113 protein-coding genes, 4 tRNA genes, 6 pseudogenes and 1 riboswitch (1 of these 124 cut by a window edge) are annotated in these 111,634 nt (G+C 58.3%); of the genes and pseudogenes, 49 read left to right on the plus strand and 74 right to left on the minus strand.

Translation table 11 applies throughout. The features are described from left to right. Positions 1–197 precede the first annotated feature (197 nt). Positions 198–413, minus strand: coding sequence for a hypothetical protein (locus IMW75_RS11090; RefSeq protein WP_045057439.1), 216 nt, complete (start codon positions 411–413; stop codon positions 198–200). A gap of 466 nt (positions 414–879) precedes the next feature. Between IMW75_RS11090 and IMW75_RS11095 the strand changes: the two genes are divergently transcribed. Continuing rightward, complete coding sequence (locus IMW75_RS11095; protein ID WP_205892633.1) at positions 880–2,091, plus strand: phage integrase; 1,212 nt, start codon at positions 880–882, stop codon at positions 2,089–2,091. On the opposite strand, the gene IMW75_RS11100 is transcribed toward IMW75_RS11095, so the two are convergent. Beyond that, entirely contained in the window at positions 2,063–2,617 is a 555-nt protein-coding gene (locus IMW75_RS11100) for a hypothetical protein (RefSeq protein WP_205892634.1), read from the minus strand. The two genes, IMW75_RS11095 and IMW75_RS11100, sit on opposite strands and share 29 nt — an antisense overlap. 118 nt (positions 2,618–2,735) lie before the next feature. Here IMW75_RS11100 and IMW75_RS11105 point away from each other — a divergent pair, with 118 nt between their 5' ends. From IMW75_RS11105 to IMW75_RS11140, 9 genes are all read left to right on the plus strand, one after another. Next, the gene (locus tag IMW75_RS11105) at positions 2,736–2,936 is read left to right on the plus strand and encodes a helix-turn-helix domain-containing protein (RefSeq protein WP_205892635.1); all 201 of its coding nucleotides are present in this window, start codon (positions 2,736–2,738) and stop codon (positions 2,934–2,936) included. Then, positions 2,933–3,061 carry a hypothetical protein gene (locus tag IMW75_RS27185; RefSeq protein WP_272873838.1) on the plus strand — a complete coding sequence of 43 codons (129 nt, stop codon included), beginning with the start codon at positions 2,933–2,935 and terminating at the stop codon, positions 3,059–3,061. The genes IMW75_RS11105 and IMW75_RS27185 overlap by 4 nt, the downstream gene beginning before the upstream one ends. Further along, positions 3,058–3,318, plus strand: coding sequence for a hypothetical protein (locus IMW75_RS11110; RefSeq protein ID WP_205892636.1), 261 nt, complete (start codon positions 3,058–3,060; stop codon positions 3,316–3,318). Before IMW75_RS27185 ends, IMW75_RS11110 begins: the two co-directional genes overlap by 4 nt. Continuing rightward, a complete protein-coding gene (locus IMW75_RS11115; RefSeq protein ID WP_237142266.1) occupies positions 3,315–3,656 on the plus strand; it encodes a helix-turn-helix domain-containing protein in 342 nt (113 codons plus the stop codon). The genes IMW75_RS11110 and IMW75_RS11115 overlap by 4 nt, the downstream gene beginning before the upstream one ends. 1,052 nt (positions 3,657–4,708) lie before the next feature. Then, positions 4,709–5,920: a tyrosine-type recombinase/integrase gene (locus IMW75_RS11120; RefSeq protein ID WP_205892637.1), complete on the plus strand. Its 1,212-nt coding sequence runs from the start codon at positions 4,709–4,711 to the stop codon at positions 5,918–5,920. Between the two features lie 82 nt (positions 5,921–6,002). Then, on the plus strand, positions 6,003–6,236 hold the full coding sequence (locus IMW75_RS11125; protein ID WP_237142267.1) for a MerR family transcriptional regulator: 234 nt from the start codon (positions 6,003–6,005) through the stop codon (positions 6,234–6,236). 140 nt (positions 6,237–6,376) lie between these two features. Next, positions 6,377–7,624 (plus strand): phage major capsid protein, encoded by a 1,248-nt coding sequence (locus IMW75_RS11130; RefSeq protein ID WP_205892639.1) that lies wholly within the window; start codon positions 6,377–6,379, stop codon positions 7,622–7,624. Positions 7,625–7,675: 51 nt separating this feature from the next. After that, a complete protein-coding gene (locus IMW75_RS11135) occupies positions 7,676–7,879 on the plus strand; it encodes a hypothetical protein (protein ID WP_205892640.1) in 204 nt (67 codons plus the stop codon). A gap of 103 nt (positions 7,880–7,982) precedes the next feature. Then, a complete protein-coding gene (locus IMW75_RS11140) occupies positions 7,983–8,495 on the plus strand; it encodes a terminase small subunit (RefSeq protein ID WP_205892641.1) in 513 nt (170 codons plus the stop codon). 514 nt (positions 8,496–9,009) lie between these two features. Here the strand turns inward: IMW75_RS11140 and IMW75_RS11145 are convergent. The 5 genes from IMW75_RS11145 to IMW75_RS11165 all read right to left on the minus strand — a co-directional run bounded on the left by IMW75_RS11145 (position 9,010) and on the right by IMW75_RS11165 (position 14,454). Beyond that, positions 9,010–10,527 (minus strand): hypothetical protein, encoded by a 1,518-nt coding sequence (locus tag IMW75_RS11145; RefSeq protein ID WP_205892642.1) that lies wholly within the window; start codon positions 10,525–10,527, stop codon positions 9,010–9,012. Positions 10,528–11,345: 818 nt separating this feature from the next. Further along, entirely contained in the window at positions 11,346–12,020 is a 675-nt protein-coding gene (locus tag IMW75_RS11150) for a hypothetical protein (RefSeq protein ID WP_205892643.1), read from the minus strand. After that, positions 12,020–12,868, minus strand: a complete 849-nt coding sequence (locus IMW75_RS11155; RefSeq protein WP_205892644.1) for a hypothetical protein — start codon at positions 12,866–12,868, stop codon at positions 12,020–12,022. The genes IMW75_RS11150 and IMW75_RS11155 overlap by 1 nt, the downstream gene beginning before the upstream one ends. Positions 12,869–12,944: 76 nt before the next feature. Then, positions 12,945–14,081 (minus strand): hypothetical protein, encoded by a 1,137-nt coding sequence (locus tag IMW75_RS11160; RefSeq protein WP_205892645.1) that lies wholly within the window; start codon positions 14,079–14,081, stop codon positions 12,945–12,947. Positions 14,082–14,377: 296 nt separating this feature from the next. Further along, a tRNA-Arg gene (locus tag IMW75_RS11165) sits at positions 14,378–14,454 on the minus strand. Between the two features lie 279 nt (positions 14,455–14,733). Here IMW75_RS11165 and IMW75_RS11170 point away from each other — a divergent pair. From IMW75_RS11170 to IMW75_RS11180, 3 genes are all read left to right on the plus strand, one after another. Continuing rightward, positions 14,734–14,967, plus strand: a complete 234-nt coding sequence (locus tag IMW75_RS11170; RefSeq protein WP_045057440.1) for a hypothetical protein — start codon at positions 14,734–14,736, stop codon at positions 14,965–14,967. A gap of 22 nt (positions 14,968–14,989) precedes the next feature. Continuing rightward, a complete protein-coding gene (locus IMW75_RS11175; protein WP_045057441.1) occupies positions 14,990–15,169 on the plus strand; it encodes a PA3371 family protein in 180 nt (59 codons plus the stop codon). Positions 15,170–15,664: 495 nt separating this feature from the next. After that, on the plus strand, positions 15,665–15,991 hold the full coding sequence (locus IMW75_RS11180; protein WP_003178899.1) for an Arc family DNA-binding protein: 327 nt from the start codon (positions 15,665–15,667) through the stop codon (positions 15,989–15,991). A gap of 104 nt (positions 15,992–16,095) precedes the next feature. On the opposite strand, the gene mgtE is transcribed toward IMW75_RS11180, so the two are convergent. The 8 genes from mgtE to ltaE form a co-directional block, all read right to left on the minus strand. After that, the gene (mgtE, locus tag IMW75_RS11185) at positions 16,096–17,538 is read right to left on the minus strand and encodes a magnesium transporter (RefSeq protein WP_045057442.1); all 1,443 of its coding nucleotides are present in this window, start codon (positions 17,536–17,538) and stop codon (positions 16,096–16,098) included. 527 nt (positions 17,539–18,065) lie between these two features. After that, positions 18,066–18,142, minus strand: a tRNA-Arg gene (locus tag IMW75_RS11190). A gap of 71 nt (positions 18,143–18,213) precedes the next feature. Then, positions 18,214–18,290 (minus strand) — tRNA-Arg (locus IMW75_RS11195). A 107-nt stretch (positions 18,291–18,397) separates the two neighbouring features. After that, positions 18,398–18,488, minus strand: a tRNA-Ser gene (locus tag IMW75_RS11200). Between the two features lie 62 nt (positions 18,489–18,550). After that, positions 18,551–18,739 (minus strand): carbon storage regulator CsrA, encoded by a 189-nt coding sequence (gene csrA, locus IMW75_RS11205; RefSeq protein WP_002554426.1) that lies wholly within the window; start codon positions 18,737–18,739, stop codon positions 18,551–18,553. 186 nt (positions 18,740–18,925) lie between these two features. After that, positions 18,926–20,167, minus strand: a complete 1,242-nt coding sequence (locus IMW75_RS11210) for an aspartate kinase (RefSeq protein ID WP_031319071.1) — start codon at positions 20,165–20,167, stop codon at positions 18,926–18,928. A 91-nt stretch (positions 20,168–20,258) separates the two neighbouring features. Continuing rightward, the gene (alaS, locus tag IMW75_RS11215) at positions 20,259–22,877 is read right to left on the minus strand and encodes an alanine--tRNA ligase (protein ID WP_122840234.1); all 2,619 of its coding nucleotides are present in this window, start codon (positions 22,875–22,877) and stop codon (positions 20,259–20,261) included. Positions 22,878–23,023: 146 nt separating this feature from the next. Continuing rightward, positions 23,024–24,028, minus strand: coding sequence for a low-specificity L-threonine aldolase (gene ltaE, locus IMW75_RS11220; protein WP_205892646.1), 1,005 nt, complete (start codon positions 24,026–24,028; stop codon positions 23,024–23,026). Positions 24,029–24,296: 268 nt separating this feature from the next. Next, positions 24,297–24,467: riboswitch (FMN riboswitch) on the plus strand. 102 nt (positions 24,468–24,569) lie between these two features. On the opposite strand from ltaE, the gene IMW75_RS11225 reads away from it, so the two are divergent. Then, the gene (locus IMW75_RS11225) at positions 24,570–25,079 is read left to right on the plus strand and encodes a 6,7-dimethyl-8-ribityllumazine synthase (protein WP_045057445.1); all 510 of its coding nucleotides are present in this window, start codon (positions 24,570–24,572) and stop codon (positions 25,077–25,079) included. A gap of 108 nt (positions 25,080–25,187) precedes the next feature. Here IMW75_RS11225 and astE read toward each other — a convergent pair whose 3' ends face one another. The 14 genes from astE to acs all read right to left on the minus strand — a co-directional run bounded on the left by astE (position 25,188) and on the right by acs (position 41,510). Next, positions 25,188–26,198 carry a succinylglutamate desuccinylase gene (gene astE / locus IMW75_RS11230; protein ID WP_045057446.1) on the minus strand — a complete coding sequence of 337 codons (1,011 nt, stop codon included), beginning with the start codon at positions 26,196–26,198 and terminating at the stop codon, positions 25,188–25,190. A 12-nt stretch (positions 26,199–26,210) separates the two neighbouring features. Further along, positions 26,211–26,501: a hypothetical protein gene (locus IMW75_RS11235; protein ID WP_045057447.1), complete on the minus strand. Its 291-nt coding sequence runs from the start codon at positions 26,499–26,501 to the stop codon at positions 26,211–26,213. A gap of 51 nt (positions 26,502–26,552) precedes the next feature. Continuing rightward, positions 26,553–27,899 carry an N-succinylarginine dihydrolase gene (astB, locus tag IMW75_RS11240; protein ID WP_205892647.1) on the minus strand — a complete coding sequence of 449 codons (1,347 nt, stop codon included), beginning with the start codon at positions 27,897–27,899 and terminating at the stop codon, positions 26,553–26,555. Between the two features lie 160 nt (positions 27,900–28,059). Then, positions 28,060–29,529, minus strand: coding sequence for a succinylglutamate-semialdehyde dehydrogenase (gene astD / locus IMW75_RS11245; RefSeq protein WP_177328519.1), 1,470 nt, complete (start codon positions 29,527–29,529; stop codon positions 28,060–28,062). Further along, positions 29,526–30,551 (minus strand): arginine N-succinyltransferase, encoded by a 1,026-nt coding sequence (gene astA, locus IMW75_RS11250; protein ID WP_045057450.1) that lies wholly within the window; start codon positions 30,549–30,551, stop codon positions 29,526–29,528. Before astA ends, astD begins: the two co-directional genes overlap by 4 nt. Positions 30,552–30,634: 83 nt before the next feature. Further along, positions 30,635–31,654 carry an arginine/ornithine succinyltransferase subunit alpha gene (gene aruF / locus IMW75_RS11255; protein ID WP_045057451.1) on the minus strand — a complete coding sequence of 340 codons (1,020 nt, stop codon included), beginning with the start codon at positions 31,652–31,654 and terminating at the stop codon, positions 30,635–30,637. Between the two features lie 226 nt (positions 31,655–31,880). After that, positions 31,881–33,101, minus strand: a complete 1,221-nt coding sequence (locus IMW75_RS11260; RefSeq protein ID WP_205892648.1) for an aspartate aminotransferase family protein — start codon at positions 33,099–33,101, stop codon at positions 31,881–31,883. Positions 33,102–33,427: 326 nt separating this feature from the next. Then, the gene (locus IMW75_RS11265; RefSeq protein WP_010457247.1) at positions 33,428–34,408 is read right to left on the minus strand and encodes a GlxA family transcriptional regulator; all 981 of its coding nucleotides are present in this window, start codon (positions 34,406–34,408) and stop codon (positions 33,428–33,430) included. Between the two features lie 291 nt (positions 34,409–34,699). Then, on the minus strand, positions 34,700–35,464 hold the full coding sequence (locus tag IMW75_RS11270; RefSeq protein ID WP_045057453.1) for an ABC transporter ATP-binding protein: 765 nt from the start codon (positions 35,462–35,464) through the stop codon (positions 34,700–34,702). A gap of 27 nt (positions 35,465–35,491) precedes the next feature. Then, positions 35,492–36,604: a M14 family metallopeptidase gene (locus IMW75_RS11275; protein WP_205892649.1), complete on the minus strand. Its 1,113-nt coding sequence runs from the start codon at positions 36,602–36,604 to the stop codon at positions 35,492–35,494. Position 36,605: 1 nt separating this feature from the next. After that, a complete protein-coding gene (locus IMW75_RS11280) occupies positions 36,606–37,304 on the minus strand; it encodes an ABC transporter permease (protein WP_045057455.1) in 699 nt (232 codons plus the stop codon). Beyond that, a complete protein-coding gene (locus IMW75_RS11285; RefSeq protein ID WP_045057456.1) occupies positions 37,301–37,990 on the minus strand; it encodes an ABC transporter permease in 690 nt (229 codons plus the stop codon). The genes IMW75_RS11280 and IMW75_RS11285 overlap by 4 nt, the downstream gene beginning before the upstream one ends. 92 nt (positions 37,991–38,082) lie before the next feature. After that, positions 38,083–38,856 (minus strand): ABC transporter substrate-binding protein, encoded by a 774-nt coding sequence (locus IMW75_RS11290; RefSeq protein ID WP_045057457.1) that lies wholly within the window; start codon positions 38,854–38,856, stop codon positions 38,083–38,085. Between the two features lie 698 nt (positions 38,857–39,554). Further along, positions 39,555–41,510 carry an acetate--CoA ligase gene (gene acs, locus IMW75_RS11295; RefSeq protein WP_205892650.1) on the minus strand — a complete coding sequence of 652 codons (1,956 nt, stop codon included), beginning with the start codon at positions 41,508–41,510 and terminating at the stop codon, positions 39,555–39,557. 473 nt (positions 41,511–41,983) lie between these two features. Here acs and IMW75_RS11300 point away from each other — a divergent pair, with 473 nt between their 5' ends. The 5 genes from IMW75_RS11300 (at position 41,984) to IMW75_RS11320 (ending at position 46,212) form a co-directional block, all read left to right on the plus strand. Then, complete coding sequence (locus tag IMW75_RS11300; protein ID WP_045057831.1) at positions 41,984–42,247, plus strand: DUF2790 domain-containing protein; 264 nt, start codon at positions 41,984–41,986, stop codon at positions 42,245–42,247. Between the two features lie 184 nt (positions 42,248–42,431). Then, on the plus strand, positions 42,432–42,707 hold the full coding sequence (locus tag IMW75_RS11305) for a hypothetical protein (protein WP_045057830.1): 276 nt from the start codon (positions 42,432–42,434) through the stop codon (positions 42,705–42,707). A gap of 518 nt (positions 42,708–43,225) precedes the next feature. Continuing rightward, positions 43,226–44,476 (plus strand): ribonucleotide-diphosphate reductase subunit beta, encoded by a 1,251-nt coding sequence (locus IMW75_RS11310; protein ID WP_045057829.1) that lies wholly within the window; start codon positions 43,226–43,228, stop codon positions 44,474–44,476. Positions 44,477–44,862: 386 nt separating this feature from the next. Next, positions 44,863–45,378, plus strand: a complete 516-nt coding sequence (locus tag IMW75_RS11315; protein ID WP_045057833.1) for a BRO-N domain-containing protein — start codon at positions 44,863–44,865, stop codon at positions 45,376–45,378. A 138-nt stretch (positions 45,379–45,516) separates the two neighbouring features. Beyond that, entirely contained in the window at positions 45,517–46,212 is a 696-nt protein-coding gene (locus IMW75_RS11320) for an HNH endonuclease (protein WP_205892651.1), read from the plus strand. 116 nt (positions 46,213–46,328) lie between these two features. On the opposite strand, the gene IMW75_RS11325 is transcribed toward IMW75_RS11320, so the two are convergent. The 3 genes from IMW75_RS11325 to IMW75_RS11335 all read right to left on the minus strand — a co-directional run bounded on the left by IMW75_RS11325 (position 46,329) and on the right by IMW75_RS11335 (position 47,821). Continuing rightward, positions 46,329–46,889 carry a GNAT family N-acetyltransferase gene (locus tag IMW75_RS11325; protein ID WP_205892652.1) on the minus strand — a complete coding sequence of 187 codons (561 nt, stop codon included), beginning with the start codon at positions 46,887–46,889 and terminating at the stop codon, positions 46,329–46,331. Continuing rightward, positions 46,861–47,172, minus strand: coding sequence for a type II toxin-antitoxin system TacA family antitoxin (locus tag IMW75_RS11330; protein WP_045057826.1), 312 nt, complete (start codon positions 47,170–47,172; stop codon positions 46,861–46,863). The genes IMW75_RS11325 and IMW75_RS11330 overlap by 29 nt, the downstream gene beginning before the upstream one ends. A gap of 283 nt (positions 47,173–47,455) precedes the next feature. Continuing rightward, entirely contained in the window at positions 47,456–47,821 is a 366-nt protein-coding gene (locus IMW75_RS11335) for an avidin-fold protein (protein WP_205892653.1), read from the minus strand. Positions 47,822–48,117: 296 nt separating this feature from the next. On the opposite strand from IMW75_RS11335, the gene IMW75_RS11340 reads away from it, so the two are divergent. Then, on the plus strand, positions 48,118–48,756 hold the full coding sequence (locus tag IMW75_RS11340; protein ID WP_205892654.1) for a helix-turn-helix domain-containing protein: 639 nt from the start codon (positions 48,118–48,120) through the stop codon (positions 48,754–48,756). A 131-nt stretch (positions 48,757–48,887) separates the two neighbouring features. Here the strand turns inward: IMW75_RS11340 and IMW75_RS11345 are convergent, their stop codons facing one another. Further along, positions 48,888–49,214 carry a type II toxin-antitoxin system Phd/YefM family antitoxin gene (locus IMW75_RS11345; RefSeq protein ID WP_237142268.1) on the minus strand — a complete coding sequence of 109 codons (327 nt, stop codon included), beginning with the start codon at positions 49,212–49,214 and terminating at the stop codon, positions 48,888–48,890. A gap of 393 nt (positions 49,215–49,607) precedes the next feature. Here IMW75_RS11345 and IMW75_RS11350 point away from each other — a divergent pair. Continuing rightward, positions 49,608–49,954, plus strand: a pseudogene (locus IMW75_RS11350) (type II toxin-antitoxin system RelE/ParE family toxin). Between the two features lie 14 nt (positions 49,955–49,968). After that, the gene (locus IMW75_RS11355; protein WP_045060752.1) at positions 49,969–50,259 is read left to right on the plus strand and encodes an XRE family transcriptional regulator; all 291 of its coding nucleotides are present in this window, start codon (positions 49,969–49,971) and stop codon (positions 50,257–50,259) included. A gap of 195 nt (positions 50,260–50,454) precedes the next feature. Here IMW75_RS11355 and IMW75_RS11360 read toward each other — a convergent pair whose 3' ends face one another. Further along, entirely contained in the window at positions 50,455–50,964 is a 510-nt protein-coding gene (locus IMW75_RS11360) for a hypothetical protein (RefSeq protein ID WP_205892655.1), read from the minus strand. A gap of 202 nt (positions 50,965–51,166) precedes the next feature. After that, positions 51,167–52,090: a LysR family transcriptional regulator gene (locus IMW75_RS11365; RefSeq protein WP_205892656.1), complete on the minus strand. Its 924-nt coding sequence runs from the start codon at positions 52,088–52,090 to the stop codon at positions 51,167–51,169. A 109-nt stretch (positions 52,091–52,199) separates the two neighbouring features. Between IMW75_RS11365 and IMW75_RS11370 the strand changes: the two genes are divergently transcribed. The 7 genes from IMW75_RS11370 to IMW75_RS11400 all read left to right on the plus strand — a co-directional run bounded on the left by IMW75_RS11370 (position 52,200) and on the right by IMW75_RS11400 (position 56,884). After that, positions 52,200–53,285, plus strand: a complete 1,086-nt coding sequence (locus IMW75_RS11370; RefSeq protein ID WP_205892657.1) for a TauD/TfdA family dioxygenase — start codon at positions 52,200–52,202, stop codon at positions 53,283–53,285. Between the two features lie 5 nt (positions 53,286–53,290). Then, complete coding sequence (locus tag IMW75_RS11375) at positions 53,291–54,055, plus strand: sulfite exporter TauE/SafE family protein (RefSeq protein ID WP_045060748.1); 765 nt, start codon at positions 53,291–53,293, stop codon at positions 54,053–54,055. A gap of 9 nt (positions 54,056–54,064) precedes the next feature. Then, positions 54,065–54,544: a YbaK/prolyl-tRNA synthetase associated domain-containing protein gene (locus IMW75_RS11380; RefSeq protein WP_082069214.1), complete on the plus strand. Its 480-nt coding sequence runs from the start codon at positions 54,065–54,067 to the stop codon at positions 54,542–54,544. Positions 54,545–54,658: 114 nt separating this feature from the next. Beyond that, positions 54,659–55,642 (plus strand): hypothetical protein, encoded by a 984-nt coding sequence (locus IMW75_RS11385; RefSeq protein WP_205892658.1) that lies wholly within the window; start codon positions 54,659–54,661, stop codon positions 55,640–55,642. A gap of 205 nt (positions 55,643–55,847) precedes the next feature. Further along, positions 55,848–56,165 carry a helix-turn-helix domain-containing protein gene (locus IMW75_RS11390; protein ID WP_045060746.1) on the plus strand — a complete coding sequence of 106 codons (318 nt, stop codon included), beginning with the start codon at positions 55,848–55,850 and terminating at the stop codon, positions 56,163–56,165. Positions 56,166–56,208: 43 nt separating this feature from the next. Next, a complete protein-coding gene (locus tag IMW75_RS11395; RefSeq protein WP_272873840.1) occupies positions 56,209–56,571 on the plus strand; it encodes a type II toxin-antitoxin system RelE/ParE family toxin in 363 nt (120 codons plus the stop codon). After that, positions 56,564–56,884 carry a helix-turn-helix domain-containing protein gene (locus IMW75_RS11400; RefSeq protein ID WP_045060744.1) on the plus strand — a complete coding sequence of 107 codons (321 nt, stop codon included), beginning with the start codon at positions 56,564–56,566 and terminating at the stop codon, positions 56,882–56,884. The genes IMW75_RS11395 and IMW75_RS11400 overlap by 8 nt, the downstream gene beginning before the upstream one ends. A 141-nt stretch (positions 56,885–57,025) precedes the next feature. On the opposite strand, the gene IMW75_RS11405 is transcribed toward IMW75_RS11400, so the two are convergent. After that, complete coding sequence (locus tag IMW75_RS11405; protein WP_205892659.1) at positions 57,026–58,078, minus strand: MBL fold metallo-hydrolase; 1,053 nt, start codon at positions 58,076–58,078, stop codon at positions 57,026–57,028. Between the two features lie 212 nt (positions 58,079–58,290). On the opposite strand from IMW75_RS11405, the gene IMW75_RS11410 reads away from it, so the two are divergent. Further along, on the plus strand, positions 58,291–58,902 hold the full coding sequence (locus IMW75_RS11410) for a TetR/AcrR family transcriptional regulator (RefSeq protein WP_205892660.1): 612 nt from the start codon (positions 58,291–58,293) through the stop codon (positions 58,900–58,902). Positions 58,903–59,027: 125 nt separating this feature from the next. Then, a complete protein-coding gene (locus IMW75_RS11415; protein WP_045060741.1) occupies positions 59,028–59,567 on the plus strand; it encodes a DUF1003 domain-containing protein in 540 nt (179 codons plus the stop codon). Positions 59,568–59,602: 35 nt separating this feature from the next. Here the strand turns inward: IMW75_RS11415 and IMW75_RS11420 are convergent, their stop codons facing one another. Next, positions 59,603–59,929, minus strand: a complete 327-nt coding sequence (locus IMW75_RS11420; protein ID WP_205892661.1) for a DUF2025 family protein — start codon at positions 59,927–59,929, stop codon at positions 59,603–59,605. 217 nt (positions 59,930–60,146) lie between these two features. Here IMW75_RS11420 and IMW75_RS11425 point away from each other — a divergent pair, with 217 nt between their 5' ends. Together IMW75_RS11425 and IMW75_RS11430 are read left to right on the plus strand one after the other, a co-directional pair. Then, entirely contained in the window at positions 60,147–61,274 is a 1,128-nt protein-coding gene (locus IMW75_RS11425; protein ID WP_205892662.1) for a glycerophosphodiester phosphodiesterase, read from the plus strand. A 143-nt stretch (positions 61,275–61,417) separates the two neighbouring features. Beyond that, positions 61,418–61,726, plus strand: coding sequence for a PepSY domain-containing protein (locus tag IMW75_RS11430; RefSeq protein ID WP_045060738.1), 309 nt, complete (start codon positions 61,418–61,420; stop codon positions 61,724–61,726). Positions 61,727–61,787: 61 nt separating this feature from the next. On the opposite strand, the gene IMW75_RS27350 is transcribed toward IMW75_RS11430, so the two are convergent. Continuing rightward, positions 61,788–62,555, minus strand: coding sequence for a methyl-accepting chemotaxis protein (locus IMW75_RS27350; RefSeq protein ID WP_414704646.1), 768 nt, complete (start codon positions 62,553–62,555; stop codon positions 61,788–61,790). Positions 62,556–62,717: 162 nt separating this feature from the next. Further along, positions 62,718–63,506: pseudogene (locus IMW75_RS27355) on the minus strand (methyl-accepting chemotaxis protein); the annotation flags it as partial. A 180-nt stretch (positions 63,507–63,686) separates the two neighbouring features. Here IMW75_RS27355 and IMW75_RS11440 point away from each other — a divergent pair. Continuing rightward, complete coding sequence (locus IMW75_RS11440) at positions 63,687–64,709, plus strand: transporter (protein ID WP_205892664.1); 1,023 nt, start codon at positions 63,687–63,689, stop codon at positions 64,707–64,709. 107 nt (positions 64,710–64,816) lie between these two features. Next, positions 64,817–66,433 (plus strand): inorganic phosphate transporter, encoded by a 1,617-nt coding sequence (locus IMW75_RS11445; RefSeq protein WP_205892665.1) that lies wholly within the window; start codon positions 64,817–64,819, stop codon positions 66,431–66,433. 139 nt (positions 66,434–66,572) lie between these two features. On the opposite strand, the gene IMW75_RS11450 is transcribed toward IMW75_RS11445, so the two are convergent. Next, positions 66,573–67,010, minus strand: coding sequence for a multidrug/biocide efflux PACE transporter (locus IMW75_RS11450; RefSeq protein WP_205892666.1), 438 nt, complete (start codon positions 67,008–67,010; stop codon positions 66,573–66,575). 89 nt (positions 67,011–67,099) lie between these two features. Here IMW75_RS11450 and IMW75_RS11455 point away from each other — a divergent pair, with 89 nt between their 5' ends. Continuing rightward, the gene (locus IMW75_RS11455; protein WP_045060733.1) at positions 67,100–67,954 is read left to right on the plus strand and encodes a LysR family transcriptional regulator; all 855 of its coding nucleotides are present in this window, start codon (positions 67,100–67,102) and stop codon (positions 67,952–67,954) included. 84 nt (positions 67,955–68,038) lie between these two features. On the opposite strand, the gene IMW75_RS11460 is transcribed toward IMW75_RS11455, so the two are convergent. From IMW75_RS11460 to IMW75_RS11475, 4 genes are all read right to left on the minus strand, one after another. After that, on the minus strand, positions 68,039–69,274 hold the full coding sequence (locus IMW75_RS11460) for an RNA polymerase sigma factor (RefSeq protein WP_205892667.1): 1,236 nt from the start codon (positions 69,272–69,274) through the stop codon (positions 68,039–68,041). After that, complete coding sequence (locus IMW75_RS11465) at positions 69,274–69,765, minus strand: SRPBCC family protein (RefSeq protein ID WP_205892668.1); 492 nt, start codon at positions 69,763–69,765, stop codon at positions 69,274–69,276. The genes IMW75_RS11460 and IMW75_RS11465 overlap by 1 nt, the downstream gene beginning before the upstream one ends. A 26-nt stretch (positions 69,766–69,791) precedes the next feature. Beyond that, positions 69,792–70,136, minus strand: coding sequence for a YciI family protein (locus tag IMW75_RS11470; RefSeq protein WP_045060730.1), 345 nt, complete (start codon positions 70,134–70,136; stop codon positions 69,792–69,794). 79 nt (positions 70,137–70,215) lie between these two features. Beyond that, on the minus strand, positions 70,216–70,641 hold the full coding sequence (locus IMW75_RS11475; protein ID WP_205892669.1) for a YybH family protein: 426 nt from the start codon (positions 70,639–70,641) through the stop codon (positions 70,216–70,218). A gap of 141 nt (positions 70,642–70,782) precedes the next feature. On the opposite strand from IMW75_RS11475, the gene IMW75_RS11480 reads away from it, so the two are divergent. Beyond that, the gene (locus tag IMW75_RS11480) at positions 70,783–71,295 is read left to right on the plus strand and encodes a GNAT family N-acetyltransferase (RefSeq protein ID WP_045060728.1); all 513 of its coding nucleotides are present in this window, start codon (positions 70,783–70,785) and stop codon (positions 71,293–71,295) included. Then, on the plus strand, positions 71,279–71,884 hold the full coding sequence (locus IMW75_RS11485; protein WP_045060727.1) for a pyridoxamine 5'-phosphate oxidase family protein: 606 nt from the start codon (positions 71,279–71,281) through the stop codon (positions 71,882–71,884). Before IMW75_RS11480 ends, IMW75_RS11485 begins: the two co-directional genes overlap by 17 nt. A gap of 213 nt (positions 71,885–72,097) precedes the next feature. On the opposite strand, the gene IMW75_RS11490 is transcribed toward IMW75_RS11485, so the two are convergent. The 3 genes from IMW75_RS11490 to IMW75_RS11500 all read right to left on the minus strand — a co-directional run bounded on the left by IMW75_RS11490 (position 72,098) and on the right by IMW75_RS11500 (position 73,847). Next, positions 72,098–72,586 (minus strand): GNAT family N-acetyltransferase, encoded by a 489-nt coding sequence (locus IMW75_RS11490; protein WP_205892670.1) that lies wholly within the window; start codon positions 72,584–72,586, stop codon positions 72,098–72,100. Positions 72,587–72,627: 41 nt separating this feature from the next. After that, complete coding sequence (locus IMW75_RS11495) at positions 72,628–73,116, minus strand: GyrI-like domain-containing protein (protein WP_205892671.1); 489 nt, start codon at positions 73,114–73,116, stop codon at positions 72,628–72,630. A 68-nt stretch (positions 73,117–73,184) separates the two neighbouring features. Next, positions 73,185–73,847 carry a LysE family translocator gene (locus IMW75_RS11500; RefSeq protein ID WP_205892672.1) on the minus strand — a complete coding sequence of 221 codons (663 nt, stop codon included), beginning with the start codon at positions 73,845–73,847 and terminating at the stop codon, positions 73,185–73,187. 139 nt (positions 73,848–73,986) lie between these two features. Here IMW75_RS11500 and alaC point away from each other — a divergent pair, with 139 nt between their 5' ends. Beyond that, on the plus strand, positions 73,987–75,204 hold the full coding sequence (gene alaC, locus IMW75_RS11505) for an alanine transaminase (protein WP_045060723.1): 1,218 nt from the start codon (positions 73,987–73,989) through the stop codon (positions 75,202–75,204). 80 nt (positions 75,205–75,284) lie between these two features. Here the strand turns inward: alaC and IMW75_RS11510 are convergent, their stop codons facing one another. Next, positions 75,285–76,637 (minus strand): GntP family permease, encoded by a 1,353-nt coding sequence (locus tag IMW75_RS11510; protein WP_045061550.1) that lies wholly within the window; start codon positions 76,635–76,637, stop codon positions 75,285–75,287. A gap of 82 nt (positions 76,638–76,719) precedes the next feature. Further along, positions 76,720–77,253 carry a gluconokinase gene (locus IMW75_RS11515; RefSeq protein ID WP_045061549.1) on the minus strand — a complete coding sequence of 178 codons (534 nt, stop codon included), beginning with the start codon at positions 77,251–77,253 and terminating at the stop codon, positions 76,720–76,722. A gap of 214 nt (positions 77,254–77,467) precedes the next feature. On the opposite strand from IMW75_RS11515, the gene gntR reads away from it, so the two are divergent. Further along, on the plus strand, positions 77,468–78,499 hold the full coding sequence (gene gntR / locus IMW75_RS11520) for an HTH-type transcriptional regulator GntR (RefSeq protein ID WP_045061548.1): 1,032 nt from the start codon (positions 77,468–77,470) through the stop codon (positions 78,497–78,499). Positions 78,500–78,548: 49 nt separating this feature from the next. Here gntR and IMW75_RS11525 read toward each other — a convergent pair whose 3' ends face one another. Beyond that, the gene (locus tag IMW75_RS11525) at positions 78,549–79,424 is read right to left on the minus strand and encodes a LysR family transcriptional regulator (RefSeq protein WP_205892673.1); all 876 of its coding nucleotides are present in this window, start codon (positions 79,422–79,424) and stop codon (positions 78,549–78,551) included. A 127-nt stretch (positions 79,425–79,551) separates the two neighbouring features. On the opposite strand from IMW75_RS11525, the gene IMW75_RS11530 reads away from it, so the two are divergent. Both IMW75_RS11530 and IMW75_RS11535 read left to right on the plus strand, forming a co-directional pair. After that, a complete protein-coding gene (locus IMW75_RS11530; RefSeq protein ID WP_205892674.1) occupies positions 79,552–79,983 on the plus strand; it encodes a PACE efflux transporter in 432 nt (143 codons plus the stop codon). A 62-nt stretch (positions 79,984–80,045) separates the two neighbouring features. Then, positions 80,046–80,677 (plus strand): annotated as a pseudogene (locus IMW75_RS11535) (glutathione S-transferase family protein). A gap of 25 nt (positions 80,678–80,702) precedes the next feature. Here IMW75_RS11535 and IMW75_RS27360 read toward each other — a convergent pair. Continuing rightward, the gene (locus IMW75_RS27360; protein ID WP_412548485.1) at positions 80,703–81,161 is read right to left on the minus strand and encodes a methyl-accepting chemotaxis protein; all 459 of its coding nucleotides are present in this window, start codon (positions 81,159–81,161) and stop codon (positions 80,703–80,705) included. A gap of 84 nt (positions 81,162–81,245) precedes the next feature. Beyond that, positions 81,246–82,022, minus strand: a pseudogene (locus IMW75_RS27365) (PAS domain-containing protein); the annotation flags it as partial. Between the two features lie 638 nt (positions 82,023–82,660). Between IMW75_RS27365 and IMW75_RS11545 the strand changes: the two are divergent. After that, a complete protein-coding gene (locus tag IMW75_RS11545; RefSeq protein WP_045061543.1) occupies positions 82,661–83,071 on the plus strand; it encodes a GNAT family N-acetyltransferase in 411 nt (136 codons plus the stop codon). A 44-nt stretch (positions 83,072–83,115) separates the two neighbouring features. Here the strand turns inward: IMW75_RS11545 and def are convergent, their stop codons facing one another. The 3 genes from def to IMW75_RS11560 all read right to left on the minus strand — a co-directional run bounded on the left by def (position 83,116) and on the right by IMW75_RS11560 (position 84,985). Beyond that, positions 83,116–83,655: a peptide deformylase gene (def, locus tag IMW75_RS11550; RefSeq protein WP_045061542.1), complete on the minus strand. Its 540-nt coding sequence runs from the start codon at positions 83,653–83,655 to the stop codon at positions 83,116–83,118. Beyond that, positions 83,652–84,608, minus strand: coding sequence for a YihY/virulence factor BrkB family protein (locus IMW75_RS11555; RefSeq protein WP_045061541.1), 957 nt, complete (start codon positions 84,606–84,608; stop codon positions 83,652–83,654). Before IMW75_RS11555 ends, def begins: the two co-directional genes overlap by 4 nt. Positions 84,609–84,793: 185 nt before the next feature. Then, entirely contained in the window at positions 84,794–84,985 is a 192-nt protein-coding gene (locus IMW75_RS11560; protein ID WP_045061540.1) for a CsbD family protein, read from the minus strand. Positions 84,986–85,186: 201 nt separating this feature from the next. Between IMW75_RS11560 and IMW75_RS11565 the strand changes: the two genes are divergently transcribed. Then, complete coding sequence (locus IMW75_RS11565; RefSeq protein WP_205892675.1) at positions 85,187–85,564, plus strand: hypothetical protein; 378 nt, start codon at positions 85,187–85,189, stop codon at positions 85,562–85,564. Between the two features lie 142 nt (positions 85,565–85,706). Here IMW75_RS11565 and IMW75_RS11570 read toward each other — a convergent pair whose 3' ends face one another. The 3 genes from IMW75_RS11570 to fadD2 all read right to left on the minus strand — a co-directional run bounded on the left by IMW75_RS11570 (position 85,707) and on the right by fadD2 (position 90,668). Beyond that, entirely contained in the window at positions 85,707–86,720 is a 1,014-nt protein-coding gene (locus IMW75_RS11570; RefSeq protein WP_205892676.1) for a pentapeptide repeat-containing protein, read from the minus strand. Between the two features lie 228 nt (positions 86,721–86,948). Further along, complete coding sequence (gene fadD1, locus IMW75_RS11575; protein ID WP_205892677.1) at positions 86,949–88,643, minus strand: long-chain fatty acid--CoA ligase; 1,695 nt, start codon at positions 88,641–88,643, stop codon at positions 86,949–86,951. Positions 88,644–88,979: 336 nt separating this feature from the next. Then, positions 88,980–90,668, minus strand: a complete 1,689-nt coding sequence (fadD2, locus tag IMW75_RS11580) for a long-chain-fatty-acid--CoA ligase (protein WP_205892678.1) — start codon at positions 90,666–90,668, stop codon at positions 88,980–88,982. Positions 90,669–90,897: 229 nt separating this feature from the next. On the opposite strand from fadD2, the gene IMW75_RS11585 reads away from it, so the two are divergent. Together IMW75_RS11585 and IMW75_RS11590 are read left to right on the plus strand one after the other, a co-directional pair. Next, a complete protein-coding gene (locus IMW75_RS11585) occupies positions 90,898–91,842 on the plus strand; it encodes an alpha/beta hydrolase (RefSeq protein ID WP_205892679.1) in 945 nt (314 codons plus the stop codon). 41 nt (positions 91,843–91,883) lie between these two features. Further along, positions 91,884–92,354 (plus strand): MaoC family dehydratase, encoded by a 471-nt coding sequence (locus IMW75_RS11590; RefSeq protein ID WP_045061536.1) that lies wholly within the window; start codon positions 91,884–91,886, stop codon positions 92,352–92,354. Positions 92,355–92,434: 80 nt separating this feature from the next. Here IMW75_RS11590 and IMW75_RS11595 read toward each other — a convergent pair whose 3' ends face one another. Next, positions 92,435–92,902 (minus strand): PA2169 family four-helix-bundle protein, encoded by a 468-nt coding sequence (locus tag IMW75_RS11595; protein WP_045061535.1) that lies wholly within the window; start codon positions 92,900–92,902, stop codon positions 92,435–92,437. Between the two features lie 204 nt (positions 92,903–93,106). Here IMW75_RS11595 and IMW75_RS11600 point away from each other — a divergent pair, with 204 nt between their 5' ends. Together IMW75_RS11600 and IMW75_RS11605 are read left to right on the plus strand one after the other, a co-directional pair. Continuing rightward, on the plus strand, positions 93,107–93,343 hold the full coding sequence (locus IMW75_RS11600; protein WP_205892695.1) for a DUF3820 family protein: 237 nt from the start codon (positions 93,107–93,109) through the stop codon (positions 93,341–93,343). 14 nt (positions 93,344–93,357) lie between these two features. Beyond that, positions 93,358–94,539, plus strand: a pseudogene (locus IMW75_RS11605) (aminotransferase class V-fold PLP-dependent enzyme). Positions 94,540–94,555: 16 nt separating this feature from the next. Here IMW75_RS11605 and IMW75_RS26915 read toward each other — a convergent pair. From IMW75_RS26915 to zwf, 4 genes and pseudogenes are all read right to left on the minus strand, one after another. Then, positions 94,556–94,633: pseudogene (locus tag IMW75_RS26915) on the minus strand (outer membrane lipoprotein carrier protein LolA); the annotation flags it as partial. A gap of 130 nt (positions 94,634–94,763) precedes the next feature. Next, positions 94,764–95,429, minus strand: coding sequence for a bifunctional 4-hydroxy-2-oxoglutarate aldolase/2-dehydro-3-deoxy-phosphogluconate aldolase (locus IMW75_RS11610; protein WP_205892680.1), 666 nt, complete (start codon positions 95,427–95,429; stop codon positions 94,764–94,766). 17 nt (positions 95,430–95,446) lie between these two features. Further along, complete coding sequence (gene pgl / locus IMW75_RS11615) at positions 95,447–96,160, minus strand: 6-phosphogluconolactonase (protein ID WP_122840176.1); 714 nt, start codon at positions 96,158–96,160, stop codon at positions 95,447–95,449. Next, a complete protein-coding gene (gene zwf / locus IMW75_RS11620) occupies positions 96,147–97,616 on the minus strand; it encodes a glucose-6-phosphate dehydrogenase (RefSeq protein ID WP_045060432.1) in 1,470 nt (489 codons plus the stop codon). Before zwf ends, pgl begins: the two co-directional genes overlap by 14 nt. A 224-nt stretch (positions 97,617–97,840) precedes the next feature. Between zwf and IMW75_RS11625 the strand changes: the two genes are divergently transcribed. Continuing rightward, on the plus strand, positions 97,841–98,701 hold the full coding sequence (locus IMW75_RS11625; RefSeq protein ID WP_177328568.1) for a MurR/RpiR family transcriptional regulator: 861 nt from the start codon (positions 97,841–97,843) through the stop codon (positions 98,699–98,701). 151 nt (positions 98,702–98,852) lie between these two features. Here IMW75_RS11625 and IMW75_RS11630 read toward each other — a convergent pair whose 3' ends face one another. The 11 genes from IMW75_RS11630 to edd all read right to left on the minus strand — a co-directional run. Next, positions 98,853–99,698: a D-hexose-6-phosphate mutarotase gene (locus IMW75_RS11630; protein ID WP_205892681.1), complete on the minus strand. Its 846-nt coding sequence runs from the start codon at positions 99,696–99,698 to the stop codon at positions 98,853–98,855. 114 nt (positions 99,699–99,812) lie between these two features. After that, entirely contained in the window at positions 99,813–101,159 is a 1,347-nt protein-coding gene (locus IMW75_RS11635) for a carbohydrate porin (RefSeq protein WP_122840174.1), read from the minus strand. 227 nt (positions 101,160–101,386) lie between these two features. Beyond that, positions 101,387–102,547 carry an ABC transporter ATP-binding protein gene (locus tag IMW75_RS11640; protein WP_205892682.1) on the minus strand — a complete coding sequence of 387 codons (1,161 nt, stop codon included), beginning with the start codon at positions 102,545–102,547 and terminating at the stop codon, positions 101,387–101,389. Between the two features lie 3 nt (positions 102,548–102,550). Next, positions 102,551–103,396, minus strand: coding sequence for a carbohydrate ABC transporter permease (locus IMW75_RS11645; protein WP_045059711.1), 846 nt, complete (start codon positions 103,394–103,396; stop codon positions 102,551–102,553). Further along, on the minus strand, positions 103,389–104,297 hold the full coding sequence (locus IMW75_RS11650) for a carbohydrate ABC transporter permease (RefSeq protein WP_045059712.1): 909 nt from the start codon (positions 104,295–104,297) through the stop codon (positions 103,389–103,391). The genes IMW75_RS11645 and IMW75_RS11650 overlap by 8 nt, the downstream gene beginning before the upstream one ends. Positions 104,298–104,451: 154 nt before the next feature. Continuing rightward, on the minus strand, positions 104,452–105,750 hold the full coding sequence (locus IMW75_RS11655; RefSeq protein ID WP_045059713.1) for an ABC transporter substrate-binding protein: 1,299 nt from the start codon (positions 105,748–105,750) through the stop codon (positions 104,452–104,454). A gap of 116 nt (positions 105,751–105,866) precedes the next feature. Continuing rightward, entirely contained in the window at positions 105,867–107,126 is a 1,260-nt protein-coding gene (locus IMW75_RS11660) for a D-mannose isomerase (RefSeq protein ID WP_205892683.1), read from the minus strand. A gap of 233 nt (positions 107,127–107,359) precedes the next feature. Continuing rightward, a complete protein-coding gene (locus IMW75_RS11665) occupies positions 107,360–108,829 on the minus strand; it encodes an ATP-binding protein (protein WP_205892696.1) in 1,470 nt (489 codons plus the stop codon). After that, a complete protein-coding gene (locus tag IMW75_RS11670; RefSeq protein WP_045057899.1) occupies positions 108,819–109,550 on the minus strand; it encodes a response regulator in 732 nt (243 codons plus the stop codon). The genes IMW75_RS11665 and IMW75_RS11670 overlap by 11 nt, the downstream gene beginning before the upstream one ends. A 175-nt stretch (positions 109,551–109,725) precedes the next feature. Beyond that, positions 109,726–110,676, minus strand: coding sequence for a glucokinase (locus tag IMW75_RS11675; protein WP_205892684.1), 951 nt, complete (start codon positions 110,674–110,676; stop codon positions 109,726–109,728). Beyond that, a protein-coding gene (gene edd / locus IMW75_RS11680) for a phosphogluconate dehydratase (RefSeq protein WP_045057897.1) crosses the window boundary here: on the minus strand, positions 110,673–111,634 show its 3' portion. 865 nt of this gene lie beyond the right edge of the window; 962 of the gene's 1,827 nt are visible here — the last part of the coding sequence; its start codon lies beyond the right edge, outside the window — the gene reads right to left on this strand; the stop codon is at positions 110,673–110,675. Before edd ends, IMW75_RS11675 begins: the two co-directional genes overlap by 4 nt.

Here is a 111,634-nt window from a genome sequence, read left to right on the forward strand (position 1 = left end):
GAATTGCTTGATTCAGTTGTTAAAGAGCGGTTGGTTAAGATCTTTCGTCTCAACCGAGGCGCGCATTCTACAGCAGCCTCATTTGCTGTCAAGTGATTATTTTCAGAAGTTTTCCAAGTTTCCCTAGCAACTTCAACCACTTGCGCTTTCGATCTCTCGTTAGCGGGAGGCGAATTCTACAGCGTTACACGCTGCTGTCAACACCTCTTTTTCAACTTCTTTTGCGCTTCGATGACCTGAAGCAGCTGACCGTCAAAACTGCGTAACTCATTGTTTACCAAGGAGTTTTCCGTTTCGACTGCGCCGGAAGTGGGGCGAATTATAGACACCTGAGATCTGCCGTCAAGCACTGATTCTGGATTTCTATCAAAAGGGCTGATTTGCTGCTCAAACAGAGCAACACCGCCATTCAAAGCCCCCTCCTGACAACCGCTTCTATATAGAGAGAGGCAAGACAGCCCCCCTACGAAGCTTTGATGACCTCGCTAAAGCGACCCGCATTCAGGATTGACACTATATAGCTGAGTATTTTCCGATGCCCCTGCACCCCCTGGGATCGTGACGGTCGAGTCACGCCACAACGACCGAGGAATGCCACCCACAAAAAAGCCCCGCTTGCGCAACGCAAGCGGGGCTTTTTTACTCCCATCGCCATACTGCTTTCGCAGCAACATTTCAGCTAATCAGAGTAGGGGCTCAAGAGCCTGAATAATTTGGTGTCCCAGGGCAGGTTCGAACTGCCAACCTTCCCCTTAGGAGGGTCAAATAGAGCCTAATGGATATAGGAAAAACCCAGTATCTGCAGGGGTTTAGTGTCTGGTTGAGTATTCTCATACTGACTGATACTGTGTTTTCTGCTGGTAGCTTGCTGGTACGGACATGAAAGCCAAGATCACACAGAAACTCATCAACAGCCTGTCACCCCAGGAGAAGCACTACCGCGTCTTCGACACGGACCAGCCCGGCCTGTTCATCAGGGTCCAACCGAGCGGGCACATGGCCTATATGGTTTCGTGGGCGCGCAACAGGGAGCGCTCCCTCGGCCGCGTGGGTACGCTTACATTGGCTCAGGCTAGAACTGATGCTGCCCGGTACCTGGCCGATGCGCACGAACACGGCGAACCCCTAGCAGTTACCCAAAACCGCCGAAGCGCGAACACCCCTACCCTGCGCGAGTTCCTCGACGATACCTATTTGCCTTGGTTCAAGGCCCACCACAAGGGGTATGAAAAAACACTGCACACCCTGGACAACAACTTCTCCTCGATCATGACGCGCCGCCTTACCGAGGTTGCCGGCCGGGATCTTGAGCAGGTGCGAACCTCTTGGCTGAACGGCGGGAACAAGGCCGCGACCGCGAATCGCAAGATGGGCACCATCAGTGGCGTTTTTAGCCGTGCCGTAGAGTGGGGGTTCATCAGTGATCACCCGCTGGAGAAGCTGAAACAGCTCAAAGTCGACTCGAAAGGCCAGGTCAGATATTTATCAATAGCTGAGGCCGCCAGCCTTAGAGCGGCAATGGAAGAACGCCAAGAGCAGATGCGGACCGAGCGGGACAGCGCAAACAGATGGAGATCAGAGCGCGGCAAAGAGCTTCAGCCCGATCTGCGCGCCGTAACGTTCACTGATCACCTGAAGCCGATGATCCTGCTAGCACTGAATACCGGCGTGCGCCGCGGCGAGCTGTTCAATCTGAAATGGACAGACGTCAACTTCACCAGCAAAACTATTACGGTCGTTGGCGCCACTGCCAAAACCAGTGAAACCCGGCACATTCCGACCAACAAGGAAGCGTTCAGCGCCCTCGAAGAGTGGAAAAAACAGGGAGACGGCAGCGGTTATGTCTTCGCCAGCCAGGGCGGCGGGCGGATGGAGGACGTCAAGAGCGCCTGGATGAAGCTGCTCGAGCGAGCCAAAGTAGGCGGTTTCCGCTGGCACGATATGCGACACGACTTCGCATCACGCCTTGTTATGGCCGGTGTCCCACTGAACACAGTTCGCGATCTGCTGGGCCATTCAGATATCAAAATGACCCTTCGCTACGCGCACCTGGCACCAGGCACTAAAGCGGCTGCGGTGGAGCTGATTTAACGCTGGCAGAGTTTCGCATTTTCTTGTAATCGCTGTAATCGGGCTCAAATGGCTTGTTGTTCTCGAGGAAAGTAACGTACTCCTCGATCAACGACCACTCATCTCTGATTAGCTGAAAATTCAAAAAATACTCGCGATCAGGCTTGTACCCCCACTTCTCGCCAAGCCCATTCAAATCCCCGTACAACGGCTCTTTTCCTTTGAAGTAATCGTAAGCCGTTACCACTAATCCCTGGCGCCACAACGTCTCCCCAGCAAGATGCGGACCGATCATCGCCGCTCGCAACTTGTATCGCACTTCATCGTCCGTCCAGATCGCCGTGAAAACGTTTATGAACGGCGTTTTCATCGGCTCGTCGTCTTTAAATGGGTTTTTCACGTAATAGTCATTCAGACCATTTTCGATGAATGTTTCCAGCGTTTTGACGATCTTTTCATTATTTGAGGCCGCCAGCAGTTCTAGCGCCGCCTTGAGGTAGGGGTCTACTCGAGCAGAAAGAACAACCTTTTTCGAGCGGTTTGCCATCGGTCAGCTCCATAAACGTCTACAAATCATAAAGCTTGCAGATCGTGTTACTTACAAATAGGATGTTTACGTCCGGACCAGTATCGTACAGTCCGCCAAATCGATCAAGGACTACAGCATGAGCCAAGCAGAACAAATCAGTCCCCTATCAGTCAGCGTCGAAGATGCCGCTCGAATTGTGGGTTTTTCTAGGTCGGGGATTTACGAGCTGATCGCCTCCGGTGAATTGCGGGCTTTCAAGCTCGGGCGCCGTCGCTTGATCTTGATGACCGAATTAAAAACGTGGATAGAACGCATCGCTCGGGAGAACACACGATGAACATCAGGATCTTTGACCGCGCCGGGTTCATCCTTGGCGTACTGAACCTACCCGCAACGTTGAAACTGATCGATCTTGAGGCGCTCAAGAGCCTCGGCGCGGTGAGAGTGGAGGTGACGAAATGAATAAAAAAATTTCCCCTCGCAAGTCGCTGGCAGTGATTGCCAACGAAGCAATCGAGCAGCTTCGATGCGACAAAGAGCAAGCCAGCTGGATGGAAGCACTGATGCGAGCTATTCGCGCCGATCTGAAAACAGGAGCCCATGGCGCAGCAGCCCTTGCTGGGCTTGGGCAGTATTTGGCTTGTGATTTGGCGAACTACATAGACTGCCAGGTTGAGCAATTGCAACGTGCGCTGGACGCAGCGGAAGGTAGGGAATGAAGCGGGAAGATAAGAAACCCAAAGCGGTGTTCGAGCACCGCCAGGGCATAACACATTGGATGGCACCAGGTGAGGATTCAATCGTGACAGAAGTCTATAACCCTGACAATCACTGTACAGAAGCACAGGCCAGGCGCCTGGCTGTCGCGCTCCGTGCGGGCCCGGTGTCCACGATTGATGCCGCGCAAAGCCTCGACCTCGTGCATCCGCCTTCATCAGTGCGGTGGCTCCGCAATCGCGGCTACTCGATCAAAACAGAATGGATCTACAAAACCACGGAGCCGGGCCGGCGCCCGCACCGGGTCGGCCTGTACGTGCTGACCCGCGAACCATCCTGATTCGAACTGCGCTCCGGGGTGTCGTTTGCGAGAACGACACTCCCTGCCTGCCTGTGAGCTGCGTGATGGCAACTAAAAGTAAAAAGGCATTCAAGGCCAAGTCTAAGCCATTCGCCATGATGCTGTGGACGATGGGGCAGTCCGCTCAATACCGATCGTTGAGCTTCGTTGCTCGGGCCGTCCTTATGGAAATCCATATGCAGTATAACGGCAGCAACAACGGCAACTTATCGGCCACTCGGACGATGGCTAAAGAATGGGGTGTTACCTCTCCAAATATGCTTCAGAAGGCCCTTTCAGACTTATTGGAGGGCGGGTGGATTGTGCAAACCCGGAGTAGCTATTTCTCGCGACACGGCTCCAGGTGCGCGCTTTATGCGCTGTCATGGTACGCAATAGATGAATGCCCGGGAAAGGATCTGGAGGTGTCGTGGACAAACACCCCGCTGAAGACTGTTCGCGAGCTCACAGGCTCGAACTGATCCTGTATCGAATCAATACACATAGCGGTATTGAATCAATACACATAGCTGCAAAGTAAAGTCCCACTGTGTCCGGTTCCGTATCGCAAAGGAGTAACCGTGTATTGAATCGATACCACTAAATCAACTCGACCTGTATCAAATCAATACACCCTTATAGATATCTACCATACCAGCCCTGCTGTTTACGCCAGAACAGGAAACCGCATAGAGCAATGCGGGGTGCAGATGCTGCAGGGCGATGGCGCAGTTCTGCACCTCAGTTTGAAAACACCCACCGCCGGGTGCACGGACAAGGTTTTAACGTTAACGAACCGTTAGAACAGCGTTAATCCCTAATGAGAGAAGTTGAAGAGATGCATCCAGAACTGGACGAATCTCCATTGTCGACCTGTGGGGGCGAGCCAAATTCAATTGTGGGTAACCCCTCAATTTGAGGAAAAGGTAACGCCCGCACCGTTACCCGAACGTTAGCAACATGACTGGCGAAAGAGATGCGCTCAGATGTGAGCACATCTGCTCACATCTCGATGGCTCAGATTTGAGCCGCACGTACTAGGAGATTTGAACATGAGCACCTTGTATATCGCATTCACGGATAGCGAGATTCGCAAGCAGGCCGGCGGGGTCGCTCGTCAATTGCGAGACCCGCGGTTCCCGGAATTGCGCTTCCGTTATTCGACTGCCGATCGCACACGGGGCGCCTGGCACGTGGTGGTGCGCGGCAAGTGGGGCAAGGCTGGCAACTACCCGGGCATCAACGCCAAGCTGATGCAATCCACGCTTCCGGCGATCCTGGCTCGCCGGTCTGCTGACCCGGACGCCACCTCAACCACCACCAGTTGGACCACCGTCGGCGATGCGCTGACCTGGTACGCCGACCGCATGAGCCGCGACCGGGGGTTGTCCGCCAAGCGCAAGGCCAGTGCCCAGTCTGCGTTGAAGTGCCACCTGGTGCCGCGCCTGCATGATCTGGCGTTGTCCGGGCTCAACCGAGCCAGCCTCGATCGCCTGCTGATGTGGCCAATGCAAGAGCGCTACGAGCTGTCGTTCGTGCGCTCGGTGTACGGCGTGCTAGCGGTGGCATTCCGCCAAGCCACCCGCCTATCGCTGTTAGGCACCAACCCGATGGCAGACCTTAAGTTCACTGACTTTGTGCGGACCCGGATCAAGCCGAAACCCGCCCGTTTGCGAGGTGATGACCTGCCGGTGCTGCTGCAGGGGCTTGCCGACCGGATCGAGATGGCGCCGCTTGAGGTCATGCTGGCGTTGATGATGCTTTGTCACGGCACCCGACTGGGCGAAACGCGACTGGCTCGCTGGAAGAGTATCAACCTGGCCGCGGGCCAATGGTTCATCCCGGCAGCGGACACTAAGACCAAGGCTGAGCACACTCTGCCACTCACCGCGCAAGCCTGCGCTCTGATCGAGCGTTATCGAGCCCTTCAACAGGCCGCTGGGTATTACGGGCCGTTCCTGTTCCCTGGACGCGCTGGCGGGGCTATCAGCGCGACTTTGGCCAGCACCCTGTTCAAGGTGATGGCCAAGGGCGAATGGTCCAGCCATGACCTGCGCAAGGTGGCGCGTACTGGCTGGATGGATCTGGGCATTGATTACCTGGTGGGCGAGATGTTGTTGAACCACGCCATGAAAGACCTCGATGCCACTTACATCCATACCACCGCCGAGGGCCTGAAACGCCAAGCCCTGCAGACGTGGCACACCCACCTTGAGCAGCACGGGTTAACGCCTCTGCTCAGCAGGACAGGCGCAGGACGGTAAACCGTGACACAGAACACACACGCCACGGAATACAAGGCGTCTAGCGCTTTCATATATCCATTACAGGGGAGGAGGTTCATTGATGAGCAGCATTGAAGACGAGATCGCCGCCCGCCTGGCGAGCGCTGGCATTGTCCCTCTCATCGGTGGTTTGGTGCCGGAACCTGCGACCGCCGAGCTGTTGGGTTACGCCCCGAGCTACCTGCGCCGGCTGGCCGCTGACGGCCTCGCACCATTGCCATTCGTACGTCGCGGCAATCGAAGGTTCTACAAAATCGCCGACATCGTGAGCTTCGCGACGAATACCGCCGCATAACGACGGACTTCACCGAAGACTTGGGATTGTGTGCGCGCATAACGTGGTGGCCATGAACTCACGCCATGCGCTGGGGGAATGCAACGCTTCTTCACGCCCTGCGCTGTTGAGGCGCCCATCACATCCAATGGGACCGCCCAATGACCACCACACACCAGAAAAGCTGGGACAAGCTCAAAGCGTCCTTGGCCGCGAATCAGCAGCCGACCGAGAGTCGGCAGGTGCTGCAAACAATCACCCAAGAGATTACAGAAATGGATCACGACATCGGCCAAGTGGTAACCGCGCTCAAAGCACACAAGGAAACCATCGAAGGCCACGGCGAGAAGCAGGGCGAATTCAACGCCCGTCTGTTGGAGCTGGAACAGCGCGCCGTTGCCGGCGGACTGAAGCCAGCCAACGACCCGAACACCAAGCAAACGAACGTCATCAGTGCTGCGGTAACCGAAACCGAAGGGCTCGGTCACATTCGTGCGGGCCAGAAGTCCACCGGTCGCATCACTGTTACGGCCGGCATCCGTGCGGCAGTGACGAACCCGGGCAAGGGCACCGCAGGCTCCACCAGCTATCCCACAGCGCCGGATCGGGCACCCGGTATCCAGGGCATTCCACAACCTCGCCTCAGTCTCCTGGACGTGCTGCCGATCGTGCCCGTTGAAGGCTCGACTTACGAGTATGTCCAACTCGATGGCTACCTGAGCGGTGCCGCTTACCAGACGAAAGAAGGCGACGAGAAGTCCGAGGGTCAGTTGCCGACCAAGCTTTCCCGCGCAGAGATCGCCACCATCGCCACCTGGATCCCGGCGAGCCTGCAAGTCCTCAACGACAACAGCCAGCTCGAACAGCAGGTCGGCCTGCTGATGAGCGTCGGTGTGCGGCAGAAGCTCGAGCAAGAGCTGCTCGCTGGCGACGGCGGTGATGGCGAGATCTTGGGCTTCATCGCCCAGGCTCCAGCCGCGGGCATTACCACCGGCAAGCCAGTCGATCGCGTTGGGCTGGCCCTCACTGACCTGAAAGCCCTCGGCTGGAATCCCAATGTGATCGTGATGAATCCACGCGATTGGTTCGCCATCGAGAGTGAGCGGGCTGATACCGCTGACGGTGGCGATGGCCAGTACGTGATCGGTACCCCGCGTGATCCGGCGCCGCCGAGCTTGTGGGGTACTCCAGTCGTGGTGACCATGGGGATGCCGGAACTCGGTGCGCTGGTCCTGGATACTTCGACCACTGCACTGCTCGACCGGCAGGAAGTCACAGTCGAAGCCAGCCGACACGATGGCAATAACTTCCGACGCAACCTGGTCACGATCTTGGCCGAGATGCGGGCCGGTCTGGCGGTGTACGCCCCAACATCAATGCGCCTGGTCAGCCTGACTCCAACCCCGTAACCAATCATTGAGAGCGATGGCGCAACTTTGCGCCATCGCCGAGGCCTCGCCATGTATCAGCAAGCTGAACCCCTGCCTAAGCCCATCCAGCAAGCGCTCAACCAGATCGCACACAGCCGCGCTCTGCTCTATCAAGCGGCGTGCCGCGACAAGATCCGCAAGGAGATTGACGAGCTGTTGAACAGCGGCATGAGCCACCAGGAGGCAATCGAAGCACTCCGGACCAATCCGCCTACGATCGATCCGACTTACTAATCTCGCTCGACGGTGGGGGCGGGTCGAAACCATGGAAGCTTGCGCACAGGACACCGCCCCCGACCGCACGCACAGATTTTTCTCCTCACTCAGGAAAAGTTAAATGCCGTTAACCGACAAAAAGCGACGGTTTGCTGACGCTCTCTTGTCTGGAGCGAGCAAATCACAAGCTGCCATCGATGCTGGCTACAGCGCGAAGACCGCAGCCCAGGCGGGCTCCAAGCTGGCCAAAGACAATGACGTCATCAACTACATCCAACGGGCAACATCACTCGAAGCTCTCCTCAACCAGGTTAAGTCAGGAGCCAAAAAAGTTAAGTTCGAGGTTCACGAAGTTAATTTTGAGACAGGCCAAACTAATGGCTTTCCGGCCTTGGTCAACAGTGTCGTCGCAGCGTTCGACAGTCGTGCGCTATTGGAACGAATCGCACGCGACAATGAAAAACTCAATCCTGAGCTGGCTGCTAAAATTGCCCTTGGCCTCATGCCATATGATCACCCTAAGAAAAGCGATATAGGGAAGAAAGAGGCGAAGGAAAACGCAGCCCAACAAGTCGCGAAGGGCAAATTTAGCGCCTCAGCACCTCCCGCCACTCCGTTACGATCAGTGAAATGATGAGTTCTAATGACGAAAAGCCCGCGGTGTTGCCCAGTTGTAATGATCCCCTAGATTACCTTTTGGCGGTCATGAACGATGTAACCAGCGATCCGGCATCCAGGATAGAGGCAGCCAAGACTCTGATGCCCTATTTCTACGAATCAATTAATGTGCCCGACGCCCACGACTGAGCGCCTCGTGCGGCTCATACCCTCCTACCGCACTTTAAATCTGTTGCTCACCGCTCAATTTTCGGAGGCTATCCCCCCTGTTTTGCCCAATCCTACGGTGCCGATCGGCAGACAGCACACGATGCTACCTACCTACTTGGCTAACGCGATGGCGGTGGCCGTGGCCGTGGGGCTCTATGCATCACACATATAGGTATCTGCCACAAATGCGATGCACGCTTTACCGGCTGGCTAGAATATCGGCCCCCTCCGGCACATCGTGCGATGTCGTCAGAGCTCGCCTCTAGCTGGCATCGATCATCCTCTGAAAACTTAAGTGAGAAACGACCGTATACGGGGTTCTATCCCCCATTATTAACAATAAAATCTAGCAATCGCTGCAAGAATTCCTCCTGCGTTTCCTTTATTTCAGCTCTCCAATCAGCAATTGAAGCTTCGAGACCAGCCATATTTTTCAAATTTTGAGTCTGCGCGATCGACATTATCTTCGCAGTAAGTAATTCTTGAATACGCGAATCATAACTAACCAGAAACTCCTTCATTAACTCCTGTCTACGCTGGGGCCCTATTTTTCTACCAGCCCTGCGCACCGCCTGCTCAAGATCGGAGGTTCGTGATCTTTTAATGCCGGAGACGTTATCCAAATGTTCAGTAGCACCACTTTTAACAAGCTTCACTTGTGGTGCAAGATGCAAAATAAATGCTGGTACAGCACTTACTTCCGGACTAACTATTTCCAATTTCCGCTCGGGAGAGAACGCAAGCCAATTCCGAATGCATTCGTTAATATGCTGATCACCAAAGCCATAGCCTACGCAGACCAGTCGATCTAGGCTATTTAGGTGTGATCTAAAATGTTTCAATAGACTTTTCGGCAACACCTGCGAACCATGCTCATGAAATTTTTGAGCACCGGAAAGAAGTGTTCTTCTTAAAAAATTCATTTGCCCGTCAAAGTCGGCGTAAGCAATTTCATTATTGACTCTAACGATGCCGCCCGGCGTCCCGGGATCCACATAAATCAACTCTTCGTTCATAATGCGCAGAGCGTCCAAAACTGAAGATGGCGAGTCCGCCTCCGGCACGACCTTTAACAAATCACCAGCATCATTATAAACAAACATATCAAGAGCGCCATGTATCTTGATTAGATAGATACCTTCTTCCGCCGGATTCGGAAAGAACATTGCGCCTTCATCTAAAGTAGCTCTACTCAGCGTATCCATTTCTATGCTGCCGATGATCGCTCCATCCATGCTTCTTCTTGGAAGCTTAATCCGCACTCCGCTAAAGCCTGAATAAATTGGAATTTTAAAATGGCTCGCGATCGACTCGACGATAGAATCGTGATTTAGTGAAAACACCCATAACGGCCTATTCTCTTTGTATAAAGATTCAATACCTCTATATAGCTCTAAACTCTTTAAAATTACTTCTTTGCTTGATACATGAACACCATACAACTTATAATAAATTATTTGCACCAGCCAAGAATAAAGCGAATGATAGTGCTGAGATGAATGCATCATCCTTTTTGACTGAACTTCCAAATATCCTAGAACGCTTTCATAATGCAGATCTTTCCTATCCCATACAGAGATAAAGTCATCAATCACCTCAGCGGGGTGCCCACCGCCTTGAGCGGTCCATCCAAGGTTGAACTTTCGTAATTTCTCCGGAGTAAGCCAGGACTTCAGCTCGGCGGTCAATTCCCAAACAAGTGGCATTTCAGCATCGTATGATGCTCCTGCACCTAAAAATAAACCGGTCAAATTTCTCGACATAATTCCACCCTCGTGGCGACCGTTTAATAATTCTAAATCGCTATAACAGACTTGGCACTCAAGATACTTGAACATTGAGAAATGACTCTTGCGAGTCGAATCATATTAGCTACCTAGATAGTTTTACAACTAAAATCAGCTAGTCGTCAATTTCATGCCGAGCATTAGGCACGAGCCTAAACTGACCATCAAGAAAATGAGCAAGCAGTTCATACATAATCTTAGTTGCAAACTCCGCATCCCCTTCCATAATGTTTTGCGGGTGAGCTGGCTATCGAATAAAGCGATCCGAAAGGCTTCCTCGATAATCGGTTCCATCTAGACTCGTATGGCAATAGGCATTACGCCGCGCATTCAAAGTTTGCGCGCCGGCTAGTAGATCAGATGGGAGCAAACCTGAGCTCCATGCCACCGAAAGATTTTTACCATGACCAAAATTTGCCCTCCCCTTCTTCGCAACTAATGCTCGAGCAAGCAGGTGCTTTACGAATGCGTTTGCAACTATGACAGTTGCTATATATTCGTTATTTATAAAGCACGCTCTCGCTTCTTCCAGCAAAGTCCGTAGCTCAAGTCCTTGCCAATTAACGAATACAGGCTGAACGAACTGCGACAGCCAAATAATGCGATCGGCCCTCGCATCTACACTCTTTTCATCAGCACGCCGGAGAGAATCAACGACCTCAAGCTTAATGTTAATCGCTAGCAAATCTCCACCCCCCCGTTAGCATTTCAAAAATCCTGGAAGAATGATCATTCGCTTCATGATGCCTAAAAAATTAGGATTAATGTCAGCTTATCACGGCCGCCATATGAGTCAATTTCAAATACAACTACAACTACAACTACAACTACAACTACAACTACAAAATATTACTACTTAAATCGATTATTTAGGTACGAGACGTTTCCAAAAATGCTTCTTTTATCTCTAGCAACTCGCCCGCTGAATATTTTATCGCCACATAATAGGGAAGTATTCCCGAGATAAAAAAATGAAATGATCGCCAGGTAACAACTACAAACAATGCAAAACATACAAAACCCAAAGCTAAATTAACCGCGGTAAAATGCAGCACCACAAGAATGCCCATAGAAGCAGCAAGAAAAACTTCGGCGAGTGAGCGTGTCCTTTTGGCTTGCTTTTGGTTGCGTTCAATTTCCCTCTTGGCGTCCAATCCTAACGCGACCCTTTTTGCTTCGTCGTATTTGTAACCATGATAAATCAGCGTAATGTCAATTATAAGGAGCTGGAAGTCGGACTTTAGAGTAAATAGAAAGAAGAGCCCTTCAGAAAGCTTTCGTGCAAACCATGCCACAAATAAAACAAAAGCTACCGAACTTATAAGCTCAGTGAGGGCAAGAGACGGAATAACCCCGTCGGACATATCAATAAGGGCCTTCACCTTTAGCTCACTCAAACCTAACAACACATTATCGCTCTTAAGCGCGCATCCAACATGTATGCAAACCACAAAAAACAGCCAGCTAAATATGTTTGCCAAGCTGAACTTGAATCCTAGCTCTTCGTCATATCTAGCCTTGCAATACTCGAGTAATTTATCCATTACACGAGCCTAATAAAGAACACATCGCCGCCCTTTGTATCATAAGCACCACCCTCATAAATTGGACTACCCACGAAATTCATTGGCAGCGCAATTCCGAGATACATTTTTATCACGTTGAACTCTACCTCACTCTTATACTGCAGCTTAATCATCCTTTCAGTAACAACATTTATGACTTTTGCGGTTTTATTAATAGCATCCAACTCTGTGACCCGCACGGAGAAAACCAAAGGGCTGCCCAAATGTCTTCGAGAAACGATCGCGTGAAAATTTTCGCTCGCAACTCTATTGAATTTAAAGGCGTGCGGTTTGTCAGTATCCACTATTAGTTCAATAGTACTTTGTCCTGCATTGGAATTCCGAACAACGCTGATTAACTGATCAACCTCCTTGTTTATTGCGCGATCGCCATAGGGATGTTGAGAAGCACTTGGCAAGAAATTTTCATAGCTTTGCGGATCTATGATTCCCTGTTTTACCTGCATGTCTCGAATAGCAGATTGCTCAGCTAAAGAGCTGGCATTCGCTAATGCTCCTTGCCGGGAGGCTTCGACTGCAGGGGTGATCGCACTAACTATTCTCGATAGAGTTTTCTTTATCCTTGGACTGTTTTCAACGAATTCAATAATGAAGCCACCATCCCTTGGCGGCCTCGACCACAGCTCGGTTTCCGCATAGTCTTGACCTTTTAGCCGAGCGTTTTTCCAAACCTCTCCGTACTTTACGTCGAGGTGGGCACGATTGACCGCGCCTTGCAGATGGTGAAGGCTGCGGCCAAGTGTCCTTAAGCTGACAGTGTGATCCCGAGTAATTTGCCCTTCGAAGTGGAGGTGTAACAGGCTCATCGCTGCATCCTTGCAAAATCATTAAAGGACCTGATGTCCCCGGGCTGAACAGATTTGAAATAGGGTAGGCAGCAGGTTACGTATCTTTGGGTATATCGCCTGAGATACCTGCGGGCGCTGAGCTGACGCCTACCTTGTTTCTGGCACGCTCCAGCGAATTACTAGCCAAATCAGTTACCTTCTCCACGAATCCGGGGACAGATTTTGCCGCATTCTTGACCAGATCAGACGCGATGAGCTCATGCCATGGACTGCCATAACTCGCTGACTCCACGAGCCTAAGCGGTTGTTCATCTAACCTTGAGAGTGCCGATCGCAAGAGCTGCTGCTCCAATTCGGGATCTACACGAGAAGCTTCGCGCCTGTACCCTTCATACGCCCTAGATATAGATGCCTTGAAAGCATAGTCTTCGGATAACCTGAACCGTTGTCCTATTTGCTTCGTTGCAAGCCAAGCAAACCATATCGGTGCACCTACTGATAGGCCGGCGAGCATAAGATTCAGTAATACGATTCCGACTGAAGAGTCGGGTGTGGCCATTAGCCTTGCCAGCGACTCGAGCTGCTGACCACCTACGTAGCCACCGATGGCCAGCGCACCGACTAGACCAACAACCCAAGCCCAGGTGGACCAATCAAGTTTTTTTGACCTTTCCGAAAAAGCTGCTGCCAATCCTAGGCTTGTGGCTGAGGAATAGGCCGATTCGCACAGAGCCAGTATTGACGTCGCTTCGTCAAATTGCACTTTCATAGTCTCGTTAGCTTTGTCTAACGCCTCACGAAGTGCCAATACATGGGCCCTATCTTTTTCAGCCTCGTTACGTAGATCAGCTACCGTCCTACGGGACTCCGCAAGTGCCTCTAAATCTGCGGGCAACTGGTCAGCCGCATCGTGCGCTCGCTCGATGCGCTCAACCATTGCCGTGAGCCCCTCAGTACGCTGAGAAACACTTTGCAGCCTCAGCTCCATTGCCCGCGCTTGACTAGACGACTTTTTAACCAATTGACCTGTTTTTAAGGCTAGGGCTTTCTGGTCATCAAAGTGAGCATCGAAGCATTCCGAGGCAAAATCGATCAACCACAAGATCGCGCTCACTGCCGCGGGCTCAGCAAGATTAGGCGCGGAATTCACTCGAGCGAAATTGGTGCGCTCAGCTAACGAACTCACCATAGCGACTATTGCCTTTGATGGTTCGTCATCGAGATCGGACAAACTGAGAGCCAGCACTGAAATCTTAGAAGCGATTTCAGCAGGCGATATAGAAATTTGGCCCCAATGCCCAGTGCTAATGCTGAGAGGGATGCTTGGAGTGCCGTGTGCTCGGAGAGCGTCTTCTAAATCTACAAGGGCTTTGAAGAGAGAGTTATACGCTGAGTGCACGACGGTTCCTTCCCTGAATGGCTGATTATTTTTCGATTCAACAAACAGACATCAGTCGCTAGCGCTGGTAGGTTGCTGGTACGGCCTATGGATTTCCCAAGCGAACCAGCCAAATCACTCGCAAATATTGGTGTCCCAGGGCAGGTTCGAACTGCCAACCTTCCCCTTAGGAGGGGGATGCTCTATCCAATTGAGCTACTGAGACACTGATCGCCACCGCTCTTGCGAAGGACGGCCTGCATGTTAACGGCCAGTTCCCCGTTTGTCATGTCGTACCCATCCTTTTTAAGCGTAGGCATTTTCGTCAGGAAATTCACGCCCATCGTGCAGATTGCACCAGGGCAAAAATCCCATTCTTGCAAAATGCAATGCCGGCATGCCTACCAATAGCGCTAACCTATTGATTTTATTGGGATAAAAGCCAATAAATCATTGGCATGCTGCCTGCTTTAACTGCTTTCATACACAAGCGGAGGCCAGCCTCATGAACAGCACTCTATTAGTAGCCAATGCAATCGCCCTGGCGATCGTACTGGGTGTTCATTTTGCGCCGGAGAATGACGAGGTCGCTGCCAACCAGCGAACGCCTCACTACCTTCAGCTGCAAAGAGCTCCTCAGCTTGCCGTCATGAACAACCCAACCCGCGCATCCGCACAGGACGCGAGTCAGGCGATGGCGGTCGCCATCACGCCATCTTCGGATCGCCTGGTATTTTGAATTTCTTCATCAGGAGCACAGCATGTCCAAATGGGCCACAGGATTTCTCGCCTTATGTCTAATGAGCGGCATGCTGCATGTGGCCCTGATCGAGGATACCCTTGTGACTGCGCCGCTGGTTGTGTGCGCAGTATCTGGCATCCTGTTCCTGCTGGCGCTGATTGCCGGTCGCAAAATCAAGTTTGATCCCGTACTGCGCTAACGCCTGCGGATCGAATTGCACTCTGCAACAAGGGGCCTCAAAGGGCCCCTTGGCTTTTCGCCAGGCAGCTTCATCGTCGGCCAGCGCCCGGACAAGGCAGACTCGACTGCCATCCATCCTGAATATCCCCTCCTCCACACGTCCTCCCTAGTAAATCGGCCAATTGCCACTACTCTCTAATAGAAGGCGCAATGAGGGCGCGCTTTGACACGAGCTTATGGTGTCTTCGGACATCATCCGCCAGGGAAGCAGGCAACCGGAGACGTGGGCCCGCCAAACTTACCAACCAGTCCGCATTTCTGATAATTGGTGCTGGCAGAAAGCCTTTATCCGGTTCAATATTTGTCACAGAATTGACGCCAACGAACTGGCACTCTTGAGGCATCATGCGGGCTTCTATCAATTCAGGTTGAACATTTGGCCCGAACGCTTGTCCTATCAGACATCCTGCGGCCAATCCCAAGAACCGCTCCCCTGAACTAACCGGTTAAATATATGCGCCCATTGAAACAGGCAATTTATTCCAGCCGTACGGCTGACAAGTTTGTCGTACGTCTGCCAGACGGAATGCGTGAACGCATTGCCGAAGTGGCTCGCAATCATCATCGCAGCATGAACTCCGAAATTATTGCACGCCTTGAGCAAAGCCTTATTCAGGAAGGTGCGCTGGGCGAAGAGCTGAGCATGCGCCTGGACAGCCCGGAGCTGTCACTGCACGAACGCGAACTGTTGCAACGCTTCCGCCAACTTTCTCATCGCCAGCAAAACGCGCTGGTTTCACTGATCGCCCATGACGCCGAGATGGCTGCAGACGCGTCCTGATTCAGCCGAATTCCCCAAGCCAGCTTAATTGCTGGCTTTTTTTTGCCTGAAATCCAGGCCTAAAAAAACCCGCCTGATGAGGGCGGGTTTTTTAGCTCTGCAGGTCAGAGCAGGAAGATAGTTGCCAGCCCCAGGAAGATGAAGAAACCACCGCTGTCGGTCATGGCAGTGATCATTACGCTGGCACCCATTGCCGGGTCTCGTCCCAGCCGGGCCAGCGTCATGGGGATCAGCACCCCCATCAATGCCGCAAGCAACAGGTTGAGCGTCATGGCTGCCGTCATCACCACCCCCAACGACCAGCTGCCGTAGAGCAGATAGGCAACGATGCCGATAACCCCACCCCAGACCAGCCCGTTGATCAGGCCTACCGCCAGCTCCTTGCGCATCAATCGCGAGGTATTGCCGGTGCTCACTTGGTCCAGGGCCATGGCCCGAACAATCATCGTGATGGTCTGGTTACCCGAGTTGCCACCAATACCCGCCACAATCGGCATCAATGCCGCCAGTGCTACCAGCTTCTCGATCGAGCCTTCGAACAGGCCGATGACCCGCGAGGCGATGAAGGCGGTGACCAGGTTCACTGCCAGCCAGGCCCAACGGTTACGCAGGGACTTCCAGACGGACGCGAAGATGTCTTCCTCTTCACGCAGACCCGCCATGTTGAGCACTTCGTTTTCGCTCTCTTCACGGATCAGGTCGACCATCTCATCGATCGTCAGACGACCTATCAACTTGCCGTTCTTGTCGACCACGGGTGCGGAGATCAAGTCATAACGCTCAAACGCCTGGGCCGCGTCGTAGGCATCTTCGTCCGGGTGAAAGCTCACCGGATCGCTGGCCATCACTTCCGCAACCTGCTTGTCGGGGTCGTTGACCAGCAGACGCTTGATCGGCAGGACACCCTTGAGCACGCCGTCGTAATCGACGACAAAAAGCTTGTCGGTATGACCCGGCAACTCTTTCAAGCGCCGCAGGTAGCGCAGGACCACTTCCAGGCTGACATCCTCGCGGATCGTCACCATCTCGAAGTCCATCAGCGCGCCAACCTGCTCCTCGTCATAGGACAACGCGGAGCGCACGCGCTCACGCTGCTGACCATCGAGGGTTTCCATCAGCTCGTGCACGACGTCGCGCGGCAGTTCGGAGGCCAGGTCAGCCAGTTCGTCGGCGTCCATGTCCTTGGCTGCTGCCAGGAGCTCGTGATCGTCCATGTCGGCGATCAGGGTCTCACGGACCGAATCAGAGACTTCGAGCAGGATGTCGCCGTCGCGATCAGCCTTGACCAGCTTCCAAAGCGTCAGGCGGTCATCAAGCGGCAGCGCTTCGAGGATGTAGGCGACGTCGGCGGAGTGCAGGTCATCGAGCTTGCGTTGCAGCTCGACCAGGTTCTGCCGGTGAACCAGGTTTTCGACCCGTTCGTGGTGCGGCCCTTCCTGACGGTGCGTCAGGTCTTCGACCACACGTTGGCGCTGCAACAGCTCAACGACTTGAGCGAGGCGGTCTTGCAGGCTTTCTTGCGTTTTCTTTACTTCAACTTCAGACATAGGCGAGCTCCACTCCCAGCAGCGGGGCACGCCGGGAGGATCAATCAGTCAATTCATGATTGGACAATCGGGATTTCAAGTGACTCTTTAAGTAACTACTGGGTAAGTCCATGAAGGTATTCCACAAGCCCCGGCGGGGCTGACGGGCGCAATCATACACCGCCGGGGAGTTTTAAACGTTAAAAAATCGCGGCTGGAAACAAGCGCTTGCAAGACAAACCTGAGTGCCGCCCTGACCGTTTAATGTGCGACGACCCATGGCCAAGAGAAAACACAGTGCTTGAGGAAAATGTAGCGGCCACCCTCCTCTAGGACCGTCATGGAGAACGATTAATGCCATCGCTTGGCTATTATTTTTCCTGGCTGGATTTTTCTGCCTGCCAGGCCCGCGCAGCAGCCACGACACTTCACCGCTGCGAAGCGAGGCCGCAGCGCGGTGGTGCAATTGGATGAGAGAAGGGGCATTGAGGAAGAAGGCAAATCCCAGACGGCAAAAAGCCCGCTTTAGAGGCGGGCTTTTTGGTGTTTGGTGCACTCGACAGGATTCGAACCTGTGACCGCTCGGTTCGTAGCCGAGTACTCTATCCAGCTGAGCTACGAGTGCATTTGTGTTTTTATACCAGATCACAACTGGTTGGAGCCAAGTTATTCGCATTGCTGCAAACAACTCTTAAATGGTGCACTCGACAGGATTCGAACCTGTGACCGCTCGGTTCGTAGCCGAGTACTCTATCCAGCTGAGCTACGAGTGCATTTGTTGCCGCGCATTATAGGCCGTCTAATCTCTATGTCAAACACTTTTTCTAGTAATTTCAACAACTTACCGAAAAAGCCAGATTACAACGTACTACGCAAATAATGGCGGAGAACGGGGGATTCGAACCCCCGACACCCTTTTGAGGTGTACTCCCTTAGCAGGGGAGCGCCTTCGGCCACTCGGCCAGCTCTCCGCAACACGGGGCGTATATTAACCAGCTTCTTCCCCGTTTGCAAACATAAAAAGCGATAAAAATTAATGGCTTGGTTCTTCGTCCTTCTCTTTCTTTATACGCAGGTAAATTTCCTCACGGTGGACCGCTACCTCTTTCGGGGCGTTGACACCGATACGCACTTGATTTCCTTTGACGCCGAGCACGGTCACGGTGATTTCGCCATCACCGATAATCAGGCTTTCTGCGCACCGACGAGTCAGAATCAGCATACCTTTCTCCTCACGCATTTCATTTCAGGGACAACAGTCTGCAAAAAAAAGGCACTCGACCTACCACCTGAAAAGGTCGCAGCCCTACATGCCTGAGTATTGACCAGCGCGAGCAAAAGAACAGCCTTGGGTCGCGCCTTTCAAAAAACAGCAGGCGCGGTCAGACCGCGCCTGTTGGCAAACGCATCACTCGCCTTGACGAGCCGGTGCGTCCAGTTCGAAAGCCGTGTGCAGAGCGCGCACAGCCAGTTCCAGGTACTTCTCTTCGATCACTACGGAAACTTTGATTTCCGAAGTCGAGATCATCTGGATGTTGATGCTTTCCTTGGCCAGGGATTCGAACATGCGGCTGGCTACGCCTGCGTGGGAGCGCATGCCGACGCCGACGATCGAGACCTTGGCGATCTTGATGTCGCCCACCACTTCACGGGCACCGATCTCGCGAGCGGTGTTCTCCAGCACGGTTTGTGCGGCCTGGAAGTCATTGCGGTGTACGGTGAAGGTGAAGTCGGTGGTGTTATCGTGCGCAACGTTCTGCACGATCATGTCGACTTCGATGTTCGCGGCACTGATCGGGCCGAGGATCTTGAACGCAACACCCGGGGTGTCTGGCACGCCACGGATGGTCAGCTTGGCTTCATCGCGATTGAAAGCGATGCCGGAAATGATCGGCTGTTCCATGGTTTCCTCTTCATCAATAGTAATGAGGGTGCCCGGACCCTCCTTGAAGCTGTGCAGTACGCGCAGCGGAACGTTGTACTTGCCGGCGAACTCCACCGCACGGATCTGCAACACCTTGGAACCGAGGCTGGCCATTTCCAGCATCTCTTCAAAGGTAATCTTGTCCAGGCGCTGGGCCACCGACACCACACGCGGGTCGGTGGTGTAGACGCCATCGACGTCGGTGTAGATCTGGCATTCGTCAGCCTTCAGGGCTGCCGCCAGGGCCACGCCGGTGGTGTCGGAGCCGCCACGACCCAGGGTGGTGATGTTGCCGTGCTCGTCGACGCCCTGGAAACCGGCGACAACGACTACGCGACCGGCCTTCAGGTCACCGCGAATCTTCTGGTCATCTATCTGCAAGATACGCGCTTTGTTGTGCGCGCTGTCCGTCAGGATCCGCACCTGGTTGCCGGTGTAGGACACCGCTGGCACGCCACGCTTGATCAGCGCCATGGCCAACAGTGCAATCGTCACCTGCTCGCCAGTGGAAACGATCACATCCAGCTCACGGGGAACCGGTTGGCCGTCGCCACTGATTTGCTTGGCCAGATCGATCAGACGGTTGGTCTCGCCGCTCATTGCAGACAGCACAACCACCAGGTCATCGCCGGCATCGCGGAATTTCTTAACCTTGTCGGCGACCTGCTCGATTCTCTCGACAGTGCCGACCGAGGTGCCTCCAAATTTCTGTACGATCAAAGCCATTTCAAAGCCGCCTCTGCCCATGAAGGGCGCCCAAATAATCACTCAAACAGCGCGCCGGCCCGCCACTAGACAACGGGCCGGACACCCTGCCTTATAAACCCTGCTCTACAAATGGAACAGTCAGGGCCAGGGCCGCATCCAGTGCGCCAGCGTCAGTACCACCGCCTTGCGCCATGTCTGGACGACCACCGCCCTTCCCGCCCACTGCTGCAGCGGCTTGCTTCATCAAATCACCGGCTTTGAGTTGGCCAGTCAGGTCTTTGGTTACGCCTGCAACCAGAACGACCTTTTCCTCATGGACACTGCCGAGCAGGATCACTGCGCGGCCGAGTTTGTTTTTCAGTTGATCGACCAGCGCCAGCAGCGCCTTGCCATCCTGGCCGTCCAGACGCACGGCCAGCACTTTCACACCCTTGACGTCCAGGGCGGAGGCCGACAGATCGTCGCCCGCCGCGCTGGCTGCCTTGGCCTGCAACTGCTCGAGTTGCTTTTCCAGCAGACGGTTGCGCTCCAGCACAGCCGACAGCTTGTCGATCAGGTTATCGCGGCTGCCCTTGACCAGGTTGGCCGCTTCCTTGAGTTGTTCTTCAGCAGCGTTCAGGTACGCCAGTGCGGCAGCGCCCGTGACCGCTTCGATGCGTCGCACACCGGAAGCCACACCGCCTTCGCTGATGATTTTCAGCAGGCCGATGTCGCCGGTGCGGTTGGCATGGATGCCGCCACACAGCTCGACGGAGAAAGCCCCGCCCATGCTCAGCACGCGCACGTTATCGCCGTACTTCTCGCCGAACAGCGCCATGGCGCCTTTCTGCTTGGCGGTTTCGATATCGGTTTCTTCGGTTTCAACTGCGGAGTTCTTGCGGATCTCGGCGTTGACGATGTCTTCCAGCGCTTTCAACTGCTCAGGCTTGATGGCTTCGAAGTGGCTGAAGTCAAAGCGCAGGCGCTGACTGTCGACCAGCGAACCCTTCTGCTGGACGTGCTCGCCCAGCACCTGGCGCAGGGCAGCGTGCAGCAAGTGCGTGGCCGAATGGTTCAGCGCCGTGGCGTGACGGACTTCGGCATCGACGTGAGTCTCTACCGGCGCGCCAATGGTCAGGCTGCCCGATGCCAGGACACCGTGATGCAGGAACGCACCGCCAGTCTTGGTGGTGTCGCGCACGTCGAAACGTGCCTCGCCCGCCTGAAGGAAACCGCAGTCGCCGATCTGGCCGCCAGATTCAGCGTAAAAAGGCGTCTGGTTGAGGACGACGACCGCCTCCTGACCTTCACTCAATACGTCGACCGACTGGCCGTCTTTATAGATGGCGACAATTTTTGCCGAACCGCTGGTGGCCTTGTAGCCGGTGAACTCGGTGGCTACGTCAACCTTGACCAGGGTGTTGTAGTCCAGACCGAACGAACTGGCGGAACGTGCACGGACGCGCTGGGCTTCCATTTCGCGCTCGAAGCCGGCTTCGTCAACGGTCAGGTTGCGTTCGCGAGCGATATCCGCGGTCAGGTCCATCGGGAAACCGTAGGTGTCGTACAGCTTGAACACCACATCGCCCGGCACCACGGTGCCTTTGAGTTCCAGCAGATCCTGCTCGAGAATCTTCAGGCCGTGCTCCAGGGTCTTGGAGAACTGCTCTTCTTCGGCCTTGAGCACGCGCTCGATGTTGCCCTGCTGCTTCTTCAGTTCCGGGAACGCTTCGCCCATCTCGGCGACCAGCGCCGCGACGATCTTGTAGAAGAAGCTACCGGTCGCGCCCAGCTTGTTACCGTGGCGGCAGGCACGACGAATGATGCGACGCAGCACATAGCCACGACCTTCGTTGGACGGCAGCACGCCATCGGCGATCAGGAAACCGCACGACCGAATGTGGTCGGAAACAACCTTGAGCGACGACTGATCGCCATTCTCGCAGCCGATGGCCTCAGCCGATGCCTTGAGCAGGTTCTTGAACAGGTCGATGTCATAGTTGGAATTGACGTGCTGCATCACCGCACTGATCCGCTCCAGGCCCATGCCGGTATCCACCGACGGTGCTGGCAACGGATGCAACACGCCATCGGCGGTGCGGTTGAACTGCATGAACACGTTGTTCCAGATCTCGATGTAACGGTCGCCGTCTTCTTCAGGAGAGCCCGGTGGGCCGCCCCAGATGTGGTCGCCGTGATCGTAGAAAATCTCGGTGCAAGGGCCGCACGGGCCGGTATCGCCCATGGTCCAGAAGTTGTCTGACGCGTACGGCGCGCCTTTGTTGTCGCCGATACGGATCATGCGCTCGACCGGCACGCCGATTTCTTTGGTCCAGATGTCATACGCTTCGTCATCGGAGGCGTAGACAGTGACCCAAAGCTTTTCCTTTGGCAGCTTCAGCACGCCGGTCAGGAAGGTCCAGGCAAAGGTGATCGCGTCGTGCTTGAAATAGTCACCGAAGCTGAAGTTACCGAGCATTTCGAAGAACGTGTGGTGACGGGCGGTATAACCGACGTTTTCCAGGTCACTGTTCTTGCCACCGGCGCGCACGCACTTCTGGCTGCTGGTCGCACGGGTGTACGCACGTTTTTCCTGGCCCAGGAAGCAGTCCTTGAACTGGTTCATCCCCGCGTTAGTGAACAGCAGGGTTGGGTCGTTGCCCGGAATCAAAGAGCTGGAGGCTACACGGGTGTGGCCTTGCTCTTCGAAGAAGCGAAGGAAGGCTTCACGGATTTCTGCGCTTTTCATTAGGTTCTTCCACGGAGGCTGCGGCCAAAGGCCTGTTCGAAACGTCAACAGACGAAGCGACGGCAAAGGGCCGCATTATATCGGCCCTGCGCGCGGGGTACAGCGTGTTTATACGATAGAAACGGTCAATTGGACGGCTAACGCTGTCAGTTGCGTGAAAACTCGACGAATGCCGCGATCACCTGTTCGATCCCGGCGCGGTCGACGTCCATGTGCGTGACCATTCTAAGCCGCCCGGCAGCGCTGAGGCGGATACCGCGCTCAGCGGCAAAGGCCTTGAAGGCCTCGGCACGGTCGCCCATCTGCACATACACCATGTTGGTCTGTACGGGCTCGACGGCATAACCCGCCTTGACCAGCCCGTCGGCCAGCCACTGTGCGTTGGCATGGTCGTCGGCCAGGCGCTGAACGTTGTTGTCCAGAGCATACAGCCCCGCCGCCGCCAGCAGCCCGGCCTGGCGCATGCCACCGCCGACCATCTTGCGCAGTCGCCGCGCCTTGCCGATCAGCTCGACCGAGCCACACAGCACCGAACCGACCGGCGCGCCCAGGCCTTTGGACAGGCATACCGAAACCGAATCAAAATGCCGGGTGATCTCCTGGGCGTCCACCCCCAGCTTGACCGCAGCGTTGTACAGCCGCGCGCCATCCAGGTGCAGGGCAAGGCCGTGTTCACGGGTAAAAGCCCGGGCCCGCGCCAGGTATTCCAGGGGCAGGACTTTGCCCTGCATGGTGTTTTCCAGGGCCAGCAAGCGGGTGCGGGCGAAATGGAAGTCGTCCGGTTTGATCGCTGCGGCGACATCGGCCAGGTCCAGCGAGCCATCGGCTTGGACTTCCAGCGGTTGTGGCTGGATCGATCCCAGCACGGCCGCCCCGCCCCCTTCGTATTTGTAGGTGTGGGCCTGCTGGCCAACGATGTATTCGTCGCCGCGCTCACAATGCGCCAACAGCCCCAGCAGATTGCTCATGGTGCCGGTGGGGACGAACAGCGCGGCGGCAAAACCCAGACGCCTGGCCAGCTCGGCTTCCAGTTGATTGACCGTCGGATCTTCGCCGTACACGTCGTCACCCGTCGCGGCGCGTGTCATCGCCTCGAGCATGGCGGCGGTCGGTTGGGTGACGGTGTCGCTGCGAAGATCGATAACGCTCATGAATCCGGCCTCGGTAAGCAGGGAAAATCCCTTTCAGACAGGGATTACTGCGGTCATGTGGACGAATAATCAACCCCAGTGTGGGAAAAAACACGAACCCTGTGGGAGCGGGCTTGCCCGCGATAGCCGACTGTCAGTCGATAGGGTCGAAGGCTGACACACCGCTATCGCGGGCAAGCCCGCTCCCACAGGGTTACGCGTCGACTTTGGCTATGCGCCACGCAAAAAATTGTGTTAAAAACGCTGCGCCGCCAACTTTTATGGCGGCAAACGTTCTCAGGGCGGGGTGCAACTCCCCACCGGCGGTAATTGCGCGCAACGCGCATAGCCCGCGAGCGCTTGGTGGCAGTCCCGGCTTCGGCGGTACTGGCGGCAAGGTCAGCAGACCCGGTGTGATCCCGGGGCCGACGGTCATAGTCCGGATGAAGAGAGAACGGGATTGGCGCCAAAGGGCCGTCCGCGGGCATTCGTGCGAGCGTGCGCACCCTTAAATCCCATTCGATTCATATGCCCTGTTTTTCACACAAACAGGAGTCAGAACATGCAACCCACCGCAATCGACAGCAAAAGCAAAAACCATCAGGGCGAGCGCGTCGCGTTCATCCAGGCCTGCTGGCACAAAGATATCGTCGACCAGAGCCGTAAAGGTTTCCTGGCCGAAATGATTGCCCAGGGTTACCAGGAATCAGACATCGACTTTTTCGAAGTGGGCGGCGCGTTTGAAATGCCCCTGCACGCCAAGTTGCTGGCCAAGACCGGCCGTTATGCCGGCATCGTCGCCGCAGCCCTGGTGGTGGACGGCGGTATCTACCGTCACGAGTTCGTCGCCCAATCGGTGGTCAGTGGCCTGATGCAGGTTCAACTGGAAACCGAAGTACCCGTGTTCTCGGTGTCGCTGACCCCGCACCACTTCCACGCGGGCGAGGAGCACCACAAGTTTTTCTTTGAGCACTTTGTGCACAAGGGCCAGGAAGCGGCGAAGACGTGTGCCGACACACTGCACAAGATCCGCGCGCTGCGTCGCGCTGAGCCGCGGGCATTGGCCGTCTAAACACCGAACCCCGTAGGAGCTGACGAGTGCAACGAGGCTGCGATCTTTTGATCTGAAAAGAGCAAGATCAAAAGATCGCAGCCTTCGGCAGCTCCTACAAGGACCGTGTCAGGCCAGGTTTTCGTCGGTCGTCGGCACGATCAGGATACCGGCGCGCAGGCCGTTCTTGACCTTGGGGTTGGGGAAGATGATCCGGGCACCCTCCTCCTCGATGATCCAGCGGGTCTGGGCGATGTCTTCGGCCAGCAAGTAACCCACTTCCAATTCCGAGAAATTCTCGACGTCCGCGGGCAGGTTCAAGCGGAAGCTGTCGCTGTGCTTGATGATTTCCCGTGCCACGCTGAACAGCTGCAGGCCGTCCAAAGAGTCATCGGCCAGCTCGGGCTCCTTGCCTTCGATAATTTGCTTGAGACGTGTCTCCAGGCGATCGACATTGACCCCGTCGTTGTGCCCGAACGGTCGCGCCTTGCCCAACTCCAGGGTGAAAGACTCGGCGCCCAGCTTGTCGTAGGTGAACGAGCTGAACACGATCGACGGCTTGTTCTGCAGCAACACCGCCTCCATTCCCGCCGCGCGCAAACGCGCCAGCTCTTTGCGCGAATGCTGGCGACCTTCCTTCCAGGGGTACAGGGCGAACTGTTCGATCTTCGAGCCGCGAATGGCGGTGTGCAGGTCGTAGTGCAGGCGCTCGCGGTCGGGCAGGCTGAAAAAGCTCGCGGCCAAACGCTCCAGCTCACAGGCGCGCAGGGCTTCGCAACCGCTGCTTTGTTCGTGACGGCCGTTGAACAGCCGATTGACGTCCTGCTCGATAAAGCGCTCGCCCTTGCGAATCGCTTCCGGGTTGCCGAACAGGAAAAGAATACGGGCGCGCGGCTTCAAGTCGCCGCGGGCGATGTCATGCAACAGGCGATCGAGCAGCTCGATCGGCGCTGTTTCGTTGCCATGGATACCGGCTGACAGCAGCAGGTCCAGGCCGTTGTCGCGAGCTTCGGGGGGCCGGACTTCCAGCGCCCCCTCGCTCAACCAGCGCATCCGCACGCCTTCGACAGTCAGTTGAGTCTTCTCCGCCGGTTCGCGGCCGGCGAGGGTCAGTTCAAGCAGTTTGCCGAGGGCGAGCATAGAGCGACTTCCTTAATGGTCGTGATTGCAATCCGGGCCGTGCACGTGTTCCTCGTCGTCGCCGAGGTCAGCCGGTTCCATTTCCAGTTGCAGACTTACCAGATTAGTCGCCAATGGGCGCAGCAGCAGGTTGGCGTATTCGGCGTCACCTTCTTCGACGTCCACACCGATCAGCAACTGGCCACGACCATCCTGCTGGATCCACAGCTCTTTGCCTTGCCACATGACCGCGACGCGGGTGCAGGACGTTTCCAGTTGCGTGCCGTCGGTGTCTTCAAGGATCAGCTGCAGGGTATCGCTCATGTTTTTTTACGCTCTCTAAAGGAGATGAAGCGGCGCATGCAGCGCCGACTTTCAATTGATCTGGAATGGATAAACCGCGCCCAGTTTAAGGATTTGCGTCAGTTCATCCAGTGCCGTCCGGCATTCAAGCAGCAATTGCGGGTCCGCAAGATCGCTCTCGGCCATGCGGTCGCGGTAGTGCTTGTCGACCCATTCGGTCAGCGAGCCGTACAACGGTGCCGTCATGATAACGCCTGGATTGACCGCCGCCAGTTCCGTTTCATTCAGCGCGACGCGCAACCTCAGGCAAGCAGGGCCACCGCCGTTTTGCATGCTTTGTTTCAAATCGAAGACTTTGACTTCACGGATCAGCCCGCCCGAACTGGTCAGGCCCTGCAGGTATTGCCATACCCGCTCATTGCCACGGCATTCTTCCGGCACGATCAACAACATCGAGCCGTCGGGACGGGTCAGCAACTGGCTGTTGAACAGGTAGGACCGAACGGCGTCTTCCACGGTGACCGCAGAACGCGGTACACAGATCGCCTGAAAATTCCCGCCTGCCTTGGCGAGCTTTCCGTGCAGCTCGGCGAGCATCTGTTCGGTGTCGAGGAACGCGTCCTCGTGATAGAACAGCACCTCGCCGTTACCGACCGCGATCACGTCGTTATGGAACACGCCCTGATCGATCACCGAAGGGTTCTGCTGACCGTAGACCACCGCGTCGTCACTCAGACCGTGCAAGCGGGCGACCGCCTGGGAAGCCTCGAGGGTCTGGCGTGCCGGGTACTTCTGCGGAGCCGGGTAACGGGTGTCGAAGGCACTGCGGCCGAACACGAAAAACTCGACGCCGGCTTCGCCGTATTCACGGCAGAAACGCGTGTGGTTGGCCGCACCTTCATCGCCGAACTGCGCCACGGCCGGCAATGCGGCGTGGTGAGCGAAGTGCTGCTGATCAGCGAACATCGCCCCCAGTAAGCGACTGGTGGTCGGGTGTTCGATGCTGCGGTGATATTTGCAGTTGAGGTTGGCGGCGGTGAAGTGCACTCGACCGTCGGCGGTGTCGGCGCTCGGGCTGACGGTGGCGGCGTTGGCCACCCACATGCTCGAGGCCGAGCAACTGGCGACCAGCAAGGGCATCGCGTCCTTGGCGGCGCGCTCAATCACTTGCGCATCGGTGCCGCAGAAGCCCAGGCGCCGCAGGGCTGCTACGTCTGGCCGTTCCTGAGGGGCGAGGACACCTTGCTGAAAGCCCATTTCCATCAGCGCTTTCATTTTCGCCAGGCCTTGCAGCGCAGCTTCCTTCGGGTTCGAACACTGCTGGCTGTTGCTCTGGGACGCGACGTTGCCGTAGGACAGGCCGCCGTAGTTATGGGTCGGCCCCACTAGACCGTCAAAATTGACTTCATAGGATTTCATCAGCGAGGCTCCACGAGAATTCTGTTGTTAGGCTTCAGTAACCGGATTTGAGACCGAGGCGTGGCCATCGCCAGCAGGCTGGCTCCCACAGGGATTACGTCGTACACACAGTGTGTAAACACCACCGAACCTGTGGGAGCCAGCCTGCTGGCGATTGGCATCACGCCATTTTCACGCCAGGCGTGAGGGCGGCAGGCAAGGTCAGGCTCGGCGTTTCCAGCGATGCCACCGGGTACGCGCAGTAATCCGCCGCGTAATAGGCGCTGGCACGATGGTTACCCGAGGCACCCACCCCGCCGAACGGCGCACTGCTGGCCGCACCGGTCAGCTGCTTGTTCCAGTTGACGATACCGGCCCGGCTTTCCAGCCAGAACTGCTGGTAACGCGCTTCGGAGTCCGAGAGCAAGCCGGCGGCAAGGCCGTATTCGGTGTCGTTGGCCTCGGCGATCGCCGCTTCGAAATCAGCGTAGCGAATCACTTGCAGCAACGGGCCGAACAGTTCTTCGTCAGGACGCTCGGCCACGGCCGTTACATCCAAAATGCCTGGGGTCAGCAAGGCAGCCTGAGCCTGCGGCTGGGTCATTTCCAACAGCGCCATGGCGCCATTCGCCAGCAGATGCGCCTGGGCATCCATCAGGGACTTGGCCGCAGCCAGGGAAATCACCGAGCCCATGAACGGCGCCGGTTGCTGATCAAAAGCGCCCACTTCGATGGTCGAAGTCACCGCCACCAAGCGTGCCAGCAACGAGTCGCCCCAGGCGCCCTGGGGCACCAGCAGTCGGCGCGCGCAGGTGCAACGCTGACCGGCAGAAATGAATGCCGACTGGATGATGGTGTAGACCGCCGCATCCAGGTCAGCCACCTGGTCAACCACCAGTGGATTGTTACCGCCCATCTCCAGCGCCAGGATCTTGTCAGGCCGACCGGCAAATTGCTGATGCAGGTGATTACCGGTGCGGCTCGAACCGGTGAAGAACAGGCCGTCGATGCCAGGGTTCGCCGCCAGGGCAATCCCGGTTTCGCGAGCACCCTGCAGCAGGTTCAACACGCCAGCCGGCAGGCCGGCTTCGATCCAGCATTTGACCGTCAGTTCGGCGACTTTCGGCGTCAGCTCGCTCGGCTTGAACAGCACGCTGTTACCCGCGAGCAAGGCTGGGACGATGTGGCCGTTGGGCAGGTGACCGGGGAAGTTGTAAGGCCCGAACACCGCGACCACGCCGTGTGGCTTGTGGCGCAGCACGGCAGTTGCGTCGCCCAGAGGGCTGCTCTTCTCACCGGTACGCTCACGATAGCTCTGAATCGAGATGGCAATCTTGTTGACCATGCTGGTCACTTCGGTCGCCGATTCCCAAAGCGGTTTGCCGGTTTCTTCGCCGATGGTCCGTGCCAGCTCGTCAGCGTGATTTTTCAACGCGGCGGCGAAGGCCTCCAGCACACTGATGCGCTCGTCCAGGGTGCGCCGAGCCCAGCCCGGAAACGCCTGGCGCGCGGCTTGGACGGCGGACTCCACTTGGGCAGCGCTGGCGCCTTCACCGGACCAAAGCACTTGCTGGGTCACCGGGTTCAGCGACTGGAACGCTTCGCCCTGGCCAGACAGCCACTCACCTGCAATGTATAGCGAATTCATTATTTCGACTCCCGGGCAGCGGACAACGGAACGGCGCGCACCTGGTCGCCGGCGTTGAGTTGAAGGCGTTTGGCGGTCAGCGGGTCGACCACCAGGGTGCCGGCGGCGAAGCGTGCGGGAGCGGCAGTGATCCGGCAGTCTTCGCGCTTGCGGTTGTGAATCAGGAAAGGCGTGGCGTCGTCACCCGGGGTGCCGATGGCCAGCACCAGCGGCTGGCTGTCGCGCACCGCGCGGATCTTCGTGGTTTCGCACTCCACTGCCGGGCCTGCGTCGAAGATGTCGACGTAGCCCTGGTAGCTGAAACCTTCGCTCTTGAGCATGGCCAGTGCCGGCTCGGTGTCCGGATGAACCTGGCCGATGATGTTGCGCGCGTCCGGCGACAGGAAGCAGGTGTACAACGGAAATTTGGGCATCAGTTCGGCGATAAAGGCCTTGTTGCCAACGCCGGTCAGGTAGTCCGCCTGGCTGAATTCCATCTTGAAGAAATGCCGCCCCAGGCTTTCCCAGAAAGGCGAGCGCCCGGCTTCGTCGGACATGCCGCGCATCTCGGCAATGATCTTGTTGCCAAACAGCTGCGGGAATTCGGCGATGAACAGCATCCGCGCCTTGGCCAGCATGCGTCCGTTGAGGCCGTTGCGGTAATCGGCATGCAGGAACAGCGAGCACAGCTCGGAGTTGCCGGTCAGGTCGTTGGCCAGGAACAGCGTCGGAATCTCGCGATAGATGTTCAGCTCTTGCGAAGCGCTGACCGTCAGGCCAACCCGGAAGTTGTACCAGGGCTCACGCAGGCCGACCGCGCCGGCGATGGCGGAAATGCCCACCACGCGACCGCTGTCATCTTCGAGCACGAACAGGTAGTCCGCATCGCCCCGCCCGGCTTCTCCGCGAAAGGTCTTCTCGGCCCAGCCGACCCGGTGGGCCAGCCGCTCTTCGTTGGCCGGCAAGGTGGTCAGGCCGGTGCCAGTGCTGCGGGCCAGCTCGATCAGAGCGGGTAAATCGCTGCTGCGTACGGGACGAACGATCATGCTATCTCCTCAGTCGGGCCGCTTGCGCCACCCGCGAAACTTCGCTGCTATCTAGGCAATTCTTTCCAGGCGCGGCAGCGGGGTTAAACCGCTACCAGGCGCACGCTGGCACCTTCACCGACACCCAGGGCCTCGGCTGTTTCCAGGTCCAGGGTCACGGGTTTGCCCGGCGCATAATCGAGCTCAAGCAATACGGCGCGGTAATCCTGCAACTGGGCATTGGCCACCAGGTACTGGCGCCCGACACCTTTGGCCGGCTCGCCGATTTTCACCGGTACCACACGGCTCTGGGCGATGGAGCGGATCCCCGAGACGCGCGCATGCAGGGTTGGGCCGCCGTCGAAAATATCGATGTAATGATCGGTCTCGAAGCCTTCGCGCATCAGGATGTCGAACGTGATCTGCGCCCGCGGGTGCACCTGGCCCATCGCCTCCTGGGCGGTGTCCGGCAGCAACGGCACGTAGATCGGGTAATGCGGCATCAGTTCAGCGAGGAAGGTGCGGCTTTTCAGCCCGCACAGGCGCTCGGCTTCGGCATAGTTGAGGTCGAAGAAGTTACGCCCGATGGCATCCCAGAATGGCGAGTCGCCGTTCTCGTCGCTATAGCCGACGATCTCGGTTACCACGGAATCGGCAAAACGCTCCGGATGGCTGGCCACGAACAACAGGCGACCACGGGAGTTAAGCTCGGCCCAGGGCGAACCCACCAACTCACGCTGCACGTAGAAGCTGGTGAGCAAGCTGTTGCCGGTCAGGTCGTGGCACTGGGACAACACGTGAATCTTGTTATGAATCTTCAGCTCGCGGGAAGCGTGCACGAAGGTTTCATTGCGAAAGCTGTAGAAGGGTTCCGAATAACCGGCCGAGGCCACGATGGCCGAACAGCCGACCAGCTTGCCGGTGGCGGTGTCTTCGAGGACGAAGAAATAGGTTTCCTCGCCGTTGAAGCTCACTTCGGCGGCAAACGACGCTTCGCTCGCAGCAATCTTGTCGCTCAGGCGTTCAACGTCATCCGGCAAGGAAGTGACACCAATCGGGCTGTCCGCAGCCAGACGCTGTACCTCGCCCAGATCAGCCATTTGCGCGGGGCGCATCACCAGCATGGTGTCACTCCTTAATCTCAGAACTTACAAAAGAAAAAATCCCGGGCCATCCCTGAAACAACTCAGAGTCAACTGTGGGAGCCAGCCTGCTGGCGATAGCGTCCTGTCAGGCAACAATGATGTTGGCTGTCAGGCCCTCATCGCCAGCAGGCTGGCTCCCACAGTTTGATTCGGTCCGGCATAAAAATTGGGATCGACGCCTGAACGCTCAGGCGCCGAAGGTCTATCAGGCTTGCGTCAACTTCGCCGCAGCGCGTTCGAAACGATCCAGGCCGGCATCGATATCGGCATCTTCAACCACCAGGCTCGGGGCGAAACGAATCACGTCCGGGCCCGCCTGCAGAATCATCAGGCCTTCTTTCTCGGCAGCGTTGAAGATGTCCTTGGCCTTGCCTTTCCAGGCGTCATTCAGCACGCAGCCAATCAGCAGCCCCAAGCCACGCACCTGGGTGAACAGGCCGTACTTCTCGCCGATCTGCTCAAGGCGCGCCTTGAACTTGTCGTGCTTGGCATTCACGCCAGCCAGCACTTCAGGGGTGTTGATCACGTCGATCACCGCTTCGGCGACCGCACAGGCCAGCGGGTTGCCGCCGTAGGTGGTGCCGTGGGTGCCGACCACCAGGTGCTTGGCCAGCGCTTCGGTCGTCAGCATCGCCGCGATCGGGAAACCGCCGCCCAGGCTCTTGGCGCTGGTCAGGATGTCCGGCGTCACGCCGTAATGCTGGTAGGCGAACAGCTTGCCGCTGCGGCCCATGCCGGTTTGCACTTCGTCGAACACCAGCAGCGCGTCGTGCTCGTTGCACAGCTCGCGGGCGCCTTGCAGGTAAGCCAGTTCGGCCGGCAGCACGCCGCCCTCGCCCTGGATCGGCTCCAGCACCACTGCACAAGTCTTGTCAGACACCGCCGATTTCAAAGCGGCCAGGTCGTTGTAAGGCACGTGGGTGATACCAGTGATCTTCGGACCAAAGCCATCGGAATACTTGGACTGGCCACCGACGTTGACAGTGAACAGGGTGCGGCCGTGGAAGCTGTTCAGCGCCGCGATAATTTCGTACTTCTCGCTACCAAAACGATCAAACGCGACGCGACGCGCCAGCTTGAACGCGGCCTCGTTGGCCTCGGCACCGGAGTTGCAGAAGAACACGCGCTCGGCAAAGGTGGCGTCGATCAGTTTATGCGCCAGGCGCAGGGCCGGCTCGTTGGTGAACACGTTGGACACGTGCCATAGCTTGTTCGCCTGCTCTGTCAGGGCACCGACCAGCGCTGGATGAGCGTGGCCCAATACGTTAACGGCAATCCCGCCAGCAAAGTCGATCAACTCGCGGCCGGACTGGTCCCACACGCGGGAACCGGCGCCACGCACCGGAATGAATGCGGCAGGCGCATAGTTGGGAACCATTACCTGGTCAAAATCGGCGCGTTCTACCGCAGCGTGCTCAACGGACATCGGAGTCTCCTGAAGAGGAACACCCGCCTGGAACTGGCGAGCGATGGGGGGATTGTAGGGAGAGTTTTCGCCCTGGCCTTGCCGCCAAGCGACAACTTCTTATAGCGCAAACCCCGGTTTCAACCGGGTTTACGGCAATGCGACATATAGCTTCGCAAAGGCGCAGTTTAAACTGTCGAGCGTGCTTATAGGCAGTACTGCGCAAACCGATGCTCTGTAGGAGCTGCCGCAGGCTGCGATCTTTTGATTGTGATTTTTCAAGATCAAAAGATCGCAGCCTGCGGCAGCTCCTACAGGGGATAGTGACCGATCAACGGGCGCTGGAGCTAGCCGCGCTCGGAAGGCACCGACGACAATTCGAACGGGCTGCTGCTGCGCCGCTGGTTGCGATCTTCCCGTGGCGTGGCACCGAAGAAGTTGCGGTAGGCGCTGGAGAAATGCGGCCCCGAGGAGAAACCGCAGGACAGGCCGATCTGGATGATCGACTTGCTGGTCTGCATCAGCATCTGCCGGGCCTTGTTAAGCCGCAGTTCCAGGTAGTACTGGCTGGGCACGCGATTGAGGTATTGCTTGAAGATGCGCTCCAGCTGCCGACGGGACACGCACACATGCTGGGCGATTTCGTCGGTGGTTAGCGGCTCTTCGATGTTGGCCTCCATCAGCAACACGGCCTGGGTCAGCTTCGGATGGCTGGAGCCCAGGCGGTTCTGCAGCGGAATGCGCTGGCGCTCACCGCCTTCGCGAATACGCTCGACCACCAGTTCCTCGGAAACCGCACCGGCCAGTTCCGCACCGTGATCACGGGCCAATACCGCCAGCAGCAGGTCGAGTACCGAGAGGCCGCCGCACGCGGTGAGGCGATCGCGATCCCAGTCGAACAGATGACTGGTGGCGATGACTTTCGGGAAGCGCTCGGCGAAATCGTCCTGCCAGCGCCAGTGCACGGCGGCCCGATAACCGTCGAGCAAACCCAACTGCGCCAACGGGTACACACCGGCAGACAGGCCACCAATGACACAACCGGCGCGCACCAATTGTTTCAACGAACTGCTGAGGGCCGGCGCGAGGGTGGTCGGCGGCTCGTCAGCGAGCAGAAACAGTTTCTGGAAGTTTTCCAGCTTGCCGGCCCAAGGCTCGCCCGGCAATTGCCAGGCGCCTTCTGTCGGCGGTTCGGCCTGCAGGAACGACAGCTCGTAGACAACGTCCGGATGCACACGCTGGGCAACACGCAAGGCCTCCTCAGCCAGCGCAAGCGTCAGTGCTTTAGTGCTGGGCCAAATCAGGAAACCAATTCGATGGGCAGTCATGGAGGGCAGTCCGAAACGAAAACAGTGATGAAGGCATGGGCCAATGCTAGCCCGAAAATGAACGCAAATCTTGAAACCGACACCGATCAACTATGGGGGGCCGGCCGGCCGGCTCGCGCCCGCCCCTACACCGATGATCTGTAGGAGCTGTCGAGTGAAACGAGGCGGCGATCTTTTGATTTGAACAATCAAGATCAAAAGATCGCAGCCTTCGGCAGCTCCTACAGGGGGATCGCGGCCAGCTTCAGGCTGCGAAGCATGCACCATCCAGGTGCACAACGGCAGTCCTGATTACTTCAGGCTACCCGAGAGGAATTGTTGCAGGCGCTCGGACTGTGGGTTGACCAGTACTTCGCGCGGATTGCCGCTTTCTTCAACGATGCCCTTGTGCAGGAACACCAACTGGTTCGACACCTCGCGGGCGAAGCCCATTTCGTGGGTCACCACCACCATGGTCCGGCCTTCCAGCGCCAGGGCCTGCATGACTTTGAGCACGTCGCCCACCAGTTCCGGGTCGAGGGCCGAAGTCGGTTCGTCGAACAGCATCACTTCCGGCTCCATCGCCAGCGCACGGGCAATCGCCACGCGCTGTTGTTCGCCGCCGGACATGTGGCCCGGGTAGGCGTCCTTGCGATGGGCCACGCCCACCTTGTTCAGGTAGTGCTCGGCCTTCTCGCGGGCTTCAGCCTTGGACATGCCCAGCACGTGCACGGGCGCTTCCATGATGTTTTCCAGCGCAGTCATGTGCGACCACAGGTTGAAATGCTGGAACACCATCGACAGGCGCGAACGCATGCGCTGCAGCTGCTTCGGATCGGCGGCTTTCATGGCGCCGTCCTTGTTCGCCACCAACTTGAGCTCTTCGTTGTTGAGCAGGATACGGCCCGCGTGCGGCTGCTCGAGCAGGTTGATGCAACGCAGGAAAGTACTTTTGCCGGAGCCACTGGAGCCGATGATGCTGATCACATCGCCAGCCGCCGCTTTCAGGGACACACCCTTGAGCACTTCGTGACTGCCATAGCGTTTATGCAGGTCTTGGACTTCAAGTTTGTACATGCGGTCGGTTCTCACAAAAACAGTCAGTCAGTCGTTGAGCAAGCGCCCGTGACGCAGCGCTTCGCGCCCCGCCACCTTGGCCAGCCAGAAACCGGGTTGGGCATAACGCAGCCGTTCAATGGCAAACAGCACCCCGGACGTACCAGCACACACCGTGCTGACCCGATCCGCCAGCGGATCGATCACTTCGAAAATCTCGTCACCGGCCTCGACCCACTCGCCGGGCTTGCGCAAAAAGCTGATCACCCCCGGGTGCGGCGCGAACAGCAATTCAGTGCCTTCGAACGGCATGCCTTCGCAGGCATCCCGGCCAGCCTTGGGCCACTCACCGCTGATCAGGCCCTGCTCGGCCAGGAACGCGAGGGTGCCTTCGGCATACGCTTGCGCTTCCCCGCGACCGGTATCAGCCTGACCACCAAGCTCGATGGTCGTCGCCAGGCACGCCAATGGAATCGGCGCCTCGGGAAACAGCCGCGACAGGCGCAACCACGGGAGCGAGCAGGCCTCGTCGAAGGAACTGCCGCCGGAATCTTCCGCCAGCAAACCCACCTTCACATCCAGGTGCGCCGCGAGCGAACGCCACTGCGGCCAGTGTTGCGGCAGCGCGTACATGTGCAACGCCGCTTCGGCATCGCAATGCAGGTCCAGCACCACATCGGCGGTGCAGGCATGGCTGAGCAGCACGCGCTGCATGCCTTGCAACTGGCTCGAAGCCGGCGGCAATGCGTCGAGCGCATCGCTCATGGCCTGGCGAATCAGCTGAATGTTGGCGTGGGCATCATCGCCCAGGCGGCCTTGCACAGCAGCGGCCACCGGCGCACTCAACTCGACGAAATCGCGGTTGAAATTCTTGCCGCTGCCGGCTTCAAAGCGCCCTTGATGACTGCCCTGAAGCAACTGCCCAAGCCCCAGTGGGTTAGCCACCGGCACCAGTTCAATCACGCCGTTGAGCAAGCCTTGGGCTTCGAGTTCAGTCAGACGCTTTTTCAGTTCCCAAGCCGTGCGCATACCCGGCAGTTCGTCGGCGTGCAGGCTGGCCTGGATGTAGGCCTTGCGCTCACCTCTACCGAAGCGGAACACCGAAATCTGGCGTTCGCAGCCCAGGTGACTCCACGGCAATGGGTGGTCGATGCGTTCCATATCAATGCTTCCGCGGGGCCAGATAGCCCAGCCAGCGGCGCTCGGCCATTTTGAACAGGCGCACCAGGATGAACGTCAGGCACAGGTAGAACACGCCGGCGGTGATGTACGCCTCGAACGGCAGGTAATACTGGGCGTTCACGGTACGCGCGGCACCGGTGATGTCGATCAGGGTCACGATGGAGGCCAGGCTGGTGGTCTGCAGCATCATGATCACTTCGTTGCTGTACTGCGGCAACGCCCGGCGCAAGGCCGACGGCAGCAGGATGCGCTTGTACATCTTGTAGCGCGACATGCCCATGGCCTTGGCCGCTTCGATCTCGCCGTTCGGCGTGGCGCGCAGGCTGCCGGCGATGATTTCTGCGGTGTAGGCGCTGGTGTTGATCGCAAACGCCAGGCACGCACAGAAGGTGGCACTGGACAGCCACGGCCACAGGAAGCTTTCGCGTACGGCCTCGAACTGCGCCAGGCCGTAGTAGATCAGGAACAGTTGCACCAGCATCGGCGTGCCGCGGATCACGTAGGTGTAGAGCCAGGCGCTCATGTTCACCACCGCGTTCTTCGAGACGCGCATCAGGCCCAGGGGCAGCGCACACAGCAGGCCGAAAAACAGCGACAGGCCAAGCAGTTTCAGGGTGGTCAGCAGGCCGCCGAGGTACAGCGGCAAGGCCTCCCAGATGACGTTGTAGTCGAAGATCATAGATCAGCCGCCCTTACGCCTACCGAGTAGCGCTTCTCAAGTTGACGCAGTATCAGCAACGAGACGCTGGTGATCACCAGGTACATTGCCGCCACTGCGAGGAAGAAGGTGAAAGGCTCGCGGGTGGCATCTGCCGCCTGCTTGGCCTTGAACATCATGTCTTGCAGACCCACCACCGAAATCAGCGCGGTGGCCTTGGTCAGTACCAGCCAGTTGTTGGTGAACCCCGGAATCGCCAGGCGAATCATCTGCGGGACCAACACCCGGAAGAACACCTGAAAACTGCTCATGCCGTACGCCATGCCCGCCTCTGCCTGACCCTTGGGGATCGCCATGAAGGCGCCACGGAAGGTTTCCGACAGGTACGCACCGAAGATGAAGCCCAGGGTGCCGATACCGGCCGCCAACGGGTTCAGGTCGATGTAGTCGTCATAACCGAGCATCGGTGCCACGCGGTTGAGCAGGTCCTGGCCGCCGTAGAAAATCAGCAGGATCAGTACCAGGTCGGGAATACCGCGGATCACCGTGGAATACAGATCGCCCAGCCACGCAAGCCAGCGCACCGGCGACAGACGCAATGCAACGCCGATCAGCCCCAGAACGATGGCCAGGGCCATGGAAGACAAGGCGAGCTGAAGCGTCAGCCATGCGCCATCGAGGATGACAGCCCCGTAGCCTTTCAACATGATTCAGGTCCTCGAAAGTTGGGATGAAAAAATGGCGCAAACCTCAGAGATCCTGTTGCTTGCGCCATTTCGGACTTGTCGCCGGGACGTTGTTACTTGCCGTAGATATCGAAGGCGAAGTATTTGTCCTGGATTTGCTTGTACTTGCCATTGTCGCGGATGGCCGTGATCGCGGCGTTGATCTTGTCTTTCAACGCGTCACCCTTGCGCACTGCGATACCGACGCCGTCACCGAAGTATTTAACGTCAGTGAAAGCCGGGCCCACGAACGCAAAACCTTTGCCGGCGTCGGTTTTCAGGAAACCGTCGTCCAGCAGGGTGGCGTCAGCCACGGTACCGTCGAGACGGCCAGCGGCCACGTCGAGGTAGATTTCGTTCTGCGAACCGTACGGCTTGATCTCGGCACCCAGCGGGGCCAGCACTTCACGGGCGAAACGCTCGTGGATCGAACCACGTTGCACGCCGATGTTCTTGCCCTTGAGCTCGGTCAGGCCGTCGCTGACCTGAGTGCCGGCCTTCATGACCAGGCGCGCAGGGGTGTTGTAGTACTTGTTGGTGAAGTCCACGGACTTCTTGCGGTCTTCGGTGATCGACATGGACGACAGGATCGCGTCGATCTTGCGCACCTTGAGTGCCGGGATCAGGCCGTCGAACTCTTGCTCGACCCACACGCATTTGACCTTCATCTCTTCGCACAGGGCGTTGCCGATGTCGTAGTCAAAACCGACGATGCTGCCATCCGGCGACTTGGAGGCGAACGGAGGATAAGCCGCTTCGATACCGATCTTCACCGGCTTTTCGTCAGCGAAGGTAGGCAGCGACAGCACGGACAGTGCCAGGGCGCCAAGCAGCACGAGTTTCTTCATCTTGGTACTCCATCGGTATAGGGCTAAAAGGCAGAGTGAGCGACAGCCCAACATGCGAGTGAGTAAAACCGGAAAGCGATTGCTGCGTCCTACGTAACACGCGTTGTTTTCAACGCACGCAACGACGAGCGAGTGATCGGCATTCTAACGACAGGCCCGAAGCCGATATTTCTTCAATGCGACAACAAATTACAGAAGCACCGAGAATGCCGTTTTGGCACGTTGACAGCCCTGCAATTTCATGCAAGAGCAAAAGAAAGTTAACCGATCTATGCTGCAAATTGCGGGCCTATTATTGGCAAAGCCTTCTAATCCGGCAAGCGTAGCGTGGGGACTTATTTTTTAGACAGGCTGCAGACGCCCAAGGATGGGGCTTTGCGTTTCCCTATGCCCCGGATCGGGGCGGGCGGTTACACATTTAGTTACTTGAACGATAGCCGGTAACAGTGGGAAAAGGATGACAGGGGATGCCGATAATTATTGGCTGATGTTCGTTTAGCGTCTGACTGATCGCCATCGCTAGCAGGCTAGCTCCCACAGGGGGACATGCGCTGGACTCAGATTTTGAATCCACTGGAGATCCTTGTGGTAGCTAGCCTGCTAGCGATGAGGCCCGAACAGCCCCCACAAAAACCCCAGACAAAAAAAACCCATCCGGCACAACACCGGATGGGGTTTTACTGACTCAGAGAAGGCGGTTAAGCCACATTCATCGTCTTGTGCGTATCAATCAAATGCTGCACCACACCCGGATCCGCCAGGGTCGAAATATCCCCCAACCCATCGTACTCAGCGGTCGCAATCTTGCGCAGAATCCGCCGCATGATCTTGCCCGAACGCGTCTTCGGCAGCCCCGGCGCCCACTGGATCACATCCGGTGAAGCAATCGGCCCGATCTCTTTACGCACCCAGTTCTTCAGCTCCAGGCGCAGCTGCTCGCTCGGCTCTTCACCGCCGATCAGGGTCACATACACATAAATGCCCTGGCCCTTGATGTCGTGCGGCACACCCACCACGGCCGCCTCGGCGACTTTAGGGTGAGCAACCATCGCGCTCTCGATCTCGGCGGTACCCATGCGGTGGCCGGACACGTTCAGCACGTCATCCACGCGACCGGTAATCCAGTAGTAACCATCCTCGTCACGACGGGCACCGTCACCGGTGAAGTACATGCCACGGAAGGTCTTGAAGTAGGTGTCGACAAAACGGTCATGGTCGCCATACAGCGTGCGCGCCTGGCCTGGCCACGAATCCAGAATCACCAGGTTGCCCTCAACGGCGCCTTCCAGAATATTACCCAGGTTGTCCACCAGTGCCGGCACCACGCCGAAGAACGGACGAGCTGCCGAACCAGGCTTCAAGCCATGCGCACCCGGCAGCGGGCTCATCATGTTGCCGCCGGTTTCGGTCTGCCACCAGGTGTCGACGATCGGGCAGCGCGACTGGCCGACCTTCTTGTAGTACCAATCCCAGGCTTCCGGGTTGATCGGCTCACCCACCGAACCCAGCAGGCGCAGGCTGCTGCCGTCAGCGCCTTCAACTGCCGCGTTACCCGCCGCCATCATTGCGCGGATCGCCGTTGGCGCGGTGTAGAGGATGTTGACCTTGTGCTTGTCGACGATCTTCGCCACCCGGGTGATGTCCGGGTAGTTCGGCACGCCTTCGAACAGCACGGTAGTCGCGCCATTGGCCAGCGGGCCATAGACGATATAAGTGTGGCCGGTGACCCAGCCGACGTCAGCGGTGCACCAGTAGATTTCACCCGGGCGGTAGTCGAACACGCGCTCGTGGGTCATGGCCGCATACAGCAGGTAACCGCCAGTGGTGTGCTGCACGCCTTTAGGCTTGCCGGTGGAACCGGAGGTGTAGAGGATGAACAGCGCTTCTTCAGCGCCCATCTCTTTCGGCGCGCAGACGCTGCCCGCCACTTTCATCAGGTCTTCGTACCAGATGTCGCGATGCTGGTTCCACTTGATGTTGCCACCGGTGCGCTTGCACACGATGACCTTCTGAATGCTGCTGGTCTCCGGGTTGGTCAGGGCGTCATCGACGTTGGACTTGAGCGGGATCTTCTTGCCGGCACGAATGCCTTCGTCAGCGGTGATCACCACCTTGGATTTGCAGTCGATGATCCGACCCGCCAGGGCTTCCGGCGAAAAACCACCGAACACCACCGAGTGAATTGCGCCGATCCGGGTGCACGCCAGCATGGCGACCACGGCTTCGGGAATCATCGGCATATAGATAGTCACCACGTCGCCGCGATGCACATCCTGGCCGCGCAAGGCGTTGGCGAACTTGCAGACTTCTTCGTGCAATTCACGGTAGGTGATGTTGCGGCTTTCGGCAGGGTCATCGCCTTCCCAGATGATCGCGATCTGATCGCCGCGCTCGGCCAGGTGGCGGTCCAGGCAGTTGTAGGAAACGTTCAGGGTGCCATCGGCGAACCACTTGATGTCGACGTGGTGATCGTCGAAGGAAGTCTGCTTCACCGTGGTGAAAGGCTTGATCCAGTCGAGGCGCTTGGCTTGCTCGCGCCAGAAGCCGTCCGGGTTGACGACCGACTGCTGGTACATGGCTTTGTAGGTTGCCTCGTCGGTCAGCGTGTTGGCCGCTACCTCGGGACGAACGGGATACAGGGAAGCCGCACTCATCTTTCTTACCTCGGTGGAATAGTTGTTTTTGTATGGCCCTGTTGTAGCCCGGGGCGGCCCTATAGAACCATTCGACGATGGTAGTAACAAGCCCCTACAAATTGCCCTGACAATCCCTTTCCCCCGCTCCGCCGGGTATCTACGCCCACTGTAGGAGCTGCCGAAGGCTGCGATCTTTTGATCTTGAAAGGTCGCCAGGATCAAAAGATCGCAGCCTTCGGCAGCTCCTACAGGGATCGCATACACCAGACCATTGCGTGATTGTTACGAAATCTGTCAAAAGTGTTTATCAAAACCCCACCTATATGAATCCACCCCCCACGCCTAAAATCCCTCTCGCCAACAAGGCAACCCTGATTAACCAAGTTGCAGCCCCCACGAAGGCAGTTAATCAAAACCCCGGCAATCAAGTTCCACACGCAACCCCCTAAAGGTTGCGTGACCCCACTCGACCTCTAAAAGGTAAAACTGAGATGAAAGCTTTATTAGTTCTGGCCCTCTCCAGCCTGTGCGCAACCGCCATGGCAGACGAGGTCCCGACTGATGTCGCACAGCAACAACCGGTAGTTGAGGAATACACTTACTCCACCCATCTGGACATCGCCAAAGTCGTGTCCATGAGCGAAATCCCCAACGTCTGTGAAGTGGTGCCGATGAAAATGGAATACGACGATTCCCACGGCCAACGACACATCCTGCGCTACAGCATCATGGGTAACGGCTGCTCCAACGGCTAAACACCCGCCCGACTCTTTATAAACGGCTCGACCCGTCTCAATCAGACAGATGCAGCGCCGAGCCTAATACATCGATTTATTAGATTATTTTAAGCGCTTATTTGCACTTTTTAATCAAATTATCTGGCGTAGTATTGATTCCACACCCAAGGCACAAAACGCCAACGAACCTGGAGCAACCACCATGAAAACCCAACTGATCCTCGCCCTGACCCTCTCCGTCCTGGCCGCCAACACCTTCGCCGCCGATGGTTACGATCGCACCGGCTCGGCAGCTTTCACCACCGAAGCCGCAGTCGCCTCCGACGGCTACGACCACACCGGTTCCGCGTCCTTCGCCGCTGATGGTGCCGATCACGTCGGTGCTGGCAAACTGGCTTCCGACGGTTTTGATCGCACCGGCGCCGCCAAAGTCGCCGCAGACGGTTCCGATCACGTCGGCGCAGCGCGCTTCAGCTGATCACATCGCGTGACTTTACAGCCCGACTTCGGCCGGGCTTAGTTGTGTCTGGGGCCATCGAAAACCCGCTCAAAACACAACATGTAGTAAAAAAGCGCTTTTTTGGCTGTTTTTTGTACAAATCAAACGGCCCGGAAAAATTAATCAAAAAAAATCTTCACCCGCGATATCCAGCCAAAGCCCTGTAAACCCTCGCTCCGACCGAAAATCCCCTCTTCTTCACCGCCGCATGTGCGGATTCGCCCCACCACGGCCGCAAAAATTTCCCTATAATGCCGGCTTAAACGGGCCTGCAATATCCCCTTACAGGGATGACAGCCAGTCTGAAGCCCACGCCGAAGTCGTCATCGATTCCGGCGCCCGTCAGAGGCTCTCGGAACCCCGTACAAAATTATGTTTATTTGCCTGCGTGTACCGCTGCAAAAAACGCTATCCAACGCGGCCAGAACGGTCGTGTGAAAAACCAACCTTTCAGTTTTCACACGGGCATCTGGCCCTCACGCAGGAGACGACACGTCATGCTGAGCTGGGACGAATTCGACAAAGAAGACAGCGGCGAGACCGTGGTTAAAGGCGCCAACGCCGGCCACGCGACTGAAGCCAACATGGACCGCCTCGACACCGCCGGTGGTGTTGCGGCTCAAGAAGCTCGCGCTGTAACCGCGTCCGACTCCGCCGCCATCGCTCGCGCCAAGGCTGCCCTGGACAACCTCGACGTCGCCGAAGGCCTGGCCGAACTCGAAGGCGCCTCTGCCCGCGTCGCCGTTGACGAAAAGCGCATGATCAACTGCCGCGCCGACCTCAACCAGCTCGTACCTTTCAAGTACGACTGGGCCTGGCAGAAGTACCTGGACGGTTGCGCAAACCACTGGATGCCGCAAGAAGTCAACATGACCGCCGACATCGCCCTCTGGAAAGACCCGGAAGGCCTGACCGACGACGAGCGCCGCATCGTGATGCGCAACCTGGGCTTCTTCTCCACCGCCGACTCCCTGGTTGCCAACAACCTGGTGCTGGCCGTGTACCGCCTGATCACCAACCCGGAATGCCGCCAGTACATCCTGCGCCAGGCGTTCGAAGAGGCGATCCACACCCACGCCTACCAGTACTGCATCGAATCGCTGGCCATGGATGAAGGCGAGATCTTCAACATGTACCACGAGATCCCATCAGTCGCGAAAAAAGCCACATGGGGCCTCAAATACACCCGTTCGATCTCCGATCCAAAGTTCGAAACCGGCACCGTCGAAACCGACAAAGAGCTGCTGCGCAACCTGATCGCCTACTACTGCGTTCTGGAAGGCATCTTCTTCTACTGCGGCTTCACCCAGATCCTCTCCATGGGCCGTCGCAACAAGATGACCGGCGTCGCCGAGCAGTTCCAGTACATCCTGCGCGACGAATCCATGCACCTGAACTTCGGCATCGACGTGATCAACCAGATCAAAATCGAAAACCCGCACTTGTGGGATGCCGAGATGAAGGAAGAGGCTTCGCAGATGATTCTGCAGGGCACTCAGCTGGAAATCGAATACGCCCGTGACACCATGCCTCGCGGCGTGTTGGGCATGAACGCGGCGATGATGGAGGACTACCTCAAGTTCATCGCAAACCGTCGCCTGTCGCAGATCGGTTTGAAGGAAGAGTACCCAGGGACGACTAACCCGTTCCCTTGGATGAGCGAGATCATGGACTTGAAGAAAGAGAAGAATTTCTTTGAGACTCGGGTTATTGAGTATCAGACTGGTGGGGCGTTGAGCTGGGATTGATTTCTTGGCTAGTCCCGATTGAACGATGGTTATTTAATCGTTAAATCGAACGAAAAAAGCCCTGACTTGATCGGGGCTTTTTTATTTGTGCAGAATCTTACGCCGCAACGGAAACCTCCTACAAATCTCTCAGCCTCTTCCGCATTGATACCTATTGAAAACATCCATATGCTTTGCCCAGGTGCCTAAGAAACGCCCAACATAGAAGCGCAGCCAATACGTCAGACACGCAATTCACTTTGGTGATTGTGGTGCAGATGTGCAATGGCTCTGCTCGTTGGGATTTTCTTCCACTCTACGTTGGGTTTGGCCCGCCTGAATTCACGTAGAGGTCATGGATATGCCGGAATACACCTTCTTCCCATCTTGCAATGGGGGCTCAGATAATGACTGATCCCTATTCTGTAACTGTCTTCTCTCGCCGCAGCCTCTCACTCCACACCCTCCTCCTGGAAAACCAGCCGTGGTTCTGCGCTCGCGATTTGGGTCGTTTAATGGGCTTCCATTTGAGTGATCGGATCGTGAGCAAACTGGATGAGGATCAGAGGCAAAGGTTGCTGATCGAATACTACGGCCAGCCGGAGGAACGGCTGATGATCAGTGAGTCCGGCGCGTATGCGTTGTTGGTTTATCACTACGCGCCCGAGAATCGGTTGTTGCGTGAATGGTTAACTCATCAGGTGGTGCCGGCGCTGCGTGATGCAGGGGGGGCGAAAAACCTGGACCGGCCAACAATGAGCTTGATGAAAGGGCCTGGAATGTCGCTCAGTCTCCTGCATTGGCAGGACGAAAGCTGGATTCGATTGCGCGACATGCCTTATCTGCTGCTCAATCGCACGCGGCGGCGGATACCGGTGGTTAAGCCGTTGTGGCGGAGGGTTGTAGAGGTGTTTCAGTCTTAGAAACAATCGGTGGGTTATTGCGGTGGCGTCGTTGTAGGACAGATTGAGCGACGCGTAGGTATTCTCTGTAGGAATTTTCGTAGACAGCCGTGATGGCCACTCAGTATCGTCCGAGGGTTTTCAACCCTCGGCGATTGTATGGACATTGGAAAGAAGAACGAAGATTGGAGCGAGGCCGAGATAAAGGCATCAGTCGGTGCCTATCTGACGATGCTTACACTTGAGCAGAAAGGGCAAAAATTCAATAAAGCTCTAGAGAATCGCTTGCTTCGTCAGGGTGCATTGGCAGATCGCACCGAAGGTTCCGTCGAGTTCCGGATGCGCAACATCTCCACCGTCTTGCAACGAATGGGACGCGATTGGATAGTGGGATACAAACCTGCGACGAATGTAGGCGCCAATGTCGAACAGGGCATTCGCGAAGCACTTGTCACTGACGTCTTTGAACCGTCTGCCGACGAAGACACTCTTGAGCGTCGTGCCATAGCCCTTGAGCAGAAGACGTTCGAGAAGGCACCAAAAGGTATCTTGAAACCCAAGCAAACTGTGTCCAGCAGAGCCGCTTACATTCGTGACCCGGAGGTCAGGGCTTGGGTTCGGCAGAAAGCTAAAGGTATCTGTGAGGGCTGCGGAAAGCCTGCTCCGTTTGAGAAAGACGGAACGCCGTTTCTAGAAGTCCATCACGTTAAGCATTTGGCGCAGAAAGGTTCGGATCGGACGAGCAATGCCGTCGCACTTTGCCCGAATTGCCATCGACGCTGTCATCATTCGAACGACAGGGAAGCTTTTACCTTGGCGCTTTACACGAGGCTGAAACGACTGGTGCGGGAATGATCGCGAACTGACAGGTATTGACAGATGGGTTAGCTAGGTTTAGCAGGCCATTCGTTATCAATGTGACTCTGCATACAAAGTTTCATTGATAACGACATAGGCAGACTCTGCTAGAGCTAGTCAGCGTTCTCCAGGCAATCATTATATGCCTCCATGATTACGCAGATACCCAGCAGCATTGGTGTGCTCTGATGTTCATCAGGGTCACCCAAAACTTTAAAGCCAAGCCGGCTGTAGAATTTTACAGCACCAGGGGCTGCATCCAGATACAAGCCTTTAATGGGTATCTGCATATGCAGTCGTGCGGTTTCCATCAAAGCGTTTCGCATCAGGGCGAGGCCTACCCCACACTTCTGAAGCTTCTTATCTACGCCAAGCATGACGAGCCGTACGACGGGAATCTGTTTCGTTAGATTCGTCGCCTTGGAAAGCCCAGCCTTCGCCTTCTCCCGCGTGATTTCACTGACGGTTAGAGTGCAAAATCCCAAGAGATCGTGGCCTACAATTGCGCCGATGCCTTTAACGTTTTCGCTTTTCAAGGCCCGACGCAGCCGACCATTGAAATATTCATTGATTAGCGGTAGCCCGCAGTCGAAGTCTTTAGGGAAGTTGTACTGCTCAAAAGTTGCTAGCAAATTGCAGTCGATTTCACACGTTACGGTCTCTGAAGTTCCCATGAGTCCCTCTCATCAGATTTATCAAAGCCTTGGTAGGCTTGGCGCTTTTGTCCTCATTGAGTACTTCTTGTAGTCGAGCGAAGGTTTTTTCCGAAACCTCAATCCTTCTGTGGTTTTCAAGTACCGCTTCAGCACGTTCAAAAGCGGAAGACATTATGAAAGACGTCATGTCTAAGCCAGATAGCAGTGCTGCTTTTCGGATAGTTTCTTTCGCGATATCCGTGGTCTTGATTTCAAGCCTTGCAGTTTTTGGCGCTTTAAGTAGTTCTAGTAATTCAGTCATGAGAATGCCTTTTGTGTAGTCAGTGGTTTTCCCTTTTAGGTGGTTATCCTAGAGGCGCTTGCGCACCTTTACCGTTTTAAGCTTCATGGTAAGTCCCTTAGTGGTTCAGTTTTAGGTTCAGTAGGCGGGACATATCTAGCCTTACGGTACGGACCATAGCCGTACAACGCTCACCATGTCAAGGAGCATCCGTACATCACCCGTACGCTCCAACCATATCGAGCAGCAACGCTCGCAACTGCTTGGCCTCTTTGGAGCCGGTAGTGATTGCTCGGTCACCCCGCTACTCCAAAACCTCAACATAACTCGACTCCCCACCGCCACTTGCCCCAGACAACCACCCCCAAACAAACGCCAGCGTAGTCCGCCCCGCCTCATCAACGCCCACCGTTCCACGGGACCAACCGGCCAGGATTTCGCCCTCGGTGGTGATGCAGTGATAAAGCAACTCGATGGTATCGACACCGGTCACGCGGCCAACTTGGTGGCCCAAGCGAATTCGGCCGCCTTGGTAGGTGCTTGAAATGGCATCGCCCTCAACCAGGTAATGGAACACCGTGCCAGTGCCGGAGAGTCCGTGGGTGTTGCCGGCTACGGTGAAGCGGCGGTTGTTCAGGCGTTGATTGATTTGAGGAAGAGGCATTAGCATGGAGATCGAGTCCTTTAGGTCAGTGTGTTCATTCCGTTCGGGATGATCGTAAACGATTCTGTGGGGACGGCTGAAGCGGCCATTCACACAAGGTCTGCGAAAAACCGGAGGGCGGTTCGCGAGCCCGCTCCCACAGGGATTCGGGCGGGGATTTTACGAACCTCATTGGCTGCGCTCGAATCCAATAATGACGTGTCAGAGGTCACCCGGCAGAAGTTCTACGTCAAACACATCTACACGCATGCCGATTACGACGTTGCCAACGTCTGGTATGCAAGAAACAAAGGGGTAAAACGATGAGCGCAGCCCGGAACGACTTTCAAACCGTGATCGCAACGCTTGGCGAGCTGCACGCGACGCTGGAGCGCCTGCGTGGTGAATTTGTGCACGGCATCAAGACCCCCGCTGACTATGAGCGTGCGACCGACCTGCTCGATGAGCTCACCGACGGGCGCGAATTGAGCAAGGTCGAGGAGAAAATCCTCATTGAGCTCGAAGACGAAATTCTGGCCTACCAGCGCGACTCCGACCAGTTTCGCGAATCGAATGCCGCTTTTGAGGCGACGTGCACCCCGGTGCAGCTGAGCAAAGATCTGATGGAGACGCTCGGGCTCACCGGTTCGGACCTGCCTGAAATTGGTGATAAAACGGCAGTGTCCAAGGTGCTCAGTGGGGATCGGCCCATCAGTCACAAGATGGCGTACGCGTTGGCAGAGCGGTTTGCGATGGAACCGGGTGCTTTCGTGTCGACAGCCCCGGGAAAGGCGTTGCCTGCCGAAACCGCTCGCCCCACGGTCAAAAAAACCCCAAATTACAACCGCATTCGCAATGACGGCCGGATCGTACGACCAGGGAAAGAGGCCGACGCCGGCGAATACAAAATGGTTGCTGCCAAGGGCCGCAGACAGACAGATAAAGCGCCGGTTAAGAGGTAGGTTTATTCACTGCCGCTTTCGCGCAAGCCCTCCCGCACAGGGGGCTGCCACAGGGTTGGCAATATCAGTGCCCAGTGCCGGATCGTCGGACAGCCACCAAAGAAACACGTGGGTATCCAGCAACAAGCGCCTCATAGGCTGCCCTCAAATCCATCAATGATGTCCTCAGGGGTCTTATCGAAATCGGCAGACATTCGAATTTTCCCCTTCAACCGCCCAGGCTTACGCGCCCGAGGTGTATCGATATGAGGCAGCAGATCCACATAAGGCTTGCCTGCCTTGGTAACCACAATCTTGTCGCCATGCCATGCACGTTCGGCGAGTTGAGATAGTTGGGATTTCGCTTCGTGCATGTTTACTTGCACAAGTTCACTCATATGCACCTCAATAGCATTAGGTAATGGCAGCCCAAGTCGATGCTTCTCCAAAGGCAAGGCGTCGAGCAGACCGTCTGTCAAAAATGGCGTCTCAAGGTTCTGACTACGACGTTGCCCTGAGTAGGCTACTCAGTGAACTGATCAAGCAAGCGTCGTGAACTATCACGCGCAAACCAGTTACCCAGTGGCGTTCTTAAGCTTTTCGCGAGCTAGCTCGCTCCTACAATGGAACCGAGCCCGCCATGAATACCCTCGCCTCCTGCCCATGCAGCAATCATCTGCGGTCTGAATGCCCTACCAGACCCCGAACAGGACGGCGCAAGCGTTTATGAACGCGTCTGCCCAGACTTCCGAATACGGACATTTCTTGTATCTGATCAGGTCGTGAAATAAGCGGCCGTTTGATGAACTATCAAGCTCTCATGTGATTGCCCAACGGCTTGCGCCATGCACCTTTTTTGGTACACTCAACATATGAATGGAATCCCCCTCGTATTATCCGTGCGCTTTTTTCGCACAGAGGCCGGTAACGAGCCTGTTCGAGAATGGCTAGCTGACCTTGATAGGGACTCCAGACGAATCGTCGGCACGGATATCAAAACGGTTCAAATAGGTTGGCCTATAGGAATGCCGGTTGTTCGTAAGCTTGATGCCGGGCCGGGCTTTGGGAGGTACGTTCGGAGCTGTCAGACACTATAGCTCGTGTCATATTCACCGTCGTAGGCAGCGAAATGGTTCTGCTTCATGGGTTCATCAAAAAAAGTCAGAAAATGCCGGCCGCCGATATGAATACCGCGAGACTTCGTAAAGCAAGATTATGAGGAGCAACAACACCATGACCGATCCTATCGGCTCCAATTTTGACGATTTCCTCGCAGAACAAGGGATGCTCGAAGAGGTCTCCGCCGCTGCCCTCAAGCGCGTCATCGCCTGGCAGATTGCCCAAGCGATGGCCTCTCAGAAAGTCAGCAAAAAGACGCTGGCCCTGCGAATGCACACCAGTCGTACCGCTGTGGATCGTGCGCTGGATCAGAATGATGCTGGGATGACGCTCGCGACTTTGGCGAGCGCCGCACGTGCGCTGGGTCACCGGGTTGAAGTCAGATTGGTTCCGGAAAACAGTTGAATGCGGCGGTCGACAATGAGTCGGCCGAAAAGTCAGCCTTGCTGAATCTGTCTTTCCAACACCCGAACCTCCTGCTTCACCTCTCTGCGCAGGGCAGAGACATACATCTGCGAGGGCGTACGGGGTGGCATGTGAGAAGGTTCGGCACAGGCTAGGGGCCGCTCTCCAGCCATTTGCATTGATCTATCAATCCAATCAGCGAAGCCGATAAGAACCTATTCCGCCGACCACGCGCTCACCCAAAGCGTGTAAAGCGAGCATGACGTCATTCAGATCACGACCGGTCAACTCCGCGAGCTGTTCGCCACTTTTTGACAATCCCCCTTTGAGGTGACTCAAAATCTGATTTTCGAGCCTTGTGTAATCGTCAAGACGTTCCGCCAGATCCTCCTGTCCTTGATATTTTACGAGCAACTCCTTGGCATTTTGACAATCCGCAGCCTGCCGCTCCAGCTCAAGCTTCAACCTTTCATTTTCATCAACTAATCGTTGGTTGAGAGCCTTTTCGTCTTTCCTGTTCAGTCGGAACACCAGGCTCAAAATGATCGAGACCGCCGCCAGCACCAGGAAAAGCACCCATAACGGAACATCACGGGACAGTAGTGCGAGCACTCCTGATGCACCGTCAGGCACGAAGTAAGCAGTGATTGTTAAGATGGATGACACCAGGGATATGGTGTTGAAGTAAAGCCAGCCGTGCTTCATTGCGATGAATCCTCCTTGAGACGCGTTGCCGAATTGGCCGTTGCATTGTTTCCTCTGCGAACGACAATCGCAATCTGTTGGAGGAATCTGCCGGGCAGTGCGTGCCAACCAACGAACATCGTCCAGCACGGTCAGCAGGATGACACCCGGTAGGTTTCCCGGCCCTCAGGGCCTGATTGTGCTCAATCAAAAGGTTCGCGGCTTAAGGTAAATGCTTGCGCTCAAGACTGTCACCAAAGGCTCGAATCACCTCCAGTAGCGCCTTCACCCGCAGTGGCAAGTTCCCGGCCGGGTATACCGCGTGCATCTGCGGGTTGTCACCGTTGCTGGAGGTGAGCCGGTACTCGGGGCAGACCCGGCGCAGGCGCCCCGCTTGCACTTCGGGCTCCGCCAGCCAGTCCGCTAGGCGGGCGATGCCGATGCCCGCCAGGGCGGCCTGGAACACCGCAACGCCCGAACTGAAACGAAACCGTGGATGAACCCGAACGCTGATGGCCTGCTGCTCACTGCGAAAATTCCATTCCTTGAGGATGCGCGGCGCCGTGTGCAGGATCAGCGCGTGGGCCTCCAGCCCGTCAATGGTCTCAGGCGTCCCGCGCCGCTGCAGGTAGCGGGGGCTGGCGTACAGATGACGCGAGTAACGCCAGAGTGGATAGCCGATCAGGTCACTGGATTGCGCAAACGCGCCGCGAATCGAGAAGTCCAGCTTGCTCCTGGCCGGGTCGAGGGTCTCATCGGTAAAGATCACGTCGACGTTCACGTCCGGGTAACGCTCGGCGTACTGCGCGATCAATTGCGGCAAAACGCCGTGGCCGAGGAACTCCGGGGCGGAAAAACGCACCCAGCCGCTCGCCATGCCGCTGAGACCGGCCAGGTCTTCATCCGCCTCACGTTGCACATCCAGCATTTTGCAGGCATGGGGCAGCAAGCGTTCACCCGCCTCGGTCAGGCTTACGGCGCTGGAGGAGCGATTAAACAACTTGGCCCCGGCACCTTCCTCCAGGCCTTGAACGGCGCGGGTCACCGCACTGGGGGAGCGCCCCAGCACGCGTGCCGCCGCGATGAAGCTGCGCTTGCGCGCTACGGTCACGAAGGCTTCGAGCGCCCACAGCTGATCCAGAGCCATTGATCACCTCATTGCAGTTATCGCAACGTGGCATTGCAACACAAAAAAGGCCGGTCCGTTAACCTTCGCTTTCACTTACAGGGATGTAGGCAAACAGGAGCAAACGGACATGACAAAGATGGAAAAAATAATCGGGGCATCAACCACCTCTTTGGGGGAACAGATTCGTGACTGGCGGCCCAGTCACTCAGCGAGTTCAACCCGACAGGCGATACCGCAGATTCATATCTCGTTCCAGGAGCAGCAAGCGCTTCGCGCCGGCCTGGCCTCCCTGGCCGTGACCGACAGCCTCTCCGGTATCCGTCACATGCCAGCCTTGGGGCAGTTGCTTGAGAGCGTCCTTTGCAGTGAAAAAATCGAGCGCTTGCGTAACTTTCCCAAGGCCCCCGAGGAGGCAATGATCGTCAGGGGGCTGCCCCTGGACTCACACCTGCCCGCCACCCCTTACGACATGGCGCCGGGTATCGAGCAACTGCCGCTAGTGGCCGGCGCGATCCTGGCGGTGCTGCAGACCCTGCAAACCCATCCGGTGGCCTACGAAGGTGAAAACGACGACACGGTGTTCCGCCACGTGTCGCCCAAGCGACAGTGTGAAGCCGAAAAGAGCTCTTACGGGTCGCGCATGGACCTGTGCATGCACGTCGACAACCCGCACCTGCCCTTGACCTGCGAACCGGTCTCAGCGTTGTCGGCCTGTCCGGAGTACCTGTGCCTGACCGGTCTGCGCTGCGAGCTGGATGTGCCGACCCGCATCGTTGCCATTAGCGAGGTGCTGGCGATGTTACCCGCCTGGGTTGAAACAGCCTTGTCACAACCGCAGTTCGACATTCGCCGACCGGTGTCCTTCGGCAAGCCAGGCAATGTGCTGGAACAGGTGCCCCTGCTGTACAAAAGCGCAACCGGCGAGCTGTTTTGCCGTTACAACAAAGCCAGTGTCACCGCCACCGGCGCCATCGCGAACCTGGCCCTGCAGCTGTTCGAAGCCGCCGCCAATCACCCCGATGTCGTACGCCCCGTCCTGCTGCAAGCGGGGGACATGCTGATCTTCAAGAACCAGCAAACCCTGCATGCCAGGGAAGGTTTTACCCCACGCTACGACGGACGCGACCGCTGGCTGCTGCGCGTTTTCGGGGTCAACGACCCGGCCCGTGTGCTGGCGCTGAACCCCCAACAACCCTTCATCGCAAGAGCCTGATGTTAATGGTCGATATTGTCGTTCTTTGTGTGTTCGCCTTCGCCGCCGGCCTGATTGATGCGGCGGTGGGCGGCGGCGGTCTGATCCAGATTCCCGCGTTGTTCAACGTGCTGCCTGCCGCCCCACCGGCAGCGCTGCTGGGGACCAACAAGGTCGCGGCCGCGTTCGGGACCGCGTTCGCGGCCAGGTCCTTCGTGCGCAAGGTGGTGATCAACTGGGGTCTGGTGATTCCAGCCGCCTGCGCGGCCTTTGTCATGGCCTTCTTCGGCGCGGCCACGGTATCGTTCGTGCCCCAGTCGGTGATGCGCCCGATGGTGCTGGTATTGATCGTGGTGATGGCGATATACACCTTCTGCAAAAAGGATTTCGGCGCCCTGCACGCCCCCGCGCACATCGGTGTCCGGCAGAAGTGGCTGGCGGTCGTCATCGGCGGTGCCATCGGTTTCTACGACGGGCTGTTCGGCCCCGGCACCGGTTCCTTTCTGATCTTCCTGTTTATCCGCTGCTTCGCCTTCGATTTCCTGCACGCCTCGGCGTCGGCCAAGCTGGTGAACATCGCGACCAACGTGGCGGCGCTGATGTTCTTCATCCCGACAGGTAACGTGCTGTACCTGATCGCCCTCCCCATGGCGGCCTTCAACATCCTGGGCGCGTTGACCGGCACCTGGCTGGCGGTGCGTAAAGGCGTGCCTTTTGTCCGGGCGCTGTTTCTGGTGTTGCTGGTGATGCTGATCAGCAAACTGTCCTACGACCTGTTGCTGAAAATCTGAGGAAAGCCCATGCAGAACATGTTTGATCGCCTGGTGGCGCTACTCGATGCCCACGCCGCCACCTATCGGGTGTTGATGCACGATGCCGAGGGGCAGTCGGCGCGGGTCGCCGAACTGCGTGGCACCGAACCCGGCCAAGGCGCCAAAGCCATGCTCTGCGCGCTAAAGGGTCAGGCCGAACCCTATGCCTTGGTGATACTGCCAGGGGATCAGAGGCTCGATATGAAGAAAGTCGGCGCGGCCCTGGGCGGAAAAAAAGCCGAGCTGGTCAACGCGCAAACGGCCATGCAACTGACCGGGTGCAGGATCGGCGCCATCCCTCCGTTTACCTTCGATGAGCGGATTCAGTTGATCGTCGACCCGTCCCTGACCACGGGCTACGGCGAAATCGCCTTCAACGCCGGTCGGCTGGATGCATCAATGGTGCTCGATACGCAGGATTACCTGTCGATTGCCAAACCCCGGTTGGTGGATATCCGCCAGGGTTGAACACCGGTGGGCAGGGTTGCGACGAAAGCCGAGAACGCCGCAAGGTGTCAGGTGTTATGCGTTATCGTTAGCAACCATTGCGAGCAAGCTCGCCTGCAAGGACCTGAGCCCACCATGAAATTCGACCTCGCCTACTGCCTCAGCCTCGACACCAAGCTGTCGATCTATGACGTGCGCGATTTGAATTTCGACGAGACGATGGCGTTCGATTCCGCCAAGGAACACTTCCAGTGCCCGAACGACGCTTGCCAGGCGGCATTTGATGCGGCGAATGTGTTGACGACGTTCAACGCCAAAAACGTGAACTACGTTCGCACCCCGCATTTCAAGAACACACCCGGCACCCGCCATGTCGCAGATTGCCCTTACGTCAGTCTCAAGTCGGCGGCGCCAGGGGTAGACGGGGTGGAAGGAGATGACAGTCGGGAGGAACATTTCCCATCCGAGCTGTTACTCACTCGGCGGCAGTACGTGCGTAAACCGCCGAGCCCGGCGTTGGCTCCGGATGCAGTGCGCGACGCTGCGAAAGCACCTTCGGCCGCTGACCATGGCGAACACCCAACCAACGATTCGGCACCGGACAAGACCACGGTCTTCGCGCACCCGGTGGAGTGTTTTGTCTCTAACTTCGGCGACAAGGAACTGCTCAAGCGCACACCGCTCAAGATTGGCGAGCACACCGCGCCTTATGGCTCGTTCTTCAAGAAGGTCGAATACCTGCAGGACAATCAGGGCTTGATCTACTGGGGCAAGATCAAGGAGATCAAGGATTACACCCAGAGCTTTCGCATCGATTTCGAACAGAAGGTCTGGTTCAAGCAAGCGGACGAGGCGAAGAAGAAGCCCTATTCGGTCAACGTTTACCTGAGCAAGAAATTGATCGAGAACTACCGCAAGCGCAAAGTATTTCTGCAAGAGATCACGCACGCGATCGACAGCGATAAAGAGCTGTTTTGTTTTTTCTACGGGGTGACGCCGGAATTGAAGCAGGTACCGAGCAAGAAAAACCCCGAGCAGACGTTCGGGGTTTTCACTGCGAACATCGAGAACCTGGACCACTTCATTATTCGGGAAGCGCCGGGGCTGGCTGAGAAGTAATCAGTCTTGTCGAAGCTGGCGCTCCGCAGGGGCGATCGGGAAGCAATAATCTTTGCGGGTTCTGTTGCTTCTCGGGGTGTCCGCCGTTCGTCTGGCCGAATGAGCCGAAAGTGTAAAAAACGAAAAATGAATTTGATCCGGGCGCAAAACAACTGTACAAAAACACAGTAGATCAAAAACAGCACTCTCGAGCCCGGAGAACACCATGGCCTCTCAAGCGATCAAAATCACCCTGGAACGCATCGCCCTTTTCCAATTCACCCCCGCCCACTGCGCCCAGGCCCGGGCCATGCTGGATTGGAGTATCGAAGAGTTGTCCCGGGAGTCCGGGGTGTCGGTGGAGGCCATTCAACGATTCGAGAATCAGCAGCCGGTGCTGGATGTCACGCGGCTGGCGTTGGCCTATCGGTTTGAGTCGGAAGGGTTGGCGTTCTTCCCGGGTTTTGCTCCGGGTCGGGGAATGAATGTGCGCGGGTCGACGCCCAATCCTGTGGGTCGGGCGGATTATGCGATGGTTGAGTGAGCGATCAGCATTGACGAATATCCCAATATAGGTATATTTTTATATGAGCACAAGGAAGTCGCTCCTGTGGGTAGGCATTAGCAAAAAAGACCTGATGCAGATGCCTGCCGATGTTCAAGATGTTTTCGGTCACGCACTGGATCTGGCACAGAGAGGTGCCAAACATCCGGATGCTAAACCCCTTAAGGGCTTTGTAGGCGCAGGTGTTCTTGAGGTGATCGAGGATTACCATACAAACACCTATCGTTCGGTCTACACGGTGAGATTTGGCAATGCCATCTACGTTCTGCACTGCTTTCAAAAAAAGTCATCTTCGGGAATTAAAACGGCGCAGAGCGACGTCGAATTAATCAGAACGAGACTCCAGGCGGCGCAGGCTCACGCAAAAGGATCGAAGAATGATTGAAATTGAAAAAAGCAGCGGCAACGTTTACGAAGACCTCGGGACACCCGAAGCCAGTGAAATGCAGGTCAAATCCCAGTTGGCGGCGAAGATTGGCGAGATCATCAAGGCCCGGCATTTGACCCAAATTCAAGCGGCCGAAATTCTAGGCCTGACACAGCCTAAGCTTTCGGAAATGCTGCGAGGAAAGTTTCGTGGCATCAGCGAGTCCAAGATGATGGACTGCCTGTTATTACTCGGGCGAGATGTGCAGATCGTTATCAAGTCAGCCCCCAATTCAAGGAAAGAGGGCCGAATTGAAGTGGTATTCGCCTGAAGACTACACACTCACCAACCGTGCGATGACGGAGGGCCGGTGACAGAACTCACTGACTCGCCAACCTGCCGAGACTGTTCAGAACTGCAATCATCACCGTTCCTCAAATCACGTACGAATACTCACTTCAAGCCGTAGCTTTTACCCCGGGCTTTGTTGATTCTGGTAAACCGGCTGCTCGACTTCGTACCACCAGGCTTCCCCGCGGGAAGGTTGCTTCAGGTTAAACGCCTCCCCCATCTGCGGGGTCGTTATCGACACACTGCGCTCCCAGGCCAATGCCATGATGCGGTCGAACGGTTCGTACCAGGCATGCATCGACAAGTCGAAAGTACCGTTGTGGATCGGCAGCAGCCAGCGCCCTTTGAGGTCGATGTGCGCCTGCAGGGTTTGCTCAGGCTGCATGTGCACATGCGGCCACTCGACGTTGTAGGCGCCGGTTTCCATCAGCGTCAGGTCGAACGGGCCGTGCTGCTCACCGATGCGCTTGAAGCCATCGAAGTACCCGCTGTCGCCGCTGAAAAAGATCCGCGTATCGGCGTCGATCATCACCCACGAAGCCCATAGCGTACTGTTGCCATCGAACAGGCCACGCCCGGAAAAATGTTGCGACGGCGTGGCGATGAACTGGATGCCGTCGACCTCGGTACCTTGCCACCAGTCCAGTTGTCGCACCTTGCTGGCATCGACTCCCCACTTGATCAGTGTGTCACCCACGCCCAGCGGGGCCAGGAAATAGTTGGCCTTGCTCGCGAGCCGGAGCACGGCCTGATAGTCCAGGTGGTCGTAATGATCGTGGGAGAGGATCACCGCTTCGATCGGCGGCAGTGCTTCGAGGCTGATCGGCGGTTGATGAAAGCGCTTGGGCCCGGCCCATTGCACGGGCGATGCGCGTTCGGCGAACACCGGATCAGTAATCCAGAATTTGTCGCGCATTTTCAGCAATACGGTCGAGTGGCCAAGGCGGTAGACGCTGTGATTGGGTGCAGCGATCAGCGCCTCGCGGGTCAGCGGCTGCACCGGCACCGCGGCGGCTGGGCGGGTGTTGCGCGGTTTGTGGAAGATCATGTTCCACATGATGCGCAGCATCTTGCGCAGGCCTTCGCGCTGGACGGGGGCATGGTTGCGAAAGAGCCCTTCGACTTGACGGGAAGATTCAGGTTCGCGAACCGTGTCTGAATCAGAGATGGCCATAAAAAACTCCAGAACGAGCGCAAACGATTGCGTGTTAGCTCGGTGAACCGGGATGAATGGCCAAGCATGCACGCATCAGCCAGAGATCTATTTTTAACAGCGCAGGATTAACACAACATTACACTGCACGGTGTAGTTTCAAGGTTGCATCAAAGCCGATCACAAGTAAACTGCTCAGTGTAATTCTTCTCTCTTCCTGCCGAAGCGTACTTATGACAGCTCCAAAGCGCCTGACCGATCGAAAACGCGAAGCCATCATCCAGGCTGCCATTGCCGAATTCCGCGCCAACGGTTTCGACATCACCAGCATGGACAAGATTGCCGCGACGGCGGACGTGTCAAAGCGCACGGTGTACAACCACTTCCCGAGCAAAGAGGAATTGTTTGCCGAGATCCTCAATCAGCTGTGGGCCCGGGTCACTGCCGAACAGGATGTGGCGTACCAGCCCGACGAGCCCCTGCGCGGCCAGATGCGCCAGTTGCTGATGGCAAAGATGCACACGCTGGGGGATGAGAATTTTCTAAACCTGGCGCGCGTCGCCATTGCTGCCACCCTCCATTCCCCCGAGCGCGGGCAGGACATGGTTGCGCGCATGAACGAGCGCGAGGGAGGCCTGACGGTGTGGATTCGTGCAGCACAGGCGGATGGTCGCCTGAAGCCGGTCGACCCGGCCTTCGCCGCGCATCAGATACAAGGCATGCTCAAGTCATTCGCGTTCTGGCCACAGATCTCCCTGGGTTTGCCGAGCCTTGAGGCCGCGATGCAGGACCAGGTGGTGGATTCGGCCCTGGACATGTTCCTGGCCTGTTATCAGCTGGCATAAATGACAAGGTCTGACCGCTGGTCAACGTTTCGCTGACGCTGCATGAAACTTCGCGATGTGTTTCAGAATGAAACCGGCGCCAGCGCTATAGTGTGCCTCTGTCCTAACGACCCGCAGAGAGCACCATGACCACGACGACTGATTCCAAACCCGCGGCCCCTGTCGATCACCTGCGGTTCCACCGCCGTCATGCTCACCTCGCCCCGACCTTTGGCAACGACAAGTTCGCCCTGCGCGCCGAGGCATTCGCGCGGTTCTTCGGTACCCCGACCTTTCTCGGCGCACAGACGCTGATCGTAGTGCTGTGGGTGTGCCTCAATGTATTTGGCGTGGCGCACTTCGATCTGTATCCGTTCATCCTGCTCAACCTCGCGTTCAGCCTGCAGTCAGCCTACGCCGCACCCTTGATTCTATTGGCCCAGACTCGCCAGGCAGCACGGGACAAAGCCCAGTCGGATGCCGACGCCCAGCACCGCGAAGCACTGGCGGTGGCCAACACCGAGCGCCAGGCACAGGCGGCGCACAACTCCGCGCAGTTATTGGAATTGCTGGAACAGAACACTCGCCTGACCGAGATGACAAAAGCACTGACCGAGCGCATCGAGAACCTGACTTCGCAAATGCACCAGCACCTTGTGCTCGAGCACCCGCCAACTAACAATTGATGTGGCGCCAGGTCGGGCCACTTCGTCGGAACGCCTCACCCCTGCACAAGACTGCGCTGCGCCAAAATCTCCGGCACATCCCTGCGGTTCATGTACACACGCAACGGTTCGGTGACGTTGATCCGGTCATCGATATTCTGATCCAGCAATAACTGAATCAACTCGCGCTTGAGCGTCATGCCCTGATCCGGACCGGGTGCCCAGACGAACTCACTCACAGGAATAATGCCGTCATCCGCCACGTCCATGCCGAAGGAATCTTCGCTGAAACGTACGATGTATTGGCCGGTTTTGCGGTTGAGGCCGACGAAACCCTTGAGCTGGTCGGCGGCCTGGCAGATGAGCTGGGAAGTGATGCGCATATAAACCTCACAACAAGTGATCGATGGTTTACACGCAAGGCGGGTGCACGGGTTTCCCTCTGCCGGGGAAACTGCCGTGGCCAAGAGTACTGCAAAGAAGCGCACAAATGCGCTGAAAAAAATGGGTTTAAACAGGTTTATGTCGGTCTGGCGATAGCGCTGTCGGCGCTCAGTTGTTAAAAGGGACGTCTTTGAAAACTGCGAAAGGACCTCGACCATGGCTGTCACCTTCACCCAAAGCGCTCTGCTGCTGAGCGTGCTGCTCGGTCTCGGCCAGGCACAAGCCGCCAGCGAGCCAAGCCCTACGGCGCTGGCAACCCGCATGGGTATACCGCACCCAGCGGTGATTGCGCACCGCGGCGCGTCATTCGATGCACCGGAATCCACCGCCGCCGCCTACAAGCTGGCCCGCGACCTGGGCGCCGATTATCTCGAGCTGGACCTGCAGCGCAGCAAAGACGGCGTACTCTTCGCCCTGCACGACGACAACCTGCAACGCACCACCGACGTAGCCAGCAAGTTTCCCGAGCGCAAGGACAGCCCGGCCAACGCCTTCACCCTCGCCGAGCTGAAAACTCTCGACGCCGGCGGCTGGTTCAACAAGGCCTACCCGGACCGCGCTCGCCCCTCATTCGTCGGCCTGCAGATCCTGACCCTCGACGAAATCATCGACATCGCCCAGGGCAATCCGCTGCATAAGCCGGGCCTGTACATCGAGACCAAGGAACCGAAGCAGTTTCCAGGGCTGGAACGTGATTTGAAGGACAAGCTCCAGGACCGCGGCTGGCTGAGCCCCGCTGGTTCAAAGCTGGCAAAGAGCCCACTGGCCGTCGGCCAGGGCAAAGGCAAGGTGGTGCTGCAGACGTTCGAGAAGAGCAGCCTGGAACTGCTGGAAAAGGAAATGCCCCAGGTGCCGAAGATCTTGTTGCTGTGGGTCGGCCCGGGCAGCATCGAGCCCAAGTCCAAAGTGACCTTCGCTGAATCCGGCGACAAGGACAAAGCCACCTACTACGCCAAACAGGAGCCCAAGAGCAAAGCCGAATTCCAGCAATGGGTCGAGTACGCTAAATCTGCCGGCGCCATCGGCACCGGTCCTTCTGCGGCGCTGACCAAGGGCGGTGACCAGAGCTACTCCGATCTGGTGCAACCGTGGATGAACCAGTACACCCACGATCAGGGATTGCTGGTGCACGTCTACACGATCGACGATGCGGTGGATTATCAGAAGGTCACGGATGCGGGGGTTGATGGCATCTTCACCAACCGCGCCAGTGAGCTGCTGAAGTTCTACAAGCGTCCAGCGGCGGCGAGTGTTGGGCAGTTGTTGCAGAATAATGGGTATTGAGTTGGGACCGAGGTGACTGCGTCGCGGGCAAGCCTTGCTACCACACAAGTCTTGCTCCTGCAAAAACAGGGGAATTAAGCCTGAATTAAGTTGCCACAGTTAATCTGGTTCCACTTAAACAGCTCATCCAAGGAAAGAACCTAATGAAAACTTTGACTGCTCTCTTTACCGCTGCTGCTCTGACCCTCACCGCTGGCCTGGCCCAGGCTGACGATGTTCCGATGGATCAGATCCCGCAACTGGTCAAGGACAAAAAGATCAAGCCACTGGAAGAACTGAACCAGATCGTGATGAAACTGCACCCAGGCGCCACCATCACCGATAGCGACCTGGATAACCACTTCAACGGCTACGAGTACGAAGTCGAACTCAAAGACGCCAAAGGCGTTGAGTGGGACGTCGACTTGAACGCTGCGACCGGCGAAGTTCTGAAGAACAAACAAGACGACTGATTAACCAAACCAAAAGCCGCACGATTTCACGATCGTGCGGCTTTTTGCTGTTCCGAAAAAACTACGCACTCAGGCGCGCCGTCACTTCATTCAACTGCCCGGACAAACCGTGCAGGTTGTGGCTGGCCGCTTCAGTACGCTGCACGTTATCCAGATTGGTGCTGGCAATGCTGGTGATCTCGGTCAGGTTCCGCGAAATGTCCTCGGCCACTGAAGTCTGCTCTTCGGCAGCCGTAGCAATCTGGCGATTCATGTCGCGGATCGCTTCCACCGCCAGGGTGATACGTTCAAGCATGGCGCCAGCCTGGGTAACTTGCGCAACGCTTTCCTCACTGCGGGACTGGCCACTCTCGATTGCATGAGCCGCATCCACCGCACCGGTTTGCACCGTCTGTATGATCTGGTTGATCTCGATAATCGACGCCGCCGTGCGCTGGGCCAGGCTGCGAACTTCATCGGCCACCACGGCAAAACCGCGTCCTGCTTCGCCAGCCCGTGCGGCTTCGATCGCGGCGTTGAGCGCCAGCAGGTTAGTCTGCTCGGCGATGCCGCGAATCACTTCCAGAACCTTGCCGATACGCCCGCTGTCGGTTTCCAGCTGGCGAATGACCGTCGCGGTATTGGCAATTTCACCACGCATCAAGGTGATGGTCTGAATGGTGCCCTGCATGACTTTTTCGCCCTGCTGGGCTGACTGGTCGGCGTCGTCGGCAGCACGTGCTGCGTCGGCTGCGTGACGCGCAACTTCCTGGGCGGTAGCGGACATTTCGTTCATCGCCGTCGCCACCTGATCGGTGCGGTTGAACTGCTCATTGGTGCCGCCGGCCATGAGGCTGGCGATCGACTTCAACTCGCCGCTGGCGCTGTCCAGGTCCGACGCACTGCGCTGCAGACGACTAAACGTATCGGCGAGAAAGTCGCGCAGGGTATTGGCCGCAACGGCGAGCTTGCCCAACTCATCCTGACGGGTGCTGGCCACTCGTTCGGCAAAACGTCCCTGGCTGAGTTGCGCCACGTAGTCGATCAATTTGCGGATCGGCTCAACCAGGTTGCGGTCGACCAGCCACAGGCTCAACAGGCCGATCAACAAACCCGAGACCAGCATCACCACGAGACCCAGCAACACGGTGCGATCGGCAGTGGCGCTGATCACTGTCGACTGCTCAGTGCCCTGCTTACGCAGCTCGCTGACCAGTTCGCTCATCTGCTCGCTGGCGGCACGGTCGACACCTTTGACCGCGGCGTCCCCCACCGTCGGATCAGCACCCGCCGCCACATAGGCATCGCGTCCCTTCTGGTAAGCGGCGCCCAGCTGGCGATGCTCATCGCGCAGACGTTCGATGCGCGTCTTCAGTTGCGGTTCGATGCCCTTCTGCCCGGCCAGTTCACCGAGAATATTCTGCACGTCGTGCTGGCGGTCCTCGAACTGCTTCCAGTACTTGGCCAGTTCAGCCGGTTGCTTGCCACGCAGCAGGACGTTTTTCCATTCCTGTACCTGCACCTTGAATTGCAGGTTGGCTTCGTCGATCAACTGCGAAGTGTGCAAAGGACCTTCGATGAGATTGGCGTAGCTCTGAACGCCGCCAGACAAGAAGTGAAAGCAGGACAGCGCGATCAGCAACATCGCCAGCAGGCTGCCGCTCAACAAAGCGAGGATTTGTGCTCTCAGGGATTTTTGCAAAAACATCGAGTGGTATCTCATGGCAGGGATAAGACACGCCAGGCAGGCGTGCAAGATGTCCGGACATCCCTGTCGGCGACGCAGGTCCACGACCTTCATCGCAATAGAACCAGCTACCCGTCATCGGCGCGCCAGAGCCTTTCTTTAGCGATTTAGACCAATGGCGCACGAGAATCATCCATCATCAAAACGTCATAAAACGGTAATAATTCAGCGCCATGCTGCGGCTTAAGTGTCCCTGTAAAACTTTGCAACATTCGCCTCCCGCAGCGAGAGCTCATGAACCACAGCATCGATCACAGCCATCGCGACCAGGACCTGTTCGGTCTACTGTACGGTTTCAGTTTTCGGCCCGGCGAGCCTGGCCGAGAGATCGATTCGGCCCAGGCGCTGCAGTGCCTGCAGCAGCCCCAGGACAGCGAAGAATTCCTCTGGCTGCACCTGAACCTGGCACACGCCGCCTGCGAGCGCTGGATGAAAAGCTATCTGGAATTGCCCGATGAGTTTTTCGAAGCCCTTCACGAAGGCTCGCGATCAACGCGCATCGAGCATGTGGATTCAGCGCTGCTGGCGGTGGTCAACGACGTGGTATTCAACCTCAGCAGCATGGTGTCCTCCGATGTGTCGACGCTGTGGGTCTGCGCCCGCAGCCGGCTGATCATCAGCGCGCGCCTGCAACCCTTGCACTCGGTGGACAAGCTGCGCTCGTCGGTCAAAGCCGGTGAGCGCTTTCGTTCGCCCCTGGAGTTACTCGTGCATCTGCTACGCGATCAAGGTGAAGTGCTGACCCAGATCGTGCGGCGCACCAGCCTGAGCGTTGATCAGATTGAAGACGAACTGCTGTCCTCGCGACTGTCGACCAACCGCGCCGAACTGGGCGCCAACCGTCGGGTGCTGGTGCGTTTGCAGCGCTTGCTGGCACTGGAGCCGGGTTCATTGCTGCGCTTGCTCAATCGACCGCCGCAGTGGTTGCAGAAGGAAGACGTGAAGGAGTTGCGCAAGTCCACGGAGGAGTTCGCGTTGATTATTAACGACCTGACCGCGCTGGGTGAGCGCATCAAATTGTTGCAGGAAGAAATCGCCGCCAATCTCAACGAGCAAAGCAACCGCACGTTGTTCACCCTGACCGTGGTGACGGTGCTGGCACTGCCGATCAACATCATTGCCGGTTTTTTTGGCATGAACGTGGGAGGGGTGCCGCTGGCAGGAGATCCGCAGGGATTCTGGATTCTGGTGGCGCTGGTGGCCACCTTCACCGTGATTGCCGGGCGCTGGGCTTTTCGCAAGCGGCAGGATTATTAAGATCAACGGCGCCCGCAAAAACCTATAACCCTGACCTGAAGCAGGCTCCCTGTAACATTTAGCAACGATCATGGGCGACATTCCTCCCCCTCAGGATTGTCCCCGTCATGGCTACTCCCTCCTACAGCGCCAAAGCCCCGGCTTCCGCTGGTAGCGCCAGAGCGCAGTTCGATAAAAAACCCGGCCTGTTCACCTTGGTAATTTTCTTCGGCGTGCTGGCCAGCGGGCTGTTGTTCACCGCCTACAGCCTGATGCATGACATGCAGGAACTGGGCACCGTGGTCACCACCTGGACCCCGTTTCTGCTGCTCGGCGTCGCGCTGCTGATCGCTTTGGGTTTCGAGTTCGTCAACGGTTTCCACGACACCGCCAACGCGGTGGCTACGGTGATCTACACCAATTCGCTGCCACCGAATTTCGCCGTGGCCTGGTCCGGTTTTTTTAACTTTCTGGGGGTACTGTTATCCAGCGGCGCGGTGGCGTTCGGCATCATCGCCCTGCTGCCCGTGGAGCTGATTCTGCAGGTGGGCTCTTCGGCCGGCTTCGCGATGATCTTCGCCCTGCTGATCGCCGCGATCCTGTGGAACCTCGGCACCTGGTGGCTGGGGTTGCCGGCGTCTTCTTCGCACACGCTGATCGGCTCGATCATCGGCGTCGGCGTGGCCAATGCACTGATGCACGGGCGCGACGGCACCAGCGGCGTGGACTGGGCGCAGGCGACTAAGATCGGTTATGCGCTGCTGCTTTCGCCCCTGGTCGGTTTCGGTTTTGCCGCCCTGTTGCTGCTGGCGTTGCGCGCCTTCGTGAAGAATCGTTCGCTGTACAAAGCGCCGCAAGGCAACACGCCACCGCCCTGGTGGATTCGCGGCCTGTTGATCCTGACCTGCACCGGCGTGTCCTTTGCCCACGGCTCCAATGACGGGCAGAAAGGCATGGGCCTGATCATGTTGATTCTGGTGGGTACGCTGCCCATGGCCTATGCGTTGAACCGCACCATGCCGGCGGACCAGGCCCTGCAATTTGCCGCCGTGGCGGAGGTGACCCAGCAAGCCCTGGTACGCAGCTCGCCGCAGCCAGCCCCGGCAGACCCGCGGCCGATCCTGTCCGATTACGTACGCAGCAAAGAAGTGACGCCGCAATTGATCCCCGCCCTCGCCGCCCTGACTGGCAACATTGGCAACGAGGTGAAGGGCTACGGCTCGCTGTCGAAAGTCCCGGCGGAGGCCATGGGTAATGTGCGAAACGACATGTACCTGACCAGCGAAACCATTCGCCTGATGGACAAGAACAAGGTGGGCAATTTTGACGCCGACACCTCCGGCAAGCTGCAGTTGTTCAAGCAACAGATCGACAACGCCACGCGCTTTATTCCGCTATGGGTGAAAATCGCCGTGGCCATCGCGTTGGGGCTGGGGACCATGGTCGGCTGGAAGCGCATCGTGGTGACCGTTGGCGAGAAGATCGGCAAGACGCACCTGACCTACGCCCAGGGCGCCTCGGCAGAAACCGTGGCGATGCTGACCATAGGCGCGGCGGATATGTTTGGACTGCCGGTGTCGACCACCCATGTGCTGTCCTCGGGGGTGGCCGGGACCATGGTCGCCAATGGTGGCGGGTTGCAGATGAAGACTATCCGCAATTTGTTGATGGCGTGGGTGCTGACGTTACCGGCGGCGATTTTGTTGTCGGGAAGTTTGTATTGGTTGTTCACAAAACTGTTTTGAGGCCGCGGCATAATCCGTATCTGATGCCGCGCACAACCCGTAGGAGCTGCCGAAGGCTGCGATCTTTTGATTTTAAAGACAAGATCAAAAGATCGTCCGAACGCGGCCCGAGCCTTCGGCAGCGCCTACAAGGGGCGTGTCAGGCTTGGCACGCCCGACGCAGCAGCACACGCTCGCGAATCACGTCATACACCCAGTGATAAACGTAGGTGTACGGCAGGAAGAACAGCAGCACGCCGATGTCCAGGACAAAAGCCTGCCACAGGCTGATATCCAGCCACCAGGCAATCAACGGCACGCCAAGCGCCACCAGCCCGCCTTCGAACAGCAGCGCATGCACCACCCGAACCCAGGCTGTACGCACGATCGCAAGTCGTGTCAGTAAACGGTCAAACATGCCGTTGAACAGCACGTTCCAGGCCAGCGCCAGGGCCGCGATGGCCATCGTGACGACGCCCATGTCGAGCATCGGTTTATCCATGACCCACGCCAGCAACGGCGTGCAGATGACAATGGCCAGCAGTTCAAAACCTACCGCCTGGACTACACGTTCTGTAATGGATCTGTCGGTGCTCATGACCTGACTCCTCGAGTGACTGTGGTTGCCATGATCCACCACCACCCCGATACTTCATAACCAATAACCATCGATCAAGGCGATAGCTCATGCCCTCCCACGAAGTGTTGCTGGCGTTTGTCCAGGCAGCCACTCAAGGCTCGTTTTCCGCAGCGGCGCGCAAGCTTGGGCGCAGCCAGTCGACCATCAGCGCTGCCGTGGCCAGCCTGGAAATCGACCTCAACCTGACCTTGTTCGATCGCAGCAGCCGCAAACCCGGCCTGACACCAGCCGGGCATGTGATGCTGCAACGGGCCGAAGAGATCCTGGCGGCCACCAGTCGCCTGGAAATGACCGCCAGTCAGCTGTCACAAGGAGTTGAGGCAAAGCTCACCGTGGCGATCTCCGATACCTACCAGTCCGACCGGTTCGAGGCGGCATTGAGGGCATTTGAGCAGCGTTACCCGGATCTGGAGCTGGAGTGCCTGATTGCCGAGTGCGATGACCTGGTGGCACTGGTCCAGCGCGGTCGGGCGCATGTGGCGTTTGCCGAGAAGCAAGACAGCTACCCACCGGACCTGGTCAGTTCGACGGTCGAGGAGCAAACGGAAATTGCCCTGTTTGTCTCGCGCAAACATCCGCTGGCGCAGCTCAGCCCTATCGATCAGGACCTGCTGCAGCAGCATCGTGAACTGCGTCTGGCGACCATCGTCAATCCGTATGAAAGCCGGGCCAAGGGCCGAGTGTGGTCGGCGCCCAGCTACCTGATGCTGCTGGAAATGGCCCAGGGCGGGTTCGGCTGGGCGCCATTGCCGCGCTGGCTGGTGGGACGATTTGGTGCGGGAGAGCTGGTGGAATTGAAGGTGCGCGGCTGGCCGAAACCGCTGTTTGTTGATGCACTGTGGTCGCGGCTGCATCCGCCGGGGCCGGCGGGGAGTTGGTTGTTGGGCAAGATGTTGGAATGAGAGCAAAAGATCTCAGCCTTCGGCAGCTCCTACAGGGGGATCGCATTTCAAAATGTAGGAGCTGCCGAAGGCTGCGATCTTTTGCTAATCCAACCCCCGCAACCGCTCCTGCAGAAACCGCCGTTCCGGCACCTGCCGGGTCAATTCCAGCGCCCGTAAATACGCCGCCCGAGCCTCCTCTACCCGGCCCAACTGCCGGCAAAACTCGGCGCGGGCCGAATGCGCCAAGTGGTAATCCAGCAGTTCACCGCGCTGCAAAATCCCGTCGATTAGCGTCAACCCCACCAATGGCCCATCCCGTTGTGCCAGCGCCGCCGCACGATTGAGCTCGACCACGGGCGACGGCACCGCCCGCAGCAACACGTCGTACAAACCCACGATCTGTGGCCAATCCGTATCCGCCGCAGTTGCCGCCTCGGCGTGCACCGCCGCAATCGCCGCTTGCAGGCAGTAAGGACCAAACCGTCCGCCGGCCAAGGCGCGCTCGATCAAGCCGCAGCCTTCGGCAATCAGCCCGGCATCCCACAGCCCGCGATCTTGCTCATCCAGCACAATCAACTCGCCGTCAGCAGAAGTTCGCGCCGGCCGGCGGGACTCGTGCAGCACCATCAGCGCCAGCAGCCCCATCACTTCCGGCTCGGGCAGCAGTTCCATCAACAGACGGCCCAGGCGAATGGCTTCGCGAGTCAGATCCTCGCGGGTCAACTCATCACCGACAGACGCCGAGTAGCCTTCGTTGAACACCAGGTAAATCACCCGCAACACGCTGTCGAGGCGCTCGGGCAATTCCGTCAGGGTCGGCACCTGGTAGGGGATTTTCGCGTCACGGATCTTCGCCTTGGCCCGCACGATTCGCTGGGCAATGGTGGCGGGAGCCACGAGGAACGCCCGGGCAATTTCTTCCGTGGTCAGGTCGCAGACTTCCCGCAGCGTCAGCGGCACCTGCGCGTCGGCGGCGAGTGCCGGGTGACAGCAGGTGAAAATCAGCCGCAGGCGATCGTCTTCCACTTCCTCGCCACTCCAGTCCGCCTGCTCCAGTTCTTCCAGCTGCGCGATCAACAGGGGGCGAGAGGCGTTGAACCGGGCACGCCGACGCAACACATCAATAGCCTTGAAGCGTCCGGTAGACACCAGCCAGGTCCGTGGATTATCCGGCACGCCGTCCCGTTGCCAGCGCTCGACCGCGACGAAGAACGCTTCGTGCAGCGCCTCTTCAGCCAGGTCGAAATCCCCGAGCAGGCGAATCAGTGTCGCCAGGATTCGCCGCGAGTCTTCCCGGTAAACCTGCTCGACCCGAGCGCTGACGGCGGCGCCAGGCATCAGTCCGGCATGCCTTCGGTCACCAGCGTGACCAGTCGATCCAGGCTCTGCCCCCAACCATCGTGAAAGCCCATGGACTCGTGCGCCTGGCGGTCTTCTTCCGACCAATGCATCGCCCGCGCCGTGTACAGCGTCTTGCCATCACGCTCCTCCAGCGTCACCTGAGCCGACATGAAAGGTTTGCCCGAAGGGATCCAGCCTGGGATAAACGCGTCGGTAAACACCAGCCGCTCGGGCGCGACGATTTCCAGAAACACCCCCTGGGTCGGGTATTCGGCACCGTCCGGGGCGCGCATCAGGGTACGAAATTGCCCGCCCACCCACAGGTCCATTTCGCATTCGGGCGTGGTCATGCCGTGGGGTCCCCACCACTGGGTGAGCAAGGCCGGCTCGGTCCAGGCGCGGAAAATCTTGCGCCGCGGGGCATCGATCAGGCGGCTGATGGACAACTCGAAAGCCGCAGGTTTTTGTTGAAGGGCATGCGGACTCATGAAGGATCTCCTGTTGTGATTGTTATTCAGGGATTCAACTGGCGAACGGGGCGCACCTCGACACAGCCGACCCGGGCCGCCGGGATATTTCCGGCGACCTGCAAGGCTTCATTAAGGTCCCGTGCATCGATCAGATAGAAGCCGGCCAACTGCTCCTTGGTTTCGGCAAACGGGCCGTCGGTGATCGACACCTTGCCGTTGCGCATGCGCACGGTGGTGGCGGTCTGCACCGACTCCAGCGCCTCGGCCGCGATCATCCGGCCGCTGCCCTGGATCGACTCGGCATAGGCCATGCACTCTTCGTCTTTGGGGCTCTCTGGCAGCGAATGCAGTTCACGCTCGTTGCTGTAGACCAGGCATAAATACTTCATGGCGCACTCCCGGATCGAACGGATCAACTATGGCTCAGTTTGGCGCCCAGGCGCCCTTTCCCGACGACCAGCCCACGCATCAGGGCTGCAAATCGAACAGCATCGCGCCGCTGGCCATGTCGAACGGTGCCGACCAGTGTTCATGCACGATGCGCCATTGCCCCGCGTCGCGACGGTAGCAGGCGGTGACACGCATCCAGCAGGCCTGGGTCTCGCCCTTCTCGTTAGTGCCGCCGCAATGGGCCAGCCAGTGGGCGAAGGCAATGTGCTCGTCGGCGACGATGTTGACGTGATCAAAGTCGAAGGTGTGCGGCCCCGGGCACATCTCCATGCACGCCAGCCAATGCGCGCGGTAGGCGGCCTTGCCGCGAAATTGCAGGGCCTTGACCGCATCGTAGGAGACGACGTCATCGGCATACAGGGCCATGATTTTCTCCACATCCTTGCCGATCACTGCCTGACAGTAGGTGTCGATCAGGGTCTGGATTTCGGTGGTAGCAGTCATGAGCGTGCTCCGTGGTTGTTGTTGTGAAGACACCCTTAGTCGTCCGGTGGAATGCCAAATCGACAGTCCAAATAAAAATAAACCCTGCGCGCAAAATCGCTAGAATCCGGAAATCATTTGTGATGGAACAAGGACTCTCCAGTGACAGCTCAACTCGTGCCTTATGAAACCCTGACGACGCTCCAGCGCCAGCAGGTCGAGGCCATTGAAGTTCATCCGCAGCAAATCAGGTTCAGCGGCGATATCCACGGCGCGCTGCACTCCCTGCTGTCCAAGCCAGGCCCGGGAGTGAAGGGATTTGCCCTGCTGGTCGAAGGTGTTCCCGTCGCCTTTCTGCTGCTCAAACGCCCGCCGGTCCTGCCTGCCTGGGCCAATGAACACAGCGCCACCTTGCATGCCTTGCAGGTCGATCAACGGGCGCAAGGCAAGGGTTACGGCAAGGCGTGCCTGCAGGCCCTGCCCCAGGTTGCGCGCCAGGCCTGGCCGCAAATCAGGGGGCTGGAACTGTCGGTGGATGCGGACAACACCGCGGCGATCGCGCTGTATGCCCGGTTTGGCTGGGTCGACAGCGGCGAAGCCTATCGGGGCCGGATCGGCTATGAACGGCGAATGGGCCTGGTTTTCGAGGAGTCTGGTCATGCTCAACAGCATTGAAGAACTGGAGGCGCTGTACGGCCTTCCCCACGATCGCGCCGTGCGCAAGCAGATTCCCTTCCTCAACGAGGATTACCAGGCGATGGTCCGCGCTTCGCCGCTGGTGATCATCAGCTCGGTAGGCCCCGACGGCATGGATGGCTCGCCGCGAGGCGATACACCAGGTTTCGTGCGCATCATCGATTCGCAGACCCTGGCCATCCCCGACCGCCCCGGCAATAACCGCATCGACACGTTGCGCAATGTGGTGCTGGATTCAAGGGTGTCGCTGCTGTTCATCATCCCGGGGATCGGCGAGACATTGCGCGTGAACGGCACGGCGCAAATCAGCGCCGAACCACAGTTGCTGGAGAGTTTTGCGGTCAACGGCAAGCCGGCGCGCACGGTGATGCTGGTGACGGTGGACGCGGCGTATTTCCATTGCTCGAAGGCAATAGTGCGCTCGGACCTGTGGAACCCGGACAAATACCTGGATCGCTCGGCACTGCCGACGGCCGGGGCGTTTCACAAGCGGTTGAATGATGGGGCGTTTGATGCCGAATCGTATGACCGGGAAGCGCCAGCGCGGGTCAAGGACAGTCTTTACTGACTCAAACATCCCCCCGTAGGAGCTGCCGAAGGCTCGGGCCGCGATCGGACGATCTTTTGATCTTGTTTTTAAAGATCAAGATCAAAAGATCGCAGCCTGCGGCAGCTCCTACGGGGGGAGACCGAGGATCAAGATCAAAAGATCGCAGCCTTCGGCAGCTCCTACGGGGGGGACCGAAGATCAGGGTCAAAAGATCGCAGCCTTCGGCAGCTCCTACAGGGTCAGGGTCATCTCATGCCACGCCATTCCGCCATGGTCCGACGCCGATGGCTTGATGTAGGCAAACCCGAAACCGGCGTACAGCGGGATATGCCGCTCCTTGCACATCAGGTGAATGCTCGCCTTGCCCAGCCCGCGCATCCTTTCGATGAACTCGCCCAGCAACATTTTCGCCAGGCCCTGCCCCTGATAATCCGGGTGTACCACCACCGACATGATCACCACGTTAGGCCCTGCCGGATCGTGGCCGATCAGTTCCTTGAAGGCCTCGTCCGACATCTGCACTTCAAACGCCGCACCGGAATTGATGAAACCGGCGACCACGCCATCCACCTCGGCGACGATGAAACCCTCAGGCCAGGTGGCAATGCGGGTCGCAATCTTTTCCCGGGTCGCGGCCTCATCGCCCTCGTAGGCGAGGGTTTCAATGGCGTAGCAGCGGTCCAGGTCAGCAGGCGTGACGAGGCGGATAACAGGGGTCATGACAACTCGATTTCGGCGATGAAAGGGCTGCAGATCATAGATTATTGCGGCTTGAGTGGCAGCCAGATTTCCAGCGAACCGGTGTTCAGTGTCGGGTTGAAGTCGGCACTGTAGCGCTCGAATTCCGGCGCATCCGCCGCCTCGCGCCCGGAACCCGGCAACCAGGTTTTCCAGATGTACTGGAACGTCTGGGGCAATCTGTCCAGCGAACCTTTGTGCTCGAATACTGCGTATTGCTGGGGCTGAACCTCGACCCAGCGGTATTTCTCGGGCAAATCATCGAGCTTGCTGATCTCGACGCCGGCAATGTACTCGAAGCCGCCCTTGCCATCGGGATTGCAGCAGATGCCGTAGGTCACTTCGCCCTTCTGACCCGGAATGTTGCCAATCTCGGGGATGAATTTTTCCCAGAGGTCAGGGATGCCAGCCGTAGTGTCCTGGGTGAATCGCCCGCCAAGCCCTGCGATCAACAGGAAGTGCCCATGCTCGAAGCGAGGTTCAGTTATTTCCACGGTTTTTTGCTCGTCCATGACTCGACTCCTGGAAGGTAAAAAGTGGGTTCGGCTGGGAGTATAGAAGCCAAACCCGATTCGCCAAATTACAGCGCGTGCAACTGCTCGACCGCGCCGCCGCCGATAAACTCGTTGTAGCCCGATAGAATCACATACACCGCGAAATAGCAGAAGATCGCTGCAGATGCCATGTAGGAGTAACGCAGCAACTTATCGCCCAACAGTTTGCCGCCATGGCTCGCCGCGAAGCACAGACCACCACTCCACAGCAGCCCGGCGCAGAAGAAGCCCCCCAGGAACAACGCCGACCCAAGCGGGCCACCGGCACCCGAACGCGCGATCAGGGTGCCGCCTACTGCGGCAAACCAGAGGATGGCACTGGGCGACGACATGGCCAGGAAGATCCCGCGCAAGAACTCCTTGCGATGGGAGTTCTGCCCCACCTCGGCCGTTTGTGCCAGCACCGCTTCGTGGTGAATGGCCGAATAGATCATCTTCGCCGCAAAGTACATCAGCAGCGCCGAGCCGCCGATCCACAACACCCAGCGCACGGTCTCGTACTGCAGCAAAACGGTCATGCCAGCCAGTGCCAGCACGGCGTAGATCAGGTCGCCGACGCAGGTTCCCAAGCCCAGGGCAAACCCCTGAAAATAGCCGCGCTGCATCGCCAGGGTGATCATCGCGATGTTGGCCACGCCAATGTCCAGGCACAGCGAAAGGCTCAGCAAGAAGCCACTGGTGAATTCCATCGAACGGTTTCCTTCGGAAGATTTTGTTTACAAAGCCGCTGGACAGTTTGCCACAGCTGCCCTTACATTCCGCCACAGGCCACCGCAGTGGCCAACGTCGCTCGGACGGTTCCGGGCGCTTACGTTATCCGAGGCAACAATGGCCGAACAAGGTTCGCCGCGCCGCTTTGCGCGCATAGATCGACTCCCCCCCTATGTTTTCAACATCACCGCCGAGCTGAAAATGGCCGCCCGGCGTCGTGGCGAAGACATTATCGACTTGAGCATGGGCAACCCCGACGGGCCGACACCGCCGCACATTGTCGAGAAACTGGTCACCGTTGCCCAACGCGAAGACACCCACGGTTATTCCACGTCCAAGGGCATTCCACGCCTGCGCCGGGCGATTTCCAATTGGTACAAGGATCGCTATCAGGTCGACATCGACCCGGAAACCGAAGCCATTGTCACCATCGGCTCCAAGGAAGGCCTGGCGCACCTGATGCTGGCCACGCTGGATCAGGGCGACACCGTGCTGGTGCCGAACCCCAGCTACCCGATTCACATCTACGGTGCCGTGATTGCCGGCGCCCAGGTGCGCTCGGTGCCGCTGATTCCGGGTGTGGATTTTTTCGCCGAACTGGAGCGGGCCATTCGCGGCTCGATTCCAAAGCCGAAGATGATGATCCTGGGTTTTCCATCCAACCCCACCGCCCAGTGCGTGGAACTGGATTTCTTCGAGCGGGTGATCGCCCTCGCCAAACAGTACGACGTGCTGGTGGTACACGACCTGGCTTACGCCGACATCGTCTACGACGGCTGGAAAGCCCCCTCGATCATGCAGGTGCCGGGCGCCAAGGACATTGCGGTGGAGTTTTTCACCCTGTCCAAAAGCTACAACATGGCCGGCTGGCGCATCGGTTTCATGGTCGGTAATCCGGAGCTGGTCAACGCCCTGGCGCGGATCAAGAGCTACCACGACTACGGGACCTTCACCCCGCTGCAAGTAGCGGCCATCGCCGCGCTTGAGGGGGATCAGCAGTGCGTCAAGGACATCGCCGAGCAATACCGGCAGCGGCGTAACGTGCTGGTCAAAGGCCTGCATGAATTGGGCTGGATGGTGGAAAATCCGAAAGCGGCGATGTACGTCTGGGCCAAGATTCCAGAGGCGTATGCGCACCTGGGTTCGCTGGAGTTCGCCAAGAAGTTGCTCGCCGAGGCCAAGGTCTGCGTCTCGCCGGGCGTGGGGTTCGGTGAATACGGCGATGATCACGTGCGCTTCGCCCTGATCGAAAACCTGGACCGGATCCGCCAGGCCGTGCGCGGCATTCGCGGGATGTTCCGCGCCGATGGGCTGGCCAGCAAAACCAGCGGCTGACGCCTGACCCGCCCCCCGACCCCACCCCCTGCCCACAAAAAAACCGCATTGCTGCGGTTTTTTTGTGCCTCAAACAGCGCTTACACGAACATCGACAACAGTAGGATAAAGCCCAACGCCACCACGGACAGGATGGTCTCCATCGCGGTCCAGGTCTTGAAGGTTTCTGCCACAGTCATGTTGAAGTACTGCTTCACCAGCCAGAAACCGGCGTCGTTGACGTGGGACAGGATCAGCGAACCGGCGCCGGTGGCCAGCACCAGCAGCTCACGGTTCACGCCCGGGATCATGCCCACCACCGGCACCACGATGCCTGCACCGGTGATGGTCGCCACGGTGGCCGAGCCTGTCGCGATTCGGATCACCGCAGCCACCAGCCAGGCCAGCAGAATCGGCGAGATCTGCGCGTTGACCGCCATGTGGCCGATCACGTCACCCACGCCGCTGGTCACCAGCATCTGCTTGAAGCCACCACCTGCACCAATGATCAGAATGATCGCGGCCGTCGGCGCGAGGCTGGCATCGAGCAATTTGAGAATCTGGTTGGAACCGATGCCCTGGCGGTGGCCGAAGGTGTACAGCGACAGCAGCAACGCCAGCAGCAGCGCCGAGATCGGGTGACCGATCAGGTCCATGAACGAGCGGAAGAAGTTACCTTCAGGCAGCACGACATCGGCGAAGGTCTTGAGCAGCATCAGGAACACCGGCAGCAGCACGGTGATCAGGGTAATGCTGAAACTTGGCAGTTCTTTGGCGTCCGGCTCGCGCGCCAGCTGATCCACCAGCTCCTGATTGGGATGACCGGGAATGTACTTGGCAATAAAGGTGCCGTAGATCGGCCCGGCAATGATGGCAGTTGGCAGCGCCACGATCAGCCCGTACAGGATGGTTTTGCCGATGTCGGCACCGAACACACCGATCGCCAGCAACGGGCCGGGGTGCGGTGGCACCAGGCCGTGCACGGCTGACAGGCCGGCCAGCAGCGGGATACCGATCTTGATGATCGATACACCGGTGCGCCGCGCGACGATGAACACCAGCGGGATCAGCAGCACGAAGCCGATTTCAAAGAACAGCGGGATGCCGACCAGGAAGGCGGCGAACATCATCGCCCACTGCACCTTGTCCTTGCCGAATGCGCGAATCAGGGTCTGGGCGATCTGGTCCGCCCCGCCGGATTCGGCCATCATTTTGCCGAGCATGGTGCCCAGCGCCAGGATGATCCCGACAAAACCCAGCACCCCGCCGAAGCCGTCCTGGAATGCCTTGATGATGGTGCCGATCGGCATGCCCGAGGTCAGGCCGAGGAATGCTGCGGCAATGATCAGGGCGATGAACGGGTGGAATTTGAACTTGGTGATCAGGACGATAAGCCCGATCACCGTGACCACTGCATCAAGCAGCAGGAACGTCTCGTGGGACATGCCAAACATTAGGGGTGTCTCCTGGTTGTTGTTGTTATTAAAGCGGGTAATTCGCAAGCCATCAGGACAGCGCTATCTTTTCGCACAAAACTCATACGCCGGGTTTCAGGCCATGTTCCAGCCACCAGCGGTGTGCTTGAACGGCCAACTCGTCGACGCTATGGCTGGATGCATCCAGCGCCAGGGTCAGCGGTTCGCCCTTGGGCGACTCGAGCGTGGCGAACTGGCTGTCGATCAGGGTCGACGGCATGAAATGCCCCGGGCGGTGCGACACACGCTCGGCGGCCACTTCAGGGGTCAATTCGAGAAACACAAAACCCAGGCCTGGCAGCGCACTGCGCAATACTTCGCGATAGCTGTGCTTGAGGGCCGAGCAGGTCAATACCGGGCGTTGGCCCTGGGCGTCGACCCGGCGCAGTTCATCGCACAGGCTGTCGAGCCAGCCGGCACGGTCCTGATCATTGAGGGGGATGCCCGCGCTCATCTTTTCGATGTTGGCAGCAGGATGGAAAGTGTCGCCTTCGATGGCCGTTGCGCCGCTGAGCTGGCACAGCGCTTCGCTGACGCAGGTTTTGCCGCAACCGGCAACGCCCATGATGACCAGGGCGGTGATGGGATGATTCATGTAACACCTCAGCACGCAGACAGCGCTACCTTTGCCAGCTTTGACACTGGTTCAAAAGCAGAAGTTGCCGACGCCTTCTTGTCATTTTTGTGGGTTGCAACATTTCGTACCCAACGCCGAGAAGCGAGGTTCAGGCAAAACTCGCTTACGCATTTGCAGCTGCTTCGGGACAGCGCTACCTTAGTGCCTCGAATTTTGTTTGGCAAGCCGTCCGATGATCTCCCCTAAAAACGATAAGAATACGCGCACCACTGGCCGCCCTACCCTCAACGAAGTGGCGCGCCTGGCCGGTGTCAGTCCGATTACCGCATCCCGTGCCCTGCGCGGGGTCAGCACCGTGGCCGCCGACCTGGTGGAGAAGGTGCAGAAGGCGGCGCTGGAACTCAACTACGTGGTCAACCCCGCCGCCCGTGCCCTCGCCTCTGCACAGGGCCATTCCGTGGTGGTGCTGGTGCCGTCGCTGTCCAACCTGCTGTTCATCGAGACCCTGGAAGCCATTCATCAGGTTTTACGCCCCAAAGGCTTCGAGGTGCTGATCGGCAACTTCCACTACTCGCGTGACGAAGAAGAAAACCTGCTGCGCAATTACATGGCCTATCAGCCACGGGGCTTGCTGCTGACCGGTTTTGACCGCACTGAAAGCTCGCGACGCATGATCGAGGCCAGCAACATCCCGTGTGTGTACATGATGGAGCTCGACAGCGCTGCGGGCGTCAACTGCGTGGGCTTTTCGCAGCTGGCCGCCGGTGAAACAGCGGCGCAACATTTGCTCTCCCGCGGCCGCAAGCGCCTGGCCTACATCGGCGCCCAGCTGGACCAGCGCACCCTGTTGCGCGGCGAAGGTTTTCGCAAGGCGCTGCAACAGGCCGGGCTGTACGATCCCGATCTGGAGATCCTGACGCCGCGCCCTTCCTCCGTTGGCCTGGGCGGCGAGTTGTTCATGCAGTTGCTGGCCAGTCATCCAGACGTCGATGCCATCTTCTTTGGCAACGACGACCTGGCCCAGGGTGCGTTGCTCGAAGCCATGCGGTTCGGGATCAAGGTCCCGGAACAGGTGGCAATCCTGGGCTTCAACGACCTGCCGGCCTCAGCGCACATGGTGCCGCGCCTGAGCAGCATCAGTACGCCGCGCGAGGCCATCGGCCGGCGTTCGGCGGAGTTGATGCTGACCTTGCTGGCCGGCAATACCGTGGCCAGGCCAGTGCTGGACATGGGGTTTGAGTTGAAGGTGCGCGAGAGTACGTAACTTGCGACGGTTCTGAAGAAACGCGCGCCCCTGCGGAAGGAGGCCGGTGTCATTGGTTGGCCATCAGCTCCACAAACGCCAACGCGCCCTTCTGCAGCGGCTGGCTCTTGAGCCACACCGCATGCACTGGCAGCACCAGGCCATTCTCGATATTGCGGAAATTCAGGCGCTGGAGCCGGCCGGCGTCGAGTAATGGCTGCACCACCGACTGCGGAAAATTACCCCAACCCAACCCGGCTTCAACCATGTCCAGCGCCATCGCCAGGGTATCGGTGCGCCAATGGGACTCGCCCAACAGCGGCCGGGTGTCACTGATCGGCAGGTCACGGCTGGCAACGATGATCTGGCGCAGGTGCACCAGGTCTTCCAGAAACAGATCCTGCCCCGGTACCAGCGGATAATCCGCCGAGAGTGTGGCAATCATTCGTTCCGAACCGACAAACTGGAATCGCTCGAGCACGTTCATGCTCAGCCCGGCGAACGCCAGGCACACACTGACCCTGCCGCTGTGCAGCATCGCCAGCACGTCATCTTGCGCAGCGGTGAGCAGTTCAATGTCCAGTAACGGAAAACGCTGGGCGATGATCTTGATCGCGGCCAGCACCGCGTGCTTGTCGAGGTCGGCCACCACTGCAATCGACAACTTGCTTTCCAGCCCCAACGACAGCTCGATGGCGTGCACCTGCAACTGCTTGAGCTGCTCGGCGATCAACCGTGCATGGGGCACCAGCGCAGCGGCCATGGCGGTTGGCACCGGTTCGCGATGACTGCGATCGAACAGCAGGTAACCGAGCTCAGCCTCCAGGTTGGCGATCCCCATGCTGACCGCCGATGGCACACGGCCCAAGGATCGAGCGGCAGCAGAAAACGACCCGCGCTCAATCACGGCAAGAAACAGTTCGATGCTATCGCTGTTGAAACTCATGTTTAACCTGTCAATGAAACTGAAAGCTTCTGACTTTTTCTGTCATCCCCATTGAAGCTATCTTGCGCCGCCTCCGCCAGTCGTTTCAACAAACCTGGCGTTTTTTTCGTCGCAAGAGGTTGTATCCATGCAAGGTCTCAAACGAAAGCTGGTCTATGTGTCGCTGTATGAAATCATCGGCATGACATTCTCGGCACTTGGCCTGGCGCTGTTGTCGGGCACATCGCCCGGCAGCACCGGCCCCCTGGCGGTGATCATTACCACCATCGCCGTGACCTGGAATTTCATCTACACCTCGCTGTTCGAGCGCTGGGAAAGCCGTCAGGTGTCGCGTATCCGCACCGTGAAACGGCGCATCGCCCATGCAGTGGGATTTCAACTAACCTTGATAGTGTTTCTGATCCCGTTGATCGCCTGGTGGATGAACATCAGCCTGGTACAAGCCTTCCTGCTGGACCTGGCGCTGATCATCTTCATCCCCTGCTACACGTTCGCGTTCAACTGGTTGTTTGATCGCACCTTCGGTTTGCCCGCTTCTGCACTACCGGACCCGGCCTGATTGCCAGTCGGACATTACCCTGTCAGATTCCCGAAGCGGCTAAACGCTAAAGGAGTAGCTCGATGGAACATGCACTGAAGATTCTTGGTAAAGCGTCCTCGATCAACGTCAGAAAAGTCCTGTGGACCTGCGACGAACTGGGCGTTTCCTACGAACGTGAGGACTGGGGCAGCGGCTTCGCATCAACCCACAGCCCCGAATTCATCAAGCTCAACCCCAACGCCCAGGTGCCGGTGATCATCGACGAGGCCGGTGTGTTGTGGGAATCCAACACCATCTGTCGCTACCTCGCCGGCAAGCACCATCACACCGAACTGCTGCCTGGCGAACCGGCAGCCCGGGCCCGCGTCGAGCAATGGATGGACTGGCAGGCCACCGAACTCAATCGTTCCTGGAGTTATGCGTTCACCGGGCTGGTGCGTCGGGATCCGGAGTTCCTTGACCCGCACCTGATCGCCAGCGGGGTGCGCGGCTGGAACCAGAAAATGGCCATACTCGAGCAACAGCTCAAGGCCACCGGTGCCTATGTCCCGGGCCGCACTTTACCGTGGCCGACATCGTCATCGGCCTGTCGATCAACCGCTGGCTGATGACCCCCATGGATCGCCCCGACCTGCCCGCCGTCGATGAGTATTTTCAACGGCTGGCGCAACGTCCGGGGTTTCTCAGGCATGGCTGCAATGGCTTGCCGTGAAGTTGGGTGAGTGCAATCGCGGCGATCAGTTCAACTGTAACGTCGAGTTGAACTGACTGATCGCATCCACCACATGCCGCGAGCCCTGCTGGATTTCCAGGATCACCTCCCCCGCTTCGTTCGCCAGTTCAACCCCAAGCCCGGTGCGGCTCAGGCTCGACTGCATGCTCGTCACCGCGCTCAGCGACAGGTCATGGTTCTTGCGTACCACTTCGACAATCTCCAGCGTCGCCTGGCTGGTCCTCGCTGCCAGGCTGCGGACTTCGTCGGCCACTACCGCAAAACCACGGCCGTGCTCCCCCGCCCGGGCCGCTTCGATGGCGGCGTTGAGTGCCAGCAGATTGGTCTGATCCGCAATGCCGCGAATGGTCTGGACAATGGTGCCGATGATTTCGGACTGCTTGCTCACGGCATCAATGCTCAGTGCCGCCTCGTTCAGGTCGCGGGAAATGTCCTGGATGATCTGCACGGTCTGCTGCACCACCTGGGAGCCTTTCTGGGCGCAGGCGTCGTTTTGTACCGAAGTGCTGTGGGCCGATTCGGCAGCGGTCTGCAGGGTGGTGACCTGAGTCGTGATGTCACTGGCGAACTTGACGACTTTGTACAGGCGCCCCTTGGCATCGAACAGCGGGTTATAGGACGCTTCCAGGAACACCGTATGACCGTGCTTGTCTTTGCGCTCGAAACGGTGCGAGTGATATTCACCGCGATTAAGCGAGGCCCAGAACGCTTTGTAGGCCTGCGACTCGCTCTCAGCTCGATGGCAAAAAAGGCTGTGGTGCTGGCCCACGACTTCGTTCAGCGAGTAATGCATGGTTTTGAGGAAGTTATCGTTGGCCGTGATAACGGTACCGTCCGGCTTGAATTCGATGACGGCCATGGAGCGCCCGATAGCGGCGAGCAGGCTGTCGTTTTCGTGCTCCCGATTGATCCGGGCGGTGATGTCCGCCGCGACTTTCATCACGCTTTGCACCTGCCGATCAGCCCCGTATACCGGCATGTAGCTGGCCTCCAGCCAGACCTCCCGGCCGTTCCTGTCCAGGCGCTGAAACGTGCCACTGAGCGGTTCGCCCCGCGCCAGGTCCCGCCACAACTTCGCGTATTCCTCGCTGCGGTAAAACGCCTCCTCACAAAAAATCCGATGGTGCTTGCCGCGCACTTCCTCGGCGCTGTAACCCATGGTGCTGCAGAAATTCTCGTTGGCATCGATGACGATGCCATCAGGGGTGAACTCGATGATTGCCATCGACCGGCTGACCGCGGCCAGCTTGCCGTTGGCTTCGGTCAACGCGCCACTGAAGCGCTCGATTTCCAGCAGGTCAGCCTTGTGATGTAGGTTAAACATGTCGTATCACCCTAAGCACGGTCTTTTGATTGAAGAAAGTTCGGCCTTTCTACGTATCCACCACAATGCTCCATGGAACATGGCATACGCCCCCCCCATAGCATGGAGGGTTCGCTCAGGTGATAAATGATGTTCAATCGGAGGGTCCATGGTGCGACGCTCTTATCAAGACATCCTTCTCTTGATAGCCCGGAATCGAGCCAAACCTGACAGTTTCATGAGTAACTCCCTTTCGCATACCACTCCTTGTTACGAGTCAGCATAGACAGGCAATAACCGTACGCAAGGCCACTAGTCGACCATTACGCAGCAAAAATTGAACTTTTTTCAGTGGGCGAACCTTACGAACATCGCGGGGGACGCGATGCTGACGCTGCACAGCCGTGCAGCAGGAGCCCGAGGACCGGGCTCCCTTTTTGCGGGATCAATGGCCGAACACGTCCACCTTCTTGGCCTTCTTGTCCGCGCGCTTTTCATCAGCGGTTTTCGCCGGTTTTTTCTTCGCTGCTTTCTTTGAATCCATGCCTTTGGCCATGATACGTACTCCACTCATACGGGATGTGAGATCAGGTATACACCTATCGCCGCGCGCGCGTTCTTTTATAATCAAAGGCTTTGCGCACCGACAGACCGAACCCATGCCCGACACCCAGTACACCCTGCTCGCCGAGCCATTGTGGCCGCTGATGAACAAGTTTTATCGCAGCCATCAATCGTCGATGAAAGCCGTGCGCGACGCCCAGCTATGGATCGCAAGGCGTGAAGAAATCATCGGTGCATTGTGTTTGCGGCCGGTGGCGGACGGGCATTGGTTGACCGGACTGTTTGTTGACCCAGGTTGTCGTGAACAGGGGATCGCGGGCGCGTTGATTGCCGAGGCCATCAAGGGGCTGCAGGGGCCGGTGTGGTTGTTCTGTCATCCGGACTTGCGCGGCTTCTATGAGCGTCGCGGGTTCAGCTTCGACCCGGTGCTGCCGTATGCGATGGCTGAACGGTTGAGTCGTTATGCGCGCAGCAAGCCGATGATTGCGATGGGGGCAGGCCTGTAACCCGCCCCTGTGGCAGGCCCCTATTGCATTGAGGGTAATTCTGGTCAGTCGTCAGCGTTCGGGTCGAGGTCCGGGAACATCACTTCAGTAAAGCCGAACTTGCTGAAATCGGTGATGCGCGACGGGTACAGTCGTCCGATCAGGTGATCGCACTCATGCTGCACCACCCGGGCATGGAAGTCCGACGCAAAACGCACAATGGGTTGGCCTTTGGGATCAAAACCTTCGTAGCGGATTTCCCGATACCGATTTACCGCACCGCGCAGGCCCGGGACCGACAGGCAGCCTTCGAACCCCTCCTCCATCACCGGGCTCAGCGGCGTGATCAGCGGGTTGATCAAGATGGTCTGCGGCACGGCCTCGGCATCCGGGTAACGTTCACTGTGCTCGAACCCGAAGATCACCAGTTGCAGGTCAACGCCGATTTGCGGAGCGGCCAGGCCGACCCCACCAACGCTCTCCATGGTCTGGAACATATCGTCGATCAACTGCCACAACTCCGGCGAGTCGTACATTTCGACAGGCACCGGCGGGGCGATGCGCAGCAGTCGCTCATCGCCCATTTTCAGGATTTCACGGATCATTTGATGACTTCGTCAGTGGATGGCTTGATCGAGTGATCCCGACCCAGTCCGGAAACATGTTGTTTAGGCTCTTCGGCGAGCTCACCGGGGACTTTCTCGCCCGGGTCCTTGCCTTCGCTGGACATGTGTTCGATCACCGCATTCATCTCCGCCCCCAGCAACAACACGGCAGCAGAAATGTAGAAATACAGGAGCAACACGATGATCGCGCCGATACTGCCATACATGGCGTTGTAGTTGGCGAACTCCTTCACGTACAAGCCAAAACCCACGGACGCGAGGATCCACACCACCACCGCCAGTACCGAGCCTGGGGTGATGAAACGGAACTCCTGTTTGACGTCAGGCATCACGTAATAGATCAGCGCCACCGCCACCATCAGCAGGATCACGACCACAGGCCAGCGGGCGATGGTCCACAGGGTCACGATGAAATATTCCATGCCCACCTGCGCGGCGATCCAGCCCATCACCTGCGGCCCGAGCACCATCAGCGCCGCCGCGATCAGCAGCATGCCGGCAATGCCGATGGTGTAGAAAATCGACAGCGGGAGACGTTTCCACGCCGGACGTCCTTCGACCACGTCATAGGCAGCGTTCATCGCACTCATCAACAGGCGTACGCCGGCAGATGCGGTCCACAGCGCGATCACGATACCTACCGAGAGCAAACCGCCCTTGGATTGCTGCAGCTGGTCGATCACCGGGTTCACCTGCTCCACGGCCTGGGGCGGCAACACCAGCTCCGACTGCAGGCGCAACCAGGAGAAGAAGTCCGGCAGGTGCAAAAAACCGATCAGGGCGATCAGGAACAGAATGAAGGGGAATAGCGAGAACAACATCTGATAGGCCAGCGCCGACGCATAGGTCGACATCTCGTCATCGATGAATTCGGTGACCGTGCGCACCATCACGCGGTGGATGGGCAGACCTTTCATGTCCGGGAAAATCATTAGCGTCTCCTTTCGCCGCAAAAATCGGGTTCAAGTCGGGGCGACTCAGGGGCCGTTGCTATCAATGTAGCCTGCATCAAAATAGCCTTGTTCGGCCACTTTGAAACAAATTCTGTGTTCAAGTTCCAGCTGAAAGAAAAACGGCCATCCGCAGATGGCCGTTCATAATAGCCTCACAGGCCAGATCAGGCCTTGTCGACGCCTTTCTTTACCGCGTCTTTGGCTTTGCCCACTGCTTGCTGAGCTTCGCCTTTCTTTTCCTGCACTACGCCTTCGGCACGCATTTTGTCGTTGCCGGTCGCCTTGCCTACGCCTTGTTTGACGTTACCGACTGCTTCGTTAGCGACGCCTTTTACTTTATCGCCAGTGCTGCTCATGGTGTCTCTCCTGTGAACAATTGAACGAAAAAAAGTGCTTACAGAAAGATTGACCGGAGGGATTTGCCGGGAGTTTCATTTATTTTGCGCAGAAGATTTCATCGATCCGGGCAGGTTGGGCTTTATGTTTGCCCGCCAACACCCGAGAATGCGCAACGTATTCAGGCCATGGCGCTGAAGATCCAACCCCGTAGGAATGTTATGAAACTCGATAAAAAGCAGGCCATTGCCCGCAGAAACCAGGAACTCGGCGGTGCTGTGCTTGGCGTCAACAACTGCCATTTCACCGAATTGAACCGCAACCGCAACATCTGGTGGTTCGATATTCCGGTCGCTCGCCTGGCCATTGGTCAGTACGAGTGGGTACACCTGTTGATGCACACACCGGACACCGACGAACTGCTGCACCTGAAGGTGCCCACGGTGTTCCTGCGAGAAAAGCTCGAAGGGCTGGTGGTGCGCAACGAGGGCAAGCGCAAGGCGGCCTTGAGCCTGGAACTAAGTGCCGACAAAGACTCGTACCTGCAGGACATGCGTCCGGCGGGCACCAACGTCAATTTTGCGCCGTTTCGACAGTAACCGTCGGTCGTCAAAATGGGGCGCCCCTCGCGACTTTCCCTACGAGCGGGCGCTCCGCTACTCCGGCGATGGACAAGCCCCTTGAGCGTTATCCACCATGTCAAACGGGTTGATCAATGCCTGGCTGACTCCGGGCCCGGGCTTACCGCAAGCACGGATATTTATCGAACGCGTGCCGGTACATGAGCTGCAACTTCTGCCGTCCAAATGGATGGCTGTCGATCAGGTGACGCACGTAACGCGCAGTGCCCGGAGAGAGTTCACCATATTCAGTGCCCGGATGGAGTTCACCACGTTCGATTGCGTTCTGATTTTTACTTTCCAGCCATAATCTTAAAATTCGATAAACGAACTGGTCGACAACAGGCTCCTTGACATAGTGAGGATTATTGAACAGCGTCTTCTCCAGCCGCGCCCGGTGGCGCTGCATCGCAACGTCATCCACGCTTTGCAGATGGTCGATCACCGATCGCATCAAGGCGTTTTTCTGTTCCTTGTAAACGGCATTGATGCTGTCGATACACATCAATAAATTTCCGATGCCCTTCTCGGAAAAACAATTGAGGTCCCAGGTGGTGGGCGCTCGCAAACTCTCCTCGATACACTTTTGACTAAAAGATATCTGCGCGTTATTGAAATTTGAGCCGCGGAAGTTCACCCGATCACAGGAAATGTCGGTTAGGTTGGCCCAACTAAAATCGCAGTGCGTCAAGTCGACAACTTTGAATTTCCCCCCGAGCAAGTTGGCGCCCGAGAAATCAGAACCGGAAAAAACGACATCCTTGAGCTGCAGGTTCGGCATGTTTGCCCTTGTGAAGGTATTGCCTTTGAAGGTGACGTCGTAGAACTCCCTATTGGGCAAGTTGAAATCGGGACAAATCAACGCAGGGTGCTGAACACGGCCCTTTTTCCGAACAGGCCCCTCGAACCCGGAGCGATCTCCAATGCACAGGCTGCCTGCATTAGCGCTTAGCTGTGATGAACGAAGCTCGCCTTGATCAACCATTACTGTTTTCGGCGCAGCAAGGGGGAGGTCTTTGTTGCTGGCACACACCAGCTCCTGAACAACAGCACCTGAGCTCCCGGCTACGGGTAAGCTCGAAGGCGAAGGGCGACCGGTCGTGGCGGGCGAACAGTATTCGGGTGTCCGCGGCATAAGCATCACTCCATGAAAGATGGCATTGGCCAAGAGCCCGCAATCAAATCACGCCCCAATACCCAAGACTTTCAGAAAACGCACAACGGGCTGATGCTTGCCTGCGGGAGTGCGACCCGTGGCGGAATAGCGCGCAAAAAAATCCGCAGCCCGTTTCGGGTCGCGGATTTTTCGACGGTTCAATGCTCAGCCAGCGTCCCCGGATCGGCAGGCGACGCCAGTTGCCATTCAGGCCTTCTTCAGGCCCAGCTTCTTCAACTCCTCGTCGCGCAGTTCGCGCCGCAGGATCTTGCCGACGTTGGTGGTCGGCAGCGCATCGCGGAACTCCACGGAACGCGGCACCTTGTAGCCGGTGACATTGGCACGCATGTGCTCCATCACTGTTTCCTTGGTCAGCGTCACACCCGGTTTGACGACGATGAAGATCTTGATCGCTTCACCCGACTTCTCGTCCGGCACGCCAATCGCTGCGCACTGCAACACGCCCGGCAGGGTCGCCAGCACGTCTTCCAGCTCGTTGGGATACACGTTGAAGCCGGACACCAGGATCATGTCTTTTTTGCGATCGACAATACGCATGTAGCCATCCGGCTGGATCAGGGCGATGTCACCGGTCTTCAGCCAGCCTTCGCTGTCGAGGATTTCATCGGTGGCGTCCTGGTGCTGCCAGTAACCCTTCATCACCTGCGGCCCTTTCACGCACAGTTCACCGATTTCACCCAGTGGCTGTTCCACGCCGGCATCATCGATGATCTTGCACAGGGTCGAGGGTACCGGAATGCCGATGGTGCCGATCTGGATGTGCTGGATCGGATTCACCGTGGCCACCGGACTGGTTTCAGTCATGCCGTACCCTTCACAGATGGAGCAACCGGTGACCGCCTTCCAGCGCTCGGCGGCCGCCAGTTGCAGGGCCATGCCGCCCGACAGGGTGACTTTCAGCGCAGAGAAGTCCAGCTTGCGGAAACCTTCGTTGTTGCACAGCGCAACGAAGAGCGTATTAAGGCCGACAAAACCGCTGAACTTCCACTTCGACAACTCCTTGACCATCGCCGGCAGGTCGCGCGGGTTGCTGATGAGGATGTTGTGGTTGCCGATCAACATCATCGCCATGCAATGAAAGGTAAAGGCATAGATATGGTACAGCGGCAGCGGCGTGATCAGGATCTCGCAACCTTCATTCAGGTTGGAACCCATCAGCGCCTTGCACTGCAACATGTTCGCCACCAGGTTGCGATGGGTCAGCATCGCGCCTTTGGCCACGCCGGTGGTGCCACCGGTGTATTGCAACACGGCCACATCGCTGCTGGCCGGGCAGGCTTCGGTGACTGGCTGGCCGTGGCCCTTGCTCAATACGTCGTTGAACTTGATCGCCTTGGGCAAGTGATAGGCCGGGACCATTTTCTTCACGTACTTGATGACGCTGTTGATCAGCAGGCGCTTGAGCGGCGGCAGCAGGTCGGCGACTTCGGTAACGATGACGTGCCTGACCCCGGTCTTGGGTACCACGGTCTGCGCCAAATGGGCCATGTTGGCCAGGCAGACCAGGGCCTTGGCACCGGAGTCGTTGAATTGATGTTCCATTTCCCGCGCGGTGTACAGCGGGTTGGTGTTGACCACGATCAGCCCGGCGCGAATCGCACCGAAGACGGCCACCGGGTACTGCAACACGTTGGGCAATTGCACGGCGATTCGATCGCCTGGCTGCAAGTCGGTATGCTGTTGCAGATAAGCGGCAAAGGCGCCCGACAGTTCGTACAGTTCACCGTAGGTGAGTGTCTTGCCCAGGTTGCTGAACGCCGGCTTGTTGGCGAAGCGTTGGCAGGACTGCTTCAGTACTGCCTGAATATTCGGGTACTCGTCCGGATTGATGTCGGCAGCAATCCCGGCAGGGTACTTATCCTTCCAAAAGTCTTCGATCATGGAAGCCCACTCCTCAGCAACGCGAATTCAGCACCGCATTTGATGCGATTATTATTGGTGTTTGGTCAGGGGCCAAAACGGCGTTTTAAAAGGCCGGGAAGTCCCAAAGCGCGCCGAGAGTAGCAGCTTTGCCAAGGGTCGACCAGAGCCAAAAGCGGGCTCTACAGTCACACTGGTGACTCTTGAATAGCTTATAGTCAGTTTTAGAGCAAAAATTCTATAGGTCGCCTGGAAGCAAAAGATCGCAGCCTTCGGCAGCTCCTACAGAGGAACGCATTCTCATGTAGGAGCTGGCGAAGGCTGCGATCTTTTGGCGTCATCCAACTCTACTGATCACTAAGCAATATCGCGCAGCTCCCGCCGCAATATCTTGCCCACCGGCGTCATCGGCAACGATTCGCGCAACACAATATGCTTGGGTACTTTGTAAGCCGTGAAGTTTTCCTTGCAGTAGGCCTTCAGCTCTTCAAGGCTGACCCCGGATTCGCGCGCCACTACAAACAATTTCACCGCCTCCCCCGAGCGCTCGTCAGGTACACCGATCACCGCGCAGTTAGCGACTTTCGGATGAGCCATCATCACGTCCTCGATCTCGTTCGGGTACACGTTGAAACCCGAGACGATGATCATGTCCTTCTTGCGATCGACGATGCGCACAAAACCATCCGGGTCGATCACTGCAATATCGCCGGACTTGAACCAGCCCTCGGCATCCAGTACTTCGGCCGTCGCCTCAGGCTTCTGCCAGTAGCCTTTCATGATCTGCGGGCCCTTGATGCACAGCTCGCCGCGTTCGCCCAAGGCTTGCTCGACACCGTCATCGTTGATGATTTTCAAAGTGGTACCCGGTACTGGCAGGCCCACCGTACCGATGCGCGACTTGTCACCGTAGGGGTTGGTGCACGCCACCGGTGACGTTTCGGTCAGGCCGTAGCCTTCGGTGATGCGGCATCCGGTGAGTTTTTCCCAGCGTTCGGCAGTGGCCTTGACCAACGCAGTGCCACCGGAATTGGTCAGCTTGAGGCTGGAGAAGTCCAGGCTCTTGAAATCCGGATGATCCATCAACGCGACAAACAAAGTGTTTAAACCCAGCAACGCGGAAAAACGCCAGCTCTTCAGTTCCTTGATAAAGCCCTTGATGTCCCGTGGATTAGTGATCAGCACGTTATGGTTGCCGGTGACCATCATGCACATGCAGTTCGCCGTGAAGGCATAGATGTGATACAGCGGCAGCGGCGCAATCATCACCTCCTGCCCTTCACGCAGCAGCGGCTGGCCGTCGGTACCGAACTGACCAAGGCAGGCCCGCGCCTGTTGCATGTTCGCCACCAGGTTGCCGTGGGTCAGCATCGCGCCCTTGGCCAGGCCAGTGGTGCCGCCGGTGTACTGCAGCACCGCGACATCGTCGAGACCGGCGTTCAACGGCTTGATCCCCTGCCCCTTGCCCATGCGCAGCGCGCTCTTGAAGGAGATGGCCTGGGGCAGTGAATAGGCCGGAACCATTTTCTTCACTTTGTCGACCACGGTATTGATCAGCCAGCCCTTCGCGGCCGGCATCAGGTCGCCCATTTTGGCTTCGATCAAGTACTGGATGTCGGTGTTCGGCAGCACTTCCTGGACCTTTTGCCCGAACATGTTCAGGTACACCAGCGCCCGGGCACCGGAATCCTTGAATTGATGGCGCATTTCCCGCGCGGTGTACAACGGGTTGGTATTGACCACAATCAGGCCGGCACGCAAGGCGCCAAACACTGCGATCGGGTAATGCAGGACGTTCGGCATCTGTACCGCGATGCGATCGCCTGGCACCAGGTCGGTATGGGCTTGCAGGTAACCGGCAAACGCGGCGCTGTAGCGTTCCAGTTCGGCGTAGGTCAGGGTCACGCCCATGTTGCTGAAGGCCGGGCGGTCGGCGAATTTCTTGCAGGAACGCTCGAACACCTCAATGACCGACTTGTAGGCCCCAAGGTCGATGTTCAGGGGTACGCCGGCCGGGCGTTTGTCATTCCAGAAATCAGGTTGCATTGTTCTTGTCCTCTTTACCTGAACCTATCCGGGCCGCTGTTCTGTCAGTTTCGTCAGACCTGACGCGAAAAGCGGAGCTTCACGGACACTAGCAGTTATGGCGAATCAGGCAAACATGACCGATACCGTCATTGATCGTGTGAATCTTCCTGCCGTGGTGTAAGGCAGTTCGCACGGCCGCACCTGGAATGCGCTATACAATGCATCGACCCAGCGCAAAGGAATCGCCATGATCCACGACACTTTCTGGCTGACCGCGAGTGACCGCAGTCGCCTGTTCGTCAATCAGTGGCTACCCACCCTTCCCCTGAAAGCCATCGTGCTGCTGGCCCACGGCATGGCGGAGCACAGCGCCCGCTACCAAGGCCTGGCGCAAAAACTCTGCGAGCAGGGCTACGGTGTCTATGCCCCCGACCTGCGAGGACATGGCAAAACCGCCGAAAATGGCACCTTGGGGCATTTCGCCGACGACGATGGCTGGTGCAAGGTCGTCGGCGACCTGGCGAGCCTCAATCAGCACGTCGGTCAGCAGCATCCCGGGGTGCCGATCCTGCTGATCGGCCACAGCATGGGCAGCTACCTCGCCCAGGCCTATCTGCTGCACCACAGCGCCAGCCTGCACGGCGCTGTGCTGAGCGGCTCGAACTTCCAGCCCGTGGCGCTTTATCGCGCCGCCCGGCAGATCGCCCGCGCCGAACGGCTGCGCCAAGGTCCCAAGGGCCGCAGTGCGCTGATCGAGTGGTTGTCGTTCGGCTCGTTCAACAAGCATTTCAAGCCGGTACGTACGCCTTTTGACTGGCTGAGCCGCGACCCGGCCGAAGTCGACAAGTACATCAACGACCCGCTTTGCGGCATGCGCTGCACCAATCAGCTGTGGGTCGATTTGCTGGGCGGCTTGCAGCAAATCAGCAAAGCGTCCAATCTCGCGCAGATTGATCCGGGCCTGCCGTTGCTGGTGATTGGCGGCGAATGTGATCCGGTGAGTGAAGGCAAGCGTCTCAAAGGTCTGGCCAATGCCCTGCGCAAGGCCGGCAGCCAGAATCTGCATCTGATTATTTACCCCCAGGCCCGGCATGAACTCTTCAACGAGATCAACCGCGATCAGGTTATTAACGATCTGTTGAACTGGATCGAGCAGGCGCTGAGCCACCGCCGACCCACCCGGTCGGAATAGTTTTTTTGCGATTTATTTATTCGTGACAGGAATTGAAACAGATGACCCAGGTTACCAACACCCCTTATGAAGCCCTCGAAGTCGGCCAGACCGCCAGCTACAGCAAAACGGTCGAAGAGCGCGACATCCAGTTGTTCGCCGCGATGTCCGGCGATCACAACCCGGTGCACCTGGACGCCGAATATGCGGCAGGCACCATGTTCAAGGAGCGTATCGCCCATGGCATGTTCAGCGGCGCCTTGATCAGCGCAGCCGTGGCCTGCGAACTGCCCGGGCCCGGGACTATCTACATCGGCCAGCAGATGAGCTTCCAGAAGCCGGTCAAGATTGGCGACACGTTGACCGTGCGCCTTGAAATCCTCGAAAAACTGCCGAAGTTTCGCGTGCGCATTGCGACCCGCGTTTTCAATCAGCGTGATGAGCTGGTAGTGGATGGCGAAGCGGAGATTCTGGCGCCGCGCAAGCAGCAGACCGTGACGTTGACCACATTGCCGGCGATCAGCATCGGTTGAAAAGCAAAAGATCGCAGGCTGCGATCTTTTGACGTAAAAAACGCCGGATCAACCGGCGTTTTTTTGGCTGCTACGAACGCTTACGAGCGTGCGCGAGCCTGGTTACGCAGGGCTTTCACCTGGTCGTGGTTGCGTTGTACGCCGTGGTACTGACGCTCAACCAGGTCACGAATGCCCACCAGATTGTGCTTGTTGATTTTTTCGATGGCTTCTTTGTAAGCCTTCAGCGCATGGTCTTCACCGCGCTCGGCTTCGTTCAACACGGCTTCTTCATCCTTGCCGGTGAACATGGCCTTCACGTCAACCCAACGGCGGTGCAGATCGCCGCTGACGCTGGTGGAAGTTTCCGGATCGCCACCCATGGAACGCACGGCTGCCTGCAGTTCTGCCGCGGCGGTTGCGCAATCAGCGGAACGGGTCACGAACAGGGTTTTGAGTTCTGGGTGCTTGATGTCTTCGGCGCAGGTCTTGAACCCTTCCTGACCGTCTTTGCTAACTTCGATCAGGTCGTTGAGTACAGAGATGGCTTCTTTATTCATGTCGGTCATTTTTCAATTCCTTGCGGGTTGATGAAAGATGCAATAGCTATTGCACCCTGCATGCCAGCTTTTCACTGAAAATAAATTCGTTATATTTCAATGATTTATGTTTTATCGCGAAATCTGCATCCGCTTTTTTTGCATGATCTGTCATTTGGCCTGCATGCAGAATGCCTGTATTTTCAAATGTGACTGACTCAAGACGATCAAATGATGAACCCGCAAAAGCTCGAACTGCTGATTACTCGCCAAATGCCCTTTGGAAAATACAAAGGACGCATCATTGCCGACCTTCCCGGCCAGTACCCTAATTGGTTTGCCCGGGAAGGTTTTCCCCACGGCGAACTGGGCGGCCTGCTGGCCCTGATGCAGGAGATCGACCACAACGGCCTGTCGGAGCTGCTTGAACCGCTGCGCGCCAAACACGGCAAACCTGCCCCGCGTCATTGAAGACTGAGTAAGCCATGCCCGATAACACCCGCCGCGCCCGTGATGAGCTGTTCTGGCTGACGTTTGCCGATCGTTACTCGAAGGAACCTGGCCCGATCAATCTTGAAAACGGTTATTTCGGCCGAATGTCGCGCACGGTGGTCGAGGAATACCAGCGCAACATCGAGCTGATCAACCGCAGCAACTCGGTTCATGTGCGCCAGCGCTTCGAACAGGTCGAAAGCCTGGAGATTCGCGCGCAGCTGGCGGAGCTGATTGGCGTGCGGGCGCAAGCCGTTGCCCTGACCCGTAACGCCACCGACGCCCTGCAATCGCTGATCCGCAATTACAACCGCCTGCAGCCGGGCGATCAGGTGCTGATCTGCGACCTCGAATACGACACGGTAAAAGGTGCCATGCGCTGGCTGGCGCGTTATCGCGGTGTGGAGGTGATAGAGATTGATCACCAGCACCCCGCCTCTTTCGACTCGCTGCTGGCCAGTTACCGTGAGGCTTTCGAGCGTTACCCACGGCTCTAGCTGATGGCATTGACCCACGTCACCCATCGCACCGGGCTGGTGATGCCGGTGCAGGCCATTGCGGCGGCTGCGAGGGAACACGGCATCGATGTGATTCTCGACGGCGCCCATGCGCTGGGGCAGATGAAGTTCAATCTCGCAGAGCTGGGCATTGTTTTCGCCGGTTACAACCTGCACAAGTGGATCGGTGCGCCGCTGACATTGGGTTTCATGTACATCGCCCCGGAGCGCCTGGCGGATATTGACCCGGACATGGGCGAGCAGCATTTCCCGCTCAACGACATTCGCGCCCGCACGCCCTACAGCACCCCCAATATCCCGGCGCTGCTGACGCTGCCGCTGGTGTTCGAGGAACACCTGGCCATGGGCGGCTCCGCAGCCAAAGGCGCGCGGCTTAATTATCTGCGCAATGAGTGGGTCCGGGCGGTGCGGGATTGGCCGGGTATCGAGGTGATGACCCCGGACGACCCACGGTTGTATTGCGCGATAACCTCGATGCGGTTTACCCGGCATGCGGATCAACAGGTGATGGTCGACCGGCTGTTGAATGAGTTCAACCTGTTTACCGTTGTACGCAGCGGCGCGGCGAGCGGACCCTGTATCCGCATTACACCAGGGCTGACGACCACAGCGGCGGATATCGCGGCGCTGATCAAGGCGCTGGACCAGTTGCGCTGATTCAACACCGCCCCCCTGTAGGAGCGAGCCTGCTCGCGAAAAACCTGAGACCGCCAAGGGGTGTCAGGTTTCCAGCGTTATCGTTAACGACCATCGCGAGCAAGCTCGCTCCTACAGGGTTATGGCGTACACGGTGGGGCTTTCTTCAGACAAAAAAAACGGTGCACCGACCAAGCGCACCGTTAAAGCCGTAGAACACACAACGACGTGTCAGGTAAAACCAATCAGTCCAGCAGCGCCAACGCCTCGGCAGTGCATTCCTGGATGCGGGCCCAGTCGCCGTTCCTGATCCACTCCGGATCAAGCATCCAGCTGCCGCCCACGCACATCACGTTTTTCAACGCCATGTAGCTTTTGATGTTGGCCGGGCTGACGCCGCCAGTCGGGCAGAATTTAACTTCGCCGAACGGGCCGCCCAGGGCTTTGATCGCCGCGACGCCTCCGCTGACTTCCGCCGGGAACAGCTTGAAACGGCGATAGCCCAGGCCATAACCCTCCATGATCCCGGAAGCATTGCTGATCCCCGGCAACAGTGGAATCGGGCTGTCGACACTGGCTTCCAGCAGGTCACGAGTAATGCCTGGCGTGACGATGAACTGCGAACCGGCCGCCTCGGCCGCGGCCAGCATGCTTCGATCCAGCACGGTACCGGCACCGGTCATCAGTTCCGGGCGCTGCTCGCGCAGAATCTGGATGGCCTTGAGGCCGAACTGCGAACGCAAGGTCACTTCCAGGGCAGTCAGGCCACCGGCGGCAAGGGCATCGGCCAGGGGCAGGACGTCCTGCTCGCGAGCGATGGTGATGACCGGCAGAATCCGCGCCTTGGCGCAGAGGCTGTCGATCAGGGCAACTTTGTCCGCCATGGAAACGGTCGGGGGAGTGTTTTTCATAGCGGCTGATCCTTGGCTCATGGGCACCAGTAAATCTCTAACGTAGGTTGCAGAAACGCGCGAATCGGCATGGCGCCGACATCGTCACCGGCCAATGCGGCACTCAGGGTGGTCAGCTTGGACTGACCGGAAATCGATAGAACAGTGGTCTCGGCCGAGGCCAGCAGCGCACGACTCATGGTCAGGCGCTGATGCGGCACGGTCGGTGCCAGCATCGGGTAGCAGCGTCGAGTGCCATCGGCTGCCAACGCTTCAGCCAGGTTCGGGCTGTTGGGAAACAGCGACGCGGTATGACCGTCATCGCCCATGCCGAGTATCAGCACGTCGATCGGCGGCAACTCTGCCAACAGACGATCGGCTTGCTCGGCGGCCAGCTCCAGGTTCGCCGTGGCGCTGTACAGGCTCAGGAATTGCGCCTTGGCCGCCGGGCCTTGCAGCAGGTAGCGCTTGAGCAGCCCGGCATTGCTGTCGGCATGCTCGACCGGCACCCAGCGCTCGTCGGCCAGGGTGACAACCACCTTGGACCAGTCGAGCTTTTGCCTGGCCAGGTTCTGGAAAAAGGCCACCGGGCTACGGCCACCGGACACCACCAGCGTCGCGGTGCCGCGAGCATCGATAGCGTCACTCAGCTGCTTGGCCACATTCAGTGCCAAGGCATCGGCCAACAGCACCGGGCTCTTGTACTCATGGGCGCTGACGCCCTGAGGCAGTTTCAAATCAGATATCGCCATACCACGACCTCCCGTCCCGCGTGATCAGTGCAATGGAGCTCATGGGGCCCCAGGACCCGGCCGCGTACGGCTTGGGCGCATCACCGGATTTTTTCCACCCGGCGATCAACTGGTCACACCACTTCCACGCGGCTTCGATTTCATCTTTACGGACAAACAGGTTCTGATTGCCGCGCATTACTTCCAGCAACAACCGTTCGTAGGCATCGGGAATGCGTGCGCTACGCCAGGTATCGGAAAAATTCAGCTGCAACGGACCGCTGCGCAGCTGCATGCCCTTGTCCAGGCCTTGCTCCTTGGTCATCACGCGCAAGGAAATGCCTTCGTCCGGCTGCAGGCGGATAATCAGCTTGTTGCTGATTTGCAGGCGCTGCTCCGGCGCGAAGATGTAGTGCGACGGCTCCTTGAAATGGATGACGATCTGCGACAGCTTCTGCGGCATGCGCTTGCCGGTACGCAGGTAAAACGGCACACCGGCCCAGCGCCAGTTGCGAATGTCGGCGCGTAGGGCGACAAAGGTTTCGGTGTCGCTCTGGGTATTCGAATTCGGCTCTTCAAGATAGCCCGGCACCGGTTTGCCTTCGCTGTAGCCGGCGATGTACTGGCCGCGCACCACTTGGGTGGTCAGGCCTTCCGGGCTGATCGGCGCCAGCGCCTTGAGCACCTTGACCTTCTCGTCGCGAATACTGTCGGCGGACAGGTCGGCTGGCGGGTCCATGGCGATCAGGCACAGCAGCTGCAGCAGGTGATTCTGGATCATGTCGCGCAGCTGGCCGGCCTTGTCGAAGTAGCCCCAGCGGCCTTCGATCCCGACTTTCTCGGCCACGGTAATTTCCACGTGGGAGATGTAGTTCTGGTTCCACTGGGTTTCGAACAGGCTGTTGGCAAATCGCAGGGCGATCAGGTTCTGGACGGTTTCCTTGCCCAGGTAGTGGTCGATGCGATAGGTGCGGTTTTCCGGGAAAAACTCGGCCACCGCGTCGTTGACCGTGCGCGAGGATTCCAGGTCCGAGCCGATCGGTTTTTCCAGCACCACGCGGGTATTTTCAGCCAGGCCGACTTTCGCCAGGTTTTCGCAGATGGCGCCGTAGACGGCGGCCGGGGTGGCGAAATAGGCGATGACTCGCTGGGCGCTACCGGCTTGCTCCGCCAGGGCGACGTAATCATCGGCCTTGAGGAAATCGACATGCAGGTAACTCAAGCGGGCGAGGAAACGCTCGACCACGGCTTCGTCCAGCTCCTTGGCGCCCACGTAGCGGCGCAGCTCCGTGGCGATAAACGCCAGGTGCTCCTGTTGGCTGCCCGGCTCACGGGCCAGCGCGATGATGCGCGTGTCCTCGTGCAGCAGGCCTGCACCGTCAAGCTGGTAGAGAGCAGGAAACAGCTTGCGCAGGGCCAGGTCGCCAAGGGCGCCGAACAAGGCAAAGGTGCACGGTTCAACCGTAATCGAAGGCATGATGTTGGTTCTTTTATCAAGTTAAGCTACAAATACCTTTTTTCAAGGCATCGCTCAAGAGAAAATGTAGTAATAACCACAACATTTTCGCAAAATATGGATTGCGAGTGGTGGTCAGTCGGAGCCATCAGTAGGATAGGCCACCGTCCCGGGCCTCACCAAAGGCTCAATTCGCATAGCCGAGCGGCTTTTTACAGGTGAATCAAGGAACATATATGGACCGCGTGCGAAATTTACTGGAACAGATCCAGAATCGCCTTGAAGACCTGAACAAGGCCGAACGCAAAGTCGCCGAGGTGATCCTGCTCAACCCACAGCAGGCCACCCGCTTCAGCATCGCCGCCCTCGCCCAGGCCTCGAAGGTCAGTGAGCCGACGGTCAACCGTTTCTGCCGTTCGTTCGGTGTCAGCGGCTACCCGGAACTCAAGCTGCAACTGGCCCAGAGCCTGGCCAGCGGAGCCGCGTACGTCAGCCGTGCGGTCGAGGCGGACGATAATCCGGAAGCCTATACCCAGAAGATTTTCGGCAGCGCCATCGCGTCCCTGGACAGCGCCCTGCAGGCCCTGGACCCGAACCTGATCAGCCGCGCTGTCGACCTGTTGATCCAGGCCCGGCAGATCCACTTCTTCGGCCTCGGCGCTTCAGCCCCGGTCGCGCTGGATGCGCAGCACAAGTTCTTCCGTTTCAACCTGGCCGTCACCGCCCATGCCGACGTGCTGATGCAGCGCATGATTGCGTCGGTGGCACATACCGGTGAACTGTTCGTGATCATTTCCTACACCGGCCGCACCCGCGAGCTGGTGGAAGTGGCGCGCATTGCCCGGGAAAACGGCGCCTCGGTGCTGGGCTTGACCGCTGAGGGCTCGCCCCTGGCCAAGGCCAGCACCCTGAGCCTGAATATTCCACTGCCGGAAGACACCGACATCTACATGCCGATGACCTCGCGGATCATTCAACTGACCGTGCTGGATGTACTGGCAACCGGCATGACCCTGCGCCGGGGCGTGGATTTCCAACCGCATTTGCGCAAGATCAAAGAGAGCCTGAATGCGAGCCGGTATCCGGTGGGGGATGAGTTTAACTAAGCCCAACATCGGTGTTGCCTGGTCGGGCCTCATCGCGGGCAAGCCCGCTCCCACAGAGATCTTCAGTGAGCATGGATTCGTGTGCTTCGCAGATCCCTGTGGGAGCGGGCTTGCCCGCGATGAGGCCAGCCGCAACACCACCCATTCCGAGCTAAGCCCCCACCCGCGCCTGCAAACTCAAATTCGCCCGCTCCCCCGGCGCCAGTCCCCGCCCACCACCACTCGCCGCCTCGACACAGACAAATTCAGACATCTCGTTCCAGCTCACTCCCAGCAACGGCCGCGTCCCCGGGTGCCAGACCACGGTGTTTGCGTCATCCCCGGTATCGATGCACAACTGCCGCTGCCAGACAGGGTCCTTGAGCTGTAATTCGCCCTCGTGCTGGAACACTCGCTGGCAGCCGCCATCCACCCGCAGCTCTCCTTCCTGCTGGCATGCCTGGCGCTTCAACTGGTCGTAACCTTGCACCCCATCGAGCCCAGACAGCGCTACCTCGCCCACGTCGCCAATACGCCAGTAGGCGTGCAAAGCCTGACTCAACTGACACGGCAGGCTGTCCTGATGCTCAGTCGCCAGGCGTAGGTCCAGGCGCTCGCCAAGGTGCGCATGCAGGTCCACTTGCCAGTCGCACAGTTGCAGTTGCCAGTGCAGGCGCACGCCGTCGTCCGTGCTGCTGTCGAGTAACTTCCAGTCGAGCAGACGCGCCCAGCCATGGGACGGCCAGGCGTTTTCGCTCGGATGGCGGCCATACCACGGCCAGCACACCGGCACCCCGCCTCGAATCGCGCCGACATGCGGCCACTTCGCTGCGCACCACAGCCAGGGTTTCTGGCCTTTGGGCTGGAAGTGCAGCAACTGCGCACCCTGGCGACTGAACACCGCCTGGCAGAGCGGATGATCGATCACCAGCACGTCGCGCAGTTGATAGCGCTCCCACGCGAACACAGGACGCTCGCGCAAGGATTTGAAGAAGCGTTGTAGCGGATGCTCATGCATGTGCCGCAGTCCTGAAAATCATCTGTTACCGGGAAGTGCCCGCCCCAAAAAAAAGCGGACAGCCTTGGCCGTCCGCAAAAATGCGCACATGGAGAGAAGCTTATCGCAACAGCGTTAGAACACCGACTGAATTTTCAGGCCGGCCACGATCGCGTCGTCCACCTGATCCACACCACCGGGGTGCTTCACGTACTGCAGGTTGGGACGCACGGTCAGCCAGTTGGTGACGTGGAAACCGTAGTTGATTTCAGCGTTGTACTCGGTGTCCTGGATAGGCAGGAAGGCCGGGTTGTCGTAGTCGTCGATGCCGTTGACGCCATTGATCAGCTTGCGGTTTTTCTGCGCGTCTTCGTTGACGTGGATACGGGCGATACCGATGCCCACATCGTCTTTGGGGCGCGCGTTGAACGGGCCTTTGTAGACCAGCATCAGGTTCTGATAGTTGTCCACGACGTTGGTGTCCTTGTCGTGGAAGGTGGCGTTGGCCGCGATGCTCAGGCCACGGCTCTTGTCGCCATTGTGGTCGGTCAGCTGTTGCTGGGCGACGAACCAGTAGCCGGACTTGCTGCTGTGGCTGCGGTACGCATCACCGCTGACGGCCGCGTCGTTACCGTTGGCATCTTCACGAACGTCGTCGGCCTTGGCGGTGCTTTTGTAGTAACCGACGCGGTACTCGCCCGGCAGGCTGTTGACGTTTGGCGACCACACCAGTTCGACTGGAATGATGGTGCCCTTGGTGCCGCTGCCGCTGAGCTTGAAGCCGTTGCCGGTTTCCAGTTGCGACGGGTTCTGGTTGTACGCGCCGATCTGCGCGTAGAGCTCGTCGTTGATGTTGTACTTCACGCGGATCGCCGCCTGGCTGACCGGCCAGTTGTACCAGATGCCGCCCACCCAGTTACCCACTTGCGAGCCGCAGAACGCCAGGTTCTGGAAGTCGCACGGGAAGCTGTTGAAGTCTTCGCCTTCGCCGAAGTAACCGGCCTTGACGTCCAGGGCGCCATCGAAATACTTCTGCTTGACCCACAATTGCGTCAGGCGCCAGGTCTGGCCCCGGCCCCAGACTTCCTGGGAAGAACTGAAGGTGCCAGCCCGTGGATCGCCGATGCGATCATTGGAGATGTTCTTGCCGCTACGCTCGGTGATCGCCAGTTTGAACTCGGCGTCTTTCCAGCCGAAGATCTTTTCCAGGTCCAGTTGCGCCCCCAAGGCAAACTGGTCGCTGTAGCGCGCAGTGGTGTCATCGTTGTAGCCGCCCTTGAGGTTGGAGCCGACTTCGCCCACGTACTCCAGGGTGAAATCGTAGCCCGCCTCGATCAGCTTGGTCCGCTCACCACCCCAGTCGCCCGTCATCCACTTCGACTCGGGGCTGAACGCTTCAGCAGCGTGCACGGTGCCAGCCAGGCTCATCGCCGCAATCGCTGACAATTGGCAGATCAGCTGAGCGTTGTTCTTCTTCTTCATCCCTACATCCTCGTTTTATTGTTATTAACTGTTTTTATCTAACGCGGTTTACAAATCCCCACTGCAGGAGCGAGCTTGCTCGCGAAAAACTTCAGGCCGACGCGGTGAATCAGACTGCCCGCGTAATCGTTCACGCCCATCGCGAGCTAGCTCGCTCCTACAGGGCTAACGCTTGCGGCCAGCCTGAGCGACCGTTCTTGTCCAACACGAGCAAGCTCGCTCGGACATCAGCGGCCTTTGAACTGGGTCACGTTGGCGTTGTGAGCCTCCGCCTTCGGAACACCGGCAACCCCCAGGCGCTCGCCGGTCTTGGCGTCGAATAACAAAACCTTCGACGGATCAAATTGCAGGGTCAGGGTCTCGCCGACATTCGGCGCGACGTCCGGCGCCAGGCGGCAGCAGACCTTGGTGTCGTTGAGGTTGACGAACACCAGGGTGTCGGGGCCGGTCGGTTCGGTCACCTGGACCTCAGCGCGAATGGTCGGCAGCCCGTTCGGCTCGTTGCCCGCCAGCACGATCTGCTCCGGACGCAGGCCCAGAATCACTTCACGATCTTCCAGACCGGCGTCCTGCATGCCCAGTGGCAACTCGCAACGGGCCTGGCCGCTGTCGAGCAATGCCAGCAGGCGACCGTCCTTGCGCTGCAAACGCAGGGGGATGAAGTTCATCGGCGGCGAGCCGATGAAGCTCGCCACGAACAGGTTGGCCGGGTTGTTGTAGATGTCTTTCGGCGTGCCGAACTGCTGGATGATCCCGTCTTTCATCACCGCCACTTTGTCGCCCAGGGTCATCGCTTCGATCTGGTCGTGGGTCACGTAGACCGTGGTGGTTTTCAGACGCTGGTGCATCAATTTCATTTCGGTGCGCATCTCGACCCGCAGCTTGGCGTCGAGGTTGGACAGCGGCTCATCGAACAGGTAAATCTTCGGCCGCCGCGCCAGTGCCCGACCCATGGCCACACGCTGTTGCTGGCCGCCAGAGAGTTGGCCAGGTTTGCGGCTGAGCAGGTGTTCGATTTGCAGCAGCTTGGCCACGCGAGCAACTTCTTCGTCGATTTCGGCCGTTGGCATTTTGCGAATCTTCAAGCCGAAAGCGATGTTGTCGCGCACGCTCATGGTCGGGTACAGCGCGTAGGACTGGAACACCATGGCGATGTCGCGATCCTTGGAGCTCATGCCGCTGATGTCGGCGTCGTCCACCAGGATCGCGCCGCCGCTGATGTTCTCCAGGCCGGCGATGCAGTTCATCAGCGTGGACTTACCGCAGCCCGACGGACCGACCAGGATCAGGAACTCACCGTCATTGATCTTCAGTTCGATGTTCTTCAGGGTATCCGGCAAGCCGGCACCGTAGGTCTTATTGACGTTACGTAATTCGAGAGTTGCCATGTTCTACCCCTTGACCGCGCCGGACGTCAGCCCACGCAGGAAATACTTGCCAGCGAATATGTAGACCAGCAGTGTCGGCAGCCCGGCGATCATCGCGGCAGCCATATCAACGTTGTATTCCTTGGCCCCGGTGCTGGTGTTGACCAGGTTGTTCAGGGCCACGGTGATCGGTTGTGCATCGCCGCTGGCGAACACCACGCCGAACAGGAAGTCATTCCAGATCTGCGTGAACTGCCAGATCAGGCAGACCATGACGATAGGGATCGACATCGGCAGCAGGATCTTCCAGAAGATCGTGAAGAAGCCCGCGCCATCCAGGCGTGCCGCCTTGACCAGCGCATCCGGAATGCTCACGTAGTAGTTGCGAAAGAACAGCGTGGTGAACGCCAGGCCGTAGACCACGTGCACCAGCACCAGGCCGGTGGTGGTGTTGGCCAGGCCGAGCTTGCCGAGGGTGAACGAGGCTGGCAGCAGGACGGTCTGGAACGGCAGGAAGCAGCCGAACAGCAACAGGCCGAAGAACAGTTGCGAGCCACGGAAGCGCCACATCGACAGCACGTAGCCATTCATTGCACCTATGAAGGTGGAGATCAGCACTGCGGGCACGGTGATTTTCACCGAGTTCCAGAAGTAACTGCCGACACTGTCCCAGGCCTTGAGCCAGCCAATGCCATCGATCACGGTTGGCCAGCTCAGCAGGTTGCCGGTGCGGATGTCCTCGGGGGTTTTGAAGCTGGTCAGCAGCATCACCACCAGCGGGATCAGGTAGACCGCGGCGGCCAGCAACAACGTGGCGTAAATGGCGATGCGGCTGAAGCTGAGCGCCGGTTTGCCCAGTTGATTACTCATGGCGTTTGCCTCGCAGTTCCGAGTACAGGTAAGGCACCAGGATCGCCAGGATCGCGCCGAGCATCATCATGGCGCTGGCCGAACCAATGCCCATCTGGCCACGGCTGAAGGTGAAGGAATACATGAACATCGCTGGCAGGTCGGACGAGTAGCCCGGGCCGCCTGCGGTCATTGCAGCCACCAGGTCGAAGCTCTTGATCGCGATGTGCGCGAGGATCATGAAGGCGCTGAAAAATACCGGGCGCAGGCTCGGCAACACGATCTTCAGGTAGATGGTCGGCAAGCTCGCGCCGTCGACTTGCGCGGCACGGATGATCGATTGATCGACACCGCGCAGGCCGGCCAGGAACATCGCCATGACAAACCCGGAGGCTTGCCATACGGCAGCGATGACCAGGCAATAGACGACGCGATCCTGATCCACCAGCCAGTCGAGCCGAAAACCTTCCCAGCCCCAGTCACGCAGCATCTTGTCCAGGCCAAGGCCTGGATTGAGCAGCCATTTCCAGGCGGTACCGGTGACGATCATCGACAGCGCCATCGGGTACAGGTAGACGGTGCGAATGAAGCCTTCCTTGCGAATGCGCTGGTCCAGCAGCACCGCCAGGAACACCCCCAGCACCAGGCTGATGCCGATGAACATGCCGCCAAACAGGGCGAGGTTCTTGCTCGCGACCCACCAGCGGTCGTTGTCCAGCAGCCGGGTGTACTGCTGCAGGCCGACCCATTTGTAGCTCGGCATGAAGCTGGAATTGGTGAAGGACAGGACGAATGTCCAGATGATGTAACCGTAGAAACCAACCAACACGATGAGCATGCTCGGCGCGAGTACCAACTTGGGTAACCAGCGTTGCAGCGCATCGAACGGTGAGGCTTTGCTGAAAACCGCCACAGAGCTCATCGGGATAATCCAGGTTTAAATATAAAGGATCGAAGTGCGATCCCTCGTAGGAGCTGCCGCAGGCTGCGATCTTTTGATTTTGTTTTTTTACAATCAAGATCAAAAGATCGCAGCCTGCGGCAGCTCCTACCAGGGGCTCACTCGCTGTCGGGGATTACTGGGCCGCTTTGACAGCCGATGCCAGTTGGGCGCTGGCCTTGGCCGGGTCAGCATCCTTGTCGTTCATGAAGTTGGTGACCACGTCGAAGATCGCACCCTGCACGGCCAGGGAGGTGGCCATGTTGTGCGCCATGCTCGGTTGCAGGCCGCCGGTCTTCTCGTCAGCCAGGAAGTCCTTGGCTGCGGTCTGGGCGCAGGAATCGAAGCCCAGGGCGCTCATGTCGTTGAGCATGTCGGTGCGCACCGGAATCGAGCCTTTGTTCATGCTGAAGACTTTCTGGAAATCGGTCCCCAAGGCGACCTTGGCCAGGTCTTGCTGAGCGGCGATGTCGCCTTTGCGATCGGCCTTGAGCTTGAACACGGCCAGGGAATCGATGTTGTAGGTGAAGGCTTTTTCGGTGCCTGGGAACGGCACGCACTGGTAGTCCTTGCCGGCGACTTTCTTCGCCGCCGTCCATTCGCTTTTCGCCCAGTCGCCCATCATCTGCATGCCGGCCTTGCCGTTGATAACGTCGGCGGCAGCGATGTTCCAGTCACGACCGGCGCGGTTCTGGTCCATGTAGCCGGTGAGCTTTTTCAGTTCGGTAAAAGCCTTGGTCATTTCAGCGCCAGACAGGGTTTTCTGGTCCAGGTCTACCAGGGCTTTCTTGTAGCCTTCGGCGCCCATGGTCGAGAGCACCACGTCTTCGAATACAGTGCTGTCCTGCCAAGGCTGACCGCCGTGGGCCAGGGCGATGAAGCCGGCGGCCTTGAGCTTGTCGCCGGCGGCGTAGAATTCTTCGAGGGTGGTGGGAGCCTTGTCGATACCGGCTTTCTTAAAGACTTCCGGGTTGATCCACAGCCAGTTGACGCGGTGGATGTTCACCGGCACGGCAACGTAGTCACCTTCGTACTTGACGGTGTCGGAGACCTTCTTCGACAGCAGGCCGTCCCAGTTTTCCGCCTTGGCGACGTCGGTCAGGGTGTCGGTACTGAGCAGGCCGGTGCTGCCCCATTCCTGGATGTCGGGGCCCTTGATCTGGGCAACGCCAGGCGGGTTACCGGCGACGGCGCGGCTTTTCAACACGGTCATGGCCGTTGAACCGCCCCCCCCGGCAACGGCGCCGTCTTTCCAGGTGAAGCCGTCTTTTTCAACTTGAGCCTTGAGTACATCGACCGCTGCTTTTTCACCACCCGACGTCCACCAGTGAACCACTTCCACCGAACCTTTGGCATCGGCGGCAAGAGCACTGAGAGGGAGCGCAGACAGGGAGGCAAGAGAAATGAGCGTAGCGAGGCGAGAAATCGCATTCATCTGGAAGTACCTTTCTTGTTGTTATGCATGCAAGTCTGGTGCTTGCGCTGCATGGATTTTAAACAGGAGTCAGCCCCTCGCAGGTAACGAAGGGACGCTGGAATGTCACCACATGGTTACACAGGAACGCCCTGGGACACCTGCCCCAGAGCGGTGGCCAGGCTCGGCGCCAGGGGCAGGCCGGGAATAAGGACGGCCTGCCAGGCGTGATACAGGTCGGGTTTGCCCGGCCAGATATCGGCACTGGCACGGTTTTGCGGGTCCAGTTCGTGATGCCAGCTGCCGGCTTCGCGATCGATGAAGTGACGGTCACAGAATTCCCAGAACAGCCGGTACCAGGCTTCGTACTGGCTGTCGCCGGTGCGCTTGAGCAATGCGCTGGCGGCGGCGCTGGCCTCGCAATGGGTCCAGTGCAGACGGTGCCGCACCACCGGGCGATTGTCCCAGTCGAGGGTGTAGACAAGGCCGGGTGCACCATCGACCTCCCAACCGTGACGGCAGTTGTGCTCGAAGAGTTTTTGCGCGTCGGTGACCAGCCAACCCGGCGTGAGCATGCCGGCCTGGACCCGTGCCGCTTCGAGGTGCAGCAACAGCCGCGCCCACTCGAACCCGTGGCCGGGTGTGGTGCCGTAGGGGCGAAAACCGTCCGCCGGGTTGTCGTGGTTGTACTCGCGCAGAGGCTGCCAGTCGCGGTCGAAGTGTTCGACCACCAGGTAGTCGTTGGCGGCGGCGTGACCATGGATCACCCGCTCGACAATGCGCTGGGCGCGGCACAGCCAGCGTTTGTCCGTGGTGACATCGGCCAGGGCGAGGAAGGTTTCGGTGGCGTGCATGTTGCTGTTGGCGCCGCGGTAGCGCTCCTCTTCACTCCAGTCGCGATTGAAGGATTCGCGCAGGGCGCCCTCCTCTTCACTCCAGAAACGCGTGTCGATAATGTTGATCGCGTCAGCGAGCAAGGCGTGCGCGCCAGGCCGTTGCGCGACGACAGCGGAGCTGGCAGCCAAAGCGACGAAGGCGTGCAGGTAGGCGGCCTTGCCGGTGTTGCCGTCCTGGTGTTCGGCCACGGCGAACCAGCCACCATGCTCGGCATCGCGCATTGGCCCGCTGAGGGCCTTGACGCCATGGTCTACCAGCTCGGCAAAGCCCGGCAGGCCCTGGATGTGAGCCATGGCAAAGCTGTGGGTCATGCGTGCGGTGTTCATGGTTTCGGCGCGGGCATTGGCCGGGAGGCGGCCCTTTTCATCAAGGTTACCGAAGCCTTCAGGCAGTCTGGAGGCTTTAGCGAACGCCAGCAGGCGCAAGCCTTCGGCGGCCAGCCATTGCTGATGCGCGGGGGCGTTCAGCCAGCTGCTGAAGGCGGGTTGGAAGGTGTGCATGGTGTGCCTTTTTTGTTGTTATGACTGGGGGCAGTCTAAACAACGGGGGGTGGCGGGCTTGTAACGAAGGGGGCGGGTTATGTCACCACTTTGTGACATTTGATCTGGGTATGGGTTGGATCGACTGACGCCTTCGCGGGCAAGCCCGCTCCCACAGGGTTATGCACACAATTTGAGAATGCAGGTAATCCTGTGGGAGCGGGTCGCCCGCGAAGAACGATTACGCGGTGTACCTACTCAACACTACGCGGCAACTGTAACGTCACCCGCAACCCACCTTCACGCAGGTTCTGCAGGCTGACTTCGCCGCCATGACTGTGGGCGATATTGCGCGCAATGCCCAACCCCAACCCATACCCCTGCTGCTGCCCTGCCAGCCGGAAGTGCGGTTCGAACACCTGCTCCAAACGCTGCTCCGGCACACCCGGGCCTTCATCATCGACATGCAGGATGAACGCGCTTTCATCGTCATCGATATGCAAGTGCGCGTTCTGCCCGTACTTCAAGGCATTGTCGATCAGGTTGCCAATGCACCGCTTCAGTGCCAGCGGCTTGCCAGGGTAGGCGGCCAGCGCCCGGCCCTGCTGGGTGACGCGACCGTTGCCGTTGGGCGCCAGGTACGGCTCCACCAGGCAATCGAGCACGTGATTGAGGTCCACCGCCTCGATGTTCTCGTGGATGTCGGTGTCTTTCACGCATTGCAGCGCACCTTTGACCAGCAATTCCAGCTCATCCAGATCGCGGCCGAACTTGGCTTGCAACTGTTCGTCCTCGAGCAATTCCACGCGCAGGCGCAACCGGGTAATAGGCGTTCGCAGGTCGTGGGAAATGGCACTGAACAACTGGCTGCGCTCGGTCAGGTAGCGGCTGATGCGCTCACGCATGGCGTTGAAAGCGCGGCCCACTTCGACCACTTCACTGCCACCGCCTTCAGCCACTGGCTCTACCTCGGCGCCCAGGGACATGTCTCGCGCGGCTCGCGCCAGGCGCTTGAGCGGCCGGCTTTGCCAGTGCACCAGCAAGCCGATGAACAACAGCAAAAAGCCACTGGTGAGCACGATGAACCACACTTGCTGCGCAGGCAGGCCCTGCTCTTCCAGGCTGGTGTAGGGCTCGGGCAGGAGCGAGGCGATGTACAACCATTCGCCGGGCGCCATCTGGATCTGCGTGACCAGCACCGGTGGATTCACCGGCTCCAGGGTCAGCGCGTAATGCGCCCAGGAGCGTGGCAACTCGTCGAGTTTCAGGCCGCCGTTGAAAATTCGCAGGTCCTCGGGGCTGACGAAGGTCACGGAGATGTCCGCGTCCTGTCCCAGGGACTGGCGCAACACTTCGTCCACCGCCTTGAGCACCGCCGCTTTACGCGGGGTGATCGGCAGCACTTCCATGCCCAGGGGTTTGTCGTTGAGCGTCACGACAAAACGGGTGCCGCCCATGCTGCGCAACTGGTCAAGGACCAGCGGCCTGAAGGCGACGGGCAGGGATCGAAAGTAACTGACGCTGGCGGTCATTGAGTGCGCGAGGCTGCGGGCACTGGTGACCAGGCCTTCGAGCTGGGTAGCACGCAGCTGCGACACCCAGATCACGCTCGACAACGCCTGCGCAAACAACACCGCCAACAGTGTCAGCAGCAACATCCGCCCCAGCAGCGAACGCGGCACCGGCACCCTGGCCGCCAGTTTGCGCAGGAACTCAGTGACCATTGCTGGCAACCACATTGGCTGCCAGCTGATAGCCGCTGCCGCGCACGGTGCGGATCAGCCGTGGCGGTTTTTCCGTGTCGCGCAGGCGTTGGCGCAGGCGGCTGACCGCCATGTCGACGATACGATCCAGGGGCATCAGGTCGCGGCCACGGGTGGCGTTGCCGATGGTGTCGCGGTCGAGGATTTCCTGGGGGTGATCGAGAAACAGTTTGAGCAAGGCGAAATCGGCGCCGGAGAGAATGACTTCCTCGCCGTCGGTGTGGAACAGCCGGTGGCTGACCATGTCCAGGCGCCAGTCATCGAAGGCCAGCACCTCACCGCCGGAGCGTTCCTGAGCAAATTGTGCGCGCCGCAGCAGCGCCTTGATCCGCGCCTGCAGTTCCCGGGGACTGAAGGGTTTGCCGAGGTAATCGTCGGCACCGAGCTCCAGGCCGATGACGCGGTCAGCTTCATCGGAGCTGGCGGTGAGCATGATGATGGGCACCTGGGCCTGCCGCGGATGCTGGCGAATCCAGCGGCACAGGCTGAAGCCGTCTTCATCGGGCAGCATCACGTCGAGGATCACCAGGTCGCTCGGCGCCTCGTTCATGGCCTGCCGGAAGCCGGCGCCGTCCGGTGTGGTACGCACCTGGAAACCCGCGCGGGTCAGGTAGGTATCCAGCAACTCGCGTATTTCCTGATCGTCATCGACCAACAAAATCGACTTGTTGACTGAGCTCACGGGGCGGCGTCCTTGTTGTTTGAGTTGGGCGGATTATGCCTGATGAACCTCAGAAATTTATTGCCTGTTCGGACCCCATCGCGGGCAAGCCCGCTCCCACAAGGTCATGCGCACATTTTCAGATGCAGGTAATCCTGTGGGAGCGTGGCTTGCCCGCGATGGAGGCGACGCGGTTTCAGGCCTGGTCCAGCGCCACACCCGCACCCATCAGCCCGGAATACGGCGCCGTCACCAGCCACACCGGGATGCCCTTGAAGTAATCGCTCATGCACCCCTTGTCGGCAAAACACCGGGCAAACCCGCTTTCAATGAAGAAATCGGCAAAGCGCGGAATCACCCCGCCGACGATGTACACGCCGCCCCGTGCGCCAGTGGTGAGCACGTTATTGCCCGCCACACGACCGAGCCAGCAGCAGAATTGCTCCAGCACTTCCAGCGCAACCGGGTCGCCGGCCAGGCCGGCGGCGGTGATCGACTCCGGGGTATCGAGCACCGCTTCGTGCCCGTCCACCGCACAAATTGCCCGGTACACCCGCGGCAAGCCACCGCCACTCAACGCCGTCTCGGCGCTGACATGCCCGATCTCATTAAAAATATGCTGCCACAGCTGGGTTTCCCGCAGGCTGCTCAGGGGCAGATCAACGTGACCGCCCTCCCCGGGCAAGGCGGCAAAACGCCCGGCGCCCAGGTCAAGCAAGGTGCCGACTCCCAGGCCGGTGCCCGGACCGATGACCACCGCCGGGCGCAACGGCTCCGGCGTGCCTGGGCACACCACCCGAAACTCGTCCGGCTGCAACCGGGTCATGCCCAGCGCCATGGCTGAGAAATCATTGACCAGCAGCAGCTCATCCACCTGCAGGATCTGGCAGAACGCCTTGCGACTGAGTCGCCAGTGATTGTTGGTGAACTTGAATTCGTCGCCGCTCACCGGGCCAGCCACCGACAGGCACACCGAGCCGATGGAGCCCGGCGCCAGGTCGAGCCCGCTCAGGTAGAGGGCAATGGCCTCCTCCGGACTGGCGTGATCGGCCGTCGCCAGCACCTGGATGGCTTCCAGTTGCTGGTCTTTCCACAACGCAAACCGTGCGTTGGTGCCACCGATGTCACCGACCAAAGCCAGTTTCAATTAAGCGTCTCCAGGGCAGAAGTGAAGGCGCTGGCGCCCTGCTCCGCCGAGCTGAAGGCCATGCGCATGAAACCAAACAGTTCGCGACCGCTGCCGATGTTATTGCCCAACAGGCCCTTGGCAGGTTCGCGCGCTGCAAATTCGTCGGCGTCCACCTTAAGCTCCAGGGTGCCTTTGACGCCATCGACGCGGATGATATCGCCCTCTTGCACCCGGGCCAAAGCGCCGCCGACATAAGCTTCAGGGCTGACGTGAATGGCCGCCGGGATTTTCCCCGAGGCGCCGGACATGCGCCCGTCGGTCACCAGCGCCACTTTGAAGCCACGGTCCTGCAACACGCCAAGGAACGGCGTCATCTTGTGCAGTTCCGGCATGCCGTTGGAACGCGGGCCCTGGAAGCGCATCACGGCAACGAAATCCTTCTCCAGCAGACCGGCCTTGAACGCATCGGCCAGGTCCTGCTGGTCCTGGAACACCATCGCTGGCGCCTCGACTATCTGGTTCTCCAACGCCACTGCCGAGACTTTCATCACGCCGCGCCCGAGGTTGCCTTCCATCACGCGCAGGCCGCCCTCGGGGGAAAACGCCCGGGCCACCGGACGCAGGATGCTCTCGTCGAGACTGTCGGTCGGGCCTTCGCGCCACACCAGCTCGCCGTTATCCAGGAAAGGCTCCAGGGTGTAGCGGCTCAGGCCATGACCCAGCACGGTGTTGACGTTTTCATGGAGCAACCCGGCCGCCAACAGTTCGCGGATCAGGAACGACATGCCGCCCGCCGCCTGGAAGTGGTTGATGTCGGCTTTGCCGTTGGGGTACACGTGGCTCAGGGTTGGCACCACCTCGGAGAGGTCGGCCATGTCCTGCCAGGTCAGCTGGATACCGGCCGCCATCGCGATGGCTGGCATGTGCAGGGTGTGGTTGGTCGAGCCGCCGGTGGCATGCAGCGCCACGATCGAGT

This window comes from Pseudomonas gregormendelii, from assembly GCF_017114825.1.
In the GTDB taxonomy this organism is placed as follows: Bacteria; Pseudomonadota; Gammaproteobacteria; order Pseudomonadales; family Pseudomonadaceae; genus Aquipseudomonas; species Aquipseudomonas gregormendelii.

Coding starts and splice junctions, on each gene's coding strand:
- alaC (WP_045060723.1), top strand. CDS start 73,987: ATGGCCGAACAAGGTTCGCCGCGCCGCTTTGCGCGCATAGATCGACTC.
- IMW75_RS11640 (WP_205892682.1), bottom strand. CDS start 102,547: ATGGCAACTCTCGAATTACGTAACGTCAATAAGACCTACGGTGCCGGC.
- IMW75_RS11225 (WP_045057445.1), top strand. CDS start 24,570: ATGCAACCCACCGCAATCGACAGCAAAAGCAAAAACCATCAGGGCGAG.
- IMW75_RS11590 (WP_045061536.1), top strand. CDS start 91,884: ATGACCCAGGTTACCAACACCCCTTATGAAGCCCTCGAAGTCGGCCAG.
- IMW75_RS11310 (WP_045057829.1), top strand. CDS start 43,226: ATGCTGAGCTGGGACGAATTCGACAAAGAAGACAGCGGCGAGACCGTG.
- fadD1 (WP_205892677.1), bottom strand. CDS start 88,643: ATGATCGAAGACTTTTGGAAGGATAAGTACCCTGCCGGGATTGCTGCC.
- IMW75_RS11470 (WP_045060730.1), bottom strand. CDS start 70,136: ATGAAGTATTTATGCCTGGTCTACAGCAACGAGCGTGAACTGCATTCG.
- IMW75_RS11330 (WP_045057826.1), bottom strand. CDS start 47,172: ATGACTGAATTACTAGAACTACTTAAAGCGCCAAAAACTGCAAGGCTT.
- IMW75_RS11305 (WP_045057830.1), top strand. CDS start 42,432: ATGAAAACCCAACTGATCCTCGCCCTGACCCTCTCCGTCCTGGCCGCC.
- IMW75_RS11610 (WP_205892680.1), bottom strand. CDS start 95,429: ATGAAAAACACTCCCCCGACCGTTTCCATGGCGGACAAAGTTGCCCTG.
- csrA (WP_002554426.1), bottom strand. CDS start 18,739: ATGCTGATTCTGACTCGTCGGTGCGCAGAAAGCCTGATTATCGGTGAT.
- IMW75_RS11475 (WP_205892669.1), bottom strand. CDS start 70,641: ATGACTGCTACCACCGAAATCCAGACCCTGATCGACACCTACTGTCAG.
- IMW75_RS11145 (WP_205892642.1), bottom strand. CDS start 10,527: ATGTTCAAGTATCTTGAGTGCCAAGTCTGTTATAGCGATTTAGAATTA.
- IMW75_RS11450 (WP_205892666.1), bottom strand. CDS start 67,010: ATGAGCACCGACAGATCCATTACAGAACGTGTAGTCCAGGCGGTAGGT.
- IMW75_RS11290 (WP_045057457.1), bottom strand. CDS start 38,856: ATGAAGAAACTCGTGCTGCTTGGCGCCCTGGCACTGTCCGTGCTGTCG.
- IMW75_RS11410 (WP_205892660.1), top strand. CDS start 58,291: ATGACAGCTCCAAAGCGCCTGACCGATCGAAAACGCGAAGCCATCATC.
- IMW75_RS11180 (WP_003178899.1), top strand. CDS start 15,665: ATGCGCCCATTGAAACAGGCAATTTATTCCAGCCGTACGGCTGACAAG.
- mgtE (WP_045057442.1), bottom strand. CDS start 17,538: ATGTCTGAAGTTGAAGTAAAGAAAACGCAAGAAAGCCTGCAAGACCGC.
- pgl (WP_122840176.1), bottom strand. CDS start 96,160: ATGGCGATATCTGATTTGAAACTGCCTCAGGGCGTCAGCGCCCATGAG.
- IMW75_RS27350 (WP_414704646.1), bottom strand. CDS start 62,555: ATGGCCGGCGGCACCAATGAGCAGTTCAACCGCACCGATCAGGTGGCG.
- IMW75_RS11515 (WP_045061549.1), bottom strand. CDS start 77,253: ATGAATCATCCCATCACCGCCCTGGTCATCATGGGCGTTGCCGGTTGC.
- IMW75_RS11570 (WP_205892676.1), bottom strand. CDS start 86,720: ATGCCGCGGACACCCGAATACTGTTCGCCCGCCACGACCGGTCGCCCT.
- IMW75_RS11235 (WP_045057447.1), bottom strand. CDS start 26,501: ATGAGCGATACCCTGCAGCTGATCCTTGAAGACACCGACGGCACGCAA.
- astA (WP_045057450.1), bottom strand. CDS start 30,551: ATGATCGTTCGTCCCGTACGCAGCAGCGATTTACCCGCTCTGATCGAG.
- IMW75_RS11390 (WP_045060746.1), top strand. CDS start 55,848: ATGGCCTCTCAAGCGATCAAAATCACCCTGGAACGCATCGCCCTTTTC.
- IMW75_RS11455 (WP_045060733.1), top strand. CDS start 67,100: ATGCCCTCCCACGAAGTGTTGCTGGCGTTTGTCCAGGCAGCCACTCAA.
- IMW75_RS11485 (WP_045060727.1), top strand. CDS start 71,279: ATGCTCAACAGCATTGAAGAACTGGAGGCGCTGTACGGCCTTCCCCAC.
- IMW75_RS11170 (WP_045057440.1), top strand. CDS start 14,734: ATGAACAGCACTCTATTAGTAGCCAATGCAATCGCCCTGGCGATCGTA.
- astE (WP_045057446.1), bottom strand. CDS start 26,198: ATGCTCGCCCTCGGCAAACTGCTTGAACTGACCCTCGCCGGCCGCGAA.
- IMW75_RS11530 (WP_205892674.1), top strand. CDS start 79,552: ATGCAAGGTCTCAAACGAAAGCTGGTCTATGTGTCGCTGTATGAAATC.
- IMW75_RS11405 (WP_205892659.1), bottom strand. CDS start 58,078: ATGGCCATCTCTGATTCAGACACGGTTCGCGAACCTGAATCTTCCCGT.
- IMW75_RS11175 (WP_045057441.1), top strand. CDS start 14,990: ATGTCCAAATGGGCCACAGGATTTCTCGCCTTATGTCTAATGAGCGGC.
- IMW75_RS11665 (WP_205892696.1), bottom strand. CDS start 108,829: ATGGTCACTGAGTTCCTGCGCAAACTGGCGGCCAGGGTGCCGGTGCCG.
- IMW75_RS11425 (WP_205892662.1), top strand. CDS start 60,147: ATGGCTGTCACCTTCACCCAAAGCGCTCTGCTGCTGAGCGTGCTGCTC.
- IMW75_RS11155 (WP_205892644.1), bottom strand. CDS start 12,868: ATGAGCCTGTTACACCTCCACTTCGAAGGGCAAATTACTCGGGATCAC.
- IMW75_RS11385 (WP_205892658.1), top strand. CDS start 54,659: ATGAAATTCGACCTCGCCTACTGCCTCAGCCTCGACACCAAGCTGTCG.
- IMW75_RS11655 (WP_045059713.1), bottom strand. CDS start 105,750: ATGAATGCGATTTCTCGCCTCGCTACGCTCATTTCTCTTGCCTCCCTG.
- IMW75_RS11380 (WP_082069214.1), top strand. CDS start 54,065: ATGCAGAACATGTTTGATCGCCTGGTGGCGCTACTCGATGCCCACGCC.
- IMW75_RS11140 (WP_205892641.1), top strand. CDS start 7,983: ATGCCGTTAACCGACAAAAAGCGACGGTTTGCTGACGCTCTCTTGTCT.
- alaS (WP_122840234.1), bottom strand. CDS start 22,877: ATGAAAAGCGCAGAAATCCGTGAAGCCTTCCTTCGCTTCTTCGAAGAG.
- IMW75_RS11440 (WP_205892664.1), top strand. CDS start 63,687: ATGAACCACAGCATCGATCACAGCCATCGCGACCAGGACCTGTTCGGT.
- IMW75_RS11265 (WP_010457247.1), bottom strand. CDS start 34,408: ATGACTGCCCATCGAATTGGTTTCCTGATTTGGCCCAGCACTAAAGCA.
- IMW75_RS11325 (WP_205892652.1), bottom strand. CDS start 46,889: ATGGGAACTTCAGAGACCGTAACGTGTGAAATCGACTGCAATTTGCTA.
- IMW75_RS27185 (WP_272873838.1), top strand. CDS start 2,933: ATGAACATCAGGATCTTTGACCGCGCCGGGTTCATCCTTGGCGTACTG.
- IMW75_RS11400 (WP_045060744.1), top strand. CDS start 56,564: ATGATTGAAATTGAAAAAAGCAGCGGCAACGTTTACGAAGACCTCGGG.
- IMW75_RS11525 (WP_205892673.1), bottom strand. CDS start 79,424: ATGAGTTTCAACAGCGATAGCATCGAACTGTTTCTTGCCGTGATTGAG.
- IMW75_RS11130 (WP_205892639.1), top strand. CDS start 6,377: ATGACCACCACACACCAGAAAAGCTGGGACAAGCTCAAAGCGTCCTTG.
- IMW75_RS11645 (WP_045059711.1), bottom strand. CDS start 103,396: ATGAGTAATCAACTGGGCAAACCGGCGCTCAGCTTCAGCCGCATCGCC.
- IMW75_RS11465 (WP_205892668.1), bottom strand. CDS start 69,765: ATGAGTCCGCATGCCCTTCAACAAAAACCTGCGGCTTTCGAGTTGTCC.
- IMW75_RS11565 (WP_205892675.1), top strand. CDS start 85,187: ATGAAACTCGATAAAAAGCAGGCCATTGCCCGCAGAAACCAGGAACTC.
- IMW75_RS11375 (WP_045060748.1), top strand. CDS start 53,291: ATGGTCGATATTGTCGTTCTTTGTGTGTTCGCCTTCGCCGCCGGCCTG.
- IMW75_RS11635 (WP_122840174.1), bottom strand. CDS start 101,159: ATGAAGAAGAAGAACAACGCTCAGCTGATCTGCCAATTGTCAGCGATT.
- aruF (WP_045057451.1), bottom strand. CDS start 31,654: ATGCTGGTGATGCGCCCCGCGCAAATGGCTGATCTGGGCGAGGTACAG.
- def (WP_045061542.1), bottom strand. CDS start 83,655: ATGATCCGTGAAATCCTGAAAATGGGCGATGAGCGACTGCTGCGCATC.
- IMW75_RS11115 (WP_237142266.1), top strand. CDS start 3,315: ATGAAGCGGGAAGATAAGAAACCCAAAGCGGTGTTCGAGCACCGCCAG.
- IMW75_RS11335 (WP_205892653.1), bottom strand. CDS start 47,821: ATGCTAATGCCTCTTCCTCAAATCAATCAACGCCTGAACAACCGCCGC.
- IMW75_RS11135 (WP_205892640.1), top strand. CDS start 7,676: ATGTATCAGCAAGCTGAACCCCTGCCTAAGCCCATCCAGCAAGCGCTC.
- IMW75_RS11360 (WP_205892655.1), bottom strand. CDS start 50,964: ATGAAGCACGGCTGGCTTTACTTCAACACCATATCCCTGGTGTCATCC.
- IMW75_RS11545 (WP_045061543.1), top strand. CDS start 82,661: ATGCCCGACACCCAGTACACCCTGCTCGCCGAGCCATTGTGGCCGCTG.
- IMW75_RS11355 (WP_045060752.1), top strand. CDS start 49,969: ATGACCGATCCTATCGGCTCCAATTTTGACGATTTCCTCGCAGAACAA.
- IMW75_RS11395 (WP_272873840.1), top strand. CDS start 56,209: ATGAGCACAAGGAAGTCGCTCCTGTGGGTAGGCATTAGCAAAAAAGAC.
- IMW75_RS11595 (WP_045061535.1), bottom strand. CDS start 92,902: ATGACCGACATGAATAAAGAAGCCATCTCTGTACTCAACGACCTGATC.
- IMW75_RS11150 (WP_205892643.1), bottom strand. CDS start 12,020: ATGGATAAATTACTCGAGTATTGCAAGGCTAGATATGACGAAGAGCTA.
- IMW75_RS11275 (WP_205892649.1), bottom strand. CDS start 36,604: ATGGAACGCATCGACCACCCATTGCCGTGGAGTCACCTGGGCTGCGAA.
- IMW75_RS11420 (WP_205892661.1), bottom strand. CDS start 59,929: ATGCGCATCACTTCCCAGCTCATCTGCCAGGCCGCCGACCAGCTCAAG.
- IMW75_RS11650 (WP_045059712.1), bottom strand. CDS start 104,297: ATGAGCTCTGTGGCGGTTTTCAGCAAAGCCTCACCGTTCGATGCGCTG.
- IMW75_RS11490 (WP_205892670.1), bottom strand. CDS start 72,586: ATGACCCCTGTTATCCGCCTCGTCACGCCTGCTGACCTGGACCGCTGC.
- IMW75_RS11365 (WP_205892656.1), bottom strand. CDS start 52,090: ATGGCTCTGGATCAGCTGTGGGCGCTCGAAGCCTTCGTGACCGTAGCG.
- IMW75_RS11210 (WP_031319071.1), bottom strand. CDS start 20,167: ATGGCTTTGATCGTACAGAAATTTGGAGGCACCTCGGTCGGCACTGTC.
- IMW75_RS11495 (WP_205892671.1), bottom strand. CDS start 73,116: ATGGACGAGCAAAAAACCGTGGAAATAACTGAACCTCGCTTCGAGCAT.
- IMW75_RS11100 (WP_205892634.1), bottom strand. CDS start 2,617: ATGGCAAACCGCTCGAAAAAGGTTGTTCTTTCTGCTCGAGTAGACCCC.
- IMW75_RS11585 (WP_205892679.1), top strand. CDS start 90,898: ATGATCCACGACACTTTCTGGCTGACCGCGAGTGACCGCAGTCGCCTG.
- IMW75_RS11320 (WP_205892651.1), top strand. CDS start 45,517: ATGGACATTGGAAAGAAGAACGAAGATTGGAGCGAGGCCGAGATAAAG.
- IMW75_RS11095 (WP_205892633.1), top strand. CDS start 880: ATGAAAGCCAAGATCACACAGAAACTCATCAACAGCCTGTCACCCCAG.
- fadD2 (WP_205892678.1), bottom strand. CDS start 90,668: ATGCAACCTGATTTCTGGAATGACAAACGCCCGGCCGGCGTACCCCTG.
- IMW75_RS11105 (WP_205892635.1), top strand. CDS start 2,736: ATGAGCCAAGCAGAACAAATCAGTCCCCTATCAGTCAGCGTCGAAGAT.
- IMW75_RS11430 (WP_045060738.1), top strand. CDS start 61,418: ATGAAAACTTTGACTGCTCTCTTTACCGCTGCTGCTCTGACCCTCACC.
- ltaE (WP_205892646.1), bottom strand. CDS start 24,028: ATGAGCGTTATCGATCTTCGCAGCGACACCGTCACCCAACCGACCGCC.
- IMW75_RS11555 (WP_045061541.1), bottom strand. CDS start 84,608: ATGATTTTCCCGGACATGAAAGGTCTGCCCATCCACCGCGTGATGGTG.
- IMW75_RS11600 (WP_205892695.1), top strand. CDS start 93,107: ATGAACCCGCAAAAGCTCGAACTGCTGATTACTCGCCAAATGCCCTTT.
- IMW75_RS11630 (WP_205892681.1), bottom strand. CDS start 99,698: ATGCATGAGCATCCGCTACAACGCTTCTTCAAATCCTTGCGCGAGCGT.
- IMW75_RS11120 (WP_205892637.1), top strand. CDS start 4,709: ATGAGCACCTTGTATATCGCATTCACGGATAGCGAGATTCGCAAGCAG.
- IMW75_RS11510 (WP_045061550.1), bottom strand. CDS start 76,637: ATGTTTGGCATGTCCCACGAGACGTTCCTGCTGCTTGATGCAGTGGTC.
- IMW75_RS11660 (WP_205892683.1), bottom strand. CDS start 107,126: ATGCACACCTTCCAACCCGCCTTCAGCAGCTGGCTGAACGCCCCCGCG.
- IMW75_RS11460 (WP_205892667.1), bottom strand. CDS start 69,274: ATGCCTGGCGCCGCCGTCAGCGCTCGGGTCGAGCAGGTTTACCGGGAA.
- IMW75_RS11260 (WP_205892648.1), bottom strand. CDS start 33,101: ATGTCCGTTGAGCACGCTGCGGTAGAACGCGCCGATTTTGACCAGGTA.
- IMW75_RS11415 (WP_045060741.1), top strand. CDS start 59,028: ATGACCACGACGACTGATTCCAAACCCGCGGCCCCTGTCGATCACCTG.
- IMW75_RS11270 (WP_045057453.1), bottom strand. CDS start 35,464: ATGTACAAACTTGAAGTCCAAGACCTGCATAAACGCTATGGCAGTCAC.
- astB (WP_205892647.1), bottom strand. CDS start 27,899: ATGAAATCCTATGAAGTCAATTTTGACGGTCTAGTGGGGCCGACCCAT.
- acs (WP_205892650.1), bottom strand. CDS start 41,510: ATGAGTGCGGCTTCCCTGTATCCCGTTCGTCCCGAGGTAGCGGCCAAC.
- IMW75_RS11285 (WP_045057456.1), bottom strand. CDS start 37,990: ATGTTGAAAGGCTACGGGGCTGTCATCCTCGATGGCGCATGGCTGACG.
- IMW75_RS11300 (WP_045057831.1), top strand. CDS start 41,984: ATGAAAGCTTTATTAGTTCTGGCCCTCTCCAGCCTGTGCGCAACCGCC.
- gntR (WP_045061548.1), top strand. CDS start 77,468: ATGATCTCCCCTAAAAACGATAAGAATACGCGCACCACTGGCCGCCCT.
- zwf (WP_045060432.1), bottom strand. CDS start 97,616: ATGCCTTCGATTACGGTTGAACCGTGCACCTTTGCCTTGTTCGGCGCC.
- IMW75_RS11315 (WP_045057833.1), top strand. CDS start 44,863: ATGACTGATCCCTATTCTGTAACTGTCTTCTCTCGCCGCAGCCTCTCA.
- IMW75_RS11560 (WP_045061540.1), bottom strand. CDS start 84,985: ATGAGCAGCACTGGCGATAAAGTAAAAGGCGTCGCTAACGAAGCAGTC.
- IMW75_RS11110 (WP_205892636.1), top strand. CDS start 3,058: ATGAATAAAAAAATTTCCCCTCGCAAGTCGCTGGCAGTGATTGCCAAC.
- IMW75_RS11125 (WP_237142267.1), top strand. CDS start 6,003: ATGAGCAGCATTGAAGACGAGATCGCCGCCCGCCTGGCGAGCGCTGGC.
- IMW75_RS11280 (WP_045057455.1), bottom strand. CDS start 37,304: ATGATCTTCGACTACAACGTCATCTGGGAGGCCTTGCCGCTGTACCTC.
- IMW75_RS11370 (WP_205892657.1), top strand. CDS start 52,200: ATGACAAAGATGGAAAAAATAATCGGGGCATCAACCACCTCTTTGGGG.
- IMW75_RS11500 (WP_205892672.1), bottom strand. CDS start 73,847: ATGGAATTCACCAGTGGCTTCTTGCTGAGCCTTTCGCTGTGCCTGGAC.
- IMW75_RS11340 (WP_205892654.1), top strand. CDS start 48,118: ATGAGCGCAGCCCGGAACGACTTTCAAACCGTGATCGCAACGCTTGGC.
- IMW75_RS11445 (WP_205892665.1), top strand. CDS start 64,817: ATGGCTACTCCCTCCTACAGCGCCAAAGCCCCGGCTTCCGCTGGTAGC.